General features: G+C 63.2%; 107 protein-coding genes, 1 tRNA gene and 6 pseudogenes (1 of these 114 running past the window's edge). 57 read left to right on the top strand and 57 right to left on the bottom strand.

Annotated elements, in window-relative coordinates:
• Positions 1 to 4,713, bottom strand: partial view of an NAD-glutamate dehydrogenase gene (locus tag NKI85_RS00570; RefSeq protein WP_352775166.1) — the 5' portion only. Its footprint begins 72 nt before the window's first position; only the first 4,713 of its 4,785 coding nucleotides appear in the window; the start codon lies at positions 4,711 to 4,713; the stop codon falls past the left edge of the window.
• Positions 4,714 to 4,847: 134 nt separating this feature from the next.
• Between NKI85_RS00570 and NKI85_RS00565 the strand changes: the two genes are divergently transcribed.
• On the top strand, positions 4,848 to 5,411 hold the full coding sequence (locus NKI85_RS00565) for a peroxidase-related enzyme (protein ID WP_352522977.1): 564 nt from the start codon (positions 4,848 to 4,850) through the stop codon (positions 5,409 to 5,411).
• A gap of 137 nt (positions 5,412 to 5,548) precedes the next feature.
• Positions 5,549 to 5,872 (top strand): YciI family protein, encoded by a 324-nt coding sequence (locus NKI85_RS00560; RefSeq protein WP_352522978.1) that lies wholly within the window; start codon positions 5,549 to 5,551, stop codon positions 5,870 to 5,872.
• 9 nt (positions 5,873 to 5,881) lie between these two features.
• On the opposite strand, the gene NKI85_RS00555 is transcribed toward NKI85_RS00560, so the two are convergent.
• Positions 5,882 to 6,496: a LysE family translocator gene (locus tag NKI85_RS00555; protein ID WP_352522979.1), complete on the bottom strand. Its 615-nt coding sequence runs from the start codon at positions 6,494 to 6,496 to the stop codon at positions 5,882 to 5,884.
• Between the two features lie 394 nt (positions 6,497 to 6,890).
• Here NKI85_RS00555 and NKI85_RS00550 point away from each other — a divergent pair.
• A pseudogene (locus NKI85_RS00550) lies at positions 6,891 to 7,235 on the top strand (DUF1062 domain-containing protein); the annotation flags it as partial.
• Positions 7,236 to 7,544: 309 nt separating this feature from the next.
• Here the strand turns inward: NKI85_RS00550 and NKI85_RS00545 are convergent.
• On the bottom strand, positions 7,545 to 7,754 hold the full coding sequence (locus NKI85_RS00545) for a hypothetical protein (RefSeq protein WP_352522981.1): 210 nt from the start codon (positions 7,752 to 7,754) through the stop codon (positions 7,545 to 7,547).
• Between the two features lie 16 nt (positions 7,755 to 7,770).
• The gene (gene typA, locus NKI85_RS00540; protein WP_352775162.1) at positions 7,771 to 9,600 is read right to left on the bottom strand and encodes a translational GTPase TypA; all 1,830 of its coding nucleotides are present in this window, start codon (positions 9,598 to 9,600) and stop codon (positions 7,771 to 7,773) included.
• Between the two features lie 198 nt (positions 9,601 to 9,798).
• On the opposite strand from typA, the gene NKI85_RS00535 reads away from it, so the two are divergent.
• Entirely contained in the window at positions 9,799 to 10,080 is a 282-nt protein-coding gene (locus NKI85_RS00535; protein ID WP_352775159.1) for a hypothetical protein, read from the top strand.
• A 57-nt stretch (positions 10,081 to 10,137) separates the two neighbouring features.
• Here NKI85_RS00535 and NKI85_RS00530 read toward each other — a convergent pair whose 3' ends face one another.
• Complete coding sequence (locus NKI85_RS00530; RefSeq protein ID WP_352522984.1) at positions 10,138 to 11,712, bottom strand: alkaline phosphatase D family protein; 1,575 nt, start codon at positions 11,710 to 11,712, stop codon at positions 10,138 to 10,140.
• A gap of 176 nt (positions 11,713 to 11,888) precedes the next feature.
• The gene (locus NKI85_RS00525) at positions 11,889 to 13,172 is read right to left on the bottom strand and encodes an MFS transporter (protein WP_352775156.1); all 1,284 of its coding nucleotides are present in this window, start codon (positions 13,170 to 13,172) and stop codon (positions 11,889 to 11,891) included.
• Between the two features lie 82 nt (positions 13,173 to 13,254).
• On the opposite strand from NKI85_RS00525, the gene NKI85_RS00520 reads away from it, so the two are divergent.
• The gene (locus NKI85_RS00520; RefSeq protein ID WP_352775154.1) at positions 13,255 to 13,860 is read left to right on the top strand and encodes a TetR/AcrR family transcriptional regulator; all 606 of its coding nucleotides are present in this window, start codon (positions 13,255 to 13,257) and stop codon (positions 13,858 to 13,860) included.
• Between the two features lie 146 nt (positions 13,861 to 14,006).
• Positions 14,007 to 14,597 (top strand): hypothetical protein, encoded by a 591-nt coding sequence (locus NKI85_RS00515; protein ID WP_352775151.1) that lies wholly within the window; start codon positions 14,007 to 14,009, stop codon positions 14,595 to 14,597.
• Positions 14,598 to 14,614: 17 nt separating this feature from the next.
• Here NKI85_RS00515 and ppa read toward each other — a convergent pair whose 3' ends face one another.
• The 6 genes from ppa to NKI85_RS00485 all read right to left on the bottom strand — a co-directional run bounded on the left by ppa (position 14,615) and on the right by NKI85_RS00485 (position 19,077).
• Positions 14,615 to 15,145: an inorganic diphosphatase gene (gene ppa / locus NKI85_RS00510; RefSeq protein WP_352522988.1), complete on the bottom strand. Its 531-nt coding sequence runs from the start codon at positions 15,143 to 15,145 to the stop codon at positions 14,615 to 14,617.
• A gap of 115 nt (positions 15,146 to 15,260) precedes the next feature.
• Positions 15,261 to 15,767 (bottom strand): GNAT family N-acetyltransferase, encoded by a 507-nt coding sequence (locus NKI85_RS00505; RefSeq protein ID WP_352522989.1) that lies wholly within the window; start codon positions 15,765 to 15,767, stop codon positions 15,261 to 15,263.
• Positions 15,768 to 15,884: 117 nt separating this feature from the next.
• On the bottom strand, positions 15,885 to 16,523 hold the full coding sequence (locus tag NKI85_RS00500; RefSeq protein WP_352775148.1) for a TPM domain-containing protein: 639 nt from the start codon (positions 16,521 to 16,523) through the stop codon (positions 15,885 to 15,887).
• 10 nt (positions 16,524 to 16,533) lie between these two features.
• Positions 16,534 to 17,376, bottom strand: coding sequence for a TPM domain-containing protein (locus NKI85_RS00495; RefSeq protein ID WP_352775592.1), 843 nt, complete (start codon positions 17,374 to 17,376; stop codon positions 16,534 to 16,536).
• Between the two features lie 52 nt (positions 17,377 to 17,428).
• Complete coding sequence (locus tag NKI85_RS00490; RefSeq protein ID WP_352523069.1) at positions 17,429 to 18,220, bottom strand: TPM domain-containing protein; 792 nt, start codon at positions 18,218 to 18,220, stop codon at positions 17,429 to 17,431.
• A 218-nt stretch (positions 18,221 to 18,438) separates the two neighbouring features.
• Positions 18,439 to 19,077 carry a LemA family protein gene (locus NKI85_RS00485; protein ID WP_352523070.1) on the bottom strand — a complete coding sequence of 213 codons (639 nt, stop codon included), beginning with the start codon at positions 19,075 to 19,077 and terminating at the stop codon, positions 18,439 to 18,441.
• 163 nt (positions 19,078 to 19,240) lie between these two features.
• Here NKI85_RS00485 and NKI85_RS00480 point away from each other — a divergent pair, with 163 nt between their 5' ends.
• The 3 genes from NKI85_RS00480 to NKI85_RS00470 are packed head-to-tail and all read left to right on the top strand — an operon-like array spanning position 19,241 to position 21,200.
• Positions 19,241 to 19,492 (top strand): hypothetical protein, encoded by a 252-nt coding sequence (locus NKI85_RS00480; RefSeq protein WP_352522991.1) that lies wholly within the window; start codon positions 19,241 to 19,243, stop codon positions 19,490 to 19,492.
• An 8-nt stretch (positions 19,493 to 19,500) separates the two neighbouring features.
• Positions 19,501 to 20,385 (top strand): pyridoxal kinase PdxY, encoded by an 885-nt coding sequence (gene pdxY / locus NKI85_RS00475; protein WP_352522992.1) that lies wholly within the window; start codon positions 19,501 to 19,503, stop codon positions 20,383 to 20,385.
• Positions 20,386 to 20,432: 47 nt separating this feature from the next.
• A complete protein-coding gene (locus NKI85_RS00470; RefSeq protein WP_352775589.1) occupies positions 20,433 to 21,200 on the top strand; it encodes a DUF429 domain-containing protein in 768 nt (255 codons plus the stop codon).
• Positions 21,201 to 21,231: 31 nt separating this feature from the next.
• Here the strand turns inward: NKI85_RS00470 and NKI85_RS00465 are convergent, their stop codons facing one another.
• The gene (locus tag NKI85_RS00465; RefSeq protein ID WP_352522993.1) at positions 21,232 to 22,434 is read right to left on the bottom strand and encodes an aromatic ring-hydroxylating oxygenase subunit alpha; all 1,203 of its coding nucleotides are present in this window, start codon (positions 22,432 to 22,434) and stop codon (positions 21,232 to 21,234) included.
• Between the two features lie 419 nt (positions 22,435 to 22,853).
• On the opposite strand from NKI85_RS00465, the gene NKI85_RS00460 reads away from it, so the two are divergent.
• Positions 22,854 to 23,258, top strand: a complete 405-nt coding sequence (locus tag NKI85_RS00460) for a hypothetical protein (RefSeq protein WP_352522994.1) — start codon at positions 22,854 to 22,856, stop codon at positions 23,256 to 23,258.
• A 92-nt stretch (positions 23,259 to 23,350) separates the two neighbouring features.
• Here the strand turns inward: NKI85_RS00460 and NKI85_RS00455 are convergent, their stop codons facing one another.
• Positions 23,351 to 25,426 (bottom strand): PAS domain S-box protein, encoded by a 2,076-nt coding sequence (locus NKI85_RS00455; RefSeq protein WP_352775143.1) that lies wholly within the window; start codon positions 25,424 to 25,426, stop codon positions 23,351 to 23,353.
• A gap of 46 nt (positions 25,427 to 25,472) precedes the next feature.
• On the bottom strand, positions 25,473 to 26,252 hold the full coding sequence (locus tag NKI85_RS00450) for a response regulator (protein ID WP_352775586.1): 780 nt from the start codon (positions 26,250 to 26,252) through the stop codon (positions 25,473 to 25,475).
• A gap of 46 nt (positions 26,253 to 26,298) precedes the next feature.
• Here NKI85_RS00450 and NKI85_RS00445 point away from each other — a divergent pair, with 46 nt between their 5' ends.
• Positions 26,299 to 26,985, top strand: coding sequence for a winged helix-turn-helix domain-containing protein (locus tag NKI85_RS00445; RefSeq protein WP_352775140.1), 687 nt, complete (start codon positions 26,299 to 26,301; stop codon positions 26,983 to 26,985).
• Between the two features lie 81 nt (positions 26,986 to 27,066).
• Here NKI85_RS00445 and NKI85_RS00440 read toward each other — a convergent pair whose 3' ends face one another.
• Positions 27,067 to 27,234: a hypothetical protein gene (locus NKI85_RS00440; RefSeq protein WP_352522996.1), complete on the bottom strand. Its 168-nt coding sequence runs from the start codon at positions 27,232 to 27,234 to the stop codon at positions 27,067 to 27,069.
• 620 nt (positions 27,235 to 27,854) lie between these two features.
• On the opposite strand from NKI85_RS00440, the gene NKI85_RS00435 reads away from it, so the two are divergent.
• On the top strand, positions 27,855 to 28,319 hold the full coding sequence (locus NKI85_RS00435) for a L,D-transpeptidase (protein ID WP_352775137.1): 465 nt from the start codon (positions 27,855 to 27,857) through the stop codon (positions 28,317 to 28,319).
• Between the two features lie 73 nt (positions 28,320 to 28,392).
• On the opposite strand, the gene NKI85_RS00430 is transcribed toward NKI85_RS00435, so the two are convergent.
• Both NKI85_RS00430 and NKI85_RS00425 read right to left on the bottom strand, forming a co-directional pair.
• Positions 28,393 to 31,479, bottom strand: coding sequence for an efflux RND transporter permease subunit (locus tag NKI85_RS00430; RefSeq protein ID WP_352775134.1), 3,087 nt, complete (start codon positions 31,477 to 31,479; stop codon positions 28,393 to 28,395).
• Positions 31,479 to 32,735: an efflux RND transporter periplasmic adaptor subunit gene (locus NKI85_RS00425; RefSeq protein WP_502896000.1), complete on the bottom strand. Its 1,257-nt coding sequence runs from the start codon at positions 32,733 to 32,735 to the stop codon at positions 31,479 to 31,481. The genes NKI85_RS00430 and NKI85_RS00425 overlap by 1 nt, the downstream gene beginning before the upstream one ends.
• A gap of 150 nt (positions 32,736 to 32,885) precedes the next feature.
• On the opposite strand from NKI85_RS00425, the gene NKI85_RS00420 reads away from it, so the two are divergent.
• The 6 genes from NKI85_RS00420 to NKI85_RS00395 all read left to right on the top strand — a co-directional run bounded on the left by NKI85_RS00420 (position 32,886) and on the right by NKI85_RS00395 (position 37,540).
• A complete protein-coding gene (locus tag NKI85_RS00420) occupies positions 32,886 to 33,422 on the top strand; it encodes a TetR/AcrR family transcriptional regulator (protein ID WP_352775131.1) in 537 nt (178 codons plus the stop codon).
• 164 nt (positions 33,423 to 33,586) lie between these two features.
• Positions 33,587 to 35,191, top strand: a complete 1,605-nt coding sequence (locus NKI85_RS00415) for an inorganic phosphate transporter (RefSeq protein WP_352775128.1) — start codon at positions 33,587 to 33,589, stop codon at positions 35,189 to 35,191.
• 86 nt (positions 35,192 to 35,277) lie between these two features.
• Complete coding sequence (locus NKI85_RS00410; protein ID WP_352775126.1) at positions 35,278 to 35,661, top strand: hypothetical protein; 384 nt, start codon at positions 35,278 to 35,280, stop codon at positions 35,659 to 35,661.
• On the top strand, positions 35,574 to 36,302 hold the full coding sequence (locus NKI85_RS00405) for a CorA family divalent cation transporter (protein WP_352775580.1): 729 nt from the start codon (positions 35,574 to 35,576) through the stop codon (positions 36,300 to 36,302). The genes NKI85_RS00410 and NKI85_RS00405 overlap by 88 nt, the downstream gene beginning before the upstream one ends.
• 172 nt (positions 36,303 to 36,474) lie before the next feature.
• Complete coding sequence (locus NKI85_RS00400) at positions 36,475 to 37,119, top strand: carbonic anhydrase (protein WP_352523002.1); 645 nt, start codon at positions 36,475 to 36,477, stop codon at positions 37,117 to 37,119.
• A gap of 10 nt (positions 37,120 to 37,129) precedes the next feature.
• A complete protein-coding gene (locus NKI85_RS00395; RefSeq protein WP_352523003.1) occupies positions 37,130 to 37,540 on the top strand; it encodes a nuclear transport factor 2 family protein in 411 nt (136 codons plus the stop codon).
• A 90-nt stretch (positions 37,541 to 37,630) separates the two neighbouring features.
• On the opposite strand, the gene NKI85_RS00390 is transcribed toward NKI85_RS00395, so the two are convergent.
• Complete coding sequence (locus tag NKI85_RS00390; protein ID WP_352775122.1) at positions 37,631 to 38,056, bottom strand: hypothetical protein; 426 nt, start codon at positions 38,054 to 38,056, stop codon at positions 37,631 to 37,633.
• A 295-nt stretch (positions 38,057 to 38,351) separates the two neighbouring features.
• Between NKI85_RS00390 and NKI85_RS00385 the strand changes: the two genes are divergently transcribed.
• Positions 38,352 to 40,406, top strand: coding sequence for a M3 family metallopeptidase (locus NKI85_RS00385; RefSeq protein ID WP_352775577.1), 2,055 nt, complete (start codon positions 38,352 to 38,354; stop codon positions 40,404 to 40,406).
• Here the strand turns inward: NKI85_RS00385 and NKI85_RS00380 are convergent.
• Positions 40,403 to 40,717 carry a hypothetical protein gene (locus tag NKI85_RS00380; RefSeq protein WP_352523005.1) on the bottom strand — a complete coding sequence of 105 codons (315 nt, stop codon included), beginning with the start codon at positions 40,715 to 40,717 and terminating at the stop codon, positions 40,403 to 40,405. The two genes, NKI85_RS00385 and NKI85_RS00380, sit on opposite strands and share 4 nt — an antisense overlap.
• Before the next feature lie 688 nt (positions 40,718 to 41,405).
• On the opposite strand from NKI85_RS00380, the gene NKI85_RS00375 reads away from it, so the two are divergent.
• From NKI85_RS00375 to NKI85_RS00345, 7 genes are all read left to right on the top strand, one after another.
• A complete protein-coding gene (locus NKI85_RS00375; RefSeq protein WP_352775119.1) occupies positions 41,406 to 42,797 on the top strand; it encodes a tyrosine-type recombinase/integrase in 1,392 nt (463 codons plus the stop codon).
• A 959-nt stretch (positions 42,798 to 43,756) separates the two neighbouring features.
• Positions 43,757 to 44,326 (top strand): recombinase family protein, encoded by a 570-nt coding sequence (locus NKI85_RS00370; RefSeq protein ID WP_352775116.1) that lies wholly within the window; start codon positions 43,757 to 43,759, stop codon positions 44,324 to 44,326.
• 668 nt (positions 44,327 to 44,994) lie between these two features.
• Positions 44,995 to 45,771 (top strand): hypothetical protein, encoded by a 777-nt coding sequence (locus NKI85_RS00365; protein WP_352775113.1) that lies wholly within the window; start codon positions 44,995 to 44,997, stop codon positions 45,769 to 45,771.
• Between the two features lie 146 nt (positions 45,772 to 45,917).
• The gene (locus tag NKI85_RS00360) at positions 45,918 to 46,448 is read left to right on the top strand and encodes a hypothetical protein (protein WP_352775110.1); all 531 of its coding nucleotides are present in this window, start codon (positions 45,918 to 45,920) and stop codon (positions 46,446 to 46,448) included.
• Positions 46,445 to 46,768 (top strand): hypothetical protein, encoded by a 324-nt coding sequence (locus tag NKI85_RS00355; protein ID WP_352775108.1) that lies wholly within the window; start codon positions 46,445 to 46,447, stop codon positions 46,766 to 46,768. Before NKI85_RS00360 ends, NKI85_RS00355 begins: the two co-directional genes overlap by 4 nt.
• A 154-nt stretch (positions 46,769 to 46,922) precedes the next feature.
• Positions 46,923 to 47,408 (top strand): hypothetical protein, encoded by a 486-nt coding sequence (locus NKI85_RS00350; protein WP_352775107.1) that lies wholly within the window; start codon positions 46,923 to 46,925, stop codon positions 47,406 to 47,408.
• 41 nt (positions 47,409 to 47,449) lie between these two features.
• A complete protein-coding gene (locus NKI85_RS00345; RefSeq protein ID WP_352775104.1) occupies positions 47,450 to 47,872 on the top strand; it encodes a hypothetical protein in 423 nt (140 codons plus the stop codon).
• A 1,012-nt stretch (positions 47,873 to 48,884) separates the two neighbouring features.
• Here the strand turns inward: NKI85_RS00345 and NKI85_RS00340 are convergent.
• Positions 48,885 to 48,960, bottom strand: a tRNA-Ala gene (locus tag NKI85_RS00340).
• A 164-nt stretch (positions 48,961 to 49,124) separates the two neighbouring features.
• On the opposite strand from NKI85_RS00340, the gene NKI85_RS00335 reads away from it, so the two are divergent.
• The gene (locus NKI85_RS00335; protein WP_023678162.1) at positions 49,125 to 49,415 is read left to right on the top strand and encodes a YggT family protein; all 291 of its coding nucleotides are present in this window, start codon (positions 49,125 to 49,127) and stop codon (positions 49,413 to 49,415) included.
• 13 nt (positions 49,416 to 49,428) lie between these two features.
• Entirely contained in the window at positions 49,429 to 49,740 is a 312-nt protein-coding gene (locus tag NKI85_RS00330) for a DUF167 family protein (protein WP_352523006.1), read from the top strand.
• A 56-nt stretch (positions 49,741 to 49,796) separates the two neighbouring features.
• On the opposite strand, the gene NKI85_RS00325 is transcribed toward NKI85_RS00330, so the two are convergent.
• Positions 49,797 to 50,912, bottom strand: a complete 1,116-nt coding sequence (locus NKI85_RS00325) for a cellulase-like family protein (RefSeq protein WP_352775101.1) — start codon at positions 50,910 to 50,912, stop codon at positions 49,797 to 49,799.
• Positions 50,913 to 51,037: 125 nt separating this feature from the next.
• On the opposite strand from NKI85_RS00325, the gene NKI85_RS00320 reads away from it, so the two are divergent.
• From NKI85_RS00320 to NKI85_RS00300, 5 genes are all read left to right on the top strand, one after another.
• A complete protein-coding gene (locus NKI85_RS00320; RefSeq protein WP_352523008.1) occupies positions 51,038 to 51,769 on the top strand; it encodes a FadR/GntR family transcriptional regulator in 732 nt (243 codons plus the stop codon).
• A 74-nt stretch (positions 51,770 to 51,843) separates the two neighbouring features.
• Positions 51,844 to 53,040 carry a mandelate racemase/muconate lactonizing enzyme family protein gene (locus NKI85_RS00315; protein ID WP_352775098.1) on the top strand — a complete coding sequence of 399 codons (1,197 nt, stop codon included), beginning with the start codon at positions 51,844 to 51,846 and terminating at the stop codon, positions 53,038 to 53,040.
• A gap of 35 nt (positions 53,041 to 53,075) precedes the next feature.
• Entirely contained in the window at positions 53,076 to 54,053 is a 978-nt protein-coding gene (locus NKI85_RS00310) for a sugar ABC transporter substrate-binding protein (protein ID WP_352775095.1), read from the top strand.
• A 75-nt stretch (positions 54,054 to 54,128) separates the two neighbouring features.
• Positions 54,129 to 55,106: an ABC transporter permease gene (locus tag NKI85_RS00305; protein WP_352523011.1), complete on the top strand. Its 978-nt coding sequence runs from the start codon at positions 54,129 to 54,131 to the stop codon at positions 55,104 to 55,106.
• Positions 55,103 to 55,834, top strand: coding sequence for an ATP-binding cassette domain-containing protein (locus NKI85_RS00300; RefSeq protein ID WP_352775092.1), 732 nt, complete (start codon positions 55,103 to 55,105; stop codon positions 55,832 to 55,834). Before NKI85_RS00305 ends, NKI85_RS00300 begins: the two co-directional genes overlap by 4 nt.
• Before the next feature lie 326 nt (positions 55,835 to 56,160).
• On the opposite strand, the gene NKI85_RS00295 is transcribed toward NKI85_RS00300, so the two are convergent.
• From NKI85_RS00295 to NKI85_RS00265, 7 genes are all read right to left on the bottom strand, one after another.
• Complete coding sequence (locus tag NKI85_RS00295; protein WP_352775090.1) at positions 56,161 to 57,129, bottom strand: ABC transporter ATP-binding protein; 969 nt, start codon at positions 57,127 to 57,129, stop codon at positions 56,161 to 56,163.
• Positions 57,129 to 58,139, bottom strand: a complete 1,011-nt coding sequence (locus NKI85_RS00290) for an ABC transporter ATP-binding protein (protein WP_352775574.1) — start codon at positions 58,137 to 58,139, stop codon at positions 57,129 to 57,131. The genes NKI85_RS00295 and NKI85_RS00290 overlap by 1 nt, the downstream gene beginning before the upstream one ends.
• Positions 58,136 to 59,053, bottom strand: coding sequence for a dihydrodipicolinate synthase family protein (locus NKI85_RS00285; protein ID WP_352775087.1), 918 nt, complete (start codon positions 59,051 to 59,053; stop codon positions 58,136 to 58,138). The genes NKI85_RS00290 and NKI85_RS00285 overlap by 4 nt, the downstream gene beginning before the upstream one ends.
• A gap of 17 nt (positions 59,054 to 59,070) precedes the next feature.
• Positions 59,071 to 59,973, bottom strand: a complete 903-nt coding sequence (locus tag NKI85_RS00280; RefSeq protein ID WP_352775085.1) for an ABC transporter permease — start codon at positions 59,971 to 59,973, stop codon at positions 59,071 to 59,073.
• The gene (locus NKI85_RS00275; protein ID WP_352775082.1) at positions 59,973 to 60,932 is read right to left on the bottom strand and encodes an ABC transporter permease; all 960 of its coding nucleotides are present in this window, start codon (positions 60,930 to 60,932) and stop codon (positions 59,973 to 59,975) included. Before NKI85_RS00275 ends, NKI85_RS00280 begins: the two co-directional genes overlap by 1 nt.
• Positions 60,933 to 60,997: 65 nt before the next feature.
• Positions 60,998 to 62,578 carry an ABC transporter substrate-binding protein gene (locus NKI85_RS00270; RefSeq protein WP_352775080.1) on the bottom strand — a complete coding sequence of 527 codons (1,581 nt, stop codon included), beginning with the start codon at positions 62,576 to 62,578 and terminating at the stop codon, positions 60,998 to 61,000.
• Between the two features lie 20 nt (positions 62,579 to 62,598).
• Positions 62,599 to 63,312, bottom strand: coding sequence for a FadR/GntR family transcriptional regulator (locus NKI85_RS00265; RefSeq protein WP_352523018.1), 714 nt, complete (start codon positions 63,310 to 63,312; stop codon positions 62,599 to 62,601).
• A gap of 105 nt (positions 63,313 to 63,417) precedes the next feature.
• Between NKI85_RS00265 and NKI85_RS00260 the strand changes: the two genes are divergently transcribed.
• The 3 genes from NKI85_RS00260 to NKI85_RS00250 are packed head-to-tail and all read left to right on the top strand — an operon-like array spanning position 63,418 to position 66,318.
• Positions 63,418 to 64,389, top strand: coding sequence for a Gfo/Idh/MocA family protein (locus NKI85_RS00260; RefSeq protein ID WP_352775077.1), 972 nt, complete (start codon positions 63,418 to 63,420; stop codon positions 64,387 to 64,389).
• Positions 64,386 to 65,381: a Gfo/Idh/MocA family protein gene (locus NKI85_RS00255; RefSeq protein WP_352775074.1), complete on the top strand. Its 996-nt coding sequence runs from the start codon at positions 64,386 to 64,388 to the stop codon at positions 65,379 to 65,381. Before NKI85_RS00260 ends, NKI85_RS00255 begins: the two co-directional genes overlap by 4 nt.
• A complete protein-coding gene (locus NKI85_RS00250) occupies positions 65,371 to 66,318 on the top strand; it encodes a dihydrodipicolinate synthase family protein (RefSeq protein ID WP_352775071.1) in 948 nt (315 codons plus the stop codon). Before NKI85_RS00255 ends, NKI85_RS00250 begins: the two co-directional genes overlap by 11 nt.
• Positions 66,319 to 66,374: 56 nt before the next feature.
• Here the strand turns inward: NKI85_RS00250 and NKI85_RS00245 are convergent, their stop codons facing one another.
• Both NKI85_RS00245 and NKI85_RS00240 read right to left on the bottom strand, forming a co-directional pair.
• A complete protein-coding gene (locus NKI85_RS00245) occupies positions 66,375 to 67,316 on the bottom strand; it encodes an LLM class flavin-dependent oxidoreductase (protein ID WP_352775068.1) in 942 nt (313 codons plus the stop codon).
• Positions 67,317 to 67,455: 139 nt separating this feature from the next.
• Positions 67,456 to 67,611 carry a hypothetical protein gene (locus tag NKI85_RS00240; protein ID WP_352523023.1) on the bottom strand — a complete coding sequence of 52 codons (156 nt, stop codon included), beginning with the start codon at positions 67,609 to 67,611 and terminating at the stop codon, positions 67,456 to 67,458.
• 268 nt (positions 67,612 to 67,879) lie between these two features.
• On the opposite strand from NKI85_RS00240, the gene NKI85_RS00235 reads away from it, so the two are divergent.
• Entirely contained in the window at positions 67,880 to 68,647 is a 768-nt protein-coding gene (locus tag NKI85_RS00235; RefSeq protein ID WP_352775065.1) for an SDR family NAD(P)-dependent oxidoreductase, read from the top strand.
• Between the two features lie 14 nt (positions 68,648 to 68,661).
• Here the strand turns inward: NKI85_RS00235 and NKI85_RS00230 are convergent, their stop codons facing one another.
• From NKI85_RS00230 to NKI85_RS00185, 10 genes and pseudogenes are all read right to left on the bottom strand, one after another.
• Positions 68,662 to 69,606: an ABC transporter permease gene (locus NKI85_RS00230; protein ID WP_352775063.1), complete on the bottom strand. Its 945-nt coding sequence runs from the start codon at positions 69,604 to 69,606 to the stop codon at positions 68,662 to 68,664.
• The gene (locus NKI85_RS00225; protein ID WP_352523026.1) at positions 69,603 to 70,658 is read right to left on the bottom strand and encodes an ABC transporter permease; all 1,056 of its coding nucleotides are present in this window, start codon (positions 70,656 to 70,658) and stop codon (positions 69,603 to 69,605) included. The genes NKI85_RS00230 and NKI85_RS00225 overlap by 4 nt, the downstream gene beginning before the upstream one ends.
• Positions 70,658 to 72,163, bottom strand: coding sequence for an ABC transporter ATP-binding protein (locus NKI85_RS00220; RefSeq protein WP_352775060.1), 1,506 nt, complete (start codon positions 72,161 to 72,163; stop codon positions 70,658 to 70,660). Before NKI85_RS00220 ends, NKI85_RS00225 begins: the two co-directional genes overlap by 1 nt.
• 182 nt (positions 72,164 to 72,345) lie before the next feature.
• Positions 72,346 to 73,377: a BMP family protein gene (locus NKI85_RS00215; protein ID WP_352523028.1), complete on the bottom strand. Its 1,032-nt coding sequence runs from the start codon at positions 73,375 to 73,377 to the stop codon at positions 72,346 to 72,348.
• A 176-nt stretch (positions 73,378 to 73,553) separates the two neighbouring features.
• Entirely contained in the window at positions 73,554 to 74,759 is a 1,206-nt protein-coding gene (gene pcaF, locus NKI85_RS00210; protein WP_352775057.1) for a 3-oxoadipyl-CoA thiolase, read from the bottom strand.
• A 141-nt stretch (positions 74,760 to 74,900) separates the two neighbouring features.
• Positions 74,901 to 75,661: pseudogene (locus tag NKI85_RS00205) on the bottom strand (SDR family NAD(P)-dependent oxidoreductase).
• An 11-nt stretch (positions 75,662 to 75,672) separates the two neighbouring features.
• A pseudogene (locus NKI85_RS00200) lies at positions 75,673 to 76,487 on the bottom strand (ABC transporter permease).
• Positions 76,488 to 76,489: 2 nt separating this feature from the next.
• A pseudogene (locus tag NKI85_RS00195) lies at positions 76,490 to 77,350 on the bottom strand (ABC transporter permease); the annotation flags it as partial.
• Positions 77,351 to 77,425: 75 nt separating this feature from the next.
• Positions 77,426 to 78,322 (bottom strand): annotated as a pseudogene (locus NKI85_RS00190) (ABC transporter substrate-binding protein); the annotation flags it as partial.
• Positions 78,323 to 78,324: 2 nt separating this feature from the next.
• Positions 78,325 to 79,275: pseudogene (locus NKI85_RS00185) on the bottom strand (ABC transporter ATP-binding protein); the annotation flags it as partial.
• A 113-nt stretch (positions 79,276 to 79,388) separates the two neighbouring features.
• On the opposite strand from NKI85_RS00185, the gene NKI85_RS00180 reads away from it, so the two are divergent.
• Positions 79,389 to 80,201 carry a response regulator transcription factor gene (locus tag NKI85_RS00180; protein WP_352775055.1) on the top strand — a complete coding sequence of 271 codons (813 nt, stop codon included), beginning with the start codon at positions 79,389 to 79,391 and terminating at the stop codon, positions 80,199 to 80,201.
• Between the two features lie 27 nt (positions 80,202 to 80,228).
• Here NKI85_RS00180 and NKI85_RS00175 read toward each other — a convergent pair whose 3' ends face one another.
• Positions 80,229 to 82,298 (bottom strand): 3-hydroxyacyl-CoA dehydrogenase NAD-binding domain-containing protein, encoded by a 2,070-nt coding sequence (locus NKI85_RS00175; protein ID WP_352775053.1) that lies wholly within the window; start codon positions 82,296 to 82,298, stop codon positions 80,229 to 80,231.
• 224 nt (positions 82,299 to 82,522) lie between these two features.
• Between NKI85_RS00175 and NKI85_RS00170 the strand changes: the two genes are divergently transcribed.
• On the top strand, positions 82,523 to 83,212 hold the full coding sequence (locus NKI85_RS00170) for a hypothetical protein (protein ID WP_352775051.1): 690 nt from the start codon (positions 82,523 to 82,525) through the stop codon (positions 83,210 to 83,212).
• 40 nt (positions 83,213 to 83,252) lie between these two features.
• Here the strand turns inward: NKI85_RS00170 and NKI85_RS00165 are convergent, their stop codons facing one another.
• From NKI85_RS00165 to NKI85_RS00150, 4 genes are read right to left on the bottom strand one after another with little or no spacing between them, the layout of a single operon-like run.
• Positions 83,253 to 84,200, bottom strand: coding sequence for an ABC transporter permease (locus tag NKI85_RS00165; RefSeq protein WP_352775049.1), 948 nt, complete (start codon positions 84,198 to 84,200; stop codon positions 83,253 to 83,255).
• 2 nt (positions 84,201 to 84,202) lie between these two features.
• The gene (locus NKI85_RS00160; protein WP_352775046.1) at positions 84,203 to 85,177 is read right to left on the bottom strand and encodes an ABC transporter permease; all 975 of its coding nucleotides are present in this window, start codon (positions 85,175 to 85,177) and stop codon (positions 84,203 to 84,205) included.
• 1 nt (position 85,178) lies between these two features.
• Positions 85,179 to 86,699, bottom strand: coding sequence for a sugar ABC transporter ATP-binding protein (locus NKI85_RS00155; protein WP_352775043.1), 1,521 nt, complete (start codon positions 86,697 to 86,699; stop codon positions 85,179 to 85,181).
• 47 nt (positions 86,700 to 86,746) lie between these two features.
• Positions 86,747 to 87,760, bottom strand: a complete 1,014-nt coding sequence (locus tag NKI85_RS00150) for an ABC transporter substrate-binding protein (protein WP_352775040.1) — start codon at positions 87,758 to 87,760, stop codon at positions 86,747 to 86,749.
• A 190-nt stretch (positions 87,761 to 87,950) separates the two neighbouring features.
• On the opposite strand from NKI85_RS00150, the gene NKI85_RS00145 reads away from it, so the two are divergent.
• From NKI85_RS00145 to NKI85_RS00120, 6 genes are all read left to right on the top strand, one after another.
• Positions 87,951 to 90,377, top strand: coding sequence for a glucan 1,4-alpha-glucosidase (locus NKI85_RS00145; protein ID WP_352775037.1), 2,427 nt, complete (start codon positions 87,951 to 87,953; stop codon positions 90,375 to 90,377).
• Positions 90,378 to 90,391: 14 nt separating this feature from the next.
• Complete coding sequence (gnd, locus tag NKI85_RS00140) at positions 90,392 to 91,408, top strand: phosphogluconate dehydrogenase (NAD(+)-dependent, decarboxylating) (protein ID WP_352775035.1); 1,017 nt, start codon at positions 90,392 to 90,394, stop codon at positions 91,406 to 91,408.
• A gap of 16 nt (positions 91,409 to 91,424) precedes the next feature.
• Entirely contained in the window at positions 91,425 to 92,801 is a 1,377-nt protein-coding gene (zwf, locus tag NKI85_RS00135) for a glucose-6-phosphate dehydrogenase (protein ID WP_352775032.1), read from the top strand.
• A gap of 48 nt (positions 92,802 to 92,849) precedes the next feature.
• The gene (locus NKI85_RS00130) at positions 92,850 to 93,554 is read left to right on the top strand and encodes an ROK family protein (RefSeq protein WP_352775030.1); all 705 of its coding nucleotides are present in this window, start codon (positions 92,850 to 92,852) and stop codon (positions 93,552 to 93,554) included.
• Positions 93,555 to 93,718: 164 nt separating this feature from the next.
• Positions 93,719 to 94,183 (top strand): Ros/MucR family transcriptional regulator, encoded by a 465-nt coding sequence (locus NKI85_RS00125; RefSeq protein ID WP_352523045.1) that lies wholly within the window; start codon positions 93,719 to 93,721, stop codon positions 94,181 to 94,183.
• A gap of 181 nt (positions 94,184 to 94,364) precedes the next feature.
• Entirely contained in the window at positions 94,365 to 95,606 is a 1,242-nt protein-coding gene (locus NKI85_RS00120) for an MFS transporter (protein WP_352775027.1), read from the top strand.
• A 90-nt stretch (positions 95,607 to 95,696) separates the two neighbouring features.
• Here NKI85_RS00120 and NKI85_RS00115 read toward each other — a convergent pair whose 3' ends face one another.
• Positions 95,697 to 96,128 (bottom strand): winged helix-turn-helix transcriptional regulator, encoded by a 432-nt coding sequence (locus NKI85_RS00115; protein WP_352523047.1) that lies wholly within the window; start codon positions 96,126 to 96,128, stop codon positions 95,697 to 95,699.
• A gap of 206 nt (positions 96,129 to 96,334) precedes the next feature.
• On the opposite strand from NKI85_RS00115, the gene NKI85_RS00110 reads away from it, so the two are divergent.
• The 3 genes from NKI85_RS00110 (at position 96,335) to NKI85_RS00100 (ending at position 97,988) form a co-directional block, all read left to right on the top strand.
• Entirely contained in the window at positions 96,335 to 96,691 is a 357-nt protein-coding gene (locus NKI85_RS00110; RefSeq protein ID WP_352775024.1) for a hypothetical protein, read from the top strand.
• 93 nt (positions 96,692 to 96,784) lie between these two features.
• On the top strand, positions 96,785 to 97,600 hold the full coding sequence (locus NKI85_RS00105; RefSeq protein WP_352775021.1) for an oxidoreductase: 816 nt from the start codon (positions 96,785 to 96,787) through the stop codon (positions 97,598 to 97,600).
• 199 nt (positions 97,601 to 97,799) lie between these two features.
• Entirely contained in the window at positions 97,800 to 97,988 is a 189-nt protein-coding gene (locus NKI85_RS00100) for a hypothetical protein (RefSeq protein ID WP_352775609.1), read from the top strand.
• 1 nt (position 97,989) lies between these two features.
• Here the strand turns inward: NKI85_RS00100 and NKI85_RS00095 are convergent, their stop codons facing one another.
• The 7 genes from NKI85_RS00095 to hemC all read right to left on the bottom strand — a co-directional run bounded on the left by NKI85_RS00095 (position 97,990) and on the right by hemC (position 104,524).
• Complete coding sequence (locus NKI85_RS00095) at positions 97,990 to 98,706, bottom strand: glutamine amidotransferase (RefSeq protein WP_352775018.1); 717 nt, start codon at positions 98,704 to 98,706, stop codon at positions 97,990 to 97,992.
• An 18-nt stretch (positions 98,707 to 98,724) separates the two neighbouring features.
• Positions 98,725 to 99,204 carry a tellurite resistance TerB family protein gene (locus NKI85_RS00090; protein WP_352775015.1) on the bottom strand — a complete coding sequence of 160 codons (480 nt, stop codon included), beginning with the start codon at positions 99,202 to 99,204 and terminating at the stop codon, positions 98,725 to 98,727.
• Between the two features lie 39 nt (positions 99,205 to 99,243).
• Positions 99,244 to 100,860: a heme biosynthesis protein HemY gene (locus NKI85_RS00085; protein WP_352775012.1), complete on the bottom strand. Its 1,617-nt coding sequence runs from the start codon at positions 100,858 to 100,860 to the stop codon at positions 99,244 to 99,246.
• A gap of 8 nt (positions 100,861 to 100,868) precedes the next feature.
• Entirely contained in the window at positions 100,869 to 102,398 is a 1,530-nt protein-coding gene (locus NKI85_RS00080; RefSeq protein ID WP_352775010.1) for a phage tail protein, read from the bottom strand.
• Entirely contained in the window at positions 102,355 to 102,780 is a 426-nt protein-coding gene (locus NKI85_RS00075; RefSeq protein ID WP_352775007.1) for a hypothetical protein, read from the bottom strand. Before NKI85_RS00075 ends, NKI85_RS00080 begins: the two co-directional genes overlap by 44 nt.
• 99 nt (positions 102,781 to 102,879) lie before the next feature.
• Entirely contained in the window at positions 102,880 to 103,596 is a 717-nt protein-coding gene (locus tag NKI85_RS00070; protein WP_352775004.1) for a uroporphyrinogen-III synthase, read from the bottom strand.
• Between the two features lies 1 nt (position 103,597).
• Positions 103,598 to 104,524: a hydroxymethylbilane synthase gene (hemC, locus tag NKI85_RS00065; protein WP_352775002.1), complete on the bottom strand. Its 927-nt coding sequence runs from the start codon at positions 104,522 to 104,524 to the stop codon at positions 103,598 to 103,600.
• 121 nt (positions 104,525 to 104,645) lie between these two features.
• On the opposite strand from hemC, the gene tsaD reads away from it, so the two are divergent.
• From tsaD to NKI85_RS00035, 6 genes are read left to right on the top strand one after another with little or no spacing between them, the layout of a single operon-like run.
• The gene (gene tsaD, locus NKI85_RS00060; protein ID WP_352775571.1) at positions 104,646 to 105,746 is read left to right on the top strand and encodes a tRNA (adenosine(37)-N6)-threonylcarbamoyltransferase complex transferase subunit TsaD; all 1,101 of its coding nucleotides are present in this window, start codon (positions 104,646 to 104,648) and stop codon (positions 105,744 to 105,746) included.
• Positions 105,747 to 105,757: 11 nt separating this feature from the next.
• Entirely contained in the window at positions 105,758 to 106,759 is a 1,002-nt protein-coding gene (locus NKI85_RS00055; RefSeq protein ID WP_352774999.1) for an NAD(P)H-dependent glycerol-3-phosphate dehydrogenase, read from the top strand.
• A 26-nt stretch (positions 106,760 to 106,785) separates the two neighbouring features.
• Entirely contained in the window at positions 106,786 to 107,082 is a 297-nt protein-coding gene (locus tag NKI85_RS00050; protein ID WP_352523056.1) for a YciI-like protein, read from the top strand.
• A gap of 30 nt (positions 107,083 to 107,112) precedes the next feature.
• Positions 107,113 to 107,538, top strand: coding sequence for an EVE domain-containing protein (locus NKI85_RS00045; RefSeq protein ID WP_352523057.1), 426 nt, complete (start codon positions 107,113 to 107,115; stop codon positions 107,536 to 107,538).
• Positions 107,535 to 108,191, top strand: coding sequence for a class I SAM-dependent methyltransferase (locus NKI85_RS00040; RefSeq protein ID WP_352774996.1), 657 nt, complete (start codon positions 107,535 to 107,537; stop codon positions 108,189 to 108,191). The genes NKI85_RS00045 and NKI85_RS00040 overlap by 4 nt, the downstream gene beginning before the upstream one ends.
• A gap of 50 nt (positions 108,192 to 108,241) precedes the next feature.
• Positions 108,242 to 108,658 (top strand): DUF1761 domain-containing protein, encoded by a 417-nt coding sequence (locus NKI85_RS00035; RefSeq protein WP_352774993.1) that lies wholly within the window; start codon positions 108,242 to 108,244, stop codon positions 108,656 to 108,658.
• 16 nt (positions 108,659 to 108,674) lie between these two features.
• On the opposite strand, the gene gcvA is transcribed toward NKI85_RS00035, so the two are convergent.
• Positions 108,675 to 109,595, bottom strand: a complete 921-nt coding sequence (gene gcvA / locus NKI85_RS00030; protein ID WP_352774990.1) for a transcriptional regulator GcvA — start codon at positions 109,593 to 109,595, stop codon at positions 108,675 to 108,677.
• Positions 109,596 to 109,758: 163 nt separating this feature from the next.
• Between gcvA and NKI85_RS00025 the strand changes: the two genes are divergently transcribed.
• Positions 109,759 to 110,010 (top strand): hypothetical protein, encoded by a 252-nt coding sequence (locus tag NKI85_RS00025; protein ID WP_352523060.1) that lies wholly within the window; start codon positions 109,759 to 109,761, stop codon positions 110,008 to 110,010.
• Between the two features lie 122 nt (positions 110,011 to 110,132).
• Here the strand turns inward: NKI85_RS00025 and NKI85_RS00020 are convergent, their stop codons facing one another.
• Positions 110,133 to 110,669, bottom strand: coding sequence for a L,D-transpeptidase family protein (locus NKI85_RS00020; RefSeq protein ID WP_352775568.1), 537 nt, complete (start codon positions 110,667 to 110,669; stop codon positions 110,133 to 110,135).
• Positions 110,670 to 110,813: 144 nt separating this feature from the next.
• Here NKI85_RS00020 and NKI85_RS00015 point away from each other — a divergent pair, with 144 nt between their 5' ends.
• Positions 110,814 to 111,497 (top strand): response regulator transcription factor, encoded by a 684-nt coding sequence (locus NKI85_RS00015; RefSeq protein ID WP_023721386.1) that lies wholly within the window; start codon positions 110,814 to 110,816, stop codon positions 111,495 to 111,497.
• Between the two features lie 230 nt (positions 111,498 to 111,727).
• Positions 111,728 to 112,183: a Crp/Fnr family transcriptional regulator gene (locus NKI85_RS00010; RefSeq protein WP_352523061.1), complete on the top strand. Its 456-nt coding sequence runs from the start codon at positions 111,728 to 111,730 to the stop codon at positions 112,181 to 112,183.
• Positions 112,184 to 112,222: 39 nt separating this feature from the next.
• On the opposite strand, the gene NKI85_RS00005 is transcribed toward NKI85_RS00010, so the two are convergent.
• Positions 112,223 to 113,116, bottom strand: coding sequence for a sugar phosphate isomerase/epimerase family protein (locus NKI85_RS00005; RefSeq protein WP_352774985.1), 894 nt, complete (start codon positions 113,114 to 113,116; stop codon positions 112,223 to 112,225).
• Positions 113,117 to 113,303: the final 187 nt, after the last annotated feature.

The raw sequence follows: 113,303 nt of genomic DNA, 5'->3' as shown, positions 1-113,303 counted from the left end.
GGTCAGCGCCTGCAGCCGCTCGCGGATGCGCCCGACCCGTTCGCCGCCGGCTTCCAGCCATGTCGCCACCGGATCCGCCGCCTCGGCATGGCTGGTCAGTGCCGCCACCGCGATGCCACGCCTCGCCGCGCCGATCGTGTCGGTGGCGCGGGAAAGCGCCAGTTGATCGTAATAATCCGAGGGCGTGATCGAGCGCGCCGCGTCCTCGACGCGCGGGATGCGGAAGACGTCGCTGACCGCGAAAAACGCCTTGGCGGCAGCGACGATATCGGCATTCGCCATCCGCCCCGTCAGCGCGATGTCGGGGACAAGTTCCGACACATCGGTCAGCGCCAGCTGTTCGGCGAGGCTCTCCGGCGCGCCGCCCTTTGACAGGCTGTGCCGCCGCTCCTCGATCCGCTCGCGCGAGAAAGCGGGCAGCAGCGAGACGAGCTTCGGCTCCAACGCCCTGCGCGCATCCTGCAACTCGGCGATCCGCTGCCCGAGCGGTGCGGTGCCGGCATCGTTCTTCAGGTACCAGCCGCTGGTCACAAAGATCAGCCGGCTGACCGCCTGATAGAGGTCGAGCTGGATCTGTCCGTCGATCTGGTTGTCGAGCGCGTCGATCTGGCGATAGAGCGCCGGCAGCGCAAAACCATCCCGCACCACGGCGAAGGTGCGCACGACATCGGCGGCACTGCGGCCAGTCGCTTCCTGCAGCCTGTTGACGAAGGACGGGCCGCCGCGATTGACCAGATCGTTTGCGACGACCCGGGCGATGATCTCGCGGCGCAGGCGATGGCCGTGGATTTCTGCCGCATATTTCTTCGCCATGCGGTCGGGAAAGTAACCCATCAGGTCGCGGTCGAAATGCGGATCGTCCGGCACGTCGCTGGCGACGATGTCGGAAAACAGCACGATCTTGGCATAGGCGAGCAGCACGCCGAGTTCAGCCCGGGTCAGCGGCTCGCCGCGCGTCTCGCGCTCGGCAAGGGCCGCCGGCGACGGCAGCGTCTCGACGGCACGGTCGAGCAGCCCGCGCGCCTCGAGCGCCGCCATGAAACGACTCTGATGGGCGATGTCGGCAAGGCCGCGCTTGCGGGCAAGGGACAGCGCCAGCGTCTGCTCGTAATTGTTGGACAGCACCAGGCCGCTGACCTCGTCGGTCATCTCGGCCAGCAATTTGTTACGCGCCGGCCGGGTCAACGATCCTTTGCGCATGGCGGAAGCCAGCGCGATCTTGATGTTGACCTCCACGTCGGAGCAGTTGACGCCGCCCGAATTGTCGATGGCATCCGAATTGCAGCGGCCGCCATTCATCCCGAACTCGATGCGCGCCCGCTGCGTGACGCCGAGATTGGCGCCTTCGCCGATGACCTTGGCGCGCAGGTCGAGCGCGGTGATGCGGATCGCGTCATTGGCACGGTCGCCGACATCCTGGTTGGTCTCGCTCGACGCCCTGACATATGTGCCGATACCGCCGAACCACAAAAGGTCTGCCGGCGCCTTGAGAATGGCACTCATGATCTCGACCGGCGTGGCCGTTGACTTGCCTAGGCCGATCGCCGCGGCCGCGGCCGCCGGCAGGGTGATCGACTTCTGGCTGCGCGAAACGATGATGCCGCCCTCGGACAGCTTCGTCTTGTCGTAATCCTGCCAGCTTGAGCGCGGCAGCGCGAACACGCGCCTGCGCTCGGCCATCGAAGCCGCCATGTCGGGATCGGGATCGATGACGATGTCGCGATGGTCGAAGGCGGCGATCAGCCGGGTCTGCCCCGACAGCAGCATGCCGTTGCCGAACACGTCGCCCGACATGTCGCCGACGCCAACGACGGTGAAGGGCGTGGTCTGGATGTCGCGGTTCATCTCGCGGAAATGCCGCTTGACCGCTTCCCAGGCACCCTTGGCGGTGATGCCCATCTTCTTGTGGTCGTAACCTGCCGAACCGCCGCTGGCGAAAGCGTCGTCGAGCCAGAAGCCGTGCTTTTCACTGATGGCGTTGGCAGTGTCCGAGAAGGTCGCCGTGCCCTTGTCGGCGGCGACGACGAAATAGGGATCGTCCTGGTCGCGCCGCACCACGCCGGCCGGCGGGATGACGCCGTCCAGTCCGATATTGTCGGTGATCGACAACAGGCTGGAGACGTAGTTCTTGTAGGCGGCCGTGCCGGCCTCGAAAATGGCGTCGCGACCGGCGCTCATCGGCAACTTCTTCGGATAGAAGCCGCCCTTGGCGCCGACCGGCACGATCACCGCATTCTTGACCTGCTGCGCCTTGACCAGGCCGAGCACCTCGGTGCGGTAGTCCTGGGCGCGGTCCGACCAGCGCAGGCCGCCGCGTGCGACCGGGCCGAAGCGCAGATGAACGCCCTCGACCTCGGAGCCGTAGACGAAGATCTCCCGCCATGGCCGCGGCGCCGGCAAGCCGTCGACCGATTGCGAATCGAGCTTGATCGCCAGTGATTGGCCTTTCTCTTTCGTATCGGCAACGAAATGATTGGTGCGCAGCGAGGCTTCGATCAGGTTCAGATAACGGCGGATGATGGTGTCGTCGTCGATATTGGGAACGTCTTCCAGCGCATCCGTGATCTTGGCCTTCAGATGTTTGGCCTGAACGACGCCTTCCGTTTCCGCCGTCGGCCCGAGGCGGGCGACGAACAGCGCATGCAGGCCGCGGGCGATCTCGGGAAAGCGGTTCAGCGCGGCGGCGATGAAATCCTGGCTCTGCGGGATACCGGCCTGCTGCAGATAGCGGCCATAGGCGCGCAGGACGGTGATCTCGCCCGACCACAGGCCTGCGGTCTGGGCGAGGCCGTTATAGCCGTCATTGTCGACGTTGCCGCGCCAGACGGACAAGAACGCATCCTCGAACAGCGCGCCGCCATTGTCGAGGTCGATCGGCCTGCCGTAGCTGTTCTCGAGTTCCATGTCGTGGATGAAGACCATGCCGGATTGATTGTCGCCGACCTCGAAAGTGCGCTCGCTGATGACGCGGAAACCGATGTTTTCCAGCACCGGCACACGCCGCGACAGCGCCACCGGGCTGCCGTGGTGATAGATTTTCAGCGCCGCCTGATGCGGCTTCTGGTTGGCATGACGGTAGTAGTCGATGGCGATCGGATTTGACGCGTCGAGCTTGGCGATGCGCCCGGCGTCGGCCAGCGCCACCGCCGGCGGAAAACTGTCGCGATAGCTTTCCGAAAAGCGCGAGGCGATGGCCGTGAGTCTCGCGTCGGCGCCTGTCTCGGTCGCGGTCTCGCGCAGGGCATCGTCCCAGGTCCGTACGATGTCGCGAATCGCCGCCTCGATCGTCGCCTGCTCGACCTTCGGCGTCTTGCCGCCGGAGCGGCCGATGATGAAATGGACGCGCGCCAGCCCGCCTTCCGGGAAGGCCGGATAATAGGCCGACAGCCGGCCTTCGAACACCGTCTTCAGATAGGTGCCGATCTTCTCGCGCACGACGCTGTCGTAGCGGTCGCGCGGCACGAAGACGAGAATCGAGACGAAGCGGTCGAACTGGTCGACACGCACCAGCGCCCTGACGCGCGGCCGCTCGATCAAGCCCAGGATGGCTTCGGCATGCTTGCGCAGGATAGGCACCGGAACCTGAAACAGCTCGTCACGCGGATAGCTCTCCAGCACGTTGATCAATGCCTTGCCGGAATGGTCGCCGGGATTGAAGCCGGATTTGGCAATGACGGTTTCGGCCTTCGAGCGCAGATAGGGGATTTTCATCACCGAGCGCGTATAGGCAGTCGAGGTGAACAGGCCGACGATGCGGAGCTCGCCTGAAAGCACGCCTTTGCCGGTGTAGGTCTTGACGCCGATATAGTCGAGGTAGATGCGGCGGTGCACCGATGACTTGGCATTGGCCTTGGTGACGATCAGCGGTTCCGGCCCATGCAGGAAGGCGCGGATTTCCGGCGTCGTGCTCACCGCTTCGGTGCCGCGCCTGAGCACCAGCACGTCGGGATCGGAAAGGATGCCGAGGCCGGGCTTTTCGGCGCGCTCCAGCATACCGCTCTTCTCGCCGCCGGTGTATTTGAATTCGCGCATGCCAAGAAAGGTGAAATTGTCGTCGCGCAGCCATTCGAGGAAGGCGATCGCCTCGGTGACATGGGCTTTGTCGAGCGGCACCGGCGAGTAGCGGAATTCCGAGATCGCCTGGTCGAGGCGGGCAAGCATCGGCTTCCAGTCGGTTACGGCGGCGCGCACTTGGCCCAACAGCTTCGTCAGGCGTGCGGACAGGCCTTCGGCCTGCTCGGCCGAAAGGCGGCCGATATGGACGTGGATGACGCTCAGCCGGTCATGGCTATGGTCGCCCTTGGCAAAGCCGCCATCGCCGAGGATTTCCTCGACGCCGTTCTTGCCGTGCCTGACGACGATGACCGGATGGGTAACCAGCAGCGGCTCGCCGGCGCTCTCGGTGATTTCGCCGAGGACGGAATCGAACAGGAACGGCATGTTGTCGTTGACGACGGTGATCACCGTCATCGGCCGGCCCTGGCGGACGACACCGGAATCGACGTCTATAGCAACGACGCAGTCGTCCTTCTTGTGCCGGGCGACGGCGCGGCCGACGAGTTCAGCAGCGCGTTCGAGATCGATGACGTCATAAGCGGCGACATCTTCGGCCGGAGCTCGGGCCAGCAGGTAATCGGCAAGCCTGCCGGGCTTTTCGCTGCCCTTGGCCGCACTCATCTTTTTCAACTGGCTTGCGGATTTCAGGCCGGCCATGAGCTAATTCCCTCCCGTCGTGTTTTTACAACTATGGTAGCAGATGACCGGTATTTGGCGACAAAGGTTTGACGGCTTGCGACGAAATGTCGGAATTCACCGGCAGGCTGGCGAAAAACGAGGAGAAATCCGCCATGACGGACAAAATCACCGCGCTTGACCTTGCGCCGGCGGAGCTGAGCGACGCGACCAAGTCCTATTTCGCCAAATGCGAGGAGAAACTCGGCCTCGTTCCCAATGTGCTGCTCGCCTATGCCTTCGACGAGAAGAAGCTGCGCGCCTTCACCGACATGTACAATGATTTGATGCTGGGTGAATCCGGCCTGTCGAAACTCGAACGCGAGATGATCGCGGTGGCCGTCTCCTCCATAAACCATTGCTACTATTGCCTGGCCGCGCATGGCGCGGCGGTGCGCCAGCTTTCCGGCGATCCGGCCTTCGGCGAGATGATGGCGATGAATTTTCGCGCCGCCGAGCTGTCGGACAGGCAGCGCGCAATGCTCGAATTCGCGGTGAAGCTGACCGAGCAGCCGGCAAAGATGGTCGAGGCCGACCGGGCGGCGCTGCGGCAAGTCGGCTTTTCCGACCGCGACATCTGGGACATCGCCTCGACCGCCGCCTTCTTCAACATGTCGAACCGCCTGGCATCGGCAATCGACATGCGGCCGAACGATGAATACCACTCGATGGCGCGATAGGGCACCGCGGCTGCGAGTCAACCGCACGTTATATTAGCTGCTTCGCATTCTCGTTGCTTGTTTGCCGGTTTGGTCCGATGATCAGCATGCGGCGTGACCGCATGCCGGTTCGACGCCGCCGATCAGAGGAGGAGAGCATGGCAAAATTTCTCTACATCTATCACGGCTCTGGCAAGATGCCGACCGATGAGGCCGAACGGAAAGCAGCGATGGATGCCTGGAACGGATGGTACGGCAAGCTTGGCTCGGCCGTGATCGATGGGGGCAATCCGGTCGGCATGTCGAAGACCCTGCTGCCTGGCGGCAAGGTCGAGAACAATGGAGGCAGCAATCCGACCGCCGGTTACACAATCATCCAAGCGAAAGACATCGACGATGCCGTCGGCAAAGCCAAGGATTGTCCTATCCTGACGGACCCGGGTTTCAGCGTCGAGATCGCGCCGATAATCGAAATGGGTTGACGCGCCGGCTCAGGACCGAGCAGCGATCGCCGCCGCAGCGCCGGCCATGGTGCCGGCGCTGACGCGGTTGGCGATCTTCATCGCGCGCTTGCTTTTGAGCAGTTTGCGCGCCTGCGCTGCGGCGAGCACCCAGGCCAGATCGATGGCGACCAGCACCACGGCCATGGTCGCCGTCAGCTCGACCCAGCCGATCATGCTGACCGAACCGAGGTCGATGATGGTCGGCAGCAGCGCCAGATAGAACATCATGATCTTGGGGTTGCCAAGCGTCACCGCCATGCCGGCAAAGAACAGCTTGGCGGGCGAATCTTCGCGCGGCAACGAACCTTCTTTTGCCTCGACCGGTGCCGTCCACATCTTCCAGGCAAGCCAGGCGAGATAAGCGACGCCGACCCACTTCACGACGACAAAGGCAAAATGGAACGTCTGCGCCACGACGGCCAGGCCGAACACCGCCAGTGACAGCCAGATCGCTTCGCCGATCCACATGGCAAGCAGGAACGGAAACACGTCGCGAAAACCTTTTGAGATGACCCGCGCCACAAGCGCGGCGATCGACGGGCCGGGCGAGCCGGCGGCGACGAAAAGGGCAGCGGCAAAAATCAGAAGCGACGTGAAATGCATGACCCGGATCTCTTTGAGATGTTGGATTGTTCAATGTAACCCAACCGTTCCGGCGACGGTAGCGTCCACAGAAAGAGGGCTTGTCGGCCAGGCACCTCGCGGCTAGAAATGTCGTCCCGAAATCCTTTTCGAGCTTCACTTTGCCTGCGTAACCGCCGGTCTCGTCAACTCCCCCGACACAGAGCAGGGCGTCGCAGTCGCGGTGCCTGTTTTCACATCATCTGTTCTTCAGGGTGGCGGTTCGAGACCGGTTTGGCACTGCTGAACCGCTGTCGCGCACGATTACCCGCGACACCTGATTCCGACCACCGCAGCCTCTCGCCACGCCGTGCCCGCATGGGCAACTCGACATCGCCGATCTGACGAACTTCCCGACGGGAAGGGGCTTTTCGGCATGTCTTCGATACTGCGCATCCGCTGGGCGATCACGCCCAAGATCGCACCTCGACCTCACCTCAACTGCAATCGCTGCGGCGGCCTGAAGCCTTACCACAGCAGCGGGAAATTCCGCGTCAACGCCAACGGCAAACGCATCGATGCGTGGCTGATCTACCGATGCATCTATTGCGACAACTCTTGGAATTTCGGCGTTCTGGAGCGATGCAGCCGCCGCGACATAGAGCCGGCCCTGCTGCAGGCATTCGAAAGCAACGACTCGGCATTGGCGCGTCGCCATGCCTTCGATGTTGTCGCACTGCGAAGCAGGATCGGGCGCGTCGAGGAGTTTCCTGAAGCCGTCGTTCATAAGGAGGTGCTCGGGGACAGGCCGGAAAACACCACCGCTCTCGAACTCCATCTCAGCTGCGGCTCGACCGGTTGCTGGCCAACGAACTCGGTATCTCGCGATCGCGGCTTCAGGTTTGGGAAGAGAAGCGATTGCTGGCCGTCGGTCCGGACGGTGCCAAAGCCTTGCGCAGGCCGGCTCGGGCGGGAACGGCGATCCGCGTCCACCTGTCTGGCGAACCAGACCGGGACGATATCATTTCGGCTGCAGGTGGATAAGGCAACGGCGAGGGCATGCGCAATCAGAGACAATTGCGGCCAAGGCTCAGTCGCCCGCTTCGGGGACCGAGCCAATCAAACCCTTGGCCGCATCGAGATCGCTGTCGGCGACTTGCACATGGATCAAGCCGAGCCTGCCCGTGTCGAGAAGGTAATTCGCGAGAGCATAAATTCCATACGCGTCGAGCATCGACACGCAAACTTCGGCCTCGGGTCGATTGTCGTATATGACAGCCGTGACGAGTTTGCCGCTCATTGCGCGGTATTGCCCTTTACGCCGCGCCGACCACTTTCGCCGACTTCTCAAACCGCTTGCGCTCGTTCGGGTCGAGATAGAGCTTGCGCAGGCGGATGGTTTTCGGCGTCACTTCGACCAGCTCGTCGTCCTGGATCCAGGCCAGCGCGCGCTCCAGCGTCATGCGGATCGGCGGCGTCAGCTTCACCGCCTCGTCCTTGCCGGCGGCGCGGATGTTGGTCAGCTTCTTGCCCTTCAGCACGTTCACTTCGAGGTCGTTGTCCCTGGAATGGATGCCGATGATCATGCCCTGATAGACCTTGACGCCGGGGTCGATGACCATCGGGCCGCGGTCTTCCAGGTTCCACATGGCGTAAGCTACCGATTCACCCTGTTCATTGGAGATCAGCACGCCATTGGTACGGCCCGGCAACTCGCCCTTATAGGGCTCGTAGGCGTGGAACAGGCGGTTCATCACGGCGGTGCCGCGCGTGTCGGTCAGCAGCTCCGACTGGTAGCCGATCAGGCCGCGCGTCGGCGCGTGGAAGACGATGCGCTGGCGGTTGCCGCCCGAAGGGCGCAGCTCGACCATTTCGGCCTTGCGCTCCGACATCTTCTGCACGACGACGCCGGCATGCTCCTCGTCGACGTCGATGACGACTTCCTCGACCGGCTCCAGCAATTCGCCGTTCTCGCCTTTCTGCATGACGACGCGCGGCCGCGACACGGCGATCTCAAAACCTTCGCGGCGCATAGTCTCGATCAGCACGGCCAGCTGCAATTCGCCGCGTCCGGAGACGAAGAACGAATCCTTATCCGGCGATTCCTCGATCTTCAGCGCGACATTGCCTTCGGCCTCGCGCAGCAGGCGGTCGCGGATGACGCGGCTGGTCACCTTGTCGCCTTCTGTGCCGGCCAGCGGTGAATCGTTGACGAGGAACGACATCGTCACGGTCGGCGGATCGATCGGCTGCGCGTGCAGCGGCTCGGTCACCGACAGGTCGCAGAACGTGTCGGCGACAGTGCCTTTCGACAAGCCGGCGATGGCGACGATGTCGCCCGCCTGCGCTTCCTCGATCGGCTGGCGCTCGAGCCCGCGGAAAGCAAGGATCTTCGAGATGCGGCCGGTTTCGACCTGGGTGCCGTCATGGTGCAGCACCTTGACCGCCTGGTTGGATTTCAGCGTGCCGGATTCGATACGGCCGGTGATGATGCGGCCGAGGAACGGATTGGCTTCCAGAATGGTGCCGATCATGCGGAACGGGCCGGGATGAACGGTCGGCGCCGGCACGTGCTTGATGACGAGGTCGAATAGCGGCGCCAGCCCCTGGTCCTTCGGGCCTTCAGGGTTTTCCGAGACCCAGCCGTCGCGGCCTGAACCGTAAAGGATCGGAAAGTCGAGTTGCTCGTCGGTGGCGTCAAGTGCTGCAAAAAGGTCGAACACCTCGTTGACCACTTCGACGTGGCGGGCATCCGGCCGGTCGATCTTGTTGATGACGACAATCGGCTTCAAGCCCACCTTAAGTGCCTTGCCGACGACGAACTTGGTCTGCGGCATCGGCCCCTCGGCGGCGTCGACCAGCACGATGGCCGAATCCACCATCGAAAGGATGCGCTCGACCTCGCCGCCGAAATCGGCGTGGCCGGGCGTATCGACGATGTTGACGCGGGTGTCCTTCCAGTCGACCGAGGTCGCCTTGGCCAGGATGGTGATGCCGCGTTCTTTTTCGAGATCGTTCGAATCCATGGCGCGCTCGGCGACGCGCTGATTGTCGCGGAACGAGCCGGACTGTTTCAGAAGCTGGTCGACGAGGGTGGTTTTTCCATGGTCGACGTGCGCGATGATCGCGATATTGCGGATTTTCATGTTTCGGTCTCGGGAGCGTTGCAGGCAGCAGGCCAAAAGGCGCTGCCTCTTTCGGTTGGGCGGCTCATACAGGGTTTTTCGCAATTGCGAAAGAGGAGGCGAGCCACCAAATAAAGTCACCAAATCTTAAATGTCTTGGTGTGAAGTGGAATTATTAACCAAGGCGGAACCTTTCATGGTCCGGGCAGTTCGAATTTCATGATCGACGCAGGCATCAGACTCCGGCCGATTTTGGCATGTACCGCACTCGCCGTCCTCCTCGCGGCAGGCGCGGCGCAATCGGCCGCGTCGTTCAAGGAGACGCAGACTGCCCTGCCGTCCGACAAGCGTTCGGCGGAGCAGCTTTTTGCCGATGCTCCCGATGGCGTCGACCCGATGGTGACCGGGCCGGTCAGCACCGCCTTCAAGCAGCGGCAGCAAAACGCCGGATGCGACCAAGCCGTATGGCCCAAGATTCCCGTCGTCTGCTATCCCGATTGATGCACGTCTCCCCGGAGCCTGCCCTTGGGCTGGACCGAGGGTAGCGGTCCAGGCTTCTCAAGCCGACCGCACCGGATCGAGCGTGACCTTGTAGAGTTCGCTGTCGTCGCGATCCATCAGCCGCACCGTCAACTGCTCAGTGGCGCCATCGATGTCGACGAGGCCGAAGAACTGCAGGCCGGCCGACGGCGGCAGGTTCTGACCCTGTTCGGCAGTCGGCGCCTTGATGAACTTCAGCTCCGGGCCGAAGGTCATGTCGAAATCATTAGGTCCGAACGTGCCGGAATGGATCGGACCCGAAACGAATTCCCAGAACGGATTGAAGTCCTGGAACTGCGCCTTGTCCGGATTGTAGTAATGCGCGGCTGTGTAATGCACGTCTGCGGTGAGCCAGACGGTATTGCTGATGCCCGCGTTCTTTATATAGCGAAGGAGGTCGGCAATTTCCAGCTCGCGCCCCTTGGCCAGCCCATTGTCGCCATTGCTGACTGCCTCAGCCCCGACCTTCTTGGTGCCGTCGTTCCAGACGACGAGGCCGAGCGGCATGTCGGCGGCGATGATTTTCCAGGTTGCCTTGGAATTCGCCAGTCCGCGCTTCAGCCATTTCGTCTGCTGTTCGCCAAGGATGCGCGATTGCGGCGTCATCGTCTCCTGCATATTCGGACCATTGGGACCGCGATAGGAACGCATGTCGAGAAAGAACACGTCGAGCAGCGGCCCATAGGCGATCTTGCGATAGACGCGGCCGGGCTCCGACGGCTCGTAGCGGATCGTCGTCATTTCGTGGAAGGCGCGTGCAGCGCGTGCCGCCAGCACATGGATGGATTTTTCGGTGTAGCGGTCGTCGGCGGTCAGATCCTTCGAATCCGACCAGTTGTTCAGCACCTCATGATCGTCCCACTGGTAGAACGTCGGGCAGATGGCGTTCAGTGCGAGCACGTTCCTGTCCATCAAATTGTATTTCCACTGACCCCGGTATTCGTCCAGCGTCTCGGCAACCTTGCGCTTTTCATCGATGAGCACGGTGTTCTTCCACTTGCCGCCGCCGGGCAGGTCAACCTCGTCCTTCATCGCGCCGTCTGCATAGATCGTGTCGCCCGAATGCAGGAAGAAGTCGGGCGTATGCTTCCCGATCGTGGCATAGGTCTTCATGCCGGTGTCGTCGATGCCCCAGCCCTGGCCGGCGGTGTCGCCCGACCAGGCGAAACGAATGTCGCGCTTCGAGGCAGGTGCTGTGCGGAAACGGCCGACGATCGGCTCTGAAACGGCGTTGATGTCGGCAAGATCGGCCGCGACCATACGGTAGAAGATGTCCTGGTCGGAGGCGAGATCGGTAAGCAGCCGCTTCACCGTATAGTCGCTGGCCGGCGACGTATCGAGCGGCGCCAGGCGGACGGCATTGGCGAAGTTCTCCGTCGACGACACTTCGAACATGACGCGCGACGGCCGGTCCGTACGCGTCCAGACCATGCCGCTGGTGGCGTCGACGTCGCCGGACTGGATGCCATGGGTGAAGGCCGGGCGCTGATTGGCGCGCGAATAATAAGGAAGGGCGAGGCCCGACGCGCCGACCAGGCCAATGGCGCTGGCCGACGTGACGAAAGCGCGCCGCGTCATCGAAATCTTGTTCATGGCTGTCTCCTGGATGGCGTTGAATGTCGCCGCCAAGGTCCAGCCTCAATGTTTCATGCACATTTCGAAACGATGAAGGTTTCGTTACAACCAACAACGGGCGAACTGCCGATCGCCCTCCTTGTGGGGGAGATCGGCAGTTTAGCCCGACGGCACCTCTCCTGCGACGAATGCGCCTATGCCGCCTGTGGTTCCGGGTCGAACGCCGGGCGGCTGGTGTTGATCAGCAGCGAGATGCAGGCGGCGGCTATTGCCGTCATGCCGGCGATCAGGAAGGCAAGCTCGTAATTGCCTTGCAGCTCGCGCATGGTGCCGCCGAAAAAGGCGGCCGTTGCGGCGCCAACCTGATGGCCGGCGACGATCCAGCCGAAGACGATCGGCCCGCTGCGGTCGCCGAACGCCTCGTTGGAGAGCCTGAGCGTCGGCGGCACCGTGGCGATCCAGTCCAGTCCGTAAAACACCGCGAAGATGATCAGGCTGGTCGCCGAGAAGCCGGAATAGGGCAGATAGATCAGCGACAGGCCGCGAATGCCATAATAGACGCCGAGCAGCTTGCGCGGGTCGAAACGGTCGGTGAGCCAGCCCGACAGTGTCGTGCCGATAAGGTCGAAGATGCCCATCATCGACAGCAGGCCTGCGGCCTGCACTTCGCCGATGCCCATGTCGCCGCAAAAGGCGATCAGATGCGTGCCGACCAACCCGTTGGTGGTGAAACCGCAAACGAAGAAGGTGGCGAACAGGTACCAGAACACGCGCGTGCCGGCGGCGCGGCGCAGCGTGCTCAGCGTCTGGGTGAGGAAATTGCCTTGCGAGGCTGGCGGCACCGGCGGCACGTCGTCGGCCTCGGCACCGTAACGCACCATGCCGATCGAGGCCGGGCGCTCCGGCACCAGCAGCCAGACCAGCGGCACCAGGCAGGCGGTGGCCACGGCAATGGCAATGGCGACCGGCTTCCAGCCGCCCGACTGGGCGAGCGAGGCGAGCAGCGGCAGGAACACCAGCAGCCCGGTGGCGCTGGACGCCGACATCAGTCCCATCACCAGGCCGCGATTGGTCTTGAACCAGCGGTTGACGATGGTCGCGCCGAGCACGGTGGCGACGGCGCCCGAGCTGACGCCGGAAAACACGCCCCAGGTGAGGAGCAGATGCCAGGGTTTGGTCATCAACAGGCTGAGCGCGGTCGATCCCGACATTAAAAGCAGCGCGGCAAGCAGGGTGCGGCGAAGCCCGATCCGCTCCATCAGCGCCGCGGCAAACGGCCCGGTCAGGCCATAGAGGAAGATGCCGGTGGCCGCGGCCAGCGAGACGACGTCGCGCCGCCAGCCGAAACTGTTCTCCAGCGGCAGCATCATGACCGCCGGCGCCGAACGCAGGCCCGCTGCGATCAGCAGGCAGAGGAAGATGACGGCGACCACGACGAAAGCGTAGCGCTGGCCAAACGGGCGGGATTGAGCTATCATGTTACTGACCGGTACGTTGCAGGAGCGCGAAACATACGTACCGACCGGTAACATTGTCAACCAGGTAATCGGCACACCAGACATGAAAAGCATTGAACCAACGATCAAAGCGAATGACGCACCGCCGCCTCGCGCCGCCGAAAGGATTCTCCGGGTGGCGCGCGATCTGTTTTACCGGCAAGGTATCAGGGCGATCGGCGTCGACGAGATCGTGCGGCGTGCCGGCGTCACCAAGCCCAGCCTCTACCGCAGCTTTCCGTCCAAGGATGAGTTGGCCGCATCCTATCTCCGGCACTATGACCTCGAGTTCTGGGAGCGCTTCGATGAGGCTGTGAACGCCCATCCCGGCGATCCCCGCGCGCAGATCGTCGCCTTCCTGACCCGTGTCGGCAAGCGTACGCAAAGGCCCGACTATCGCGGCTGCGGCATGACCAATGCCGCGGTCGAATATCCCGAACATGGCCATCCGGCCCGCGTCGTGAGCGAGGCCAACAAGCAGGAATTGCGCCGCCGCCTGCGTGCCATGGCGGCAGAGATGGGCGCCGGCGACGCCGACACGCTGGGCGACGGGCTGCTGCTCCTGATCGAGGGCGCCTATATCAGCGGCCAGCTGTTCGGTGTCGGCGGACCGGCGCAGTCGGTGGCCCGCAACGCCGATCTTCTGATCGAGGCAAGCTTGAAGAAATAGCATTTGACATTACAGCGCCGCGCGTCCTTTCGGATGCGCAAAGGACGCTATAACACTTTGATTCTACGCATGATCCTTTCCGAAAATCGTTTCCGATTTTCGGGGTCATGCGGTACGCTGCGGCAGCCTGAACGGAGTTGTCCGCCATGCGCGCTCTTTTGATCCCGCTTGTCCTCGCCGGTCTCTGCCAAGCAGCCCGGGCCGGCGATATATCCAGCGTCTATACCGATCTCGTCTGGGAGAAGGACTGCGTGACCTATGCGCAGGCGGAAGAAGGCGACGGCGACTGGGCCGACCTCGCCTGTTCGGGCTATGGCGGCTACCCGGTGCTGGTTTCCTACGATGACGCGCGGGAATCGCTGTTCTACGGCTTTCCGCCTAGCGACATGACCACGGTCTGGGAAAGCTTTTCCGGCCTCAATTCGGCTGGACCCAAAGTCGAGTGGCGTATCGAAGCCAACGGCAAAACTGCCGTTCCTTTCGCAGTCATCCATCGTCGCTCGATCAGCGATACCGAGGGCGAGAACAAGTCGACGGAAGTGCTGATCGTCGCCAAGGTTGCCCAGCCGGACGCCCACGAAGGCTGCACGATCGCTCTCGTGCTCGCCACCGGCAATCCCGCCGCCAACGATCAGGCGCGCAAGCTTGCCGACGAGAAGGCGAAGACATTTGCCTGCGGCAAGGACAAGCGTGTGGTGCTTGGCAACGCGCCCGATTTCGGCCGCGTCGACAACTGATTATTTGCGCCCGGTAATTACTTGCGCTTGGCGCGCTCGATTGCCTCGACGATCATCTTCTTGGCGTAGGCAGCGTCGTACCAGCCCTCGATCTTGACCCACTTGCCGGGTTCGAGATCCTTGTAGTGCTCGAAAAAGTGCTGCACCTGCTGGCGGGTGATATCAGGCAGTTGCGTGTACTCGGTGACGTTCTCGTAGCGCAGCGTCAGCTTGGGCGAAGGCACGGCAATAACCTTCTCGTCCTGGCCGGCATTGTCCTCCATCACCAGCACGCCGATCGGCCGCACATTGATGACACAGCCCGGCACCAGCGCGCGCGTGTTGCAGACCAGCACATCGATCGGGTCGCCGTCGCCCGACAGCGTGTGCGGCACGAAACCGTAATTGCCGGGATAGCGCATTGAAGTGTGCAGGAAGCGGTCGACGAACAGCGTGCCGGCCTCCTTGTCCATCTCGTACTTGATCGGTTCGCCGCCGATCGGCACCTCGATAATGACGTTGACGTCCTCGGGCGGGTTCTTTCCGCTGGCAATCGCTTCGATACGCATCGTTTATCCCTCTCTCGATTGAAGATCGATAGCGGGCGACGGCGCATGGTGCAATGCGGCGAATGGTACTGGGGAGATCGTCCGAACCGAAACCGGTCGGATCATGCGCTGGCCGTCATTCCCAGACGAAAGCGACCTTCTTCAGCGCCTTCTGCTCGAAGATCTCGACGCCCTCGGCAACATCGCGGCCACCGGCGCCGGCATAGAAGGCAAGTGCGTTCTGATTGTCTTCCAGCGCCCACACCACCATGCCTTTCAGGCCATGGTCGGCCAGCCGTGCCCGTGCGGCCGAGAAAAGCCGGCTGCCGAGCCCGATGCCTTGATATTCCGGCCGCAGGTAAAGCTCGTAGATCTCGCCCTGCTGCCTGAGTTCGCGGGCGCGGTTCTTGCCGATCGTCGCATAGCCGGCAATTTTGCCGCCGATTTCGACGACCAGGACGGTGGCAGCACGACGAATGGCGTTCGCCCACCAGTCAGGACCGCGGCGGTTGATCATCGATGTCAGCGTGCGGTGCGGGATAATACCGGCATAGGCGCCGCGCCAAGCCTCAAGATGCACGTCGGCGATAGCGGCTGCATCGCGCGGTTCGGCTTTCCTGATGTCGATGCTCAGCGTATTCATGATTGGTTAACCATAAACCCGCAGCGCCCGATTGCAAGAGTCCGGTCAGCCGCCGCGATGCTTTCGCACAGCCGAACGGTGCGTCCTTGAGACGCTGCAAAACCGCATTTAGCGAGATCAAATCTCGACCAGATGGTCGTCCAGCTCGTTGCTGTCGCCGGTCGAGACCGGAAAATGCTCGGCCAGTACCGCACCGACCGCTTCGATCGCCTTGACGAAGCCGTCGGCAAGCCGATCGTCGCCGGCATGCGCCGTAAGGTCGCGGACGACGCCGTCCCAGACATGCTGGCCGACACGAGAATTAATGCCGCTGTCGGCGACCACCTCGGCATAGCGCTCGGCGATCGAGACGAACACCAGCACGCCGGTGCGCGCCGTGGTGCGATGGACGTTGCGGGCGAGGAACTGCTTCATCGCATTGGCGTGGGCGGCCTGGTAGCGCAGCCGCCTCGGCACCAGGTGGATGCGCAATGCGGGCAATGCCCACAACAGGATAAGCACACTGGCAAGCGCTAGAAGCTCGGCGATGACGAAATGCGGCAAGCGGATCGACAGCCACCAGGCTTCCAGCCCGTAACCGACGGCGAGGCTGACGACGAGCATGCCGAGCATCGCCATGAAAGCAGCCGGGAAGAAATAGCCGTCGCTGGCATGCGCCACGACGCAGTAGATCTCGCCGTCGGTCTTTGATTCGGCAACGCGGATCGCCGCGGCGATGCGCTCGTGATCCTCGGGGCTGATCGGTCGTGTTGCCATGATTGATGTCTCACCAGCTTCCTGAAGAACCGCCGCCGCCGGACGAACCGCCGCCGCCTGAAAACCCGCCGCCGGAACTTCCAGACGACCAACCGCTGCCGGAACTTCCCGACGACCAGCCACTGCCGGACGAGGTCCCGGACGTCCAGACACTGCCACCGGAGGATGACGAGCCTGGTCCGCGGCCGTAGCGGAACGTCATGCCCAGCCACTTGTACACGCCCGGCGACAGTTTCGTGCCGAAGATCGGCGGCAGGAACGCCATTGCCAAGCCGCCGAAGAACATCGTCGCCCACAGGACGATGAACAGCACGAAGATGGGATCGACAGGATTGTCATTCGTCGGATTGCGTTCGCCGCGCGCCTCCAGCTCTTCGGGATTGCCTTCCAGCACCATGATCATGTCATCGACGGCCTTGCTGATGCCGCCCGAGAAATCGCCGGCACGGAAGGCCGGCACCATGTCGTTTTCGATGATCAGCTTGGTGTGCAGGTCGGTCAGCGTGCCTTCCAGCCCATAGCCGACCTCGATGCGCATCTTGCGGTCGTTCGGTGCCACCAGAAGCAGGACGCCGTTGTTCTCCTTCGCCTGGCCGAGCTTCCAGGCGCGGAACAGCCGGTTGGCGTAGGGCTCGATCTCCTCACCATCGAGGCTGGGGATGGTCGCGACGACGATCTGGTCCGAACCTTTGGTCTCGAAATCGGCGAGCTTCTGCGTCAGCGCCGTCTTGGTCGCGGCATCGATGATGCCGGCATTGTCGACGACCTGTCCGGTCAGCGCCGGCAGTTCGGCGGCGAAGGCCGCGAAGCCGACCAGCAGCACCGCCATGGCCGTCAACGCAGTGCCGATCATTCTGATGGAGCAGCCGGGTCTCTTCAGGCTGACGGCGTGTCTTGTCATTTCGTCACCAGCTTCCCGAGGAGCCGCCGCCACCGGACGAACCGCCGCCACCGGAAAACCCGCCACCACTTGAACCCGACGACCATCCCCCGCCGGAGCCGCCCGACCAGCCGCCGGAAGACCGCCGGCTGGGTTCGAAGGTCATGCCGAGCCAACGATAGCGGCCGGGACCGATCTTCTGTCCGAAGATCGGCGGCAGGATGGAGGCAGCGAGGCCGCCGAAAAAGATGATTGCCCAGATGCCGATGAAGATGGTGAAGAACAGATCGTCGCTGTTGAACGGCGGCTGCTGGTTGCGTTCGCCGCGCGCCTCCAGCTCTTCGGGATTGCCTTCCAGCACCATGATCATGTCATCGACGGCCTTGCTGATGCCGCCGGAGAAATCGCCGGCACGGAAGGCCGGCACCATGTCGTTTTCGATGATCAGCTTGGTGTGCAGGTCGGTCAGCGTGCCTTCCAGCCCATAGCCGACCTCGATGCGCATCTTGCGGTCGTTCGGTGCCACCAGAAGCAGGACGCCGTTGTTCTCTTTCGCCTGGCCGAGTTTCCAGGCGCGGAACAGCCGGTTGGCGTAGGGCTCGATCTCCTCGCCGTCGAGGCTGGGAATGGTTGCGACGACGATTTGGTCCGAACCTTTTGCCTCGAAATCGGCAAGCTTCTGCGTCAGCGCCGCCTTGGTCGCGGCATCGATGATGCCGGCATTGTCGACGACCCGTCCGGTCAGCGCCGGCAATTCGGCGGCCAACGCGCTGAGTGGGAGGAAGAGGAGGCTTAAAATGGCGAGTAGAAATGCCAGGCTGGCACTCCGTCGCGCCCCCCTCTGTCCTGCCGGACATCTCCCCCACGAGGGGGGAGATCGCCCGTTACGACCGCTTTCGCCAACTCTCAAAGGTGGTGATTGGCCGCCTTCGCAAGAACTGCCAATCTCCCCCCTTGTGGGGGAGATGTCCGACAGGACAGAGGGGGGCGCGACGGAGTGCAAGGCCAGCAGGGACCAGGCTCGTTATGCGTTCTTCACCCGCCCTGCTGCGTGCCGAAATCGACCTTCGGCGTCTGCATCTTGTCTTCCTCGATGGTGAAATTCGCAAACGGCTGGTTGCCGCGGAACCACAAGGTCGCCCAGATCACCGATGGGAAGGTCCTCAGCGTCAGATTGTACTCCCTCACCGCCTGGATGTAGTCGCGGCGAGCAACTGCGATGCGGTTCTCGGTGCCTTCGAGTTGTGCCTGCAGCGCCAGAAAGTTCTGATTGGCTTTGAGATCGGGATAGTTCTCCACCACCGCCAGCAGCCGCGACAGCGCGCTGGTCAGGCCGGCCTGGCTGTCTTGGAATTTTTTGAACGCTTCCGGATTGTTCAGCGTTTCCGGCGTCACGGTCACCTGCGTCGCCTTGGCGCGCGCCTCCACCACGGCATCGAGCGTATCCTTCTCGTGCGCGGCGTAGCCCTTGACCGTGTTGACCAGATTGGGGATGAGATCGGCGCGGCGCTGGTATTGATTCAACACCTCGCTCCATGCGGCCTTGGCGTTCTCCTCAGCCGTCGGGATGGTGTTGTAGCCGCAGCCGGCAAGCAGCGGCAGCATACCGGCCATCACCAGGAACGCTGCTAAATTACGGAAAGCGGGCGGTGAAGAAAGGCGCTGGGCAAGCATCATAAGGTCCCCTCGATAGCGTTGGCAGGCGAAGCATTACCACAATCCTTGGGTAAGAAAATGACTTCGGCCGAGAAGCGTTACTGGTTGTCTACCATTCGCCGTCAGGCCCTGTGACAGACGGGGCGAACGGGTTAAGCTCGGCATGAAACGGGACAGCACCATGGCGCAACGCCACGACAACGACAGCGAATCGCGCCGCATCATCGAACGGGTGGCGCGCGAGACCGACCCGGGCGGCACCTCGTTCCTCGCGCGTACCGTCAGGGGCGCGCGAGACCACGTCACCGCAACCGATACCGACCGGTCGGATCCGATCGAATATTGGGGCACCCGTATTGGTCGGGCGGCGGGCTTGCTTATTGCCATCGGCCTGTTGATCTGGCTCGTGCTTTTCGTCACCAGGGGCAGCTAGGAAAATCAATGAGCGCCGAAAAAACCGACGCGCCGCGCGCGGTCATCGTCGTCTCCAGCCATGTCGCCCGCGGCTCGGTCGGCAACCGCGCTGCCGTCTTTGCGCTGGAGACGCTGGGGTTTCCGGTTTGGGCGGTGCCGACCGTCATCCTGCCCTGGCATCCGGGCCATGGCCGGGCGACCCGCATCGTGCCGCCGCTGGACCAGTTCGAGGCGCTGATGGCCGACCTCGAGCGCGCGCCATGGCTTGGCGAGGTCGGCGCCGTGCTGTCCGGCTATCTCGGCGAGGCTGGCCAGGCCGAAGCCGTCGCTTCGCTGGTCGGTGCGGTCAAGGCGAAGACGCCGGACGCCCTCTATATCTGCGACCCCGTGATGGGCGATTCGGGCGGGCTCTACGTACCGGAGCCGACCGCTATCGCCATGCGCGACCGGCTGATGCCGATCGCCGATATCGCCACGCCCAACCGCTACGAGCTGGAATGGATGGCCGGAGCGCCGCTGCCTGACCTGAAATCGGCAATGGCTGCAGCCCTGCAAGCCGGGCCACCGACCATGCTGGTCACTTCGGCACCGGCGATGATGGCCGGCGGCATCGGCAATTTGCTGCTCAACGGCAGAGAGGCGCTGCTTGCCGAACACCGCCTGATCGAGAAGCCGCCGAATGGGCTCGGCGACCTGACGGCGGCCGTCTACCTAGCGCGCATCCTGTCCGGCCAGCCGGCCGCCAAGGCGCTGCAATCGACCACGGCGGCTGTCTACGAGATTCTGGCGCGCACCGCCAAGCGCGGCGGCGACGAATTGCAGCTCGAGACCGATGCCCAGAGCCTGTCGCACCCGATGGCGATGGTGCAGCTTCGCCATCTCCTGCATCCGGGACGGGACCGCCGGGCGTGACGCTGGCCGAAGACGCCGTGCCCCAGGATGATGCGCCCCAGAATGTTATGCCCAAGGATGTTGCGCTTATCGGGGTCGACGGTTGCAAGGCCGGCTGGATAGCCGTCCGTCGCGATCCCGGTGCCGTACCATCGGCAGCCGTTTTCCCAAGTTTCGCAGCGTTGCTCGACCAGCTACCCGCCAATGCGATCGTGGCGGTCGATATGCCGATCGGCCTGCCTGATTTCTCGCAAAGAGGCGGTCGCGGCCCGGAGGCGCTGGTGCGGCCGCTTCTCGGTGCCCGGCAGTCCAGTGTCTTTGTCATCCCCTCCCGCGCCGCGCTCTACGCCGAGATGGAAGCCTTCACCACGGTCGAAGCCTGGTACGCCGCACATCGCAAGGCCAGCGAGGTGGCCAAGACAACCTCCGATCCGCCGCGTGGCGTCTCGATCCAGGCCTTCGGCATCTTCGCCAAGATCCGCGAGATCGATTCGCTGCTGATCGGCCGGCCCGAATTGCGCAGCCGCGTCTTCGAATCGCATCCGGAAGTCGCCTTCTGCAGGCTGAACGGCGACCGGGCGATGCGCTTGCCGAAGAAGATTAGGGGCAGCGTCAATCCAGCCGGCATGACCGAACGCAAGGCGCTGCTTGTCGGGCATGGTTATGGCCAGGATTTTCTCGACCGGCCGCCGCCGCGCGGTGCAGCCGCCGACGATTTCCTCGATGCCGCGGCGATGATGCTGATTGCCGGCCGCATCGCCAGAGGCGAGGCAATGCCGTTTCCGGATCCGCCGCTCGCCGATCGTTTCGGCATTCCCGTCGCCATCTGGGCCTGAGAATCACGGCCAACGTTTTGGGCGACATGCGTCAGGAGCGTGATCTGAGCGCCTCGTTGAGCGCCCACATATCCTTCTCCTCGGGCGCGGTCTCCAATCCGAGCACGGGAATTTGCTTGCGCAAATGGTCGTGGTGGGTGCGCACGCCATATTCGAGATCGGAAAGGTAAAAACCCCCAAAGGCTTCGGACAGCATGGATTCGTTAGACCATATCGAAAGCTGCACATCCTCGGCCAGCGTGTCGCGGTCGATGCGGTAGGATAGGTAGCGGGCAGCCGCCTGCTCCCTGGTCTCGTCGCGATAGCGGTAGATGGCGCCGCGCAGCAGCGTCTCACCCGTCGACAGCGGGAACTCCTGATAGAACTGCACCGATTCGGGCATGATCGACAGCGCGTTGTTCGGGAAGATGCCATAGTAGATCCAGGCCTTGCGCAGGTGCTCCGGCAAGTGCTTCGCCTCGGGTGCGAGCTTGATGTATTGCGCGACGCTCCAGCGCCGTCCGGCATGCGGGTTGTAGGTGGCAAACGAGCGCGACACGCCGTTGACGAACGGCTCGTCGAAATAGGTCGCGCCGTAAAGATCCTGCAGCGCCGGATGCGCCATGGCGACGTGGTAGCCTTCATTGTCGACGTCGCGCACCGACTTCCAGTTGACCGGCGTCTTTTGGGTCCAGATGCCCCAGGACGGCACCATCTCGGCCACACCGTAATGGGCAATCTCGGCTTCGATCGGCTTCAACAGCTCGGCCACGGATGGCTGAGGGCCACCCTTGCGGAAACGGATGAAGATGAAGCCCATCCAGATTTCGAGCTCGAGCGGCATCAGGCCGAATTCGGTCTTGTCGAGGTCCGGGAAGGAACGCGGGCGGGCAGCACCGCGCAGCGTGCCGTCGAGATTGTAGACCCAGCCATGGAAAGGGCAGACCAGCGCATTCTTGCAAGTGCCCTGGCTGTCGGCGACGACGCGACTGCCGCGGTGGCGGCACATATTGTTGAAGGCACGCACCACGCCATCCTTGCCGCGCACGATCAGCGCCCGCTCGCCAACCACATCCATCGTCAGATAGTCGCCGGCGTTCGGCACGTCCGAGACATGGCCAGCAATCTGCCAGTGGTTGCGGAAGACGTGCTCTTTCTCGAGTTCGAGCAAGGCGTCGGAATGATAACTCCAGCCCGGCAGCCCCCGCCGATCCCAATCGTTGGGGATTGCCACGTCGCGCAGATGCGGGTTCATAAAAGACTCGTTATTTATTGAATACTCGTTCAATAAATAAAGATTTTCCATTGAAATGCAATGGCTTGCGAAAATAAGGCGAATTCCTGACGTGAAATCGCGCGGTATGTGTGAGCCGAACCCGAATGGTCGAGGCTGGGAAAATCCCGGGAAATCCGGACGTTAATCCCCTTACGCTTGTTGAGCGCCCGGCCCTCCGTGGACCTGGAAAGGCGACGTGAATCCGGTGCCGTGGATAGCGGGAAACGAGCGCTGAATGCCACCGGTGCGGCCAGCTACCATGATCAGTTTGCCCCGGAATGGCCGCGGGCCTGGTTTCATGCCGGTTACACAATCGTTAATCCATCATCGTTGGCCCGTTACAAGGTGCGATTAAGTTCGTTTCAACAGGGAAAAGAAGAACACCGAAGGAACCGACGATGCATACGAAAACCCAGATCACCGATAACGACCATCGCCTGCAGGGCCCGCAGCGCAACGACCGGCGCCCGAAGCTGGCGCTGCGCCAGCGCGCCAGTGATCATCCGATGGCGATGTTCATGCTGCTGGCCGCCACCGCATTTGCCGGCATGGCGTTCACGCCGACGGTCGGTCCGGCCTTCGCCTCGCTGAACCCGCCGGCCAACCTCATCGACGGCGCGACGACCACGACCAAGACGGCGCGCCTGCCGATCCCGGACATCGATTTTGCCTGCAAGGGTCAGGCCTGGGGCGCCGAGAGCCTGGACTGCCTGCGCGCCATCGCTGCCCAGTCAGGCAGGGCCCGGCCGGTCCGTATGATCGCCAATGCAGCCCCGCTGGCCGACACGCCGAACGTTTTTTGATCTTTTCGCGAGCGCCCTCCAGCACTCCAGTCAGGCTCCCGCCGCAATGTCGGCCGGGAGCCTTTTTTCTTCCTTTTTGTCTCTCTGAGAGTCTAGCCGCCCGAAGCCGCCTGCTCGGCAATGGCCGAAAGCACGCCGCGCACGTCCAGCGTGCTGAACGGTTTTTCCAGGATTTGCGGCCGCTGCGGCGCCGGCAGCGCCTCGATCTCGCCTTTCGCGCCGATCAGGTCGCCGGTGACCAGCACGAAGCGCCGCGCCAGATCCGGCATTTCGGCAAGCAGCTCGCGATAGGCGGCTATGCCGCTGGTGCCGGGCATGCGCAAATCGGAAAACACGATGTCAGGCTGTATGTGGCCGCTCAGGGTCGCGGCGGCCGAGACCCAGGCCGGCACGATCCGCGACTTGATGCCCATCAGCTCCAGGATGTCGGAGAGCGACGCCGCGACATCCGGCTCATCGTCTATGATCAGCGCGTGACGCAAGCCGCTCGACCGCGACGGACTGTCGCCGGCGGCGGCCGCGCCGGCGGAGATCGCCGGCAGCTGCACGACAAAACGCGCGCCCCTCGGCAAAACCTCCTCGAACCAGATATTGCCATTGTGCCGCTCGATGATCGATTTGGAGATCGACAGGCCGATGCCGGTGCCGACGCCGACCGGCTTGGTGGTGAAATAGGATTCGAATATGCGTGAGCGTATCGCTTCCGGCACGCCCGGCCCGTTGTCCTCGACCGAGAATCCGGGGTTGCCGCGGTCGCTGCGAAACGTCCGGACCTTGATCCGCCGATCGCCGGCAATGCCGGCCAAGGCGTGCTGGCTGTTGATGAGGAAGTTGGCTGCCACCTGCGTCACGTGGTCGGCATCCGCCATGGCCAGCAGCGGGCCGCCGGCGAAATCGGTATCGATGATGATGCCGCTTGATCGCGCGCCATAGGCGGTCACTTCGAGTGCCGCGCGGATCACCTGATTGAGGTCGGTCTCGGCCTGTGCCGTCGGGTGCAGGCGGACCATCGACAGGAAGCTTTTGACGATACGGCCGCAGCGCTCGGCAGCGGCGCGCACCTTTTCGGCGCGCACCTTGGTCTGCGGATCGGCGGCGAATTCATGCAGCAGCGTCGACTGGGCGACGACCACGGCCAGCGGGTTGTTGAGCTCGTGCGAAACGCCGGCAAGCAGCGAGCCCATCGCCGCCATCTTCTCGTTCTGGTGCAGTTTTTCGCGCTGGCGGTTGATTTCCTCCTCGGCGCGCAATCTGTCGCGCAGGTCGCGGATGGAGCCGAAGATCAGATGGCGATCCGCGACCCGCATCTCGGTTGCCGTCAGTTCGATCGGAAAAACCTCGCCGGCGGCGTTCTGGGTGACCGTTTCGAGCCGTTGGCCGACCATCGGCGCGCCGCGGCCCGACATGTATTCGGCGCCCGACGCATAGCCCTTGCGGTAATATTCCGGCACGACCGTATCGAGCAGGTCCTTGCCGAGGATGTCGCTGCGCTGATAGCCGAACATCTTCTCGGCAGCCGGATTGAATTCGATAATCGAGCCGGTCTCGTCGATGACGATGATGGCGTCGAGCGAGGCCTGCAGCATGGTGCGGCGAATGACTTCGCTGGCATGCGCGTCGGAGGGCGACCGTTCGATGGCATCGCCGATGGCGAGTGCCACGATGTGCAGCGCCGCCTCTTCCTCATCCGTCCATTCGCGTTCGTTGACGCAGTCGTTGACCGCCAGCGTGCCCCACAGGTTACCGTGCGAAAAGACCGACACCGACAGGAACGACTTGATATTCTGCTTTTCGAAATCGGTCCGCAGAAAGCCTTCGAGATCGCGTGTGTGCCCGGCGAAGATCTTGCCTTGGCGTTCGTCTTCCGCCAGCTGTTCCAGCAACGGGTCCGAATCGACGACCGACTGCATGATCACCGTAGGTGACGCCAGTTCGCCGCCAAACCGGGGGGCGATCCAATAAGCGGCGACCGACTGGGCGAAGCCCTGGCCGGGCAGCTCGCGCAGGCGAAACAGGATGCCACGGTGACAATCCATGGCTTCGCAGAGCGTTTGGAGGATACCCTCCATCTCGTGCTGCCAGTCGCCGGCTTGGCGCAGCCGGCGAACCACATGCACGGCCGCCATCGCCGCGCCCTGTATTTCCGCCCGTGCTGTTTCAGCGGTCATGGTCAGCCGTCATTTCCTGGCCGTGGCTTGCTCAAGCCGCCGGGCCTTAGTTATTTTCGCCGGCCGGCAGCGAGAAGATATAGCCTTCGCCGCGCACCGTGCGCAGGAATTTCGGATTGGCCGGGTCCGCTTCGATCTTCTTTCTCAGCCGCATGATGCGGATGTCGACGGCGCGGGACGATTCCGGGTCCTCGACGAAACCGATCGCCTCGGAGATCGCCGCCCGCGTCAACAGCCGGTTGGCGCGCGTCAGGAACACCTCCAGCACGTCGAACTCGCTCTTGGCCATGTTGATGACCGCGCCGTTGGCACCGGTGACGAGCCTGCCGTCGAGATCGGCGTGAAAGGGTCCGAAGCTCACGGACCGGCGTCCGCCGGATGTTTCGGCCTTGGCCTTTTGTGGCTCGGTCGGCTCCGGAACGCGGCGCAGCACGCTGCGCACCCTGGCCAGCACTTCGCGCAATTCGTAGGGCTTGACGATGTAGTCGTCGGCGCCGAGCTCCAGTCCCACGATGCGGTCGAGCGCGGTACCGGCGGCGGTCGCATAGATAATGCCGATCGGCATTTTCGACCGCATCCAGCGGCCGAGCGACAAGCCGTCCTCGCCCGGCATGGCGATGTCGAGAATGGCCAGATGGAAGGACTGCGTTTCCAAAAGGTCTCGCGCCGCCGCCGCACTTTCGGCCGTGGCCACATCATAGCCGCTGGCGCCGAGATACTCGGCGACCGCGTCCCTCAGGTCGGGCTCGTCCTCGACAATGACAATTCGTGCCCGCACGATGCTTTCGCTCCCGCTTTCAGCGGAAAGTAGATTGGGTATAAACATGATGTCCAGCACTCTTCTTGGGTTGCCGTATGCGGGGTAGAAAAACATGGCTGCACGATCCGTCATCGCGCTTGTTTCCGTCGCTGAAGTAATTGCGACCGATCTCGCCGATCATCTCAAGCGACGCGGTCATGACGTCCGCGCGGCGCGACGGCCGTGGGAAGCCGAATCGCTGCTTTCGGAAAAGGGCATCGATGTCGTGGTTGTCGGCGACAGCGTCAGCCAGGCGGAGGGGCGCGACCTGCTCAGGCGCCATGGCGGCGAAGGTGGACCGGATTTCATCCTGATCTGCCGCCCGGCCGATCTGGTCGACAAGGTGCTGGCGCTCGAGCTCGGCGCCGCCGACGTCGTCGAAAGCCCGCTCAATGTCAGGGAGCTCGCCGCCCGCGTCGGCGGCCTTCTGGCGCGGCGCGGCAGGAGCGCCGGAGAATTGATCGTGCTGGAGAACGCGACCGTCGATCTTCGATCGGCCATCGTCATGCACCGCTCGGGCACGGAAGAACAGCTTTCGCCCGGGCAGGTGGCGCTGCTCAGGCTGTTCCTGGCCAGCCCGCGCAAGGTGCTGACGCGCGACGACATCATCGCCGCCGCGCCCGCCGAAAATGCCGAAGCCTTCGACCGGTCGATCGATTCGCGCATCGTGCGGCTGCGCCGCAAGCTCGATACCGAAACCATCACCACCATACGGGGTGCGGGTTACCGGTTCGATCCGCCGACGCAATTCGCCGATTGAATGCAGGACAGCCACCCTTTTGTTTTGAGCATCGGATTTTCCCAAAACCGGTTTCCACTTTTGGGGTCCGATGCTCTTTCCTCAGCGCACCACGAGAAGCGACGGGCCTGACGGCATTTCACTGTTCGTGCTGAACTCGCCGGCATGGGCACGTTCCTTCAGCAGCACGGTGGCGAGGCCGGCAATGCCGAGCAGGCCCTGCACGTAGAGCAGGGCAGAAAGCACGGAAGCGGCGAATTTCGTTTTCATCCTGTTCGTTCCTCAAAATTGGGATTTGCGGGCGCTTCAGGGGAACCCCCGAAGCGCCCGCGCCGCCAGCGGAGCCCCCCGTTGCGGCGCGGGCCTTCGGTCCTCTCGGCAGCAAGTTGCCGGAGGCGCCGCGCATCCTCAACAGCCCGAAGCCGCCCCCGCCAGAGGGCCTTGAGCCGGTCGATGCGCAGGCTGGAAACTATCCAGACCAATTTAGACCGTAGCGAAAACAGTGTTGGCTTCCGATCGTTCGGTGCCGGCTGTTTTCGTTAGGTCAACTTTGCCCGTGTGCTGTATCCGGATCATGCCGCCGAGGCCGCGCTTTGTTGCAGCTCGGTTTCGGAGTCAGGTGAATTCCTCTCAAACGAAAGGCAACCGCGTATTCGTGCCGCGGCTCGGCCGATCTCCTTGTGAAAAGCCGATCCCTTTTTGCAAACATTGCACCGTCCTAATTGTATCGCGCGACTGGAAGCCGCTTTGCGCGGACTCTTTTTGTTAGCCAGAGGAAACACAATCGAAACAGAAACGCGCATCTAGCGAAATCGGCGCGAAACATGACGCCCCGATAAGCCGGTTATCGAATTGGAGCCGGCCCCGGCCGGCAGAATAGGGGAGACATCATGTACACTGCCATTTCCGCCAAGCTCATCAACGTCACCGCCGCAATCATCACCGGTGCTGCCTTGCTTTTCGGGGCCGGCAGCGGCGCAGCCCACGCCGCCGCCAACAAGATCGTTGCGCGTGTGTCGCTGTCGCAGCAGACAATGGAAATACTGGTCGACGGCCGGCCGACATTCGCCTGGAAAGGCTCGACCGGCGACAGGACGCACGTCACGCCCACCGGTTCGTTCAAGCCGACCCGCATGCATGAAATGTGGTATTCGAAGAAATACGACAACGCCCCGATGCCGCATTCGGTGTTCTTCAGCGGCGGCTACGCCGTACATGCGACAAGCGCCATCAAGCGCCTCGGCCAGCCGGCCTCGCATGGCTGCGTGCGTCTGCATCCGGACAATGCCGCCGATTTCTACCAGCTCGTCGAGGTCTTCGGCCCGACCAACACCAGCATCGTCATCGTCAAGTGAGCGATGCTTCTCTCGTCGCTCCCAAAAAAGGCCGGAAATCCGGCCTTCCTTATTAGCATAATATTAGTACAATCTAATCGGGCATCACCGGCATCAGCTTCGGATCCGGCTTTTCGGCGTGATGCGGCAGGTCTTTGCTGGCGATGAAGGTGTAGAACATCGGCACCACGAACAGCGTGAACATGGTTCCGACCAGGATGCCGGTGAAGATCACCAAGCCCATCGAATAGCGTGCCGCGGCACCGGCGCCGCTGGAGATGATCAGCGGCACCACGCCAAGCGCCATCGCCGCCGTCGTCATCAGGATCGGCCGCAGCCGCACCTTGGCCGAGGCGATGATCGCGTCGCGCCGCCGCATGCCGTGCATTTCACGCTGCTGGTTGGCGAACTCGACCAGAAGGATGCCATGCTTGGTGATCAGGCCGATCAGCGTGATCAAGCCGACCTGCGTGTAGATGTTGAGCGTGCCGAGCCCGACATTAAGCGGCACGATCGCGCCGAAGATCGACAGCGGCACCGCCATCATGATGATCAGCGGGTCGCGGAAGCTTTCGAACTGCGCCGCCAGCACCAGATAGATGACCAGCACCGCCGCCGCGAAAGCGATGATGATCGTGTAGCCCTGTTCCTTCTCCTGCCGCGATTGACCGGTATAGTCGATGAAGAAGGTGTCGGGCAGGCTTTGCTTGGCAATGTCCTCGATCGCCTGTAGCCCATCCCCGGTAGTGATGCCGGGCCGCGGCAAGGCAGAGATCGTCGCGGAGTTGAGCTGGTTGAACTGCTCGATGGCGGCCGGCGACGCGTTGGTCGAGATCTTCACCACCGCCGAAAGCGGCACCATCTCGCCCGACACGCTACGCACAAAATACTCGCCCAGCTTTTCAGGGTTGTCGCGGAATTGCTGCGGCACCTGCGGAATGATGTCGTAGCTGTTGGATTCGCGGTCGAATTGCGCCACTTCGGCGCCACCGACCAAAAGCGTCAGCGTTCGGCCGATGTCGGCGATCGGCAGGTTGAGCGCGGCGGCGCGATCGCGGTCGATCGTCACCGTCACTTGCGGCGCGTCGAATGTCATCGAATTCTGCACGACGATAAAGCGGCCGGAGGCCTGCGCCTTGTTCTTTATGTCTTCGGCCGCCTCGTACACCTGGGAGGCGTCGCCGGTCGAGCGCACGACCATGGTGATCGGCAGGCCACCGCCGGAGCCGGGCAGCGTCGGCGGTGCGAAAACGAAAGCTTCGACGCCGGCCACCTTGCTGAGGCGGCCCGTGATGTCTTGCTGGATTTCCTTCGAGCTGCGCGCGCGGTCGGCCCAGTCCTTGAACGCAAAGCCGACGAAGGCGCTGTTCGTCTGGCCGCCGCCGAAGGCGACCGCCGAGAACTGTGCCCGCGTCTCAGGCAGATCCTTGACCAGGCCGAGTATCTGATTGACGTAGGTCTCCGTATAGTCCGACGTCGCATAGCGCGGCGCGGTCACCAGCGAAAGCAAGAACCCCTGGTCTTCTTCCGGCGCCAGCTCGCTCGAGGTCTTGGTGAACATGAAACCGGTCGTGGCGACCAGCGCCAGGACGATCATCAGCGTCACCGGGCGATATTTCAACGAGCCGGTGACGAGCCGCTCATAGATGTGTTCGACGCGCCCGAACGTATTGTCGACAACGCGCTGGAAGCGGCTGTGCGAGCCGGCCGTCAAGATACGTGCCGACATCATCGGTGTGATGGTGAGGGCGACGACACCCGACAGCACCACAGAGCCGGCAAGCGTCACCGCGAATTCGCGAAACAATGCGCCGGTCAGGCCGCCGGTGAAGGCCAGCGGCGCGAACACGGCGGCCAGTGTAATCGTCATGGCGACGACGGCGGACGAGATCTCGCGCATGCCGTTGAAGGCCGCCTGCATCGGCGACAAACCATCTTCCTCCATGTGGCGGTGGATATTTTCCACCACCACGATGGCGTCGTCGACGACGAGCCCGATCGCCAGCACCATGGCCAGCAACGACAACAGGTTGATCGAATAGCCCACCGAAAACAGCAGGAAACAGACGCCGATCAGCGACAGCGGAATGGTCACGATCGGCATCAGCACCGAGCGGAACGAGCCGAGGAAGAGCAGGATGACGACGATGACGATGGCGACCGCCTCGCCGATGGTCTTGAACACCTCCTCGATCGACGCACTGATCTGCTCGGTTGAATCGTAGACGATCTCTATCGTCATACCGAGCGGCAGCGTCTCCTGGATGGTCGGCACGATCTTGTGGATTGCCGCCGCAGTGGTCAGCGGATTAGCGGCCGGCGTCGGGAAAATGGCGAGAAAGATGCCGGGCTTGCCGTTGAAGCTCACCCTGGTGTCGGTGTTCGCCGCGGCGAGCTCGACGCGCGCCACGTCGCGCAATCTCACCACATTGCCGTCCTTCGAACGGAGCGGAAGGGCGGCGAAAGCCTCCGGCGTCTGCAGCGTCGAGCGCACGGTGATCGAGGAAGCCACATACTCGTTTTCGGTATCGCCGGGCGCGGAGAGGAAATTCGATGCGTTGATGGCGGTCAGCACTTCCGCCGCCGTCACGCCGCGCGCCGCCAGCTTGATCGGGTCGATCCAGACGCGCATCGAATATTCGGCGGCGCCGAATATCTGCACGTCGGCGACACCTTCGACCGTAGACATGCGTGGCCGCACGACGCGCTCGATATATTCGGTGAGCTGTTCCGGCGTCATGTTCGGGTTCTGCATCGAGATGTACATCATCGCGAACTGCTGGCCGGTGCCCTTGATGATCACCGGGTCTTTGGCGTCGTCCGGCAGGTCGCCGCGCACGCCTTGTACCTTCGACAGGACTTCGTTCAGCGCGACGTCGGGGTCGGAACCGAGTTTCATCTGCACCGTCACGGTGCTGGATGACGGCCGGCTCGCCGACGTGACATAATCGATGTTTTCGGTCGAGGCGACGGCACGCGCGATCGGAGCGGAAATGAACCCCTGGATCAGGTCGGCGCTGGCGCCGGGATAGGCCGTGGTGATCGTGATGGCCGTTTCTTCAACTTCTGGATATTGCCGGATCGAAAGGTTGAAGATGCCCTGGAAACCAAGAAGCAGGATCATCATAGCGAGCACGGTCGAAAGGACCGGGCGGCGGATGAAGAGGTCGGAAAAGCTCATTACTGGGCTGCCTGCTGGTTTGCCGGCTTGGTCGGGTCGATCGTGTTGTCGACGGCAACGGACATGCCGTTCGAGAGCCGGTTCTGGCCGGCGGTAACGACTTCGTCGCCTGGCGCGATGCCTTGCAGTATCTCGACCAGGCCGGCGTTGCGGCGGCCTGGCTTGACGAACACCTGAGCGAGCACGAGCTGCGGCTTCTGTTCTTCCGCTGTCGGTTTGGCCGGGGTAGCAGCCGGCTTTTCTTCGGGTTTTGCCGCGGGCGCTTCGGCAGCGGGCTTGGCAGCATCTGCGGCGGGCTTTTCTTCCGGCTTTGCCTCGGGAGCCGCGCCGTTGGTTTCGGCGGATTTGGCCGGGCGCACCACGAAGACGAAGTCACCGTACAGGCTTGAGGTCAGGGCGGTCTGCGGCAGCGCCAGCACGTTCTTGTCCTCGGGCAGTTCGACGCGCACCTGGACGAACTGGCCGGGCGTCAGCTTGCCTTCCGGATTGGCGACCTCCGCCCTCACCGTCACCAGCCGGCTCGTCGGATCGATCTTCGGATCGATACCGCGAATGCTGCCGGCGAACGGCATGTCGCCGCCGCCAATGCCCAGCCGCACCGTCTGTCCGATCTTCAGCTGCGGAAGCTGCTGCTCCGGAACCGTAAAATCGACACGCATCGTATCCATGTCCTGCAAGGTCACCACGGCGGTACCAGGTGTGAGATACTGGCCAAGGTCGATTTTCGGAATACCCACGGTGCCCTTGAAAGGAGCCGTTAGCTGCTTTTGATCGAGCACCGCTTGCAGCTTGTTTACCTGCGCGGCGGAGACCGACGCCGCTGCCTGCGCCGTGTCGAGTGTAGCGTCGGTGCCGACGCCGCGCTTCTGCAGCTCAAGAGCGCGCGTCAGCGTCGTCTGGTCGGATGTGGCTTGCGCCTTTGACGCCACGAGGTCGGCTCGCTCGACGGCATCGTCGAGCTGCAGCAGCACGGCGTTGGCGGCGACCTTCTGATTGGCATGGAAAAGGATGTCCTTGACGATGCCCGCAGTTTCGACCGTCAGGTCGACGCCGCGTACGGCACTGACCGTACCGATCGCCTCGATGCCAGGCGTCCAGGACATCGGTTTGACGATGACCGTCGACACGGTCGCGGCCGGCGGCTTCATGGTGGCGAAAAACTGTTTGATCGCATTGTCGCGAAACAGGTTGAAGCCGACGATGCCGCCGCAGACCAGCACGAGCAGAATGAAGGCGATGATGAAGCGCTTGATCACGAACAGTCCCCTCGGCCACGGCCCAGCATAACGGTCGGATGACCGGAACACATACCTGTGACTGGTCCCAATTTCAAATGACGGCGATCTTACTGTACCGTCTGGACGGTCTTGTCAATTCCGCCTAAGCTAATGAATGGGGAACGAATGATGAAGGTCCGCAGAGCAAATTCGCGCGAGAAAATTCTCGCCGCCGCCGCCGACGTGGCGCGCGAGACGGGTCCTGGCAGCCTGTCGCTGGATGCGGTCGCCAGCCGTGCCGGCGTGTCGAAAGGCGGCCTCCTCTACAATTTTCCGACCAAGGCGAAGCTGATGCAGGCGCTGGTCGAGGACTACCTGCGCGAGTTCCAACAGGCGCTGGAGTCCGCTCGCACGAGCGGCGTCAGCGGCGAAAGCCCGCTTGCAGCCTATGTCAGGCTTTCGGCCGATCGTGCCGAGGAGTCGAAACCGTCGGCCTCCTGGATCTTTTCGGCGATCGCCGAAGATCCTGATTTCCTGACGCCGATAAAATCGTTCAGGCGGCAGGTTTTCGAGCGGCTGAAGGGCGAGACGCCGGACCTCAAGGCGCTGCTGGTCTGCTATCTCGCCATCGAAGGGCTTCGCAGCATGAACCTGTTCGGTTCGGATATTCTCTCCGCCGATGAGCGCCGGCTGCTGATATCGTCCCTGCTGGAGATCGCGGGATAGGCGAGGGTTGCCTTCGCCGGGGTTCAGTTGCTCCGACTGTCGGGACGTCAGTTTGCTTCGATTGCCCCGTTTGCGTCACCTCAACCTGCCCTGCCGTCACACAGGCTTCATTGTGCGGACATAGCGTCCTCCCATTCTTTGCTGCAATGCACGAGGAGTGGGGTATGGTCGATATTGTTTCAAGCGAAGCAGGAATTCCAAGGCCGGAGCATCCGCTCGACCGGCCGAACAGCACCGGCAAATGGTTTCTGCCGGCCTTTGCCGTCATCGTCCTGGGCGGCCTTGCCTATGTCGGCTACGCACTCAGCCAGGACCTGACCAGCACCGTCGCGGTGCCGTGGATCCTGCTTGGCCTGGCGCTGCTGATCGCGCTCGGCTTCGAATTCGTCAACGGTTTTCACGACACCGCCAATGCGGTGGCAACGGTGATCTACACGCATTCCATGCCGGCCGAGCTTGCGGTGATGTGGTCCGGCTTCTTCAACTTCCTCGGCGTGCTCACCGCCAGCGGGGCGGTCGCCTTCGGCATCATTTCGCTGCTGCCGGTCGAGCTGATCCTTCAGGTCGGATCGAGCTCGGGACTGGCCATGGTCTTCGCGCTGCTGGTCGCGGCGATCATGTGGAACCTCGGCACCTGGTATCTCGGCCTGCCTGCCTCAAGCTCGCACACACTGATCGGCTCGATCATCGGCGTCGGACTTGCCAATCAGTTTACGGCTCCGGCCGGCTCCATCACCAGCGGCATCGACTGGTCGCAGGCGTCCAATGTCGGCCTGTCGCTTCTGATCTCACCGCTGGTCGGGTTCGGCCTGGCTGCGCTGCTGCTTCTGGTGATGAAGCTGCTGGTCAGGAACCGCGAGCTCTACGAAGCGCCTAAGTCGAGCGCCCCGCCGCCGCTGTGGATCCGGGCGTTGCTTATCTTCACCTGCACCGGCGTCAGCTTTGCCCACGGCTCCAATGACGGGCAAAAGGGCATGGGCCTCATCATGCTCATCCTGATCGGCGTAGTGCCGACCGCCTTCGCGCTGAACCGCACGCCCGATATCAACTATCTCGAAGCCTATAAGTCGGCGGCGACTGAGGTCGAGACCGTGCTCGGCAAATACGTCAAGCCCGGCGTCGCCGTGACCGACGCTGCCACAGCGGTCGGCGACGCCGTCCGTACCAAGACCTGGAAGGACGAGACCACGCCTGCCCTGCAGAGCTTCATCCACGACACCAGCGCCATGTTGTCGCCCTATCCGTCCGTGGAAAAGCTGCCGACAACTCTGGTCAGCAACGCCCGCAACAACATCTATCTTATCGGTGAAGCGCTGAAGCTGATCGACAAGAAGAAGCTGTTGCCGATGGAGGCAGACGACCTGAAGGCGGTGACGATCTATCACAAGGCGGTCGACAACGCGACGAAGTTCATCCCGCTCTGGGTCAAGGTCGCCATCGCGCTGGCGCTCGGCCTCGGCACGATGGTCGGCTGGAAGCGCATCGTCGTCACTGTCGGCGAGAAGATCGGCAAAAGCCATCTGACCTACGGTCAGGGTGCGTCCGCCGAGCTTGTCGCCATGGCGACGATCGCATCGGCCGACTGTCTCGGCCTGCCGGTCTCGACCACCCATGTCCTGTCCTCGGGCGTTGCCGGCACCATGGCGGCGAACGGCTCGGGCCTGCAATGGGCGACGGTGCGCAACATGCTGATGGCCTGGATACTGACCCTTCCGGTCTCCATCTGTCTTGCCTTCGTGTTGTTCGCCATCTTCCGCCAGGTGTTCTGAGCGGGGACAGGGCTTGACCAGAATGTCGCGGCGCCGGCTCCGGCGCCTCCCGGATCACCTGAACGCGCTTTGTTTCGGCGGCGGCCATGAATGACGCATCGCATCTGACATTGCTTGCCGCGGACGACCAGCATCATGCTCCCGGGTTGGTCTGGGCTTATCATGCCGCTCCCGGCAAAGCTCCCGAACCGCTGGCGCCCAGAGACATAGAGGCCGCACTGGCATCACCGGACGGCTGGGTCTGGCTGCATGTCGACCTTGTCGACCGGCGCGCCCATTCCTGGGTCAGCCATGCCTGCGCGCTGCCGGCGTCGGCTCATGCAATCCTCGAAGGGCACGAGGACAGCCTGGTGCTGGCCATGAGAACGGCGTCGTCCACGGCATTTCGGCCGACCTGCATGGCGAGATCGCCCATCAGTCGACGACGATCGGCAGATTGCATTTTGCGGTCTCGGAGCGGCTGCTGGTAACCGGCCGGCGCCATCCGCTGGCGGCGGTGGAGGAAGTGCACACCGCGCTTGCCGCAGGGCTGCGGCCGGCCACAGCATTCGAGCTGTTCGAGACGCTGGTCATGGCCTTTTGCAAAACCGCCAGCCTGCGGCTCGCCGCGGCGACGAAGCGGCTCGATGCGGTCGAGGACCATCTCGTGACCGAGCGGCTTGCCGATGAAAGGCGGCAACTAAAGGATGTGCGCCGGCTTGCCGTGTCCCTGCATCGGCCGATCTCGGCCTTGGCAGCGCTTTTCCAGGACGAGGACCGCTCCGCCTGGAACCTCTCCGCCGGCGCACATGCCGTTTTGCGCCGGCTTGCCGTCCGCCTGGAGCGGCTCGACCGCGAGGTCGTCATGATCAACGACCGGGCAAGGCTGCTGCAGGAGGAGCTTGCAGCCGAGCTCGCCGACGAATCCAATCGCAGCCTGAAGGCGCTGGCAGTGATGAGTGCGCTGCTTCTGCCGGGCACGCTGATCGTCGGCATATTCGGCATGAACACTGGTGGGCTGCCATTCTCCGAGGCTCCCAGCGGCTTCATCCTGGCGATGCTCCTCGCAGTCGGTGCGACCGGCCTGTTCTACTGGCTTTTGCTGCGCGCCGGCGCCAATCTGCGGTTCTGAGCCCGATTAACAGTGGCGTTCGTTCGATTGCATGCAAAGTACAGGCTGACACGTTGAAACCACGCATCGCGCTTTCCGAAAATCGGTTTCCGATTTTCGGACTGATGCGCTAGAGCCTATGAGATTGAACCGAGCTGCCGCCTCTAATCCGGAAAGGCTCCAGACGCCGCCCATGCCCCATCTTCCCGACCATCTTCTCGCCGGCTACCGCAGTTTCATGAGCGGCCGCTATCTCACCGAAAGCGGGCGTTATCGCTCGCTGGCGCGGGAGGGCCAGGCACCGGAAACGATGATCGTCGCCTGCTGCGATTCCCGGGCCGCGCCCGAAGCGATCTTCGATGCCGGGCCCGGCGAGCTGTTCGTGCTGCGCAATGTCGGCAATCTGGTGCCGCCCTATGCGCCCGACGATCAGTTCCACTCGACATCGGCGGCGCTCGAATTTGCCGTGCAGAGCCTCAAGGTCAAGAACATCGTGGTGATGGGCCACGGCCGCTGCGGCGGCATCCGCGCGGCACTCGACACCACGGCGGCACCCTTGTCGCCGGGCGATTTCATCGGCAAATGGATGAGCCTGATCGCGCCGGCGGCCGAGACCGTATCGTCCAGCACCTTCATGACCGCGACCGAGCGCCAGACGGCGCTGGAGCGCATCTCGATCCGCTATTCCATAGCCAATCTGCGCACCTTCCCTTGTGTTTCGATCCTCGAAGGCAAGGGGCGGCTGTCGCTGCACGGTGCCTGGTTCGATATTTCGACCGGCGAGCTTTGGGTGATGAACAAGGACACCGGCGATTTCGAGCGGCCGGAGACGGAGTAGGAGACTAGGCATGGTGCGAGCTCGGTTCGCGTTCGCGGCGGCGGCACTGCTGTGCTCAGCAAATGTCGCCCGCGCCGACGATAGCGCGATCATCGACCGCTGGTATTCGGCACTGCTGGTCGCCGACCGCACCGAATTGTCGGACCTGCTTGCCGATAACGTGCGCATCAAGCTCGACGACCTCGGCGTCGTGCAAAGCAAGCAGGAATTCATCGCCTCGATCGCTGAGTGGCAAGGCGCCGTCGCCGGGGCCGAAATCCGCCACCGGATCGAGAAATCCGAGGGCGGCGTCACCACTGTGATCGCCTGCTATGATTTTCCCAGCAACGACATGCTGATGCAGGAGACCTTTGCAGTCGCCAACGACCAAATCACCGCCAGTTCGCAAGCCGCGATCGCCGAAAATTGCGACGGTTACTGACGAAATTTTCGTCCAGGTTATTGAGGACGGGCGCTGGAATTGCCGGTGTTATTTCGCGTCTAAAAAGTGCACTGTCACCGTAATTCTTACCTAAAACGATATAGACGACACGATTGCTCTAGCAACGTCCAATTCTTCTAGATAATATGCATCACCAAGACATAGATATGTCATAAATACAAAATCAATTCCGTTTGACATATACCATGCAGATAACAATTGGTCGGTGGTTTCTGACAATACACCAACAGAGATTATGCCTTCAGACTCATGTTGCGTGATATGTCTTACATCTATAGAACTATTATGACAAAACTGAATCATAAATGTTCTCAGAACATCAGCATCTGCGTTTGGTTTTTCCCCGCTACGATACTTCGCAATTGAGAACTGAATCGCGCCGCAGCCGTCCGTTTCTTTGGCTAAGGTAGGTGGCGATCCCTCAGGAAGATCGCCGGCTATGTCTACCCATCCGGCAGGCAGGTCGAAGGTGAGGCCATGGAATTCTACTCTCATTAAGGTTCCCTTGGATCGGGTGTCAGGTCGGATTCCAGGAATTCCGGTGAACAGTGCACCTTTTGCTGCACGGCGCGTGAGTGGGCATCCTCAGGGTCGCATACGAGTGGAAGCCTCAGTCAAGGGAAAATGCAGGCTACAAGATAATAATCTTGGTGGGCATAGAATTCGGCTCGAATGATAACTCACGGCACCATGTGCGCACGCTTTCAGCGCTAACCGGGCGCTGTTGCATGGAACCGGCCGGCGCCTTACATCGGTGACGATCCACCTCCTCCCGCCACTCAGCGAAAGTTTGCCCATGCCGTCCGCCATCGACCTCGCCGCCCATCCGCTGACTGCGTGGCAAGGGCCGCTCGGCCTGCCCGATTTCACGCGCATCGGCGACGGTGATTTTTCTCCGGTGTTCGATGCGACCCTGAAGGCGCATGAGGCCGAGATCGAGGCGATTGCCGGCAACACCGGGACGCCGACCATCGAGAATACACTTGCTGCGCTCGAGCTTGCCGGCGAGGCCCTTGACCGTGTGTCGTCGATCTTCTGGTGCCGCGCCGGCGCCCACACCAATGAGGCGATCCAGGCGTTGGAGCGCGACATCTCGCCAAAAATGTCGCGGCATTTCTCGGCGATTTCGATGAACGAGCGGCTGTTTGCCCGTATCGACGGTCTCTATCAGCGCCGCGAGGCTTTGAAGCTCGATGCCGAAACGCTGCGTGTGCTGGAAAAGACCTGGAAAAACTTCGTCCGCTCCGGCGCCAGGCTCGATGCCGACGGCAAGAAGCGGCTTGCGTCGATCAACGAAGAATTATCGTCGCTCGGCACCACCTTCGGCCAGAACGTGCTTGCCGATGAGCGCGACTGGGCGCTGTTCCTCGACGAAGCAGACCTAGCCGGCCTGCCGGAGTTCCTGAAAAGCTCGATGGCCGAAGCCGCCGAGATGCGCGGCCAGAAAGGCCGCTACGCCGTCACTCTGTCGCGCTCGATCTACGAGCCGTTCTCGACCTTCTCCGAACGCCGCGACCTGCGCGAGACAGCGTTCCGCGCCTTCATCATGCGCGGCCAGAATGGCGGCGCCACCGACAACACCGAAGTGGTGCGCGACATGCTGCGCCTGCGCGCCGAGAAGGCGAAGCTGCTCGGTTATGCTTCCTACGCCGCATTGAAGCTCGACGACACCATGGCAAAGACGCCGGAGGCGGTGCACACGCTGCTCGATCCGGTCTGGGAAAAAGCGGTGGAAAAGGCCGCAAGCGATCAGGCCGAATTGCGGCGGCTGGCGGCCGAGGCTGGCAGCAACGAGAAATTCGCCGCCTGGGACTGGCGCTTCTATCAGGAGAAGCTGCGCGCAGAGAAATTCGCCTTCGACGAGGCCGAGCTGAAGCCGTATCTGCAGCTCGATCACATCATCGACGCCTGTTTCGACGTGGCGACACGATTGTTCGGCATTTCTTTCGAGGAGAAGAAGGGCATTGCCGCCTGGCACCCGGACGCTCGCGTTTTCGTGGTGAAGAATGCCGACGGCAGCGAGCGCGGCCTGTTCCTCGCCGATTATTTCGCGCGGCCGTCAAAGCGCTCCGGCGCCTGGATGAGTGCGCTGAAATCCGGCTACAAGCTTGGCCCTGGGTCGAAGCCGGTCATCTACAACATCATGAACTTCGCCAAGCCGCCGGCCGGCCAGGCAGCCTTGCTGTCGGTTGATGAAGCCAAGACCCTGTTCCACGAATTCGGTCATGCCCTGCACGGCATGCTGACCGACGTCACTTGGCCCTCGGTCGCGGGCACGTCGGTCAGCCGCGATTTCGTCGAACTGCCCTCGCAGCTTTACGAGCACTGGCTGACGGTGCCGGCGGTGCTGGAAAAACATGCGCTGCATGTCAAGACCGGCATGCCGATGCCAAAGGCGCTGGTCGACAAAATGCTGGCGGCGCGCACCTTCGGTGCCGGTTTCGCCACGGTCGAGTTCACGGCCTCGGCGTTGGTCGACATGGCCTATCACGCGCGGCCGGACGCGGCGGATCAGCCGCTTCGTTTCGAAGCCGAAACGCTCGAAAAGCTCAACATGCCCGACACCATCGCCATGCGTCACCGCACCCCGCATTTCGGCCACATCTTTGCCGGCGATGGCTATTCGGCCGGCTATTATTCATACATGTGGTCGGAAGTGCTTGACGCCGACGCCTTCGCCGCCTTCGAGGAGACGGGCGATCCCTTCAACCCGGCGCTGGCCGAGCGGCTGCGCAAGAACATCTACGCCGCCGGCGGCTCAAAGGACCCGGAAGAACTCTACACCGCCTTCCGCGGCAAGATGCCTTCACCGGAAGCGATGATGGCCAAGCGCGGGCTGGTCTAAGACTTGCCCGTCCCAGCGAAATCCGAAGGTTCTGTCATGACAGACCCCGATCCCGAGTAATGCCTTTTCGTCGCCCGTCGGGTACGTGCTGGCGCCTGATCCGGTACCTCCGGGGCCGGCTCGGCGTCACCGGCTGCGGCCGTCTCGTTGAGGAAGCCGGCAATCCGCTCCGCCGTCTCCGTCGTGGCAAAGGAGAGCAATCGGCCGCGATGAACCACGGGCTCGCCACTCTCATTGTCCCAGATATCGAACCGGCAGCTTGGGTTCGCTATGGCTTCGAAGCGGTCCTTCATGTCAACGGTCCAGGTCATGTAACTGCCACGGGGGCCAGAGCGGTGGCCAGAGGGGTGGCTTGAGCGGCACCGGCAGTTCGCGCGCCTTGCTGCGCTTGCGTGAAGCAGATGGCAGCCGCAAATCGCGACAGCGCCCAGGCTTCATTGCGCAATGCTGGAGCGACAGCCATTTCAATCCCCGTCGTCGGGCCCGACGGCCGCAGGTCGAAGGACTTGCGGCAATCGGCTGTTATCAACGGGCAGAGGTTCCGCGATCCCGGCTTACGGATCGCTTACGGGCATTTTCGAGGTGGTCACGACCCCAGCGGCGAAGGTCAGCACGGCAAAATGGAAACAGAAAGAATAGGCGAACAAGGAGGCCGATCCTCTTGGGCTATTCTTACAGCAACTGCCGGCCGAGCAAATTGGGGGCTGGCCCTAGCCGACCGACGCCAAAGCGCGTGGTCACGCCGGTAATCCTCGATGGCCGCAAGTCGCAAGTGGCCTTCTCTCAGCGTCGCGAAATCGCCGGGCAGCGTGCGCAAGCAACAAAGCGCCGCTATCAAGGAGGTGTGCTCGGCATCCATTGGGCAAGGGGTCGAGAAAATCCGCTGGTGGAGCTGAGGAGGATCGACGCCTGCGACACTTATGCCCTTGAAATCCTTGTAAATCAATGTCATAGCCCTCGTAACGAGGGCCAAATGCGTGGGCCAAACCGGGGGTATTTATGCCGAAACAACGAAATAGTGCGAGACGCCATCTCGAGTTGAAGCGCCGCATATGGTGGTTCAAGATCGGGGTTCCGGTCGCCGTGCGCAGACACTTCGACGGCAAGACCCATCACCGGGAGAACCTCCAGACCAGCGACATGCGCGTGGCAATGGAGCGCCGGGACCAAGTCGAGCGTGACACCCGTAGCCTGTTCAGAGACATCGCAGCGGGCAAGGTGATCAGCCCTGCCACGATGTCAGCCCGAGAGCGCGGCACCGTCTGGCGGGAAACGCTGGTCGATCTCAAGGCCGCTGATGACCACGGCCAGTTGGACTTCGCCATGGGCCTTGCGGAGGACGAGAGCGAGCGGCTCCGTGGGTCAGAGCGGAAAGAATTTGAAGACGCCTTTACCGGCAAGGTTCCCGTTGACGAGCATCTCGAACCCTACCTGAAGGCGATAGGGCTTGCCGACAAGACCACGAGCGAGCGACGCGGGCTGGTGAGAAGGTTCGCTCGTTGGTGTGATAAAGAGGCGTTGAAGCTGCCGGACATCAATCGCAGGGCCGTGGGGCGGTACGTCACCGCGATCATTGAGCCGATGGACCGCCGCACCGCCAAGAAGCACATGACAGCGCTGCGCGGGTATTGGGACTACCTCACCCTGCGCGGCCACGTTGAAGGCAAGGTCATGGGCGGCAAGGCAGTGGATAGCCCTTGGCTTGGCCAGACGCTTCCTGACAACAAGCGCCGGGTTGAGCGTGGCGACAGGAATAGCGGGGAGCGGGCGTTCGCCGACGAGGAACTGCAGGCGCTTCTCTATGGCGACTACCCGGAGGAGGTAGGAGCCGAGTTCCGGCAGCAGATTGAGGACGCCCTGCGCATGTCATGCCTGTCTGGGATGCGGCTTGCGGAGGTGGTGACGCTTTGGGTTGAGGAGGTTCATGACGATGTGTTCGACATACAGCAGGGCAAGACCCGGAGCGCGGCCCGGAAGGTGCCGATGCACCCCGACCTAAAGAAGATCGTGGAGCGGCGGACCAAGGACAAGAAGCCGAAGGAATGGCTATTCCATGAGTTGGCGGGCGAGCGCGACCCAGGCGACACCTTCGGGAAGCGCTTCAATCGTTACCGCAAGGCCCTGAAGGTCGATGACGTGCGCGACGGGAAGCGCAGGAGCGCGGTGAACTTCCATTCGGCAAGGCGATGGTTCATCACCCAAGCGCGCCACGCTGGCCACGCTAAGGAGACGATCAAGGACATTGTGGGGCACGTGCCGGGCGAGAAGGACATCACCTTCGGAACGTATACGAAGGGTGCATCGGAGGAGCAGAACAGGGCCTGTGTCGAGGCCGTGAAGTTGCCGAAGCCGACCCAAAGACCACTACCCATTCCCGTTGTCACCGGATGAAAGACCGGCTGCGATTGGCACCGCGAGGTTTATAGGGCCGAAGGAGGGCGTGGTTGCGGTCAAGGCCTGCAACAGTGCGCAGGCCGTCAATTGCTTTAGAAGTCGATACCGAAGTTCCGAAAGGACCATCGCAAATCCTTCGCGGAAACCCCACCGAAGTTGGTTGACAAACTGCCGCCGGGAACCTGCCAGCAAGTCACATAGATTGCGCCAGGAGCGACAATCTTATCATCGCTGATCCTCTGCTGAGCCACTATGTTGGAATGACCTTCGATACGCGCGATAATTTCGAGAGAGTAGGATATGACGGTAGCGGTCGACTTGTTGTCGAATACCAGCCGCAGCGGCCGATCCGGGGCACAAGTCTCGTCATACGAAATAGATGCGTTCATTCGGTCGACCTGCTGCTGCCTTTTGCTGCTCTCCCCCCACATGCTTAGTACAAAGAATGCGACTAGACCCAGCGTCCCGAGTACTATGAGACCCGTAGCGCGTGGAAACATGACGACAAGAACTAGGAGTAAGAGCGCCACCCCGACAAAATGCATCTAGTTTCCCCCCAAAACTGCGGATCAACATCTTAATAAATGTCTGTGAGCGGGGCTAGTGCCCGTCCGCATTTTGATGAGGGGCTGAAGGGGTCAGAATAATTGGGGCTAAGGTCCGTGAACCCGATCAGACAACTGGCAGCGCGGGATCACCCCCGTACCCCCTTCGGTTCCACCACAGGCCACCCTCAGGACTTCTGGACGGCACCGCTTTGGGCCTGCGGATGCTGCGCCAGTGGTGCTCGGCGGTCTGACTGGAGACTGCACCCTTGCGACACCAAGAGCAGGGGGGCGGGGCTGCAATGGCCGGAGTGTGAACAAAGGTAAACCTTATCTCACATAGCTGTTGACTTGTGAACTTAGCGTGAGGTAATGACGGTGAACATTGGCTCTAAGAGGATAGTTCACACCATGGCAATCGTTGGATACGCAAGAGTTAGCACGACCGACCAGAACACGGCAGTTCAGATCGACCAGCTTAGGGCAGCCGGGGTGACGGATGACCACCTTTATCAAGACCGTCTCTCTGGGCTGGACGATGACAGGCCGAAGCTCGCCGAGGCGCTCAAGTATGTTCGGAAGGGTGACACGCTGGTGGTCAGCAAAGTCGACCGGCTGGCGAGATCAGCGGCGCACCTTCACCAGATCGTTGAGGGGCTGAATGCCAAGGGTGTCGGGTTCACGGTGTTGAATGACCCGTCACTCGATACGACCAAGCCGCATGGCAAGCTGATGTTTGGTATCCTCGCCAGCATCGCGGAGTTTGAGACTTCCCTGCGGAAAGAGCGCCAGATGGAAGGGATCGCCAAGGCAAAGGCGCGGGGTGACCACCTCGGGAGACGCAAGACGGTGACCGACGAGGTTGAACAGAAGGTGCGCGCTATGCGGACTGAGGGTGCCTCGATCAGGGTAATTGCAGCGGCCATCGGGTACTCGACCGCCACAGTTCAGAAGATCATGAAAGAAGCGCAGCCCGGTTAGGGTGAACCGTGGCACTATGAGACGGGATGGGGTCGCAACGACATGGCGCGCCGGGCCGCACCACATGGCATTTTGGATAAGTCTTTCGACCAGACCGTAAAGACCAATGGCAGAACATCGTCACTCGTAGGAAGTTAGCCTCTAGATGCCGTTTGGCGATGTCGCGCGTCGGCATGGAGAGACGTCACCGTTGTTTGTGGATAAGCTATGGTGACACTTATGGAGTGCCTGATGGTTGCTTTCGGTCCAATGGGGCTACCACTAGCATAGGAAACAGTTTTCCGGGCTCCCGTTTACTTGGCTGTTCTTGTTGCCTCTCTCCCAAGCTGGGCCACAATCCCTATACCCACCGCACTAGCTATGAAGCCGAAATCCTCACGCGCTCGTCTGCGCGTCGGCCTCTTTCGTGGCGACAGCCGCACCAGCCCTTCACCACACCCCAAGATCGACCCCAGCGGCACCGCAAGGCAGCCCGAGGGGATATTTTGCGGAAGCGACAACCGGGCCAAGGCGGCTAGTTTGGCACTGAACAGTTCCAAAGTTCAGTCACCTCTCCAGTTCCAGCCACCACCCGAGCCCGATGAACGTGACGCCGTCATGTCCCGCATCATGGCCAAGCTGGCCAAACTCTCAATCGAACAACTCCACGCTGTGGAAAGGATCATCCCATGTCAATAATCACCCAGGGCAATATCCTGACTATTCCGCTGGTCGACATCCAGATGGATGAGACGACCCAGATCAGGGCCAGAACCTATCCCGAGACCGTGAAGGAATATCGGGCAGCAATGATCGCCTATGACCCGACAGACGGACCCATCGTGCGGGGGTTCCCACCGATCAAGGTCTATAAGCAGAAGGGTTCGGCGGGGATCGCTGCGGTTTACATCGTTGTGGACGGCTGGCACCGCGTGACCGCAGCAAGGTCACTTGGCAAGACCCTCATTAAGGCCTTGGAGGTCTTCATGGAGAAGCCGGGCGATGTCGACGAGATGTGCTGGCTGGCGCTTAGGGCGAACCTGACGCCGGGGCTGAGGCTGACCAACACGGAGAAGGCTGCATCGCTTCGGCATTACGTCAAGGCGCTCCAGCACCGTCACCGGGGGCCGCGTGGCGGGCGGGCCAATGGTCCGTTCAAGACCCTGAGGGAAATCGGCAGGGACCTTGGCGGTATGCACCACGAGACCGTCAGCCGCCACCTTGCGAAATATGCGCCGAACACCCTCAAGGCCATCTTGGAAGCCGACCAGACGACATTGGAAGATGAACCGGCCGAGCCGATCAAGGGAGAGTTCAACGTGGACACGATGCGGGGAAGGAAGGCGGTTGAAGCGGTTGCCGAGGTTAGCCGATTGATCCGGCTAATTGGCCATCCGGGGACCCTGAAGGCGCTTCGGGCTGAGGTCGAGAGGTTGACCATGATGCTGGATCGGAAGGGAGCCTGACGTCGCTCCGTGGTCATTTCGTCAATGTGCCACAAAGGAACGACGCAAACCCAGATCCAGCAAGGCTTTGAGGGGTGTCGTTTCGTGACATCCCCCCAGCGATACACTGGAAATGGCGACACCACACAGGAAGGAACACACATGAAATGACCGACGACGCACGACCGTTCGACAGGGCTTTATTCCTGCATGAGCGAGAGTCTACACCAGACGACAATGACGACGACGCCAGCGCCCTTGCCACAGCGACCGCTAAGCGGCAGGCCAAGACAGCGCTGCGGGCAGCCCAGGGCGACCGTACCGACTGGAAACAGCACCTCGTCAACGCCCCGGGCTCTCGCAACGTCCACGACACCAAGCTCTCGCTTCGGACCAAGCAGGCCCGCACCCATTCGATCAAGGCGGCGGCAGATCGACGTGAGAAGCGGCGCGAGAAAGGCGTCACCGTTCACTACGGCCGGTTCGCATGGAAGAGGCTGGGTCAGGCCAAGCGTGACCAGTTCGACCTAATCCGTAAGTCACTGGCTTGGATTGGACCGAGGTGGGATGCTGACCGCGACTTCGGCTGGTACGATGACGAGAGTGGGGGCCAGCACCTCGACCACCTCTGCCGCTTCGGCACTGCCAAGGCTCATGCCAAGACGCCATGGCTCCAGCATCACAGGGAAGGCCAGTGAGCGCGTTCCTCCCCGCCCTCGCCGATTGGCCGACCCGCGATCAGGCTCTCGCCATCATTGGAGCCTTGGGCAACATGGTGGAGGGTCGACCATCCGAGCTGGACCGGCTTTCCGGCATCCCAGATGCACTGATCGTCGCGGGGCGATGCTATGCCGTCTACGGCTATCGCGAGCTTGAAGGCGGGAACTTGGCGAGCCGAATGGCCGAGCTGTACATGCGGCCCCGCAAGACCAGCCTAAGCCCTGCCATAGCGCCTCCAGCGGTGGACGACAGCCCATCGCCACCAGTCCACACCTACGGGCTCCAGCCGCGCCGCTGAGGTCCTTCAGCACCACCACTGTCCACTGATCAGTGGAAGAGTCGCACCAAATTCCCCAACAGAAACACCACCAGAACCCCGCAGCAGTCCGCTGTGGGGACCATCACCCTTGAAAGGAACACACGACCAGATGTCCAGATATAGCGACGAGCAGATGAACGAGACCGCCAGTCACAAGCCCACAGCCGCGCCGACCGCAGCAGAGCAGGCGATTATGAGCATGAGCCCGGCAGAGCGGGCGGACCATATCGACAGGATGCGCCATGCCGCTGCCGTGGCCAACTACACCGAGAAAGAGGCCCGCGTGAAGGCCCAGGTCGCAGCGGCGACCGAGGTTTCCTTAGCCGGCAACCAATGGTATCAGGCGCAGCAGCGTGGCCAACTTAGCCAGCGGGTCTCGATCAGCAACGGCAAGACGACCGTGGAGCAGCTCAACGCCAAAGCTCCTCCCTCTGATAGCAGCGCCTTCGCAGTCCCTCCCCGCGCCCTTGTCGACAGCCTTCCGGTAACCATCGGGGGCATTCAGCTTGGACCTAAGCAGGCCCGGCAGATGGTCGAGGCGGGTGAGATAAGCCCTGAGGATTATGGGGCTGCGGTCGAGCGGGCTGTTGCACCCTACGGCTACGGTTCTTTCCGCTAAGCTCAATCGTCCAAGAACAGCCTTCGGGGGAGACCCTGGAGGTGGCGGTTGAGCAGGACGATGAAGACCAAGACCTTGATGAAGATCAGCGCCGGGAGAAAGCGGAGCAGAAGGAATATGACGAAATGGTTGCGGCCTCAGACAAGGTCTTGAATGACTGGATGGCAGCCCATCCTGAGGACACGCGACAAGTGGTGATCGACACTTTCATTGAGGGCGGCGAGATCGACGCGGCGATGGCTGGGGTTCAGGATGTTGAAGTCCAGATCATCGAAGCGAGCTTTACGAAGCATATCGAACGGAGCATCCTTTCCCCGCTGGGTCTGACCATGGCGCAGTGGCAGGAGCATATGGACGAAACCGAGTTGCCAGCCTTCCGCAGGGCGGTCGTCAAAGGCGACTGGCAGCTCCTGACCACCCATGCCCGAGCAGCCGCCAAGATGCGTCTCGACCTGGGCATATAGCACTACCCGGAGAGGGTCAGGTCGCCATCCCGGTGAACCTTTGCCCCAAGCTCACGGCCCTCTCCGGGCTCCCCTAAAACACCCTGCGCGCAGTGGCGCTTTGGTCTGGAGGCACATAGTGCGCCCGGATTGCTTCACCGCGTCTGGCGCAGCCCCGGCAGCCCGGGAAACATCAACAGCAACAGGAAGGCAATTCAGACAGTGAGCAGAAGCAGAACCCCGCGCGCCCTTAACCCGGCTTGCGAAGAAGCAGACAACTATTCCCGCCTGGTCCTGAGGTGGGACTTCAGCGAGGCCAAGGCGACCCGGATCATCGAGTGTCGCAACCAAATCCAATGGATCATTCAATACAGGTCAGGAACGCGTGGTGGTCACCCATCATGGCGACCTCAGTCCTATTGTCGGACCCGTCAGGCTCTCGAACGGCTGTTGCCGGGGATGGCTGAGGAGATCGCCGCAGCGTTGCCCGTCAGGTTCGTTGAGGCGGGCAGCGTTTGCCCTATGATTTGAAAACCGCTGGCCTAAGATGATGGGCAAATCAGGAGGATAAGACGTGCGCCGCCAGCTTCTTTCGATTGCCTGCCTACTATGCACGTCGCCAGCATACTCACAGGCCGTGGACCCACCTTCAGCATGGGTAGTAGTGCCCTCCCTTATTATAGTGCTGGCCATCGCGGCTCTGGTCGTCGCGCTTGTCAGGGCACTGCGCTCAGGTGGCTTGGCAGTCACCCTCGTAGCTCTGTTGATCAAGGCAAAGCGCCGAATAGGTCGGTCTTGGACGGAGATTGCTCGTCAAGCCCGTGACCGAGCAGACCAATAGGGCACAAGACTATGGCCAGACCGCCGAGATAGTGGCGGCCAGCACGTAGCCCTGCAGTGGTACATTGAGGACGTGAGGAGCGCGGCGCGGGCAGCTTAACCCAAAACGTGGGCCAAATGCGTGGGCCAAACAAGAGTGACTATTTCGGCTATCTAGTTGAATTTACTGCGATATATGCCTTCTAAATTCCACTGGTGGAGCTGAGGAGGATCGAACTCCTGACCTCGTCATTGCGAACGACGCGCTCTCCCAGCTGAGCTACAGCCCCGTCCAGCGGATGGGGCTTTTATCGGCCGCAGCGGTTTCCTGTCAAGGCTGTGCGTGTCGCCGAAATGCCGTTCGGCCGCTCGTCCGGCTTCGCCATGCCGCAGAAGGCGGCTCTTGCCGCTTTCCCCTACAGTGGCTACATGTCGGCAACAATCGGAGACCGGCATGATCGCCCTCATTCAGACCATTGTCATGGCGCTTGACCTTTACTGGTGGATCATCATCGCCTCGGCGATATTTTCCTGGCTCTACGCCTTCAACGTCGTCAATTCCCGCAACCAGTTCGTCGACACCATCAGCAACATGCTCTATCGGCTGACCGAGCCGGCGCTGCGGCCGATCCGCCGCTTCATGCCCGATCTCGGCGGCATCGACATCTCGCCGATCATCCTGCTGCTGATCCTGTTCTTCATCCGGCAGTTCCTGCTCACCACGGTGCTTTCGCTGGTCGTCTGAGTTCAGGCGTCCCATGAGCGCGCCGTTCCGCACGCGCGCCGACGGCATCGACCTGTTCGTCCGGCTGACGCCGAAATCAGCGATGGACAGGCTCGAGGGCCCCGAAACGACGGCGGATGGGCGAAGCCATCTGAAGGCTCGCGTCCGCGCCGTGCCGGAAAACGGGGTCGCCAATCGAGCGCTGGAAAGGCTGGTCGCCAAGGGATTTGGCGTGCCGGCGTCAGCCGTCTCGGTCGTCGCCGGCGGCACCGCTCGGCTGAAGACGCTGCGCGTGCTTGGCAATCCCGTGGCGCTGACGAAACGCATCGATACGCTCACACTATGAATCCACCCAGCGGCCATCCAGTTCCTGTTCGGCCGGCCAGACGGCCTCCTTCCTAGTCAGCGCTTCAAATCGGCATCGATGGCGGAGGATTTGATCAGGTCGGTCAGCCGCTTGTGCCAGGCGATGTCGCGCCACATGCCGCGGAACTGCGGCCCGCAGAAATTCGAAGTCGCGATGCCGCTCCAGCGCCCCTTCTTGGCGGCGTATTCCGTGCCGATCGCGGTCATATCCTTGATCCAGCCCCAGTCGAGGCCGGGCCAGTCCTTGTAGTCGACCAGCGACCAGCATTCGGTGGTGACCAGCGGCTTGCCGGCATGGCGCGACCAGGCCGCGACGTTGTCGATCTCGCCGAGCAGCTTGCCGTCGTAATAGGCTTTGTTGGCCTTGTACTCGCTGTGGCCGCGGGCAACGATGTTGTTGAAGCCGCGCGGATCGAACTGCTCGTGATTGTAGTCGATCTTGGAATAATAATCCGAGGTCTCGCGGTGCGCCATCCATATATGCGGCTCGAGGAAATCGAGCATCGAGACATCCTGGTCGTTCCAGTTCTTGTACTGGCTGCAGAACGAGAAGGTATAATCGATGTCGGAATAGGCGGCCCGCATCAGCCTGAGCGAGTCGGCCATCCAGTCGCGCGCCCTTGGCTCGGCACGGCTCAATTCCTCGCCTGTCGTGCCGCCGTAGAGATAGGGCGTCCATATCGGAAGCGGGTATTCGTTGCAGAGGTCGACATAGAGGATGTGGTTGATGAGGCCGGCCTTGTCGATCTCGCGCAGCGTGTCGATCCATACCCGCGCCTGATCCTCGGCAGTCCTGATCCTCAGCCTGAGGTCGTCGCGATCCTGCCGGTACCAGGTCGAAAGCGCAACTGCGATGCCATGCGCCTTAGCCTTGGCGATGAACTCGACCAGCGCCGGCAGCACCTGGACATGGATCAGCGATTGGGCGCCCCAATTCAGCTGGTCCCAGACCGGCAGGATCTCCCAGCTTTTCATCGGATCGGCCGAGACCAGATGCGGGTAGGCATCGATGCGCACGGCGTTGTAGCCGCGTTCGGCGAGCTCGCCCAGCGCCTCGTCCCAATCCTCGTAGCCGGCGCCCGGCCAGCGGCGCTCCAACCAGGAAAAGTCCCACATGGTGATGGCGTAGGGTCTCTGAATCGCTGGTTTCATCGTTCGTCTCTCGCTCCTCGGAAACGCGCCGCCTCGCGGCATTGGTAGTCCGGATACGACGCTATTGACAATAGGTTGGCTCAATGCTTTCTACATTTTTGCCGAAACCTAGCATACAGGTTCGAATGAACAATCCGCTTCAGCGCGATGCGACGGAGGACGAGGAGGCCACGACCAGCCTTGTCTCAAAGGTCATCCACGGCATTCGCCAGATGATTCGCACGGAGGGCCTGAAGATCGGCGACCCGCTGCCAAGCGAGGCGGCGATCGGCGTTGAGCTCGGTGTTTCCCGCGCCGTTGTGCGCGAGGCCTATCGATCGATGGCGGCGCTGAGGCTGATCGACGTCGGCAATGGCCGCCGCGCCCGGGTGTCGGCGGTCGTTCCCGAAGTGCTGGCCCTTGTCATCGATCACGGCGTGCAGACCGATCAGGTTTCGGTGCAGCAGATTCTTGACGTGCGCCGCACCATCGAGATGCGCACGGTGGTGCTTGCGGCGCTCAGGCGCACCGACAAGGAGGCGCGCGAGATCAAGGCGTTGGCTGCCGCCATGCGCGCCGATTTCAGCAATTCCGACAAAGTGATGGAGCACGACATCGCCTTTCACGAGACCATTGCGCGCGCTTCGCGCAATCCGATGTTCTCGCTGATCGTCGGCTCGTTCCATGTGGTGACGCGGCAGACCTGGCGGATCGGCTGGGCAGCACGCGCGACCGATGCCGACCGCTACGAAAGCGTCGCCTGCCACGAGGCGATCGCCGCGGCGATCGAAGAGGGCAATCGCGCCGCCGCGGAGGCGATGATGGCCGAGCATTTCGACAACACCGTCAAGGTGCTGCTGGCCAGCGGCATCAACTAGGCCGTGATCGCGAACCGAAGGTCAGCGTAGCAAAAGATCATGGTCAAGGAAGCATTCTTGCGGAGCGCAGCCAGGTGAAGATCGGCAAGATCGAGACGATCCGCATCGCAGAGCATCCCAACCTCTGCTGGGTGCAGGTCCATACCGATGAGGGTCTTGCCGGCCTCGGTGAAACCTTCTTCGGCGCTCAGGCGGTGGAAGCCTATGTGCACGAGACCGCAGCACCTCTGTTGCTCGGACAGGATCCGCGCCAGATCGACCGCATAGGGAAGACGCTGACCGGCTATGTCGGCTTTGCCTCTACCGGGGCCGAGATGCGCGGCAATTCGGCTATCGACATCGCCTTGTGGGACCATTTCGGCAAACTCACAAATCAGCCGGTCGCGCAACTGCTGGGCGGCTTCACCCGCAACGACATCCGTACCTACAACACCTGCGCCGGCACCGCCTACATGAAGCAAGGCGGCCAGACGGTTGCCAATTACGGTCTCGCCGACGACCGCGACCGCTATGCCGACCTCGATGCCTTTCTCAACCGGGCAGACGATCTGGCGGAAGAACTTCTGGGTGAAGGCATCACGGCCATGAAGATCTGGCCGTTCGACGTGGCGGCCGAGGCCAATGGCGGGCTGCACATCAGCGCCGCCGAGCTCAAATCGGCGCTTCGGCCTTTCGAAAAGATCAGGAAGCGCGTCGGCGACAAGATCGACATCATGGTCGAGTTCCACTCGATGTGGGCGCTGACGCCGGCGATCAGGATCGCGCGGGCGCTGGCGCCTTACGACACCTACTGGCACGAGGATCCGATCCGCATGGATTCTCTGGACGACCTCAAGCGTTACAGCGAAGCCTCGACAGCGCCGCTCTGCGCCTCGGAGACACTCGCGACACGCTGGCGCTTCCGCGACCTGCTGGCGACGGGAGCGGCGGGCATCGTGATGCTCGACCTGTCCTGGTGCGGCGGCATCTCGGAGGCCAAGAAAATCGCTTCGATGGCCGAGGCATGGCACCTGCCGATCGCCCCGCATGACTGCACCGGTCCGGTGGTGCTTACCGCCTCTACCCATCTGTCGCTGAACGCGCCCAATGCGCTGATCCAGGAGAGCGTGCGCGCGTTTTACCGCACCTGGTACCGCGACCTCGTCACGGCACTGCCTGAAGTCGGCAAGGGCAGGATCACGGTACCGCCCGGCCCCGGGCTCGGCCTCGAACTGAGCCCCGATCTCGACCGGCGCTTCACGATCACTCGACGGGTGTCCGAGGCAAGCTAAAGCCAATCAACCACCACCAAACGGGAGGAACGACGATGATGAAACTGCTTACTATCCTGGCCGCAAGTTTTGCCGTGCTGACCATGCCGGCAATGGCGGAGGATGCACCGTTGCGGATTATTTACACGACGCATTCGGACAGCGGCAACACTTTCTGGCTGTCGGTCAAGAAGGGCATGGACGACGCCTGCGCGCTCATCAAGGCCGACTGCCAGATGCTGCTCGTGTCCAAGGTCGGCGACGTCCAGGGGCAGATCGCCAATATCCAGGCGGCGATCGCCCAGAGCCCTGACATGATCATCACCTCGATCCCCGACAACAAGGCGTTCGACCAGGTGGTGAAGGAGGCAATCGACGCAGGCATTCCGGTGATCGCCTCCAATGTCGACGACCTTGAGGGCGCGAAAGGCAACGCCCGTCTGGCCTTCGTCGGCCAGGACTTCATCCTCGCCGGCCAGGCGCTCGGCCGCGCCATCGCCTCGAAATTCCCGGCCAGCGGCCCCGTCAAGGCGCTGATCGGCGTCAATGCCCCGGCCGACAACTGGTCGCGCGCCCGCGCCAACGGCATCATCATGGCTTTCAAGGAATGGCAATCCGAGCATCCCGACCGCAAGATCGTCTGGGACGAGATCGACGCCGGCCTCGACTATGGTACGACCGGCGATCGCTTCGGCAATTACCTGACCGGCAATCCCGACCTCAATGCCTATGCCGACACCGGCTTCTGGGACGTCGGCGCGGTGACGGTGCTGAAGGACCGCGGCATTGCGCCCGGCCAGATCACCATGGGCGGCTTCGACCTGGTGCCCGACGTGCTCAACACCATGAAGCAGGGCTACATCCAGTTCCACATCGACCAGCAGCCTTACCTCCAGGGCTATGCGCCGGTGCTGCAGGCACCGCTGATCAAGAAATTCAAGCTGTCGGCCTATGACGTTAACACCGGCAGCGCCGTGGTCACCCCCGACATGGTCGACGATATCCTGCAGCTCAGCAAGGACGGCTACCGCTAGGCAATCCAGAACGTCGCGGGCGGCGGCAAGCGATTGCCGCCGCCATGGTCTCGCCGTCAACAGGAGTGACGCTGGATGAAGCGTTTGCTGAAAATCTACATGGACAAGCCCGAGCTGGTCGCGCTGTGGGTGCTGATCGTGCTTGTCGCCTACTTCGCCGTCGCCACCCACGGCCTGTTCCTCAATCCGCAGAACCTGCGCGGCATCATGAGCCTGTTCCCCGAACTTGCCATTCTGGCACTGGGCTTCGGCTTGCTGATGATCGCCGGCGAATTCGACCTTTCGATCGGTTCGATGTTCGGCCTCGCTCCGATGATCCTGTGCAGCCTCGCCACGGCCGGATGGCCGTTCTGGCCGGCTTTCGTCGCGGCACTTCTGTGCTGCTGCATGGTCGGCGTCCTCAACGGCGTGATCACCATCCGCTTCGGCATTCCAAGCTTCATCACCACGCTCGGCATGCTGTTCATGCTGCGCAGCCTGGCCGTGGTGCTCTACGCGCGCGGTGCAGCACCCAGCCTGCCGGACGGTGCGCCGGTCTGGGCCTTCTCGGCGCCGCTCGGCATCATCCGGGTCTCGGTGGTGTGGATGATCGTGCTGGGGCTGCTGGTCTACCTCCTGCTCGAGCGCACCAATTTCGGCAACTGGGTGCGGGCGACCGGCGGATCGCTGGAATCGGCCAAGGCGATGGGCATCCCCACGGCGCTGGTGAAGACCGTCTGCTTCGTCATCTGCTCGCTGTTTGCCGGCATCGCCGGCATCATCCAGGTGGTGCGCATCGCCTCGCCTCTGCCATCGCTCGGCGAGGCGATGGAGCTGCAAGCCATCGCCGCCGCGGTCATCGGCGGCATCGCGCTCGCCGGCGGTGTCGGCAATGTGCTCGGCGTCATCGTCGGCATGGCCATCATCCGCGTCATTGATGCCGGCATGATCATGAGCCGGGTCGACGCCAGCTGGTTCAAGTTCGCCATCGGCCTGCTCATCATCCTCGCCGTCATCGCCAATGCCTGGCTCGGCCGCACCGCCCGCCGGATCAAGGTGGAGACCGCCCGATGAATACGCCGATCATCGAATGCAGCGGGCTCGAGAAATGGTATTCGGGCGTCCATGCGCTGAAGAATGTCAGCCTTACCGTCCGTCAAGGCGAATCCGTCGGGCTGGTCGGCGACAATGGCGCCGGCAAGTCGACGCTGATCAAGATCCTGTCCGGTGTGCACGAAGCCGATGCCGGCACGATCAGGATCGAAGGCCGCGAGGTGCGCATCCGCAACCCGCGCCATGCGATGGCGCTCGGGCTGGAGACGATCTACCAGTACAATTCCCTGGTTCCGACGATGACGATCGCCCGCAACGTCTTCATCGGGCGCGAGCCGCTGAAATGGTCGCTGCTCGGCTTCGGCATGATGGACCAGAAGCGGATGCGCGCCGACAGCGTGCAGGCGATCGCCGATGTCGATCTGCACCTCAGATCACCCGACGCGCTGGTCGGCGAGCTTTCCGGTGGACAGCGCCAGGGCGTTGCCATCGCCCGCGCCATGCACTTCAAGTCGAAGGTTCTGATCCTCGACGAGCCGACCAATCACCTCTCGGTCAAGGAGACCGACAAGGTGATCGGCTTCGTACGCGAGCTGAGACAGCAGAACGTCACCGGCATTTTCATCTCGCACAACATGCACCACGTGTTCCAATGCTGCGACCGGATCGTGGCAATGGCGCGCGGCGAGATCGTCTTCGACAAGCCGACAATCGAGACCTCGATCGACGAGGTTCATGGCTATCTGTGATGGCCAGCTTTGTCCTGTTCGTCCCTTCAACCGTTCGCGGCTGATCGCCAGCCAGAATTGCCGTTGACCCAAATTTTGCCGTTGACAATGTCTGGCAAAAAAAGGGCCGGGCTGAAAAGCCCGGCCAGATGTGAAGGTCGAAAACCTTCAGAGGGGAACGCGCCGGACGAATGGGAGGAAACATCCGGCGCGGCGTGCATATGGGTCGGCATCGCTGACGTTTCAATGACGGGGGACCACTATAACAGCTTCGTGAAACCAGGCTGTGGATGGTGATGAACGCCTGGGATTGGGGACCTATTTGGCCGTTGTGTGGGCAATCATTCCTAGGCGATGTCGTCGCGAATGCAGGCCTTCAGATGGCCGTCGGCTGTCGCCCTCAGTGGCGGCACGGCCCCGGCGCAAGCTTCCAACGCGAACGGGCAACGGGTCCGAAAAACACAGCCCGACGGCGGATTTGCCGGACTGGGAATATCGCCCTTGAGCACTTGCCGCTCTTGCCTGGCCAGCGGATCGAGCGACGGAATGGCTGACAGCAGCGCGCGCGTGTATGGATGCTGCGGCCGGGCATAGAGCTCGGCCGCCGGCGCAACCTCCATGATGCGCCCGAGATAGAGCACGATGACCGTGTCGCAGATGTATTCGACCACGGCCAGATCATGCGAAATGAACAGCATGGTCAGACCGAGCCGGAGCTGCAGGTCGCGCAACAAATTGATGATTTGCGCCTGGATCGAGACGTCGAGCGCAGAGACCGGCTCGTCGGCGACGATGAATTCCGGTTCGAGCGTCAGCGCCCGGGCGATGCCGATTCGCTGACGCTGGCCGCCGGAAAATTCATGCGCGTAGCGGTCATAGGCGTCGACCGGCAGTTCGACCGCGGCAAGCGCCTTTTCGGCCTTCGCCCGCCGCTCGGATTTTTTGCCAATGCCTTGGATGTCCAGGCCTTCGGTGAGTATCTGCCCGATCGTCATGCGCGGCGACAGGCTGGCGAAGGGATCCTGGAAAATATACTGCATCTTGCGGCGCTGGCGGCGCAACTGGGCGGCACCCAGTCTGGTGATATCGCTGCCGTCATAGCTGATTTGGCCCGATGTCGGCTCGATCAGACGCAGCACGGAGCGGCCGATCGTGGTCTTGCCGGATCCGGATTCGCCGACCAGTCCAACCACCTGGCCACGCCTGACATCGAACGAAATATCCTCCAGCGCCCTGACGATGGGGCCGCGTGAGAATGCAGTCGGTGCGAAATGCTTGCTCAGGTTCCTGACCGAAAGGAAGGGGGCGTCCACCATCAGAGCTCCTCCCAGCGCAGGCAGCGGCTTTGCTGGGTCGGCGTCGCCGCAAACAATGGCGGCACCACGGCGCGGCAGGCCGCGATAGCCATCGGGCAACGCGGCGCGAACGAACAGCCCTTGGGCAGTAGGGCGAGCGAGGGAACATTGCCGGCAATCGTCGGAAGCGGCGTCCCCGCCATCTTCAGCGCCGTGGCCTGGCCGAGCCGCGGCACCGAGCGCATCAATCCTGCGGTGTAGGGATGACGCGGACGGGTGAACACTTCGCTCACCGGACCCGATTCCACGATACGCCCGGCATACATCACCGCCACCCGGTCGGCGATTTCGGCAACGACACCGAGATTGTGGGTGACGAACAGGATGCCCATGCCGCGCTGCGCCTGCAGCTCGGCCAGCAGATCGAGGATCTGGGCCTGGATGGTGACATCTAACGCTGTCGTCGGCTCGTCGGCGATCAGCAAGCCGGGATCGCAGGACAGGGCCATGGCGATGGTGGCGCGCTGGCGCATCCCGCCCGACAGTTCGTGCGGATATTGCCGCGCCCGCCGTTGCGGATCGGGAATGCCGACCTGAGCCAGCAGCCGCACGGCGTCTGCTGCTGCTTCGCGGTGCGACTTGCCAAGATGGATGCGGATCGGCTCGGCAATCTGCTCGCCGATCGTGTAGACCGGGTTGAGGCTGGTCATCGGCTCCTGGAACACCATGCCGATCTCGTTGCCGCGTATCTTGCGCAGCGACTCGGCATCGAGGCTGGTCAATTCGGTGACCGTGCCGTTCTTGCGCCGCAGCGCGATCGACCCCTCGGCGATATGTCCGACCCTTTTCGGCAAGAGGCCGATGATCGACAAGCTGGTGACGGACTTGCCTGACCCGGATTCGCCGACGAGCGCCACCGTCTCGCCTGAGCCGATCGTCAGGTCGACGTCCCTTACCGCCGCGATGTCGCGGCCTGCAATGCGGAACACCGCGCGCAGGCCGGAAATCGAAAGGATCGGCGCGACGCTCAGCGGAGCAGCCCCACATCGCGAAGGATCGCGTCGATTTTCGCGGTTTCCTCGTCATTCAGACTGCGTTGCGGCCGCGCCATGGTGTTGGAGGCGATAATGCCGAGGCTCTTCATCGCGGTCTTAAAAGCGCCGACGCCGGCCGAGCCGGCGCTTGTCCTGCCGAGCGAGATCCAGACGATCTCGAACAGTTTCAACAGCCGCTCCTGCTCCAGGCGGGCTTCGGCATATTGGCCCGCCTGCATGAGGTTCCACAGCCTGACATAGCCATGCGGGTCGACATTAGCGAGCCCTGGCACGACGCCATGCGCACCCATGGCCAGCACGCCGTCGACCAGGATCTCGGAGCCGGTCATGCCGAAAAAACCGTGGTCGTCGGCCATGTCCTTGAGCACATAACGCAGATTGCCGTCATCGCCGCTGGAATCCTTGATGCCCGCAATGGCGCCTTCCCTGGCGAGGCCAACGGTGGTCTTGCGCTCCAGCTTGACGTGGACGCAGACCGGGATGTCGTAGGCGATGACGGGAATATCGATCGCGTCCTTGATATAGCGGAAGTGATCGCCGATCTCGGGCTGGCTGGTGCGGGTATAAAATGGCGCGGTGACGACGATGGCGTCGGCGCCGGCCGATCTGGCGATGCGGGCGTGATTGATCACACGATCGGTCGTTGGGTCGATGACGCCGGCGAAGATCGGAACCCGGCCGTTATTGACCTTGACCGCGTGCTCGAGGATGGCTCTGCGGCCCGCCTCGTCGTGGAAGACCACTTCGCTGGTCGAGCCGAGCACGAACAGCCCGTGAACGCCGCCGTCGAGCAGGTTCTCGATGGTGCGGGTGAACGACGGAAAGTCGACGCTGAAATCGGCATTGAGTGGGGTGACGACGGGTGGAACGACGCCGGTAAACAGGGGCATTTTGAGGAACCTTCAGGTCAGTTGAGATCGGAGCGAGGGTCGAATGCGTCGCGCAGGCCGTCGCCGATGAAATTGATCGCGAGCACGGTGAGCACCAGTGCGGCGCCTGGGAACATCCATTGCCACGGGTATTTTTCCAGCACGACGGTGGAACGGGCGAGATTGAGCATGTTGCCCCAGCTGGCTTCGGGCGGCGCGATGCCAAGGCCGAGGAAGGACAGGCCGGCCTCGAGCAGGATGGCGTTGGCGATCTGCAAGGTGGCGTAGACGACAAGGATGTCGATGCAGTTGGGCAGGCCGTGCCGCAACAGCAGATGCGGCAGCCCTGCTCCCATGCCGCGGGCGGCAACGACGAAGTCGCGCTCGCGCAGTTCGAGCAGCCTAGCGCGCACCATGCGCGACAGCACCGGCCAGGAGAGTAGCGAGATCACCAATATGGTCGGGGCGATGCCGGTGCCGGCAATCGAAGCCAGCACCAGCAGGAAGATCACCGGCGGCAGCGTCATCGCCAGATCGACGAAGCGCATCACCGTGCCGTCGACGAGACGCCCGCCAAAGCTGGCGATGGCGCCGATCAGGAAGCCGATGACGGTGGAGATGGCGACCGAGCAGACGGCAACCAGCAATGAGATCCGCCCGCCTTGCAGCAACCGGGCCATGACGTCGCGCCCGACGCCGTCGCTGCCCAGCCAATGAATGGCCGACGGTGCCTTGTTCATCGCCCTGAGGTCGATGGCGTTCGGGCCGAACGGCCACCACAGAGGATAGGTCGAAACCGCCAGCAGGATGGGGATGACGATCAAAAGCCCGGCACGTGCCGCGCGGTTTTCAAAAAAACGGTCGAGCGCACGGCGGAGCGGACCCTTGGTCTGCGACACGGCTGTCCCGTTGGCTGTCGTATCTGGCGCGGTGATTGCCATCACGCCACCTGAATGCGCGGGTCTACGACGGCATAGACGACATCGGTCAAGAGATTGACCAGGATGACGCAAACGCCGATCACCAGGGTGGCACCCATGATCACCGGATAATCGCGGGTGCCGACAGCATTGACCAGAAGCAGCCCCATGCCCGGCCAGTTGAATACGCTTTCCAGGAAGATGGCGCCGCCGATGGCGATGCCAACGGTCGACCCGATCAGGGTGATGACCGGCAAGAGCGCATTGCGGGTGGCATGTTTGATGATCACCCAGAACTCGCGCACGCCCTTGGCACGCGCCGTCCGCACGTAATCCTGGTTGAGCACTTCCAGCAGCGAGGCGCGCATATAACGCATGATCAGCGCGGCATGGCCGATTGACAGCAGGCAGGCGGGCAGGATGAGGTGCGCAAGCACATCCGTCGTCGAGAAAGGCGCGCCCGCGGTCTGCATGCCACCGGACGGCGCCCAGCGCAGCAGCACGGAAAAGAAATAGAGTCCAAGCAGCGCCGTCAGGAAAGCCGGGCTGGAGATGCCGACGAAGGACAGCACCGACAGCGCGATGTCGGACGGCGCGTTGCGGCGCACCGCACTGAAAATGCCAGCGGAAATGCCGAGCACTATAGCAATGGCCAGGCCCGTGCCCATCAACAGCGCGGTCGGGCCGATGCGTTCCATGACCAGCGGCAGCACGGCGACGCCGCTGCGCTGGATCGAAAAGCCGAAGTCGCCGCTCAGCGCCGCGCCAAGCCAGGCCAGATATTGCACGGGAAGCGGCCGGTCGAGCCCGAGCCGTTCGCGCAGGCCCTCGAGGTCGGAAGCAGACATGGGGACCGACGGGTTGATATAGGCGTCGATCGGATCGCCAGGGGCCAGCCGCAGCAGGATGAAGATGAGGACGCTGAGCGCGACCAGCATCAGCAATCCTGTAGCGCTGCGGCGGGCGATGAAGCTCAACATGGGCTTTCCGTGGCGGTGGCAGGCGGCGCCAAAGTGGTCCGCCTGCTCGCTTCGTTGAAGGGTTCTTACTGGATGTCCCAGCGCTCGGGGTGAGCCGCATAAGGACCGCCGCCCGGCGCCGGCGTCCAGACGAAGTCACGCAGCTTGTTGGAAGCTACGCCATAGCGGTTGGCCACCCACAACGTCGCCCAGGGCAGGTCCTTGTTCATCACCTTACAGACTTCCTGCCAGGATTGATCGAGCTTGGCCGGATCGGTTTGGCCGAGCGCGGCGTCCAACGCAGTGCTCAGATCGTCGAACTCGATGCGCATTGTGTTGAAGCCTGCCGGCGGGATCTGCGACTTGTTGAGGCCGGGGTTGAGGCCGGCCGGATTGGGGCCGTTCTGAAGGCCGGCATAGACCATCGGAAATGCGGCCCAATCCGGCGTGCCTTCCTTGTAGACGATGCCGTTATAGGTCGGCGTATCGACGACGCGCGGCACCACATTGATGCCGACCTCGGCCAGCATCGACTGGATGGCGGCCATCACATTGGCCGCTTGCGGCGAGCCGTAATAGGTCAGCAAGGTAATGGGCTTGTCGCCGTTAAGCTTGTCCCAGCCCGCCTCGGTCAGCAGCGCCTTGGCCTTGGCCGGATCGTAGGCATAGGGTTCGAGGCCTTCGGGAACGAGATGCGGCGCGACATAGCCGCAATTGGCCGGCTTGGCGGCACCGCTATAAAGGCTGTCGATGATGGCGTTGCGATCGATCGCGTACATGATCGCCTGGCGGACGCGGATATCCTTGAACAGGTCGACCTTCTGATTGAGGCCGATATAGTTGACCACGTAGGAGGCACCTTCGATCACCTTGAAATTGCTGTCGGTCTTGAAGGATCCCGCATCGTCGGGCTCGACATAGGTGAACTGGATTTCGCCGGCGCGGAGCGCAGCGACGGCTGCCGCAGGCGACTCGAAATAGCGGTTGATGAGCACGTCTACCTTCGGCCTGCCGCCGCGATAATCGTCATCGGCTGCCAGCTCGACATATTGGTCGGTCACGTAGCGATTGAACTTGAACGGGCCGGTGCCGACCGGAGTGGTCGACCACCACGTGCTTGTCGCCAGCGATTCCGGCGGCAGAGCGGCCAGGGCATGCTCCGGCAGGATCATCAGCTGCGAGAGGATGGACAGCAACGAGCCGTTCGGCTTCGACAGCTTCACCACCACGGTGCGGTCATCCGGTGCTTCGACTGAGGCGATGTTGGCGAGACGCGCCGCAAACAGGCTGCCGGAGGCCTTGTTTTTGGCAAGCTCAAGCGTGAACTTGACGTCTTTCGACGTGAAAGGGTTGCCGTCGTGCCAAGTCTCGTTGACCAGATTGAACGTGTAGCTCAGTTGGTCGTCGCTGATCTTGTAGTCCTTGGCGAGGTCGCCTTCGATCTCGGTCAACCCGGCATTGAAGATGACCAGCGGTTCGAAATAGGTGCTGAGCCAGGTGTAGCCGCCGGTCGCGACCAGCGGGTTGAAGTTCTTGGGAAAGCCGCCGGGGCCGACGTCGAAGCCGCCGGCGATGGTCTTGGCGCTTTGTGCCTGGACGCTGGTCACTGGGCCAATGCCGGCGAGCAACAGCCCGGCGATAGAGAATGCGAGAGTCCTGATGCGCATGGTTTCCTCCCTTGGCATGTTCAGGGTGTTCGGTTTTTGGCGATGACTTGCTGGATCCCCCGGTAATGGTCGTCGAGCCGCCGGCGTGCCTGGTCGACATCCTTGGCGGCGACCGCCTCGACGATCTCGTGATGGTCGCGCCATGTCGCCAGCGGCGTCGGATTGTCGAGGCTGGTGAAGTTCGAGGCCTTGTTGAACGCCACCCAGAAGATGTCGATCAACGCACTCAGCATGCGATTGTTCTGGCAGCGAAACAGCATCTGATGGAATTGCTGGTCCTCTTCGGCGAAGCTCTCGTGGCGTTCGGCACGTTGCCGCATGCGCTCGGTCAGCTGGCGCAGCGCCTCGATGTCTTCGGCGCTGATCATCTCGATCGTCTTGGCGATGAGGCCGGTTTCCAGTACCCGGCGGATTTCGCGCAGCTCTTCGACGTCGCGCAGCGAATCCTGCAAGCCGTAGGCGAGGTTATCCAGCAGCGGCTTGAACGAGAACTCCTTGACGAACACGCCGATGCCGCGCCGCGTCTCCAGGATGCCGATCGATTCCAGCGCCTTGATCGCTTCCCGTACAGAGTTGCGGCCGACGCCGAGCCGCTGCGCCAGGAATGTTTCCGGCGGCAGGGGATCGCCTGCCTTGAGCTTGTTGCTTTCGATATAGGCCCTGAGGCTTTCCTGCACGGTGACGTGCAGCAGCGGCGGTCTGCTCAACGGTTCGATCGACTTCAGTTCCGCCATTCCATTGGTTTCCATTTCCGTCGGATGGGCCGTTGTTGCCCATCGCTTGTCGTATAGCCACTTGTAGGATATCCTGCAAGCCCATAGCAAAAGTGCCGCCTCCGAATGAAGATTACCCTTGCCGGATCGAGCCACTGGCACGCCGAAATGCACCTCGATGCCGCACGCTTCTATAGCGCCGAAATCGCCGGCGTCTGGGACGAGGATCCTGGCCACGCGCATGCCTTCGCCGCGCGTCATGACCTGCCGTTCATCGCGAATTTCACGGAGATACTCTCCAGCCCGCCGGACGTGATCCTGTTGATGGGGCATCCCTCAGCGGTACCGGCCCGGGCACGTGCGATCATCGAGGCAGGGATACCGCTGATCCTGGAGAAGCCGGCGGCCAGCCATACGAGAGAACTGATGGCGCTGCGCGACTTTACCACGCAGCACCAGGCCTTTGTTGCTGTGCCCCTGCCCAACCGTTTCGGGTCGGCCGTTACCGCCTTTGACCGGCTGCGCCGGGAGGGCCGCGCCGGTGCGGTGGCGCATTGCCATTTCCGGCTGGTCAATGGTCCGCCGCAACGCTACATCGCCGACGGTGTCGCCTGGATCGTCGACCCGGCGGTTGGTGGCGGAGGTGCATTGAGGAACCTCGGCATACACGGCGTCGACGCGGCACTCAGCCTTGCAACCGGCAGGCTTGACCTGAAAACCGTGTCGATAGCAAACCGCATCCATCCCGGCCCGGTCGAGGACCATGCGCTGCTGGTGCTGGAAGACGAGGCCGGCGCGCTTTTCATCGTCGAGGCCGGTTACACCTTTGCCTCGATGCGCCCCGGCGGCGACTTCGAATGGCGCATCGTCAGTGCCAATGCGACCCTGGTCGATCACGGCGATCATGCCATGTGCGCCACGCTCGACGACGTGGCAATCGTAGATTTGCCGGCCGAACTGCCGGCAACCCGCTATCGTCTGTTCATGCGCGACACGCTTGACCGGCTCGCCAGAAAGGCGCCTCCGTCGGTGTCCATCAAGGATTATGCTGCAGCGATGTCGCTGATCGACGCCGCTTATGAAAAGGCAGGACCATGATTGGAATAGGAATTATCGGCGCCGGCGATTTCGGCGCGGCCCATGCGCGGGCAATCCGCGAGGTTGGAAATACTCGCCTCGTCGCGTCCTGCCGGGGAAATACCGATGCGTTGGAGCGATTCACCGCCGAACATGGCGGCCGCGGCTACACCGACTGGCGCAAGCTGCTGGACGACAAGGAGGTCGACGCGGTCCTCATTGCCAGCCCCCACCATCTCCATGCCGAAATGGCCATCGGCGCGGCAAACGCCGGCAAGCATATCCTGCTCGAAAAGCCGATGGCGCCGACGGCGGCCGTCTGCGATGCGATCAATGCCGCCGTGGCCGATAGCGGCGTCAAGCTGATGGTCGCCCATCTCATGCATTTCGCCCTGCCCTGCATGGCGGCCAGGCAGAAGCTGGAGGAAGGAGAGCTCGGCCGGCCACTCATCGGATCGAGCTGGATCATCAAGCTGTGGATGGAGCACAATCGCCGCGACTGGCATCTGCGCAAGGCGACCGGCGGCGGCATGCTGTTGACGGCCGGCATCCACGCGCTCGACCGTCTGGTCTGGCTGATGGATGACGATGTCGTGTCGGTGAGCGCCATGCTCGGCGCCAAGTTCCATGACCAGGAAGCCGACGACAGCGCCCTGCTTGGATTGCGCTTCGCCGGCGGCGGCATCGGCCAAGTGCAGAGCATCGGCTACCGCACCGGCGCGAGCGGCTACGCCATGGATCTGGTCTGCGAGCGGGGAACGCTGCGCATCGACATGGACCGCGGCACCATGCTTGGCCGCGACACGGTCTGGACCGAGCTGCCCGGTTCGTTCGAGCCGAACTGGATGCACAATGCGCTGGTGCGCGAATGGACGGCGATGCGCGATGCCATTGCCGACGACAAGCCGGTGCCGCTCGACGGTGTCTATGGACGCAAGATGATTGCCATCATCGAGGCTGCCTTTGCGTCGAACGAAACCCGCCGCGAGCACGAGATCGCCGGTGCGCGCTGATCTCGACCATCTGCCCCGCTTGCCCGCACACGCACCGCGTGGTGTCTGGGGCGCAGTGATGCTGGCCATCGACGATCGCGGAGCAATCGACTGGGAGGCGACGGAAGAGACAATCGCACGGCTCTGCGCATCGGGTGTCGACGGCATCTATTCCAACGGCACGGCCTGCGAATTCCATTGCCAGACCGAACCCGAATTCGACCGGCTTTGTGAGCTGGTCGCCGAAATAGCCGGTCGCGCGGGCCTTCCCTTCCAGATCGGCATCAGCCAGTCCAATCCGCGCGTCGCGCTGGAGCGGCTGACGCGGGTGGCCGCACTTCGCCCGGCGGCGGTGCAATTCACCTTGCCCGACTGGTGGCCGCCCAGCGACGACGAGGTTATGCGCTTTGTCGGCGGCCTGTGCGAGGCCGCGCCCGAAGCGCCGCTGGTGCTTTACAACCCGCCGCATGCCAAGCGCCGCCTGACGCTCGAAGGCATCGCCCGGCTGCGCGCGGCCGTGCCATCGCTGGTCGGCGCCAAGCTGCCGGGCGGCGACGCCGACTGGTATGCCGACATGCGCCGCAAACTGGACGGATTCTCCGTCTTCGTCCCCGGCCACACGCTGGCAACAGGATATGCTGGGGGAGCCCATGGCAGCTATTCCAATGTCGCCTGCCTCAACCCGAAGGGCGCGGTGATATGGTGGCGAATGATCCGCACCGACATGGCCGCCGCTGCCGAAGTCGAGGCGCGCATACAGGCCTTCCTCGCCGCATGTGTCCTGCCGTTTCGCGCTCGCTACAATGTCAGCGATGCAGCACTCGACAAGGCGATGGCCGCCGCCGGCGGCTGGGCGCCGCTCGGCCCGCGACTGCTCTGGCCCTACAGCTCTGTGCCCGACGGAGAGATCCCGGCACTGACCAAGGCCGCTTACGCGGCTTTCCCGGAATGGCGGTAGGCCGCCAACGTATGTGGCTGCGGCGGAGTGTTAATCCATTTGCCGGCACGCCTTCTTCAGCAGCCGGCACGCACGCCTTGTGTTGCGCGTGACGCAAACGTCCCGGGCTGCGGGGCATCGGCCTCGCGACGCGCCAGCGAGTTGCGCAGCAACGCGACCACCTCGCGGCCAGCCGTGGCGATTTCGCGTGGCCTGTCGAGGCCGACGATCATGAATTCCTGGATTCCCAGAGCCGCATAGGGTAGCAGCAACAGCGCGACCCGCGCTGGCGGCCCTGCAAGCTCGACCGCCTTCCAGCAGGAAGCGGCCGGTTTGTCTTCCGAACGGATTCGGACGGGAAGCGCGAAACGCAGCTTGCCGGCCCGGCCGTGTTCGGCGGCGGCGCTGCGTACACGCTGCATAGACTGGCGGATTTCGGTGAGCGAGCCCGGCGCCAGCTCGAACACATCCGCATGCCTGCCCGCGACCCTGAGCGCCGTGCCGGACTGTCCGCCCATGCGGATGGTCACACCATGCGGCCCCTTGCGCGGCACATGGCCGCCTTTGATGCTGTAAAAGGCGCCTTCATGGTCGAACGGTCTGTCGTTCGACCACAACCGCTTCAGCAGCACCAGATATTCGTCGATGCGTTGCCAGACGACCGTGTGGCCGACCGGACGTGCCTCGGCATCATCGTCGCTCAGCGGCTCGCTGAGCATCCTGAGCGACAGCCGGCCGCCGCTTTTCGCATCAAGCGCGGCGAGCTGCCGTGCTGCCACGATCGGCTCGATCACACCCGCCCAATGGGTGAGAACGACCTCCAGGGACGAGGTGCGATCCAGTGCCTGGGCCGCAAGGTCCATATTGGTCAGCAGTCCGGCCTGGTCGTCGACGACGATCTTCTGGAATCCGGCATCCTCGATCAGCGACAGCTTCGTCGCGGTCTCGACAAAGTCGTAGAAAAAGCCGGCGTCGGCAGGGCGGGTTTTACCGGGAACATGCGTGAACTCGATCGGCATTGCCATCTCCTCCTTCACGTAGGGAATCATGGACATCACGTCGCAATCACGGCGCGCAAAAGCGCCGGCATTCGGTTCATCCAACTCCGGAATTCGCAAGCGGCAGGCCGCTATCTCGATGAAATCAGGGCCTTAACGATCAGGGGATCAGCCCCAGTACGACTGCCCCGGTGAATACGAATGCAAGGGCAAAGACGAGATAGGCGAAAGCGCCGGCATAGGCTGGCCGCCATACCTGGTCGGAACCCAACCTTTGGCCTTTGCGGGCAGTCTGAGTGTTCTGGCTGTAGGACATATCGACCTCCGTCTCGCGGATTAATCTATAAAATCAGTAGACTTTGTCGATTGCTATTTTCGAGCGCTCCGTAGAATAGTTTTCTCAAAACGGAAGACAAATTGGTTCCTTTGTGGCTTAGAGCTGCCTTTTTGAGACCTGTCGTGATGACGGCAGAAAACGTCAGGTCTATGCACCTGCGGCTCCTTGGCCATCCAAGGGATGAAGGATAGCATCGCTGCTCGAGCGGAAGCCGCTACGTCACGGCAAAGCAACAGGGAGCAAAAACATGGGCACAAGACTGGCCGGCAAGGTCGCCATCATCTCCGGCGGCGCGACGGGAATGGGCGGGGCGGCATCGGAGCTTTTCGCGGCCGAAGGCGCCAAGGTGGCGATCATCGACCGCAACGGCGAAGCGGCCGCCGCCACCGCGGCGGCGATCCGGGAGCGCGGCCATATCGCCGAGCACTGGGTCGCCGACGTGTCGGACGAGCGGCAGGTCGAAGCGGCAGTGAAGGGCGCGACGGAAAAATTCGGCCCGCTCACAGTTCTGTTCAATCATGCCGGCACCATCGTCATCAAACCCTTCCTGGAGACCACGCTGCAGGAATGGGACTGGCTGCATGCCGTCAATGTGCGTTCGATGTTCCTGATGACGCGCGCCGTGCTGCCCGGCATGATCGCCGCCGGCGGGGGTTCCATCGTCTGCACCTCCTCGATCTCGGCGGTGGCGGCGACGCCGATGGAGGTGCTTTACGACACCACCAAGGGTGCCTGCCACATGTTCGCGCGCGCCATCGCCGTCGAGTTCCGCGACCGCAACATCCGCTGCAATGCGGTCTGTCCCGGCTTCATCAGGACACCGCACGGCCTGCGCGAGGTCGCCGATCTCGACAAACTCGGCATCGATGTCTCAGACGCGGCAATGGCCGCGCAGCAAGGGCGGATCGGCGAGCCGGAAGAGGTGGCAAGGGCAGCCTTGTTCCTGGCCAGCGACGAGGCCAGCTTCGTGAACGGCGCCCATCTGTTCGTCGATAACGGCTTCACTGCGATGTGAACGGCGGAGCGCCGTTACCGTTCTTCGCGCCGAAACGGCTTGAGCAGCGCCGAAGGGGCAACAGCATTGCGCGACATCACCGCCATGGCGACGATGGTGAAGATGAAGGGGAGCATCAGGAACGCCTCATAAGGAATGTGGCCGAGCCCGCTTGCCTGCATGCGCAATTGCAAGGCATCGACGAAGGCGAACAGCAGTGCCGCGCCTGCCGAGCGCCAGGGGTCCCAGCGGCCGAAGACGACGAGCGCGATCGCCACCCAGCCGCGCCCCGAAACGACGCCGAAGGTGAAGGCGTTGAACTGCGCCATCGACAGGAAGGCGCCGGCCAGCCCCATCAAGGCACCGCCGAGGATCACCGCCTGGAAGCGCGTCGCGATCACGCTGACGCCGGCAGAATCGGCGGCGCGCGGATTTTCGCCGACCATGCGCACCGACAGGCCCCAGGGCGTACGGTAGAGTACGAAGGCGGCCAGGGGAATGGCTGAAATCGCCATGTAGACCAGCGAGAACTGGTTGAACACCGCCGGCCCGAGCATCGGTATGTCGGACAGGATCGGGATCGGCAGCGTCTCGAATCCCCTAATGTTCGGCGGCACGGATTGCTGACCGAAGATCAGCCGGTAGAGGAAATAGGCGAGGCCGGAGCTGAACAGCGTCACGCCGATGCCGCAGACATGCTGGCTGAGGCCGAGCGCCACCGTGAACAGCGCATGCACGGCGCCCATCAGCGCCCCGGTCAGCACCGCCGCAAGCACGCCGAGCCACAGGCTGCCGCTGAGGCTCGCCGCGGTGAAGCCGGTCATCGCCGACAGCAGCATGATGCCTTCGATGCCGAGATTGAGCACGCCGGCGCGTTCGGAAAACATCTCGCCCAGCGTCGCAAACGCTAGCGGCGTGGCGATCCGGATGATCGCGGCCAGGAAGCCGACTTGGAAGATCTGTTCCAGCACCACGCTCATTTGGCTGTTCCCACGCGGCGGAGGCGATAGGCGGTGAACAGCAGCGCCACCAGCATGGCAAGCAATGCGGTTCCCTGAATAACATCGCTGAGGAAGGCCGGAACGCCGGTGGCCCTCGACATCGCCTCGGCGCCGGTCATGACGGCGGCAAGGAAGATCGCCGCCGGCACCACGCCGAGCGGATTGAGCCTCGCCAGCATGGCAACGACGATGCCGGAATAGCCATAGCCCGGCGAGATGTCGCTCATCACCTGGAAATGCACGCCGCCGACCTCGCCGACGCCGGCAAGGCCGGCCAAGGCGCCGGACAGCAGGGCCGTCGAAATCAGCACCCGCTCGACATTGATGCCGCCATAGCGCGCCGCCTCGGGATTTTCGCCAGTCACCTTGATCCGGAAGCCGAGCGTGGTGCGCGCGATCAGGAACCAGATCACCGGCGCGGCGACCAGCGCCGCGACGACACCGAGATGCAGCCGCGTGCCTTCGAGCAGCACCGGGAAATTCGCCGTGTCCTCGATCGGCGGCGAGATCGGGTAGCCGCTGAAACTGTCCTTCCAGGGTCCCTCGATCAGCGCCATCAACGCATAGAAAATGACCGAGTTGAGCAGCAGCGAGCTGACCACGTCGTCGACCTTGAATTTTACCCGCAGCGTCGCCGGGATCAGGGCGACGGCAGCTCCGGCGGCAGCGCCCGCCACCGCCATCAGCAACATGGCGAGCGGCCCCGGCATCGGGATCGCACCGACCGCGCAGCTCGCCACCGCACCGGCCAGCAATTGCCCCTCGGCGCCGATGTTCCAGAATTTGGCGCGGAAGGCGACCGCCACGGCAAGGCCGGTGAAGATCATCGGCGCGGCACGCACCAGCGTTTCGGTGATGGCGTAGCTGTCTCCCAAGGACGCCGAAAACATCACGCCATAGGCCTCGATCACGCCGGCGCCAGCCAATGCGATGAGGCCGCTGCACAGCACCAGCGTCGCGCCGATGGCGAGCAGCGGCAGCGCCAGATTGAACCAGGCGGGCGTTGAGGTGCGGGCCTCGAGACGGAACATCAAGCCTCCGCCCCGGTCATCATCAATCCAAGTCTGGCGACGGTGGCATCGGCGCTGTCCAGCGTGCCGACGATGCGCCCCTCATACATCACCGCGACGCGGTCGCAGAGCATCAGCAGTTCTTCGAGATCCTCGCCGATGACGATGATGCCGCAGCCCTTGGCACGCATGTCGAGGAACTTTTCGTGGATGAAGCGCGCGGCGCCGATATCGAGGCCGCGTGTCGGCTGCGAAACGATCAGCACCTTCGGATCGAAGGCGAGTTCGCGCGCCAAAAGCGCCTTCTGCAGATTGCCGCCGGAAAGCGCCCCGGCGCGCGTCATCGGCCCGGGGCAGCGTATGTCATAGGCCTTGATCTGCGCCTCGGTGAAGGCGCGGATCGCATCCGGCTTGAGCAGGCCATTGCGGCTGAATGCGTAGGCGCCGATGCGCGGCAGCACCATCGAATCGGCGAGCGGCAGATTGGTGACCAGCCCGGTCGTCATGCGGTCTTCCGGAATGCGGCCGAGGCCGAGCGCCTGCACCGCGCGCGGCGAGAACCGGGAAACCGCTTTGCCGGCTATGGTCATCTGTCCGGCATCGGGCGCACGCACGCCGGAGATCACCTCGGCAAGCGCGCGCTGGCCATTGCCGGAGACACCGGCAATGCCGAGGATCTCTCCGCCACGCACCGACAGCGACACGTCGCGCAGCGCCATGCCGGAATGGCGTGATGTCGAAATGCCGTCGAGGGTCAGCACTGCGGCACCGGGGGTCGACGGTCCCCTGGCCGGCGGCACGATCTCGTGGCCGCACATCAGCCGCGCCATCTCCGAGGATGTCGTGCTGGCCGGCGCATCGACGCGGCCGGCGACGCGCCCATGCCTGAGCACCACGCAGCGATGCGTCAGCGCCCGCACCTCGTTGAGCTTGTGCGAGATGAAGATGATGCCGAGCCCCTGCGCCGCCATCGAGCGCAACGCCGAAAACAATCCGTCGACCTCGGTCGGCGCCAGCACCGCCGTCGGCTCGTCGAGGATCAGCAGCCTCGCGCCGCGAAACAGCGCCTTGACGATCTCGAGCCGCTGCTGCTCGCCGACCGACAGCGCCGAGACGGAGAGGTCTGGGTCGAGCGTCAGCCCGTGCTGGCGGCCGATCTCGGCGAGCCGCGCCAGCCCGCCGGCGCGGTTGATCCGGCCCGATCTGCCGGGGATGCCGATCAAAAGGTTTTCCAGCACCGAAAGCCGCGGTGCGAGATGAAAGTGCTGGTGCACCATGCCGATGCCGGCGGCAAGCGCGTCGGCCGAGCTGTTGATCGTCACCGGCCGGCCCTGGACCAGGATCTCGCCGGCGTCGGGCGCATAGGCGCCGAACAGCACGTTCATCAGCGTCGTCTTGCCGGCGCCGTTTTCGCCAAGCAGCCCGAGAATCTCGCCCGGCGCGACGCTGAGATCGACGGCTTCGTTCGCCTTCACAGCGCCGAAGCTCTTGGAGATGCCACGCATTTCTATGAGTGGGGTAGGCAAGGGTGCTCCTGGTGAGAGTGGCGCGGATACCCCTCCCCCTCGAGGGGAGGGTGCCGAGCGAAGCGAGGCGGGAGGGGTCACCTCAACTGCCTCGACCTCTGACTGAAAAAAGATGGAGCGCGTCGCCGCGGACCCGACCCGGCCCCGCGGGCCACCCTCCCCTCAAGGGGGAGGGCAAGCACCTAATCCGAAACCGGCGTATTCTCGTCGACATCGACGCGGAAATTGCCGTCGAGGATCTCGGCCTTCTTCTTCTCCACCAGGTCCTTGACCTCGGCCGGCAGCGTCTTGTCGAATTTGTGGTATGGCGCGAGATAGGAGCCTCCCTTGGCCATGCGCGAGAAATCGCCGTAGTCCTGCGCGGTGAAGACGCCGGCCTTGACCAGCTTGATCGCCTGCTCGACCGTCGGATACATGTCCCAGACCGGCCCGGTGATCACCGTGTCGGGGCCGAGGCTCGACTGGTCGGACATGTTGGAGATGGCGAGGATCTTCTTCTCCGCCGCCGCTTCGATGACGCCGAAGCGCTCGGCATAGATCACGTCGACGCCGGCGTCGATCTGGGCGATAGCCGCTTCCTTTGCCTTTGGCGGATCGAAGAACGAGCCGATGAAGGCGACCTTCTTCTTGATATTGGGATTGACCTCCCTGGCGCCGGCAAAGAAGGCGTTGACCAGCCGGTTCACTTCCGGAATGCCCATCGCCGCGACGGCGCCGATCGTGCCTGACTTCGACATCTTTCCGGCGATCATGCCGGAGAGATAGGCCGGCTCGTGGATCCAGTTGTCGAAGACCCCGAAATTCGGCTCGGCCGGCCCGGCGCCGGAGCCGAACAGGAAGGCGGTTTTCGGGAACTGCTTGGCCGTCCTGCGGGATTCGCGCTCGGCGGCGAAGGCATCGCCCAGCACCAGCTCATAGCCGCCTTGCGCATATTCGCGCATGACCCGGCTGAAATCGGCGGTCTGCACCTTCTCCGACCATTTGTACTCGACGCCGAGTTCCTTCTCGGCCTTCTGCAGGGCGACGTGGATCTGGTTGTCCCACGGCTCCTCGATCGGCGTGGCGAAGATCGCCGCCACTTTCAGCTTCTTGGTTTTGGCGAAGGCACGGCCCGGCAGCATCGCTGCCGCCAAGCCGAGCGCGCCCAGTTCCAGCACATTGCGGCGCGAAAGCCCTTCGCGTTTCGACTGGATTTTGCTCTTTTTGTTGTCCATTGCATGCCCCTCTGATTGGCGCCGTGTCGAGCCGGCTCTTTTCTCTGGAATATCAGCGGAGGAACTATGGAACGGTGCCCGGCTTTTGTCCACATGGTCAAATTTGACCGCGCAAGGCGGCTGTAAACGTTCGCGCAATCGCGCCGTTTCAAACGATCGGCGCGACGATGCTTGCCTCACAACCTCTCCAGCGCCACGGCGATGCCCTGGCCGACACCGATGCACATGGTGGCGAGGCCGTAGCGGCCGCCGCGTTCGCGCAGTTCCAGTGCCGCCGTGCCGGTGATGCGCGCGCCGGACATGCCGAGCGGATGGCCTAGCGCGATGGCGCCGCCATTCGGATTGACGTGCTCCGCGTCCTCGGCAATGCCGAGTTGGCGCAGCACGGCAATGCCTTGGGAGGCAAAGGCTTCGTTGAGCTCGATGACGTCGAATTGTTGCGGCGTCAGGCCGAGCCGGGCGCATAGCTTTTGCGTGGCCGGCACAGGGCCGATGCCCATGATGCGCGGCGCCACGCCGGCGGCGGCACCGCCGAGGATGCGGGCGATCGCCGTTAGCCCGTATTTTTTCACGGCTGCTTCCGAGGCGACGATCAGCGCCGCCGCGCCGTCATTGACGCCCGACGCGTTGCCGGCCGTGACCGTACCGCCTTGCCTGAAGGGCGTCGGCAATTTGGCCAGCGCCTCGACCGTCGTGCCCGCGCGGGGATGCTCGTCCTTTGATACGATCACCGGATCGCCCTTGCGCTGCGGAATCGTCACCAGCGTGATCTCCTTCGCCAGCCGGCCATTGGCCTGCGCCGCCACCGCCTTGTCCTGGCTGCGTGCGGCAAACGCATCCTGGTCCGCACGGGAGACGGCGAACTCTTCCGCCACGTTCTCGCCGGTCTCCGGCATCGAATCGACGCCGTATTGCTTCTTCATCAGCGGATTGATGAAGCGCCAGCCGATGGTGGTGTCGTGGATCTCGGCATTGCGCGAAAAGGCGGTCTCGGCCTTCGGCATGACGAAAGGAGCACGGCTCATCGATTCGACGCCGCCGGCAATCATCAGCTCCGCCTCGCCTGCCTTGATCGCGCGAGCAGCAATCATCACCGCATCCATGCCCGAACCGCAGAGACGGTTGACGGTCGAGCCGGAAACCTCCTTGGGCAGGCCGGCGAGCAGCAGCGCCATGCGCGCCACGTTGCGATTGTCCTCGCCGGCCTGGTTGGCGCAGCCATAGACGACGTCATCGATGGCAGCCCAGTCGATGCCGGGATTGCGCTCGACCAGCGCCTTCAGCGGTGTCGCGCCCAGATCGTCGGCACGGACCGCCGACAGCGAACCACCGAAGCGCCCGATCGGCGTGCGGATGTAGTCGCAGATATAGGCCTCGGCCATTATGCAGCCTCTCTCTTGCCCTGACGATTTCCGCTCCCGGCGCGGCCATGTTGGCCGCATTCTCCGGGAGACGAAAGCACATCTCGCCGCCGGCCGTTAGGCCAAAGAGAATTTCAGCTCCCGCCCGCCGGGAGCGGCGGATCAGCCGATGCTTTCGCCGCCGTCGATCACCAGCGCCTGACCGGTCATGAAGGACGAGCGGTCGGAGACCAGGAACAGGATCGCTTCGGCGATTTCCTCCGCGCTGCCCAGCGCTGCATGGGAATCTTGGTGCGGACATAGTTTTCGATCGCTGCCCGCCCGCCCATCTGAGCGATGAACGGTTCGTTGAAGGGCGTGTCGACCCAGCCCGGACAGAGCGCGTTGACGCGCACATTGTGTTTGGCATAGTCGAGCGACATCTGCCGGGTCATCGCAACCACGGCATGTTTTGAGGTAGCGTAGGCGATCATCTCTCGGTCGTAGAACACACCCGAATTCGAGGCGGTGTTCAGGATGACACCGCCGCCCTGTTCCATCATCGACGGCATGACGAGCCTGGCCGCGAGGAATTGCGCCCGCACATTGATCCGCCATGAGGCATCCATGCCGTCGGCGCCGACTTCGGTCAGCGTGCCGCCGATCTGGATTCCGGCATGGTTGTGCAGGATATCGATCCGCCCATGCCGGCCCAGCGTTCCCGCAATGAGGCGCTCGACCGCCGCGTCGTCGCCGACATCGGTAGTGATCGCCTCAGCTCGACCACCCGCGGCACGAATATCTGACGCCGTTGCTTCCCCGGCAGCCTGGTCCCTGTCGGCGATCACCAGAACCGCGCCCTCTCTGGCCATCATCATGGCGCCGGCACGCCCGATCCCTGACCCGGCACCCGTCACCACGGCGATGCGATCTCTCAGAATCATGTTTTTGTCTTTCAGTGTGATGGTTTTCGTTGGCGCAGCTGCCATTGGGCGAGCACCACGAGCAGTACGGAGGCGACGAGCACGATCGTCGCGATGGCATTGATCTCCGGCGTGACCCCGCGCCGGATCGAGGCAAAGACATAGATCGGCAATGTCGTCTGCGCGCCGGCAACAAAGAAAGCGACGATGAAATCATCAAAGGAAAATGTGAAGGCGAGCAGGAAGCCGGCGATTATCGCGGGCATGATCTGCGGCAAGACGATGCTGCGAAAGGTCGTCAGCGGGGTGGCATAGAGATCACTTGAGGCCTCGACCAGATTGCGGTCCAGGCTGCCGAGGCGTGTACCGACGATCATCGCCACCAGCGCCATCGAAAACAGGCCATGCGCGGCAATGATCGACCCGTAGCCGAGCGCCAGGCGCGGCGGCTGATCGCTCGGCCACAATGAAGCGACAAACGGGTTGACCACCGCAAACAGCTGGGGACGAGCGCGACCAGCGTCGAGATGCCGATGACGACGCCAGGAACGACGATCGCAGCCCCGAGCAGCGCATCGAAGATAGCCCGGGTCCGCACGCCGACGCGCGCCAGGCCAAGCGCCGCCGCCGTGCCGCACAGCGCTGCCAGCAAGGCGCTGGTCGTGGCGATGAACAGGCTGTTCTTCAGCGCTTCGACCAGGAACGGGTTCGCCAGTGCCTTGCCGTACCATTGCACCGAGAAGCCGGTGAACTCGCTGGCGTGGTGGCCGGCGTTGAAGGAGAACAGCACCACCAGCGCGATCGGCAGGTAGAGAAAAGCAAAGACCGAAACGACGAAGGCACGCAACAGATCAGATCCACCCGGCGGGCACCCGAAAGCCGGGTCGAAACACGGTTCGCGGCAAGCAGAACCACCACCGAAACCAGAACCAACGTGATGGCGATTGCCGATCCAAACGGCCAGTTGCGTGATTGCAAGAACAGATCGACCAGCGCGTTGCCGATGAAGAACACCTTGCCGCCGCCGAGCAGTGTCGGGATCAGATATTCGCCGAGCAGCAGGATCATGACCAGCGAGAAGCCGGTCATCACACCCGGCAGCGACAGCCGCAGCGTCACGCCTAGGAATGTCGAGATCGGCGTCGCGCCGAGATCGGCGGAGGCCTCCAGCAAGCGGCGGTCGAGCCGCTCGAGGCTGACATAGATCGGCAGGATCATCAGCGGCAGATAGCCATAGACGATGCCGAGCAGAACCGCTCCCGGCGTGTTGATCAGCCGCACATCCTCGATCCCGACATAGGCCAGCAGAGCCGGGATGCCACGCCCGCCAAGAACATACATCCAGGCATAGGTTCGCATCAGCAGGCTGGTCCAGAACGGGATGACGACAAGCGCCAGCAGGATCAGCCGCCAGCGCTCCGGCGCGCGCAAGGCGAGGTAGTAGGCGACCGGATAGGCAACGAGAAGACAGGCCAGTGCGCCCGCCGGCGCCAGCACCATCGTGTTCCAGAAGGCGGTCGCCCGCGCCGGAAGATTGGCATATTGCGCCAAGGTGAAAGCGGCCTGATAGCCACCTTCCGGCGCCCGCTCGCCGACGCTGAAGACGGCGATCGCGACGAACGGCAAGACCAGGAACACCACCAGCCACGCGGTTGCCGGACCGAGCAGCAAGGCGGTCAGGAGATTGTGACGAAAGACATTCCTGCGCATTGAAAACCGCCCCGGTGCCGGCGGACATCTGCCCGCCGGGTGAGTTGCCTGCATCGGACCTGTGGTCCGCACGGTTCAAGCCGACTTGAAGCGTGCCATCAGTTCGGCCCGGCCCGGGTCGGTCAAAGTCGCAGCTGCACCGAATTCGAGCGGCTTCAGCAGATCCGCCGCCGGATAGAGGATCGGATTTTCCAGCACCTCCTTGGGCAGCAGCGCATTGACCCGCGAATCGGTGGAAGGCGCACCGTTGGCCAGGTGCTCCTTGACGGCGACGTTCGGATCCATCAGGTAATTGAGCAGGGCATAGCCGGCGGGCTTGTTGGGCGCATCCTTCGGAATGGCGTAGAAGTCGGTCCAGATCTCGCCGCCCTCCTTGCCAAGCACATAGGCGATCTCGGGAATGTCGCGGTGGAGCTGCGCTCCGTCATTGGTCCAGCACATCGTCATCCAAGCGTCACCGGCACGCATCGACGGCTGATAGTCGCTGGAAACAGCGAACAGATGCGGCTTGACCTTCAGCAGCAATTCCTCCGCCTTGGTGAGTTCGTCCTGCTTCAGCGAGTTGAACGAGAAGCCGAAATATTTCAGCGCGTTGCCGATCGTGGTGAGCTGGTAGTCATGGACCATGGTCCGGCCATCGCCCTCGGCCATGGCCGTGTCCCAGAATTCCTTCCAGCTCGTCATCGGCTTGGTCAGTTTCTTGGTGTTTACGGCAAAGCCGGTGGTGCCCCAATTTTTCGGCACCGCGTAGGTCACGCCATCGATCGTGCCTTCCCCAGTGAAGCGCGGGTCTTCTTTCGAACCGTCGTAATTGGCAAGCTTGGCCATATCGAGCGCCTCGATGATGCCGAGCTTCTTATAGGTGGAGATCGTGTAGTTGGTCGGAACGAAAAGGCTCCAGCCCGAGGCGCCGGCCTGTAGCTTGGCCAGCATCTCCTCGTTTGACCCGAACACATTGACCTCGACGGCGACGCTGCATATTCCGCAGTCGAACCGAGAAATATCCGGTTGCGGACAATACCGTTCAGCCGGCCGCTTCCCGGCGCGCCAAGGCTCAGGGACTCAGGGCGCAGGCTGATCGAAACGGCTTCGCCCTGAGTTAGCGGAGTCCGCTTGCGCGCGGCAATCACTGTGCCGTCGGCAAGCGCCACCTCGACCAGGTTGGCCGAATGCCCGGCGACCTTGCCACTCAAGAGATTGGTCTTGCCGACGAAATCGGCGACGAAGAGGTCGGCGGGTTCGTCATAGATTTCGCTCGGCTGTCCAAGCTGAACGATGCGCCCGCCATTCATGACGCAGACGAAATCGCTCATCGACAGGGCTTCTTCCTGGTCATGCGTGACGAGGACGAAGGTGATGCCGATCTCGCGCTGCAGGTTCTGCAACTCTATCTGCATGTCGGTGCGCAGCTTCTTGTCGAGCGCCGCGAGGGGCTCGTCGAGCAGCAGCACCGCCGGCTTGTTGACCAGCGCGCGCGCCAAGGCGACGCGCTGCTGCTGGCCGCCGGAAAGCTCGTGGATCTTGCGGCGGCCATAGCCGGCAAGCCGCACCATGGCGAGCGCCTCGCCGGCGCGCAGGCTGATCTCCCGCGACGACAGCCGCGGCCGCGCCTGGCGCAGCCCGTAGGCGATGTTGTCCTCGACATCCAGATGCGGAAACAGCGCATATTGCTGGAACACCATGTTGACCGGGCGCCGGTAAGGCGGCGTGCCAGCCATGTCGCGGCCACGGATGAACACCGCACCTTCGCTCGGCTGTTCGAAGCCGCCGATCATGCGCAGGCAGGTTGTCTTGCCGCAGCCGGACGGCCCGAGCAAGGCGACAAAGGCAGACGGCGGGATGGCAAGATCGATGCCGCTGATCGCGGTCACGCTGCCGTAGCGTTTAGCGACCCCGCGAAACTCGATGTCGGGCACTGCGGTCAAAGCTGCGGCTCCAGCAACAAGACGATCTCGGAACGCTATCAGAGCCAATGACGGCTAGTATATACCTCGCGGGTGGTATATTTCGTCTATTTTCTCGTCTGGAGGGGTACAAATTGGGCGTATCGCGCAGCGACGAATACAGCCAGCTCGCGACGCTCATCGCGGCGACCCGGGAGACGAGCGGTGAGCTTTTCGGCAGGGCCCTGGTCGCTTGGCTCCGGCAGCATGTCAGCTTCGATCACTGCGTGATCTTCGGCTATCGCGGCGCATCCCGCCCGCCGTTGCTGTTCGAGACATTCTCGCCGGCCGAAAGCCACGTCTTCGTCGCGCTCTATCAGGAAGGGCCTTATCTGCTCGACCCGTTCCACCACGCGGCGGTTGAGCGCAAGGAAGGTTTCTGGCGCATGCGCGAACTGGCGCCGGACCGCTTCTATGCCAGCGAATATTATCGCTCCTACTATAGCCAGACCAAGTTGGCCGAGGAGGTCGGCTTCTTCGTGCCGCTGCCAGGCAAGGACGCGCTGGTCGTCTCGTTGATGCGATTGCGCGCTTCAGGCCCGTTCGGAACCGCCGATGCCAGGCTGCTGCGCGACATGGCGCCGGCGGTGATCGGCTTCGCCAGGCTGCGCTGGCCGGCCCTTCCGGCCGACAAACCGGCAGAGACGAAGCAGGACGAAGCGATTGCTCCAGTCAACGAGTTCGAGCGTGCTCATATCTGGAAGAGCCTTTCGCTCACGCCGCGCGAACAGCATGTCGTCGATCTGGTGCTTCAGGGGCATTCCACGGAATCGATAGCCAGGGCGATGCGCATCGTGCCGGGAACCGTAAAGGTTCATCGCCGCAATATTTACCGCAAGCTCAAGATCAAGTCGCAGGCCGGTCTGTTCGCGCGTTTCGTCGAGATCATGGACGCGCGGATTCGGTAGTCCACGATTTGGCCTCGCTCGAGCAGCCTAGCTGGCAACGGCGTCCCAGGAACCGGTTTCGGCCATCCGCCTGAGCCGGGATGCCACCCGAAAAATGTCCTTGCCGGTCTGCCCGTGCCAATGGTCCAGCCGCCGGGTGATCTTGTCCACGCCTTCGAGGCCGGCCCAGAACATCGGCCCGCCCTTGCCCACCGGGAAGCCATAGCCGTTGACCCAGACGACATCGATGTCGGAGGCGCGGGCAGCAATCCCCTCTTCGAGAATTTTGGCGCCCTCATTGATCATCGGATAGAGCGTGCGTTCGATGACCTCGTCGGTGCCGATCGCGCGCAGCGCGACGCCCTTTTCGGCGGCCTTGTCGCGGATCAGTGCCTCGACCTCGGGATTGGGCAGCGCCGCACGCGAACCGTTCTCATAGCGATAGAAGCCGCTGCCGGTCTTCTGGCCGAAATGCCCCTGTTCGCAAAGCGCATCGGCGATCACGGCCGTCTGGCGGCGCGCCTTGCGGTTGCGCCAGCCTATGTCGAGGCCGGCGAGATCGCCCATCCGAAACGGCCCCATCGGCCAGCCGAAATCGGTGAACGCCTGATCGACCTGACGCGGCGTTGCGCCTTCGAGCAGAAGCGTCTCTAGTTCCGAACCCCGCGCGGCCAGCATGCGGTTGCCAACAAAGCCGTGGCAGACGCCGACGACGACCGGCACCTTGCCGATCCGGCGTGCCAGATCGACGATGGTCGCCAGCACATCGGGCGAGGTTTTGTCGGCCCGGACGATCTCCAGAAGCTTCATGACGTTAGCCGGCGAAAAGAAATGCATGCCGAGGAAATCTTGCGGACGCGATGCCGAAGCGGCGATCTCGTTGACGTCGAGATAGGAGGTGTTGGTGGCAAGGATCGCGCCTGACTTGGCCACTGCGTCGAGCCTGCCGAATACTTCCTTCTTGACCGCCATCTCCTCGAACACGGCCTCGACGATCAGATCGCAATCGGCGAGGTCGGCATAGTCGGTGCTGCCCCTGAACAAGTCCAGCCGCTCACGCCTGGCGTCTTCGCTCAGCGATCCGCGGGTAACGGAAACGCCATAATTCTTGTCGATCGTCGCCAGCCCGCGTTGCAGCGCTTCCTGCGTTGTCTCCAGCAGGGTCACGGGAAAGCCGCCATTGGCGAACGCCATGGCGATGCCGCCGCCCATCGTGCCGGCGCCGATGACACCGACCCGGGCGATCTTGCGCTTGCCGAAATCCTTGCCCGGGATCTTTGCCGCCTCACGTTCGGCAAAGAACAAATGTCGCTGGGCGCGCGACTGGTCGCCTCCGACCAGCGTCACGAACAGCGCACGTTCCGCCGCCAGCGCTTCGTCGAAGGGCAGCATGAGAGCGTTGCGGACCGACTGCGCGCCGGCGATCGGCGCTTCGAGGCCTCGCGCTTTGGCGGCAAGCGCTGCCATCTCCTTGTCGAAAGCCGGCAAGTCGGCCCGGTCGAGGCGATCATTGCGGTCGCGCACCGGTGTGAACGGACCGCCTTTCGCGGCCGTTTCGCTGGCGAAACTCACCGCTTGCGCCGTCAGGTCGCCATCGAAGACCGCATCGACCAGACCGGCGGCGAGCGCCTCGGCCGCACCGATCGGCGTTCCCGAAGCGATCATGCTGAGTGCCTTCAGCGGACCAACCAAGCGCGGCAGGCGAACCGTGCCGCTGCCGCCCGGCAGCAGGCCGAGCTTGACTTCCGGCAGGCCGAGCCTTGCCGTTCGGTCGGCAATACGGAAATGGCAGCCGAGCGCCAGTTCCAGGCCGCCGCCGAGCGCAGTGCCATGAATGGCGGCGATCGTCGGCTTGGCGATAGTTTCCAGCACGGCGACAATGGCGCGCAGATCCGGCTGCTGCGCCGGTTTGCCGAACTCGGTGATCTCGGCGCCGGCGACGAAGGTGCGCCCTGCGCATGCTATCACGATTGCGGCGACATCAGGCTCGTCGCGCAGCGAGACAAGCGCCTGCATCAGCGGCTCGCGCACATGGAAGCTCAACGCGTTCACCGGCGGATTGTCGATGGTCACCAGCGCGACGCCGTTGTTGTTGCCGATGCTGACGAAACTGGACAAGCGGAATCCTCCAAGGAGCCGATGGTTGGATCGTGGATGGGTTTACTAGGCCGCGCCGCGAATGGAAACCCGATCCACCTCTCGAACAGTTCTTGCTCGCGGGTTGCGGCTGATGCTTAGTCGGCATCTGGAGGCGGATAAAGATTGACGCCGCCACTTAGGGTGTAGAGAGTCTTGATGAGAAGACAAACTGGACGTTCGAACGTCGGCAGACGTTAAGCAGGATGACGCAAGAGATATGGGACAAGCCCACTATCGTTCTGATGGACGACGCCAAAAACGGCGACAATGACCACACGTTGAGCTATAGGGCCGGGCGGGAGCTTCTAGAAAGATGGAGGCGAGGAGTTGATCTGGAATTTCTAATCGATCTTATGCAGTCCGAGAAATCCAGCGATCGGCTCCGTGCGGCCTATTATCTCGGCGAGGTGGGCGAAGCGGTTGAAGGCCTGAGGGTTCCAGCGACGGAGCTTGCGAGCGACCCGCTTTCCGATTGCCAACGTGCCTTCGTGAATTACATGGCAACTTCCGGCTACTTCGATGAGCCGATTGCCAAGGGCTTGGCGAACTGCCTGCTGGACCTCGATCTTTATGTGAGAACGGCAGCGATCAAATGGGCGGTCTCCACGACCGTCGAAAGACTGGAAGAGTTCTCTCGACTGGTTTCCTCTGGAACTGGCCGATTTGAATTGAAATTCCGCAATCCGCTCAGCAACAGTTTTTGGGGAAAAGCCCTTCGAGAACGCGGGATACGTGGCGTCGAAATCATTCGGCGCCTGCGTGCTGGCGAAGAAGTCCAGCGCATCAGAATGGAAGTGCCGGGGGAAGACAGTTTCGTTCTCGACAACCTTCTTTTCTGGGAAACCTCTCGAGAACGCTATTTGGGGTGGCAGAAGATCAAATCGAGAGATTGATTACGGCACTTGAAAGCCATAGGCCGGCATCACCCGGATATCAACGCAGTGCCTTCTGCCCGCCCGCCGCGGTGATGACGCCGACGATGATCAGCCCCGTCAGCACCAGGCGGACACCGACGCTGACGCCGAACGTGTTGAGCATGGTCAGGAGCAGCACCAGGAACAGTGCCGCGCCCCAGACGCCGGGCACATTGGCCTTGCCGCCCGCCACCGACGTGCCGCCTATGACGACGACCGCGATCGAGGCCAGCAGATACTCATTGCCGATATCGACATTGGCGCCGCGGAAATAGCCGGCGAGCAGCGCACCGTCGAGGCCGCCGAGCGCGCCCGACAGCGTGTAGGTGAGGAAGCGGATGCGGCCGACATTGACGCCGGCCAGCCAGGCAGCGCGGATGTTCTGGCCGATCGCCAGCACCGAGCGTCCGTAGATCATACGCTGCAAAACGATGCCGGCGCCGATGGTGAACAGCACGGTGAGGATCGCCAGCACCGGGATGCCGAAGATCTGCCAGTTGGTGAAATCGGCAAAGCCCGGCGGCGGCTTGATCTGCAGGCCCCGCCCATAGCTGATATCGACCGACTGGATGACGAAGCTGGCCGACAGCGTCGCGATGATCGGTGGAATGCGCAGCGCCCATATCAGAAGGTAGTTGACGGCGCCGATCGCCATGCCGCAGGCAAGCGCTGCCAGCAGGCCGACCGCGATCATCGCATCATTGCCGTCCATGACCTTCATGGCGACGGCGCTGGCAAGGCCGATATTGGCCGGCAGCGACAGGTCGACATTGCCCGGCCCGAGCGTGATGACGAACATCTGCCCAACGCCGACGATGACCGTGAAGACGGCGAGCGACAGCGCCGCCGTGATCATCCCGCCGCCGCCATAGCCGCCGGTGAAGGCGATGGTCGCCAGCCACACCAGCAGCGCCCCGAAGAACGACCAGATCCAAGGTCTGGCGAGCAGTGTCCGCAGCGATGCCATGCTCACCTCTCCCTGCGGCTGATCAGCACCCGCGCCGCCAGCACGATGATCAGGATGGCGCCATTGGCGGCGACCTGCCAGTCGGGCGGAATGTGCATGAACGTCAAGAGGGGCGATGCCGCCAGCGCCAGCGTCAGCGCGCCGATGACGGCGCCGATCGGCGACACCCGGCCGCCGACGAACTCGCCGCCGCCGAGGATGACGCCGGCGATCGAAAGCAGCGTGTAGCCATTGCCGATATTGGCATCGGCCGAGGTGGTGATGCCGATCAGCGCCATGCCGGACAAAACGCCGAACAGGCCGGTCAGCGCAAACAGCGCGATCTTGGTGCGCAGCAGCGACCAGCCGGCGCGCTTGAGTGCGGCTGAATTGCCGCCCGATCCACGCAGGATGACGCCGTAGGAGGTGCGCATCAGGCCAAAGTGGACGACGGCTGCGATCAGCAATGCCGCCATGATCGGGAACGGAATGAAGGGTGGCTTGAAGGCCATCAGCGCCAGCAGCCAGTCCGGCGCCTTGCCGCCGGGCTTGGGCAGGATGAGGATGGCCATGCCCTGCCAGACAAAACTCATGCCGAGCGTCACCACGATAGAGGGCAGGTTGCGCAGATGGATCAGCGCGCCGAGCAGCGCGTAGACGCCGATCGACCCGAGCAGGATCACGACGCCGAGCAGCGGCGCGTCCTTCAGCCATGTCGCCGTCACGCAGCCGACGAAGCCGACAAAGGTGCCGATCGACAGATCGAGCTCGTTGCCGGCGATGACGAACATCTGCGCGATCGTCGCCAGAGCGATCGGGATCGCCAGATTGAGCATCAGGCTGAAACCGAAATAGCTGATGGCGCGCGGGTTGAGCCAGGCGATGGCGATGAGCACCAGCGCCAGCGACAGTGCCGGCAGCAGGCTGCGCAGCATGCGCGCCCGCCTGGTGGCGCGAGCCGAAGATTTTAGCCCATTCTCGACGGATACCGCTGTCATCTCAGGCCGCATCGCCGAACGACGACTGGATGATCTTTTCCTCCGTCAGTTCGTCGCGACGAAGGTTGGCGACGATCCGGCCGTTCTTGAACACATAGATGTGGTCGCAATTGTCGAGCTCTTCGGTTTCGGTGGTGTACCAGAGGAAAGTGCGGCCATGGCGAGCCTCCTCGCGCACCAGGTCGTAGACTTCGAGCTTGGTGCCGATGTCGACGCCGCGCATCGGATCGTCCATCAGCACGATCTTGGCGTCGGAGCCGAGCGCCCGCGCGAACAGCGCCTTCTGCTGGTTGCCGCCGGACAGCGAGAAGATGTTGTTGTTCATGTCGGGCGTACGGATGCCGATTTTCCGCTGCCACAACTCGGCGAGCTCGGCTTCGCGCTGCGGCGAGATCAAGAGGCCGTTGCGCAATCGCGCCAGCGAACGGATGCCAATGTTCTCGGCAATCGACCATTGCGGAAAAATCCCGTCCGACTGGCGGTCGCCGGCAACCAGCGCCACCGGCGCGGTGACCTCGATGCCGGTCTTGGCACGGGAAGCCGCAGCAAAGATAGCCAGCAAAAGATCGGTCTGCCCATGCCCGGCAAGTCCGGCAAGGCCGATGATCTCACCGGCACGGGCGACGAGCTCGTTGCCGTCCTGCTGTCGCGCCGGGCGCGCCCGGACCCGCAGCGGACCGGGCTCCGGCTTGCCGCTCGCAATCTCTGCGGCGGTCTTCTCGCGCGCCTCCGCTCCGCCCATCGCCGTCACCAGCCTGTCGCGGTCGAAGGCGTCGGCCTGCCCGGCGGCGACCACCTTGCCGTCGCGCATCACCACGATCCGGTCGGCATTTCCGAGCACTTCGCCCAACACATGCGAGATCAGGATGCAGCTCTTGCCGGCGGCGATGAAGCGGCGCACGAACGCCAGCAGCTGGCCGGCGGTATGCGCGTCGAGCGAGGATGTCGGCTCGTCGAGGATAACCAGCTCAAGCGGCTCCTGCGTGACCGTGAAGGCGCGCGCCACCTCCACCATCTGCCGGCTGGTGATGGAAAGATCACCGACGATGTCGGATGCCGAGATGCTGTGGCCGGGGAAGATCTCGTCGAGCTTGGCAGCGATCAGATCGGCCGCCTTGCGCCGCCAGCCGAAGCCATGCAGCGACGCGTGGTTGATCCGCGTGTTCTCGGCGACGCTGAGGTTCGGGCAGAGCGACAGCTCCTGGAACACACAGCGTATGCCGAGCTGCTGCGCGCGCGACACGGAATAACTTGCCTCGACGCCGCCGCGGACCGCGATCTGCCCGCCATCGGGGGTGAGCGTGCCCGCTACCATATGCATGAGCGTCGATTTTCCGGCACCATTATGGCCGACGAGACCGACGCATTCTCCCGCCCGAACGCTGAAATCGACACCGGCGAGCGCCCGGACGGCGCCGAAATGTTTCTCGGCTCCGCCCAGTCTGATGATGTCCATATTGGCGGCGCCGAAATGTTTTTCGGCGCCGTCCAGCCTGATGATGTCTGCATTGGCCTCGGGCATCCCTCAACGATATCCGGTTGGCCGTGCCGGCGACAATCGTGCCATGCTCACTTGATGTTGGCCTTGATCGCCGCGATGGCGTCTTCCTGCGTGTATTCGTGGCTGGCGACGCCACCCTTGGGGATTTTCGGCAGCGCGGCCTCGAAATCGTCCTGGGTGAAGGCAAGGTACGGCACCAGCAGGTCGTGCGGGATGTCGGTGCGGCCGTCGAGCACCTGCTGCGCCACCCAGAAGGCCAGCGACGATACGCCCGGCGCAATCGAAGCCGACCAGGTCTGATAGCCGTCCTTTTCCTTCTGCTCCTTCCACCACTGCAATTCATCCTGGCGATTGCCCATGATGATGGTCGGACGCGGCTTGCCGGCGGCGGCGAAGGCCTGCGCCGCGCCATAGCCGTCACCGCCCTGGTCGACGACGCCGATCACATCCGGCAGCGACGGCAAGATCGTTGCGACGGCCTTCTGTGCCGTTGTCTGGTCCCAGTCGCCGGTCACCGAGCCGACGATCTTGAACTCGGGATGGGCAGCGACGCCTTCAAGAATACCGGCATGGATGGCGTCGTCGATCGAGGTGCCGGCCAAGCCGCGGATTTCCAGGAGATTGCCGCCCTTGGGCTGGAACTTGGCCATCTGCTCGACTTCCTGCTTGCCCATGTCCTTGAAGTCAACGACGACGCGGTAGGCGCAGGGTTCGGTGACGATGCCGTCGAAGGACACGACGACGATGCCGGCGTCGCAGGCCTGCTTGATGGCGCCGTTGAGGGCATCCGGCGACGCCGCGTTGATGACGATCGCATCATAGCCCTGCAGGATCAGGTTCTGCACTTGGGCTGCCTGGGTCGGCACTTCCTTGTCGGCCGTCGTGAAGACGTCGGCGGCGCCGACCACCTTGTCGGCGACTGCCTTCTTGGTGACGATGGCGTAGCTGTCGAGCATCGCCTGCCGCCACGAATTGCCGGCATAATTGTTGGAGAAGGCGATCTTCTTGCCGCTGGTATCGGCAAGCGCGGTGCCCGAGGCGAGCATCGCCGCAAGGGCACTCAAGACGAGTAGCTTCTTCATGTCATAGTCCTCCCATAGGTTAGTCGTCGTTGTCGGCTGCTGACGGCAGCCCTCGTTGCAATTTTGTCAGACAATTTTAGATGCGGACACTTGTCAACAGTGATCGGTGACGGTTTGACGATCAACTTGCGGTGCAATCATTGAAACGGGTTCGGCTCCTGGTCTAGGGATGGCACTGGAGACCGATTGAATGGCTGCGAACCTTGCCCCGGGCGCACCCGGCATTCCGGCGCGCTGGACGTCAAGCGCCAAGAGCGGCGTCGGCACCGCGCTTTCGCCGGCATGCCCGATCTGGTTCACCATCAGCCACGGTATCCTCAACGAGATCTACTATCCGCGCCTCGACAGCGCCTGCACCCGCGATCTGGGGCTGATCGTCACCGGACCCGACGGCTATTTCTCCGAAGAAAAGCGCGACGCCGAGCACAGCATCGAACCGCTCGAGGACGGGGCGCCTGCTTACCGGTTGATCAACACCGCGGCCGATGGAACCTACCGGATCGAAAAGCGCATCCTGACCGATCCGGAACGTCCCGCCTTGCTGCAGGAGATCACGTTCACGTCGCTCAAAGGCGCGGCCGCCGACTACGGCGTCTACGCGCTGCTGGCGCCGCACCTCGTCAACGCCGGGATGGGCAATACCGCCTGGATCGATGACCATGACCGGAATCCTGTCCTGTTTGCATCGGGACGCGGCGTCTGCCTGGCGCTGGCCTCGTCGCTGCCGTGGAAAGCATGCTCGGCCGGTTATGTCGGCGCCTCCGATGGCTGGCAGCAGCTTCGTCAGCACGGCCAGCTCGATCCGGCCTGCCGCAGGGCCGAGGACGGCAATGTCGCGCTGACCGGCGAGATTGGTTTTTCGAACGCGAACCCCAGGGCCTTGCTGGCACTCGGTTTTGGAACGACGCCGCAAGAGGCGGCGGAAACTGCTTTCGCCAGCCTGAAGCAAGGTTTTGAGCCCGCGGCCAGATCCTACGCCGAGAAATGGCGCAAATGGCAGGCCGGATTGCTGCCGCTGGACCGGCACGCGGCATCCGGCCTCAACAGCTACCGCCTCAGCACGGCGGTTCTGGCGACACACCGGTCGTCCGCCGGAGCAGCCGTCGCCAGCCTGTCGATCCCGTGGGGCTTCAGCAAGGGCGACGACGATCTCGGCGGCTATCACCTGGTCTGGCCGCGCGATCTGGTCGAAACCGCCGGCGGGTTCCTCGCCGCCGGCGACCCGGCCGAAGCCTTGCGCATCCTTGTCTATCTGCGCTCGATCCAGCAGCCGGACGGCCATTGGCCGCAGAACGCCTGGCTCGACGGGTCGGCCTATTGGCCGGGCATCCAGATGGACGAATGCGCCTTCCCGCTGCTGCTCGCCGACGCGCTGCGCCGCGCCGGGCATTTGCCGCCTGCGGTACTCTCTTCGTTCATGCCGATGATCGAGCGCGCGGCCGCCTATGTCGTGCGCAACGGCCCCGTCACCGGCGAGGACCGCTGGGAGGAAGACGCCGGCTACAGCCCGTTCACGCTTGCCGTCGAGATCGCCGCGTTGCTTGCGGCTGCGGACATGTTCGATGCCGCCGGTAAAACAGAGCCGGCAAACTATCTGCGCGAAACCGCCGATATCTGGAACGATCAGATCGAGCGCTGGACCTACGTCGCCGGCAGCTCGTCATGCGACGAAGCCGGCGTCGAAGGCTACTATGTCCGCATCGCGCCGCCGGACACGGCCGGCGCGGCATCGCCGAACGGCGGCTTTGTGCCGATCAAGAACCGGCCGCCCGGCGACACGGACCGGCCGGCCGAAGCGATTGTCAGCCCGGATGCGCTGGCGCTGGTCCGCTTTGGCCTGCGGGCGGCCGACGATCCGCGCATCCTCGACACGCTCAAGGTCATCGACGCGCAATTGCGCTGCGAGCTGCCGCAGGGGCCGCTCTGGTACCGCTACAACGGCGACGGCTACGGCGAGCATGCCGACGGCGCACCTTTCGACGGCAGCGGCCAGGGTCGGCCCTGGCCGCTGCTGGTCGGCGAGCGCGCCCATTACGAGCTGGCGGCAGGGCGCACGGACAAAGCGGCAAGCCTGCTCGGGACGTTCGAGAACTCTGCCGGGCCGGGCGGCCTGCTGCCGGAGCAGATCTGGGATGGTCTCGACATGCCGGAGCGCGAATTGCGGCATGGCGGCCCCTCCGGCAGTGCCAAGCCGCTGGTCTGGGCGCATTCCGAGCACATCAAGCTGCTGCGTTCGCTGCGCGACGGCACCGTGTTCGACATGCCGCCGCAAGGCGTCAAGCGCTACATCGAGGGCAGGACGGTGTCGCGCCTCAGGGCATGGCGTTTCAACCACAAGATCCGTACCATCCCCGCCGGCAAGGAGCTGCGCATCGAACTTCTGGCCCGGGCGGTGATCCATTGGAGCAGCGACAATTGGGCAACCGCCCATGACAGCGAGACCGCCGCGAACGTTTTCGGCATCCATCTCGCGGAGTTGCCGGTTGCCGAACTCGCGCCGGGCAATAGCATTGTCTTCACATTCTTCTGGTCCGATGCCGGCCGTTGGGAGAATGCTGACTTTTCTGTCGGCATCGGCGATGCCGGACAGCCACTAGATCATCGATCCCTCAAGTAAGGCAGGATGTGACCATGCAGATAGGAATGATGGGACTGGGCAGGATGGGCGCCAACATGGTTCGGCGCCTGCTGCGCGATGGCCACGAATGCGTCGTCTACGACATCAACCCGGCGAGCGTCGCCGCGCTTGTGACCGCCGGCGCGATTGGAGCCGCCTCGATGGAGGAGTTCGTCGGCAAGCTGGCGAAACCGCGCAGCGCCTGGCTGATGCTGCCGGCGGCGATCACCGGCCGGATCGTCGACCAGGTGGCCGCCCTGATGGAGCCCGGCGACATCATCATCGATGGTGGCAACTCCTATTATCATGAGGCCGTCGATCATGCAGCGCGCCTGGCATTGAAAGGCCTGAGCTATGTCGATGTCGGTACCAGCGGCGGCGTCTGGGGCCTCGAGCGCGGCTATTGCCTGATGATCGGCGGCCCCGACAGCGCGGTCCAGCATCTCGATCCGATCTTCGCAACGCTGGCGCCGGGGGCCGACGCCGCTTCGCCCGTCCCCGCCAAGGACGCCGGAACCGCGCCTTTCGGCTATCTCCACTGCGGGCCGAGCGGCGCCGGCCATTTCGTCAAGATGGTCCATAACGGCATCGAATATGGCGTCATGGCCGCCTATGCCGAGGGCATGAACATCTTGAAGTCGGCGAATGCCGGCAAGCGGCAGCGGACGGCCGACGCTGAAACCAGCCCGCTGGAAAATCCGCAATACTACCAGTTCGACGTCGACATCGCCCAGGTGGCCGAGGTCTGGCGGCATGGCAGCGTCATCGGCTCCTGGCTGCTCGATCTGACGGCCGGCGTGCTGAAGGCCGATTCGGCGCTGACGCAGTTCGGCGGGCGGGTCTCGGATTCCGGCGAAGGCCGCTGGACGCTGAAGGCGGCGATCGACACCGGCGTTCCGGCGCCGGTGCTGTCGTCGGCGCTATTCGACAGGTTCTCCTCGCAAGGCGAATCCGAATTCGCCGACAAGCTTTTGTCCGCCATGCGCTATGCCTTTGGCGGTCATATCGAAAAACCGAAGGCCGGATCGTGACGAGGAAGGCACGCTCATGAGCCCGGAACGGTCCGATACGCTGGTGCTTTTCGGCGCCACCGGCGATCTCGCCCACAAGAAGATCTTCCCCGCCCTCTACACCATGGTGGCCAAGGGAACGCTGAACGAGCCGGTGATCGGCGTCGCCTTCGATCCTTGGGATCTCGGCAAGCTGCAGGCGCGCGCCCGCGACGGCATCGTCAACGCCATCGGCAGCATCGACGACAAGATCTTCGCTAAGCTCGCTTCGCTGCTTCGCTATGTCAGCGGCGACTATCGTGCGCCTGCGACCTTCGAGAAGCTGAAGACCGCGCTGGGCAGCGCGCAGCGGCCGCTGCACTATCTGGCGGTGCCGCCGGCGATGTTCGAGGTCGTCGTCCAGGGGCTGGAGCAGTCGGGCGCCGCCCAGGGCGCACGCCTGATGGTGGAAAAGCCGTTCGGCCACGATCTGCAATCGGCGCGCTGGCTGAACCGCGTCCTGCATCTCGTCTTCGACGAAAAGTCGATCTTCCGCATCGACCACTATCTCGGCAAGGAGGCGATCCAGAACCTGCTCTATTTCCGCTTCGCCAATTCCTTCCTCGAGCCGATCTGGAACCGCAACTTCGTCGAAAGCGTGCAGATCACCATGGCCGAGGATTTCGGCGTCGAGGGCCGCGGCCGCTTCTACGACGAGGTCGGCTGCATCCGCGACGTCATCGAAAACCATCTCTTGAACATCCTCTTGCTGCTCGCCATGGAGCCGCCGGTCGGCCGCTCGGCCGACGATCTGATCGACGAGAAGGTTCAGGTGCTGCGGGCGATCCGGACGCTGACCAAGGACGATGTCGTGCGCGGCCAGTTCGACGGCTATCTCAGCGAGCCAGGCGTGGCGCCGAACTCGCCGGTCGAGACCTTCGCCGCGGTGCGCTTTTTCGTCGACACCTGGCGCTGGCAGGATGTGCCGTTCTTCATCCGCGCCGGCAAATCCCTGCCGGTGCACGCCACCGAGGTCATCGTGCGGCTGAAGCGGCCGCCGCTCGACGTCTTCGATCCGATCAAGCCCGGCGATGCCAATTACGTGCGCTTCCGCATTGACCCGCAGGTGGCGATCTCGATCGGCGCCCAGCGCAAGGCTGCCGGCGACGACATGGTCGGCGAGCAGGTCGAGCTCACCGCATTGGACGACAGCAAGGGCGACATGCCGCCTTACGAGCGGTTGATCGGTGACGCCATCAACGGTAACGGCCAGCTGTTCACCCGCCAGGACGCCAGCGAGCTCGCCTGGCGCATCGTCGGTCCGGTGCTCGGCGATGCTACGCCGCCGCCTATCTACGCGCCAAAGACGTGGGGACCGACCGAAGCCATGGCTGGATTCGGGCCGCCGAACGGCTGGATCAATCCTTCCAAATGACCTCTGGGCGAAGTGATCTTTGGGCGACATGACTTTTAGGGAAAGACAATGGCCAAATCGGTAAAGCGATCGGAACCGGACGCCGAAAAGATCGTGCTGGCGATCGATATCGGCGGCTCGCACGTCAAGATCCGCACCAGCGCCGGCGGCAAGGAGCGCCGGACCGATTCCGGACCGGGGCTTACGCCGCAGCAGATGATCGCAGCGGTGAAGACGCTGGCCGAAGGACTGCAATACGACGTCGTCTCGATGGGCTATCCGGGTCCGGTGCACCACAACCGGCCGCTTACCGAACCCGCCAATCTCGGCAAGGGCTGGGTCGGCTGCGATTTCGCCGCTGAGTTCGGCAAGCCGGTGAAGGTCGTCAACGATGCGCTGATGCAGGCCGTCGGCAGTTATGAAGGCGGCCGCATGCTGTTCCTTGGCCTCGGCACCGGCCTGGGTGCCGCGATGATCGTCGATAACGTCGCCCAGCCGATGGAGCTTGCCCATCTTCCCTACAAGAAGCGCGGCAGTTTCGAAGACTATGTCGGCGAACGCGGCCTGCAAAAGCGCGGCAAGAAGAAATGGCGCAAATACGTCTTCGACGTCGTCGATCGGCTTCGCGCCGCCATGCAGCCGGATTACGTGGTCATCGGCGGCGGCAATGTCGATGAACTCGCTGAGCTGCCCGCCGATTGCAGACGCGGCGACAACACACGCGCCTTCGAAGGCGGATTTCGACTGTGGCGCGACAAATCCCTGATTATTTGATATTGCTGATTGTCTGATATTATCGAGCACCGGCTCAGGGTTGTTAATCCCGCGCTGCCGTTAGTATTATTATTCAAAATAATGTGTGACGTGGTGCGCCGTCATTGCATTGCGCAGATTTGCCGACTAGGAATTTCTGCGACCCCCACGGACGGAGAAATAGATTGACCGACGACAGCAACAACGCTCGCAAAGACATCGACCTGCTCGAGCTGACCGCCCATATCGTGTCCGCATACGTCGAGAAGAACCGCTTGCCGGCTTCCGGCCTCGGCGATCTCATCGCCAGCGTCAGCGCTTCCATAGGCGGGCTGGGGCAACCGGCGGTCCCGGTGGCAGCACCGCTGATCCCCGCGGTCAACCCCAAGAAATCAGTGACGCCGGACTACATCGTCTGTCTCGAGGACGGCAAGAAGTTCAAGTCCTTGAAGCGCCATATTGGCGTTCATTTCGGGCTGACGCCCGACGCCTATCGCGCCAAGTGGGGCCTGCCGGCCGACTACCCGATGGTCGCCCCCAACTACGCCGCCTCGCGTTCGCAGCTGGCCAAGGCAATCGGTCTCGGCCGCAAGGCCGCCCCGCCCGCGCCCGTCAAGGGCAGGCCCAGGAAAGCCAAGGCCCCGGCCTAAAGCATTCGGGTCAGGTTCGGTCGCTCCGCCGGCGGCAACGCCCGGCGGAGCGGAAATTGTTTGATCCAGGCCGGATTTTTGCGCGCGCCCTGCGCCGAACTGCGCTAAGGCTCTCTTGGCCGGACCAGCGCCCATCGTGGAAGTGCCCCGCCGGCCGATACGCTGCCACGGGGCCTAATCCATGACCACAGAATCCCAAGTACCGTCCGATCAGCGTTATGCCGCCTTTCGCCACCGGCCATTCCTGAGCTACTGGGCGGCGCGCTTCCTTTCCACGTTCTCCACCCAGATCGTGTCGGTCGCCGTCGGCTGGCAGATCTACGACCTCACCCGCGACCCGTTCGACCTCGGCCTCGTCGGCATTGTCCAGTTCCTGCCTTCGCTGCTGCTGGTGCTGGTCACCGGCGACGTTGCCGACCGCTTCGGACGCCGTCTGATCATGGCGCTGGCGGTGCTGGTCGAGGCGGCCTGCGCCTTGGCTCTCCTGCTGTTGACGCTGCGCGGCCTCGCCGGGCCGATGCCGGTCTTCATCGTGCTCGCCATGTTCGGCATCGCGCGCGCCTTCTTCGGGCCGGCCTCCTCATCGCTGTTCGCCAATCTGGTGCCGCCCGAGGATTTCGCCAACGCCATCGCCTGGAACTCGTCCGCCTGGCAGACGGCAACCATCGTCGGGCCGGTCGCCGGCGGCCTTCTCTACGGGCTTTCGGCCGAAGCCGCCTACGTTACCGCGGCCGTGCTGATGCTTATTGCCGCCGTGCTGATCTTCACCATCCCGAAGCCTGCCCAGCGCAGCCAACCCGACAGGCCGACGGTGCAGACCCTGTTCGCCGGCTTCGGCTACATCTGGAGCGAAAAGATCGTGCTCGGCGCGATTTCGCTCGATTTGTTCGCGGTGCTCTTGTCCGGCGCCTCGGCGCTGCTGCCGGTCTATGCGCGCGATATCCTCGAACTCGGTCCCTGGGGGCTTGGTCTGTTGCGCTCGGCGCCGGGCGTCGGCGCCATCTGCGTCGCCATCTGGCTGGCCGGGCACCCGATCCGCAACCATGCCGGCCTTGTCATGCTCGGCTTCGTCGCGCTGTTCGGCGCGTTCACGGTCTTGTTCGGCCTCTCGACCGTCACTTGGCTATCGATCGCAGCCCTCGCCTTGCTCGGTGCCACCGACATGTTCAGCGTCTATATCCGCGAGACGCTGATCCAGCTGTGGACGCCGGACAAGGTTCGCGGCCGCGTCAACGCAGTCAACCAGGTGTTTGTCGGCGCCTCCAACGAGCTCGGCGAATTCCGCGCCGGCACCATGGCGGCTCTGATCGGCACGGTTCCGGCCGTGGTCATCGGCGGCATCGGGGCGATCGCCGTCGCCGGCCTGTGGGCGGTGCTGTTTCCGCAACTACGCAAGGTGCGCCATCTCAAGGGACGAAACTGATCCAGAGTGCACTGATCCGGGGTACAGGCCCGCGAATTCCGAATGACCCCGTTCTAGCCACGTCTCAGCTCTCATCAATGCGAACGGATGCTATTCAGGTGTTGCAACGCGAATCGGGCGGGTGCCGATCTTTGCCCCTGTGACAGCATCCACGGCCACCGGCTCGATTTCTTCTCCTGTCTCTGCGTCGACGTATCGCGCCAACCTGCCTTCGCCACGGTATTGGCGTCCCCACGCACCCACTAAGACGAGCACCGGCAAGAAATCGCGTCCGGCGGCCGTCAGCACGTACTCATCGCGCGGAGGCCGCTCCGAGTAGCGCCGCTTTTCCAGAAGTCCCTCCTCCGTCAGCGTCGCCAGCCGCCGGGTCAGAATGGTGGGGGCGATGCCCAGACTTCTCCGGAATTCGTCAAAGCGCGTGAGGCCCAGGCTCGCGTCGCGAAGGATCAACATGCTCCACGCATCGCCGACGCAGGTGAGGCCGCGGGCGATCGGGCAAGAGGCATCGGAAAGATTTTTCATGTTAGTATCATTTTGATAGTGACTTGATATCGAAATGATAGTATCATCTTTTTGAAATGCAATCCAGCACAAAGAAAGGAGTGACTTCCATGAACAGGACCAACCTAGGCGCTCCCCATCCAGAACTTAACCGTCAGCGCGTGCAATCGGCGCATCATGTCGCCGCAGGCCAGCCGAGATCGGCAACATCCAAACGGAGCGTCGCGATGATCAACATCATCGGTGGTGTGGCGGCATTCTTCCTGGCCGCGTCCCCGTTGCATGCCGATGAGCTGTCGGCCATGGCCGGGGAGAGTATCCATCTCGGCGGTTTTCGCGGCGTCTTACACTACGCCGACGAAAATGACGGCTATCGGGTAATCGCAACGATAGCGGAAGGAGAGACCGGGGTTCCGGTGCGCTTCTCGGCCACTCTCGCCGAAGGGCAGTCGGCTACGATATCCGTGCCACGGAAATTGGGCGAACCTGAGCAAAGCCTCGAAATTTCGCGCTCCGGCGACAAGCTCACCGTCACCGAGGTGGGATCGGTGTCCAACCAGCGAACTAGGACCATTGCCGAGTAATGCCCCTCATCGGATCGCCGGGGCGGGCGCCACATCTCCATTTGTGCGCACGCCTGCAGCTGGCAATCCAGCACAAAGAAAGAAGTGATTTCCATGAATAAGACCAATCTTGGCGTCGCCCTGGTGACGGGGGCATCCACCGGCATCGGGCACGCAACGGCCAAGGCCCTGCAGAACGCGGGCTTTCGCGTGTTCGGAACCAGCCGTCGCGCGGTCGCCGAACGATCCGACGGCGTTACCATGCTGACCTGCGACGTCACCGATGACGCGTCCGTTGCGAAACTGGTCGATGACGTGTTGGCCGAAGCCGGGCGTATCGACCTGCTTGTCAACAATGCCGGCGTCGGCCTGCTTGGAGGCGCAGAGGAGTCCTCGACCGTCCAGGCTCAAGCGCTGTTCGACGTGAACGTCTTCGGCGTTCTCCGCGTGACCAACGCGGTCCTGCCGACAATGCGCCGTCAAGGGAAGGGCAGAATCGTCAATTTGAGTTCGGTGCTGGGGTTAATCCCAGCTCCCTACTCTGCGCTCTATGCGTCGACCAAACATGCCATCGAGGGTTATTCCGAATCGCTCGACCACGAACTGCGCCCTTTCGGAATTCGCGTCGTGTTGGTCGAGCCCGCCTATACCCGAACGTCCTTTGAAGAAAATCTCGCCAGGCCGGACCATTTGCTTGAAATCTATGACTCTGCGCGCTCTGGCATGAATGCGACCCTGCGGAAAGCGATGGAGACAGGTGATGCTCCCGAAATTGTGGCCGGGACGGTCTTGAAAGCAGCGACCGAATCCGTTCCGAGGAGGCGCTATGCGGCGGGAAAAATTGCGCGCCAGGTCAGTTTCCTGCGCCGTTTCGTCCCCGCATCCGCATTCGACAAGAGCCTGCGAAAGCAGAACGGGCTGTCGGTCTGACATTGACGTCAACGACATCCTGCTGCGGTGGAACCAGCAGGAGTTGTAGGCGCTTCAGGCGACACACTGATCCAGGCACGGCGCCCGCGAACTCCGATAGCCAGGAGTTTACGAGACAACGCAGTATGTGCGGCCCGGTGCGCTACGCGGTCATGCTGCCTCGGCGCCTCGCGAGGATGCCTTGAAGAGGTTGCCGCCGATGGCGCGCGCGGCGCCGGAGCTGGTGCTGTCGCTTCAGCGGGCCTTCTGGGCGATGCTCGGCGCAGCCGAAGCCCTGTCCTATGCCGCCGCGACCGCAGAAATCACGGCCGCGCAGGCGCAGGACGAACTCTTCGAAACATTCGTCGCAATGGTTACCAGAAGAGCGCGCCCCGCATGCGCCAGTTAGACTAGGACAGCGCGGGCTTGCCAAAGATCGTCTCCAGGAATTCGCCGAGCCAGCGCTTCAGGTGCATGTCCCAGATCAGTCGGCCGCCGAGATGGTCGCGGCCGGGCTGCGCGCCGGGCAATTCGAAGCGGTGCGCGCCGCGCACCACCCAGCGCTGCATCATCGCCCGGGTCAATTCGCCATGGAACTGAATGCCCCAGGCATTGTCGCCATAGCGGAAGGCCTGGTTGGGATAGGTTTCAGCCGTCGCCAATAGCGTCGCGTCTTTCGGCAGCGAAAAGCCCTCGCGGTGAAACTGATAGACCATCTCCGGCCAATGCATCAGCCTATTGCCCTCTTCGGTCGCCTTCAGCGGATACCAGCCGATCTCGACCAAGCCCTCGCCATGACCCTCGACCTTGCCGCCAAGGTGCTTAACCAGCATTTGCGCGCCAAGGCAGATGCCAAGCAACGGCCGGTTCTCGTTGAGCGGAATTTTGAGCCAGTCGGTCTCGCGGCGGACGAACTCGTCGCCGTCATTGGCGCTCATCGGCCCGCCGAACACCACGGCGCCGGCATGGCCGTCCAGTGTCTGCGGCAAGGCCTCGCCGAGCGGCGGGCGGCGGATGTCGAGATCGAAGCCTTCCTCGATAAGCATATGGCCGACCCGTCCCGAGCTCGAATGCTCCTGATGCAGCACGATCAGGATCTTTGGTCTCGAGCTTGGCTTGGGCGGCATTGGAAGGCTGGATCCTGTCTATTCGTCGCTTGACGTTCCGGCAGCACCTGGAGCCGCCGCGGCCGCCTTGAGGCGTGCCTCGACACGGTCGCGGCGTTCGACGCCGATCAGTTCGGCGACCCGCCACACGGTGTTGTCCTCGAGCTCGTGCAGTTCGCCATCGGCATAGACGATTTCCCACATCAGGCCGATGAAGGCTTTTCGGGCCTCGGCGTCGAGATGGCGCTTGAGCACGCTGGTGAAGGCGTAGAGGTCGATCGCCTCATTGTCGGCCCGCTCACCCGCTGCCGCCAATGCGTCGAGTTCGTCGCCGCTGATCGAATAGCTCTCCGCCAGCACCGCCTTGAACCGCTCCCATTCGGAATCCTGACGCACACCGTCGGCGTTCATGACATGAAAGAGAAGGGCGGACGCGGCAATGCGCGGATCGTCGGCGCTGGCGCTGGCGCCGCCACCGGATGGCAGATCCCTTAGAAACGACAGAACGCGATCGAACATCAAATCATTCCCAATCAGCCGGGGTCCACTCGACCCGGATCAGAACAAACGAAACCGGCGCGTCGATTTTTCCGCCTCGTCGTCGGGATCGACGCCAGGGTCGTCGGGCAGCCGCACCAGTTCCTGCGCCGGCTCGACGGCTTCGGCATCGTCCGGCACCGCGGCAAAAGCCGCCGCGGTGACCGCTGTCACATGAGCCTCGCCGGTGCGATTTTCCGTCTTCGCTTCGGTCGCCGTGCCCGGCGTCTCGGCTGCGACAGCCCCCTGCTCGATCACCTCGGTTTTTTCCTCTGCCGGCTTGGCTGACGCCGCGATGGCCGGCACCGGGGCCTCCGGGCTGTCCTCATGGCTGTCGATCAATTGGCCGAGCCGCTCCATCGGCGCCCGCCATTCGAATGCATCGAGCCTGCCGGTGACCGGTGATACCGGAGCCCAGCGTTCGGAGACGACGCCGTCGGCGACCCAGGCCGGGTCGCGCGGCGCTCTTACCGCCTTCGACAGCAACTGCCGCACCTTGCCCTGGTCGCCGGTCTCGGCCTCCTCGATATCGGCCAGCAGCAGATAGGCGCCTTCGCGGCGATCCATGCGGATGGCGGCTTCGGCCTCCTGGCGGGCGGTTGAAAAATCCTGCGCATCGAGCGCGGCGCGCGCCACCGCCAGCGAGGACTCGGCATGGTTCTTCTTCAGTTCCTGCAGCTTCTTTGCCCGGTTCAGCCGGTCGAGCACGGCATCGCCCGGCCTGGCATGGGTGTAGAGCTCGGCGATCTCCGGGTGCGGCTCGGCCTTCCACGCCGCCTCGAGGATCTTCGAGCCCTTGCGCACGTCGTTCTGCCGAAACAGCAAAGTCGCCGCGACGACCGCCGCCGGCGCGAAATCCGGCCGCAGCCGGTTGGCTTCGAGGGCCGCCGTGCGAGCGGCATTGGCATCGCTGGCGATCAGCGCCTGCGCCTTGGCGGTGAGCAGCACGGCACGACGCCGGTTGGCGGCGTCGCGCTCGATCTGACGCGTCGACTTCTGCGCATCGACCAATTTTAGCGCGCCGTCCCAGTCGCTGCGTCCGGTCAGGTCTTCCAGCGTCGATTCGGCCGCCCAGGCCAGCTGCGGCGCCACCGCCGCGGCACGGCCGGCATAGTGTCGGGCCGCGTTGCGGTCGCCGAGCCGCTCGGCCTCGAGGTAAAGCCCGCGCAGGCCGAGCAGCCGCATTTCGGGATCGTCGAGCATGGTCTCGAACTTTTCGCGGGCGCCCTCATGGTCGCCCTCGAGCAGCGAGGCCTGCGCGTCCAGCAAATGGATCAGCGGCTCCTGGTCGGAGCGGATGAGCTTTGCCGCTTCCTTGGTCTTCTTGCGGGCGAGCGCGCCGTCACCGGCGCCGGCAGCGATCATGCCGGTCGACAGCGCCTGATAGCCGCGGTCGCGGCGACGCACGCGGAAATAGCGCGAGATCGTATAGGGGCTGTTCCACAGCGCCTTGACCAGCCACCAGACGATCATCACCGCGGCAACGACGGCAACGACCGCCACCGCCGCAACCATCAGGCTGACCTGGTATTGATAGCCGTTGAAGGTGACGAGCATTTCACCCGGCCGGTCGGCCAGCCAGGCGAAGCCGAGTCCGAGCGCAAAGACGACGGCGAGGAAGACGAGGACACGGATCATCGGGTTCCTCACGCCTTCATCGCGCCGGCGATGAGCGAATCGATCTGCGTCTCGACCTCCATCCGCGCCTTCAGTTTGCCGGCAAAGTCGGCGCCGGCGGCCTTGGCCGCTTCGGGCAGGGTTTCGTATTCGCTGAGCGCCTTGGCGTAATCGCTCTGGTTGACCGCGACCTCCATGCGGGCAACCGTTTCCGGGACACCGGTGCCCTCGACGGCGCCGATCGGCCTGACCTTGACCAGCGATTCGGCGCTCGACAGCAGCTTTTGCAGGACGCCGGCATTCTGGTCGACAGGCGTCGCGGTAGCGACCATGGCGTTGGCGGCGGCGTCCGCTTCGGCCGCGATCTCGGCCCGCGTCGGGACCCCCTTTTCGGCATAGGTGCGCAGCGTCGCGATCCCGGGCGCATCCGGTGAGATCGCTGCAAAGGTTTCGAGTTCGGCCGCGAACGGCGCACCGCGGTCGAGCGCTGCCTTGAGCGCCGAGGCGGCAATGGCGAGCGCGATCTTCGGCTGCGAAGCCTGTGCATCGACCTTGCCCGAGAGCTGCGAAACCGATTGTTCCAATGCGGCAAGCCGGCCTTCCTGCGCCTTTGCCGTGTCGCCGGCGGATTTCACCAGCGCATCGAGCGCGGCCAGCCTTTCGTTGAGCGGGCCGAGATCGACCGGCGCCGTGCCGCCGGCCTTGCCGATGGCCGCGACCGCCGTCTCGATCTGCCTGACCTTGTCGCCAAGCGCGGCAAGTCCGGCATTGTCGCCGGCGCCGCCTTGCTCGACCGCCGATTTCAGCGCCGTGACATCCGCTCTGACCTGATCCAGCGCCGACGCCAGCCCGTCCACCTTGGCCGATGCGTCGCTGTTGCCGCCGGCCTGCTTGAGCCCCGCCACCTCGCTTTTCAGCGAAGCGATCTCGCCATTGACGGCGTCGAGCGACACGCCGCCCGACCCCGGCGCACCGAGCAGGCCGGCAAATTGCAGCCCGCCGGCGGCGGCGAGCGCGATGACGCCGCCGATAATGCCGGCGGCGATGCCGCTGATGCCGCTCCGCTTCGGCTGCGCTGCCATTGGTTCGTTTCTCGTTTGGGCTGTCCTCTCGCCGGAGCCTGGGGTCCCCGATCCGTTGGCCCCGGTTCCGCTAACCCCGGTTGCGCTGACTTTGGCGGATGCATCCTCGAAACTGTAGTCGGAAGCCGTGGAGCGACCGGCCGGCGCATCCGAACCGGCAGGATAAGGGGTTTCCGCTCCCTTGGAACCATCGGCGCCGGCATCCGCCGGCTCTTCCGTACCGGCCGGCGCGGCTGCGTCGGCGTGTTCCCATGGCTCGAGATCGGTCTGGTCCGCATGCACCGGCTCTTCAGGCGGCTCCGGCTGCGAGGCGTTCGCTGCTTCCTCGGCTTTCGCCTCGTCGGTCTGCGCCCCGGCTGTCTGCTGCTTGCCGGCATCCTGTTCGTCGGCGACCCGCGAGACGGCGCCAGGTTCGAGCTCGATGGTCACCGGCTCACGGCGGCTCTTGGAATGCCGCATCTTCGGCGTCTTGACCATGCTCGGGCTCCGCAAAATTCGCTTCGGGATGGTTGGAAGGGTCTAGCACATCACCAAGCGGTGAAAAGGGGCGGCGTGATGACGCCAGGTTTTCGAGTTCAGTTTTGGCAAAACGCCGCAGCGGTTGGATACCGATAAGCGGGACCAAAACAAAAACCCGCCTCGGCGGCGGGTCGTTGGCGCGAATCAGCACCTTCGGCGAATTGATAGCATAGCTGCCGGCACAAAGCAAGAACAAAATAGGTTTCTGCCAGGCCAATCGCTCAAGGTTGTGCCGCCCCTCATCGCCCTGCCGGGCACTTCTCCCCGTATGGTGACGGGGAGAAGGGGCTGGCCGCAACCTTGGCGCACCTTCCGCAACGTTGAAAATTGGCGAAATCATCGATGAGGGCCCCTCTCCCCGTCACTATACGGGGAGAGGATGCCGGCAGGCAGGTGAGGGGCGGCGCCAACGTCCGGAAACGGGCAGGGCAGATGCCCGTCAGCGCCGCGGCTGCAAAAGCGCCAGCAGCGCCTCTTCGCTGGGTTCCGGCGCAATGTGGATGTTTTTACCAAAACCCTCGCCAAGGACCGCGGCAATACGTCCCGACAAGGCGAAAAAGTGTGCGTCTCCAAAAAGACCACGCAGCGCCGGTCGGCCGGCCAAGGCTTGCACCGCTATGGCCGCCTTGGCCGAGTAGAGCAGCACCGCCTCGGCCGGTTGGGCTGACAAGCGCGCAAGAACGTCCTCGTCGGAATGGTCGAGCGCCATGGTGTCGTAGGTCTCGATCGCACGAACCCTGATACCCGCCGCCTGCAACCGCTCCTCGAAACCCGGAAACCGCACCCTTCCGCACAGATAGACGATGGTCTGTCCGGCGTAGGCGCCGGCAAGTGCATCGGCCAGCGCCTCGGCATTGCCCGGACCTTCGCTGACCGACAGAAACCCGGCTGCGCGGGCGGCTTCGGCGGTCTTCCTGCCGACGGCATGACAAGGTAAGCCGGCGAGCGCCGCGATGATCTTTTTGGGCGCGTGGCGAACGCCGTTGGTGCTGGTGACCGCGACCGCCGCGGCAGCATCGGCGACCGCGTCGGCGTCGGCCGGCAGCGCCACCGTTTCGGTCAACGGCAGCAGGATCGGCTTAAAACCGGCATCCTCAAGCCGGCGCGCCGTGCGCGAGGCGCCTGGTTCCGGCCTCGTCACCAGGACGCGGACCATATCAGGTCCAGCCGTCGAAGAACGTCTCGCCGGCCTTCGCCCGAACGGTCGCGGCGGCTTCCGTGCCGATGCGCGCCGCCTCCTGCGCCGGCCCTTCCAGCCTGACCTCATGCGACTGCGTGCCATCGGGCGAGATAATCAGCCCGGCAAAAGAAATCGTTCCGCCTGATATCGTCGCATGGCCGGCAATCGGCGTGCGGCAGGACCCGTCGAGCGCCGCCAGGAAGGCGCGCTCGCAGGCCAGCGCCTGGCCGGTCGGCACGTCATGGATTGCCGTCAGCATCTGTTCCATGTCGCGGTCGCCGATGCGGCTTTCGATGCAGATCGCGCCTTGTCCCGGCGCCGGCGGAAAGACGTCGAGCGGCATCAGGTCGGTGACGACATCTTCGAGCCCGAGCCGCTTCAGCCCGGCATAGGCGAGGATGGTGCCGTCGGCAATGCCCTCGTCGAGCTTGCGCAGCCGCGTCTGCACATTGCCGCGAAACATCACCACGTCGAGGTCCGGCCGCATGCGCCTGATCAGCGCCTGGCGCCTCAGCGACGACGAACCGACCTTGGCGCCTTGCGGCAGCTCGGCAATCGTTCGCGCCGCCTTGCCGATGAAAGCATCGCGCGCATCCTCACGCGGCAGGAAGGCGGACAGTTCCAGCCCGTCGGGCAACAGCGTCGGCATGTCCTTCGACGAATGCACAGCGATGTCGATGCGGCGCGACAGCAACGCCTCCTCGATTTCCTTGGTGAACAGGCCCTTGCCGCCGGCTTCCGACAGCGGCCGGTCCTGGATGCGGTCGCCGCTGGTCGAGATGACGACCACCTCGAACACTTCGGGCGGCATGCCGTGCGCCGCCATCAGCCGCGCCTGCGTTTCATGCGCCTGCGCCAGTGCCAGCGGGCTGCCGCGTGTTCCGATTTTCAAGGTTGTTTGCATGGCGCGCGGTCCGTGATAACCCCGGCCGGAACATTTCCAGCGAGGGCTTTGCCGGGCTTTCTCCTAGCGAGGAATGGCCGGCTGTACAATCTGTACGATTTTTGGAGACAGCGACGAATTGATCCGCGTTCTGGGCATTGAGACGAGTTGCGACGAGACCGCCGCCAGCGTGGTGGCGCTGGACAGTAGCAGCGCGCCTCAAATCATGTCCCCCAAGATCCTGTCAAATGTCGTGCTCAGCCAGATCGAGGAGCATGCCGCTTTCGGCGGCGTCGTGCCGGAGATCGCCGCGCGTGCCCATGTCGAGGCGCTCGACGGCATCATCGAGGCAGCACTTGCCGATTCCGGCGTCGAACTCGCCGATATCGATGCGATCGCCGCCACCGCGGGTCCAGGCTTGGTCAGCGGACTGATCGTCGGCCTGATGACGGCAAAAGCCATCGCCGCAGCAGCCAAAAAACCGCTGATCGCCATCAACCATCTCGAAGGCCACGCACTGACCGCCAGGCTGACCGACGGGCTCGACTTTCCCTATCTCTTGCTGCTGGTCTCCGGCGGCCACACCCAGATCGTTGCCGTGCGCGGTGTCGGCGACTACCAGCGCTGGGCGACGACCATCGACGATGCGCTTGGCGAAGCCTTCGACAAGACGGCCAAGATGCTCGGCCTGCCCTATCCGGGCGGACCGAATGTCGAGAAGGCGGCGGCGTCAGGCGATGCGACGCGCTTCGCCTTTCCGCGCCCGATGAAGGGCTCGGTGCAGCCCGATTTCTCCTTCTCCGGCCTCAAGACCGCGGTGCGCCAGGCAGCGACGGCGATCGCCCCGCTGAGCGACCAAGATGTTGCCGACATCTGCGCTTCGTTCCAGGCGGCGGTGGCGGATGCGCTGGGCGACCGTGTTTCACGGGCGCTGACCCGGTTTCGTCAGCAATTCCCGGCCAAGACAGAGCCTGCGCTGGTTGTCGCCGGCGGCGTCGCCGCCAACCGGACGATCAAGGCGACATTACAGGCGCTATGCGAGCAGGCCGGATTCAGTTTCGTCGCCCCGCCGCTGAAGCTCTGCACCGACAATGCGGCGATGATCGCCTGGGCCGGCATCGAGCGCCTGCGCGCCGGCATATCAGGTGAAAACGCCGCCGATTTCGTGCCGCGCTCGCGCTGGCCGCTGGACAGCGTCTCGGCCCCGATGGTCGGCTCGGGCCGGCGCGGAGCCAAGGCGTGACGAGTAAAGCCATGAAGCGCAAAGCCAGCACCGGCTGGCGCGTCGCCGTGCTCGGCGGCGGCGCCTGGGGCACGGCGCTGGCGCTGGCCATGCTGCGCGCCGGCCATTCGGTCCGACTGTTCGCCCGCGACCAGGACATTGTCGCGGCGATCGGTCGCGGCGAAAATCCGCGCTACCTGCCCGGCGTCGCCATCGAGCCCGGCATCGCGGCGACAAGCGACATCGAAACGGCTCTCGTCGACGCCGACTGCGTGCTGGCGGTGACGCCGGCGCAATCGTTGCGCGCCATGCTGACGGCCGCGTCCGGCCATGTGCCGAAAGGCGTCCCGCTGGTTCTCTGCGCCAAGGGCATCGAGCGCGATACCGGCGCGCTGCTGTCGTCCATTGCCGAGGAAATCGTGCCGGCAAATCCGGTGGCCGCCCTGTCGGGCCCGAGCTTCGCCACCGACGTCGCCAAAGGCCTGCCGACGGCCGTGGTGGTCGCCGCCCGCGACGAGGCTCTGGCGGCCGACCTTGCCGCCCGTTTCTCGGCCGAAAACCTGCGCTGTTATTCGAGCGACGACCTGATCGGCGTCGAGATCGGCGGCGCACTGAAGAACGTTTTTGCCATTGCCGCGGGTGCCGTCACCGGCGCCGGGCTTGGCGCCAGCGCCCAGGCGGCGATGGTGACGCGCGGCTTCGTCGAATTGCGTCGCATCGGTGCCGCCTTTGGCGCAAAGCCGGAGACGCTGATGGGGCTTTCCGGCCTCGGCGATCTGCTGCTGACCTGCTCGTCCGCCCAGTCGCGCAATTTCGCCTATGGATTGGCGCTGGGGCAAGGCAAGCCGCTTGCCGGCCTGCCCCTGGCCGAAGGCGTGCCGACGGCGGCGATCGCCGCCCGCATCGCCGGCGAACGCCGGATCGATGCGCCGATCATCGCCGCCGTCGCCGCCATACTGGACGGCACCGTCACCATAGACCAGGCTGTGTCGGCGTTGATGACCAGGCCGCTCAAAACCGAAACCGACATGTGATCCCGAACAATACCGGAGATGGAAAGATGCTGTTTGCGTTGATTTGCAAGGACAGACCAGGAAGCCTGCAGGTGCGCCTCGATACGCGGTCCGAGCACATTGCCTTTCTGGAAGGGCTGAACGGCGACAAGAAACTGGCCTTCGCCGGCCCGTTCCTCGACGCGGAAGGCAAGCCGAACGGCAGCCTCGTCGTGGTCGAGGCGCCCGATCTGGCTGCGGCAAAAACCCTGTCGGCAGCCGATCCCTATGCCAAGGCCGGGCTGTTCGAAAGCGTCGAAGTCCGGCAGTGGAACTGGACCTTCAACAAACCTTCAAATATCTAGTTCAGGCGACACCTGAGGAGGAGCGAAAGAATGAACTACTGGCTGTTCAAATCGGAGCCCTCGGTCTTCTCCTTCGAAATGCTGAAGGCCAAGGGCAAGGCCGGCACGCAATGGGACGGCGTGCGCAATTATGCGGCGCGCAACAACATGAAGGCGATGCAGATCGGCGATCTCGGCTTCTTCTACCATTCCAATGATGGGCTCGACATCGTCGGCATCGCCGAAGTCTGCGCGCTGGCCCATCAGGACACCACCACCGACGATCCCCGCTGGGAATGCGTCGACATCCGCGCCTACAAGGACATGCCGAAGCCGGTGACGCTGGAACAGGCCAAGGCCAATCCAAAGCTGGCCGACATGGCGCTGGTGCGGCTCGGACGGCTTTCCGTGCAGCCGGTGACCTCAGCCGAATGGCAGGAGGTCTGCAGCATGGGTGGCCTCACCCCTGCACCATGACGGCGCTGACGCCGGACAGCGCCAAAACATTCATCCTCGACAACACGGCGCTGATGGCGCCGCCGCATGTGCCGGAGATACGCCTGCACCTGGCCGACGAGGCGCATGAATTGTGGCAGCGGACCGAGGATGAGCTGACCGAAATCGGCCTGCCGCCGCCCTTCTGGGCCTTCGCCTGGGCCGGCGGCCAAGGCCTTGCCCGCTACGTCCTCGACAATCCGGCGACGGTGCGCGGCAAGCGCGTGCTCGACTTCGCCTCCGGATCCGGCCTTGTCGCCATTGCCGCGGCCAAGGCTGGTGCTGCGGAGGTGACCGCCGCCGACATCGACCCGTTCTGCGCGACTGCGATCCGCCTCAATGCCGAGGCCAACAGCGTCGCGATAGAATTCCTCGCCGGCGACTGCATCGGCACCGATACAGGCTGGGATGTGGTGCTGGCCGGCGACGTCTTCTACGACAAGACCTTCGCCGACAGGCTGATGCCGTGGTTCGCGGTGTTGAAGGCACGCGGCGCCGACATCCTCGTCGGCGATCCCGGCCGTTCCTACCTGCCGAAAGCGGGGCTGAAACCGCTTGTCGTCTACGAAGTCGCGGTAACCCGGGCGCTCGAAGATTCCCTGGTCAAGCGCACCACCGTCTGGCGGTTTGCTTGACGGCATCGCCGAACAGGCGTTCCATCAGACAATCGACCGGGAGGGAAATCATGGATTTTTCAGCGATCAATTGGCTGGCGGTGATCGTCGCCGCCGTGGTGGCGTGGCTGTTCGGCGCGGCCTGGTACATGGGTTTGAGCAAGCCGTGGCTGAAGGCCGCCAGGCTTGATCCGGCGACCATGGGCAAATCGGTGCTGCCCTTCGTCGTCTCCTTCGTCGCGGAGCTCGTGATGGCGCTGGTCATGTCGCTGGTCATCGGCGCCGTGACCGGTGGCGAGCCGAGCCTGCTTGCCGGGCTGGTCTTCGGTTTCGTTCTCTGGCTGGGGTTCGTCGCCACGACGCTTTCGGTCAACCATCGCTACGAAGGTTTCGGCTGGGATCTGACGCTCATCGACACCGGCCATTGGCTTGGCGTGCTGCTTCTCATCGGCGCGGTGATCGGCTGGTTTGGGCCTCCCGCGCTCTAAGGTTTCGCCAGGACCGTCAGGTCGGGGTCTTGGTGACTTCGTCGAGAAGCCAATCGCGAAAGGCGACGATGCGCGGGTCATTCGCCGCACTTTCGGGATAGACCAGGAAATAGGCGAATTCGGACGCGACCTTGATGCCGAGCGCGAAAGGCCGGATCAGCCGGCCCTCGGACAGGTCGTTTGCCACCATGGCGAAATCGGCGAGCGCAACCGCGTTGCCGTCGAGCGCGGCCTGAACGGCATCCGTCGAATTGCCGAACACGATGGTCCGGCTGTCGTCGAAATCGTCGACGCCCGCCGCCGCCATCCACATGCTCCAGTTCGGCCAGGTGACGCCCTGGCGCGACCACTCGATATGCGCCAGCGTATGATGGAACAGGTCGCGCGGCTCTTTCAACGGCGGCCCCGCCCGCAGCAAGGCCGGGCTGCAGATCGGAATGATGACGTTTTCGAACAGCCGGTGTGAGCGAAGCCCCGGATACTTGCCGGTGCCGAAACGGATGCCGACATCGACATCGTCGCGATCGAAATCGCGCACCTCATAGCTGATATCGAAGCGCAGCTCGATTGCCGGATGCTGTTTGCGAAAATCGTCGACGCGCCGCATCAACCACTTCGTCGCGAGGTGCGCATCGAGGGTGACCTTCAGCAGCGCCGATCCGCGCGCCATCTTCTGCGCCCGAGAGACGGCCCGCCCAAGCAGGTCGAGCGCGTCGGTCGAGGCCTCGAACAGCACCGCGCCCGCCTCGGTCAGCCGGATGGTGCGGCTGGTGCGCGTGAACAGCACGATGCCGAGTTGATCTTCGATTTCCTTGATCTGGTGGCTAACCGCGGCCGGCGTCAGGCCGAGCTCGTCGGCGGCGCGGGTGAAATTGAGGTGCCGGGCCGCTGCCTCCAGCGTCCGCAGCGCACGGGTTCCAGGCAGCAGGCGCGCCATCAGTGCAAGACGAGGAGCGGTCGGTCGAGCATTTCCAATCCTCAAACAAAACTTGAAGATACAGAAAAAACTACTCGTTTCCCGTTTGAATTTCAATCCGCCATGATCTGGTCATCGAAGAAACATCAAACCGGATTTGACGTCCGGAGAAGCGGATTGCACCATGTCTCACATCGCTTTGAACTCCGTAACCCTCCGTCCGGCCTGGCTGCGTGCGGTGCTCGATTGGCTCCGCCATGCAAAAATCGCGGTCAATCTTCCCTATGAGAATGTCGAGGACCTTCCGGATCGCCAGCTGCGCGACATCGGCGGTGAACGCAAGGACATCGCGCGAGCCATGGACCGGGAACTCGGCCGGCTCGGCCTTCTCGACACGGGATGGCAGCCGCCGCAGAGGCGGATAGGGCAGTGGTGAGGTAGTGAATAGTGAATAGTGAATAGTGGATAGTGGATAGGAAAGCTAAGCGGCGCGTCCGCGCATCTCCTTATCAACCACTCCCCTTACTTGCTATTCACTATTCACTATTCACTACTCCCCTACCGCACCACCCTTACCACCGTCCGCTCCGACAACAGCGGCAGCAGCCGCGCCATTGTGCGGGCCGTTACCGCGACGCAGCCTTGCGTCGGCGTGAAGCCGCGGCGCGCCAGGTGGAAGAAGATGGCGCTGCCGCGCCCGCGCCGGCGCGGCACAATGTTCCAGTCCAGCACCAGGCAGGCATCATAAAGCTCGTCGGTGCGCAGCATCCGCTCATGGCTGGCGCCATAGGGGATCTTGACCGGGCGATTGTAGTTGCGGTCCTCAGGCACCTCGCACCAGCCGAGGTCGGCGCCGATCGGCGTCATCGCCAGCCGGGTCCTGCGGCCGCCGGAAAAACGGTCGCCACGAAAATACCCCGACAATATCCGCATCGAGCCGAGCGGCGTGGCGCCGTCGCCCTCGCGCTTGCCGGCCGAGATGCCGCCATGCCCCAGTGCGCATGGAAACACGAGTTTGCCGGCCTGCAGAAAGCCCTGGCTGGCATGGCCGGGCCGCGCCCGCACGGTGAGCACGCGCAGCCCTTTCGGCAAAATTGCGCCGACTGCATTGCGATCGCGTTTTTTCTTGTATGATCGTGTCACGGAACAAATCACTGTGAACGGCTGTTGTGCCGGGCAGCTTCCGCATAAACAGGCAGCGGTCAACTGAAATCTCTTTTCAAAACAACGGATTGATCCATGACTTCACGCACCATTCTGATCGTCGACGACGATGACGACCTGCGCGGCACCCTTGTCGAGCAATTGTCGCTTTATGAGGAATTCGATGTCCTGCAGGAAGCGACCGCCGCCAAAGGCGTCGCCGCGGCGCGCGGCGGGCTCATCGACCTGCTCATCATGGATGTCGGCCTGCCCGACATGGATGGCCGCGAGGCGGTGAAGATATTGCGCAAGGGCGGCTACAAGGCGCCGATCATCATGCTGACCGGCCACGACACCGATTCCGACACGATCCTTGGCCTCGAGGCCGGCGCCAACGATTATGTGACGAAGCCGTTCCGCTTTGCCGTGCTGCTGGCCCGCATCCGCGCCCAACTGCGCCAGCACGAGCAGAGCGAGGACGCCACCTTCTCGGTCGGCCCCTATACGTTCAAGCCCAGCCAGAAGCTACTGATCGACCCGCGCGGCGCCAAGGTGCGGCTGACCGAAAAGGAGGCCTCGATTATCAAATATCTCTACCGCGCCGACCAGAAGGTGGTGACCCGCGACGTGCTGCTGGAGGAAGTCTGGGGCTACAATTCGGGCGTCACCACGCATACGCTGGAAACTCATGTCTACCGGCTGCGCCAGAAGATCGAGCGCGATCCTTCCAACGCGGAAATTCTCGTGACAGAAAGCGGCGGCTACAAGCTGGTTCCTTAAACATTTCATTATCCAAATAAGCGATCCAGGAGGGGCGCTTTTCGGGTACGGTCCTGAGGCTGGAGGTGGTTCTGGATCGAACTCGCCGACGCATCGGGCCCAAAATCGGGCTCGATTTTTGGGAAGCACGATGCGTCGATTCAAAATGTTAGAGCGTCCTTTGCGCGTCCAAAGCGGATGCGCGGCGCTCTAAGGGAGGAGTGGGACTGACGGTTCGGGGACATAGCTAGATGGCGCTGGATGACGACATCCGCATCCTGTCCACCGTGAGGCTCTTCGAGGGCTTTACGCAGGAACAGCTGCGTCTGCTCGCCTTCGGCGCCGAAACCACCATGTTGAAAGCCGACCACAAGCTTTACCGCGAGGACGACGAGGCCGATTCGGCCTACATCGTGGTCAGCGGCCGCATCGTGCTCTACCGCGAGCACAATGGCGAGCGCATTCCGATCGGCACCGCCGGTCCCGGTACCATACTCAGCGAACTGGCGCTGATCGCCGACACCAACCGGCTGACCAGCGCCTCCGCCGAGATCGATTCGGAAATACTGCGGCTCAGTCGCAAGATGTTCCGCCGTATCCTCGAGGAATATCCGGAGCTGGCGCTTCACCTGCACCAGCGCATCTTGGAGGATTTCCAGGCGATGATCCGCCGCATCGAGGAACTGGCGCCGCGTTTTGCCGGCTGAGCGGAGGCGGGAATCGCCTTGCGGAAAGCGCGACGCGCTTCAGGGCCGATGCGTTGCGGAAACAAGCTCGGCCTTGCGCCGTGCCGTCTCCAATCCGAGCGCAATGAAGCGGCGCGCATGTTTGGCCAACTCCATATTGTCGGTCCACAGATTGCGCCAGATGGCGGTTTTCCGCGACAGGTTCTCGTCGACGATTTCCGACGAGAAGGATTCGAAGCTGAGATCGTCGCTGTAGCCGATGGCGGTCAGCGCATCGAAGATCCCGGCAAAATCGATGTTGCCGGTGCCGAGGAAGCCGCGATGGCTCTCGCCGATATGGACATAGCCGATCTTCTTTGCGGCGTTGCGGATGGCCAATCCGACATCGGCCTCCTCGATGTTCATATGGAAGCTGTCGAGGTGCAGGAAGATGTTGTCTGAGCCGCTGTCCTCGATGAAGGCCATGCCTTGCGCGGCGGTGTTGAGCAGATTGCTTTCGAAGCGGTTGACGATCTCGAGGTTGAGGGTGACGCCGGCCGCCTTGGCTGTCTCCGCCACCTTGGCAAGCGTTCCGGCACTGCGGTTCCACTGGTCGCGCGTCGGCGCCTCAGTCTGCAAGCCATGGCTGGTGCTGAGGATGCCGGCAACCTTCTGGCCGCCGAGATCACGGGTCAGCGCGATCGTGTCGTTGAGGATTTCAACGCCCCGCGCCGCAATCGCCCTGTCAGCGCTCGAAATGTCGCCGTCGGCCGGCAGTCCGATGCTGATCGCGACGCCGAGGCCGAGACCGGCAATCCGCTTGGCCAAGCGGTCAATGTCGACATCAGCGGGGTCGAGATAGGAGAATTCGATCAGGTCGAAGCCGGCTTCCTTGGTGTTGGCCAGCGTCCGTTCGAGGTCGCTCTGCGCCGAGCTCGCCGACCAGACGAATGAGTGGATTCCGATGCGCGACATGGTCATCTCCGGTTGCTGCGAGGCATCGGATCCAAAGTGGAAACCCGTTTTGGACATCCGACACTCAACCAAAAAGAGGTGGGGGGGGGGGGCACCGCCCCCCCCCCCCCGGGGGGGCGGTGGAGAGGGGGTGTTTAAAAAAAAAAACAGCGGGCGGAAAAGGAGATGGATGTTTAGGGGGGGGGGG

The sequence above is a fragment of the Mesorhizobium sp. M0571 genome (genome assembly GCF_040320985.1).
Lineage (GTDB): Bacteria > Pseudomonadota > Alphaproteobacteria > Rhizobiales > Rhizobiaceae > Mesorhizobium.
The sequence above is the reverse complement of the archived record's forward strand: the minus strand, read 5'-3'. Positions and strand labels throughout refer to the sequence as shown.

Coding starts and splice junctions, on each gene's coding strand:
- NKI85_RS00545 (WP_352522981.1), bottom strand. CDS start 7,754: ATGAGCGGCAAACTCGTCACGGCTGTCATATACGACAATCGACCCGAG.
- zwf (WP_352775032.1), top strand. CDS start 91,425: ATGAGCCCGGAACGGTCCGATACGCTGGTGCTTTTCGGCGCCACCGGC.
- NKI85_RS00450 (WP_352775586.1), bottom strand. CDS start 26,252: ATGTTTATACCCAATCTACTTTCCGCTGAAAGCGGGAGCGAAAGCATC.
- NKI85_RS00440 (WP_352522996.1), bottom strand. CDS start 27,234: ATGAAAACGAAATTCGCCGCTTCCGTGCTTTCTGCCCTGCTCTACGTG.
- NKI85_RS00045 (WP_352523057.1), top strand. CDS start 107,113: ATGAACTACTGGCTGTTCAAATCGGAGCCCTCGGTCTTCTCCTTCGAA.
- NKI85_RS00480 (WP_352522991.1), top strand. CDS start 19,241: ATGGCGCAACGCCACGACAACGACAGCGAATCGCGCCGCATCATCGAA.
- NKI85_RS00555 (WP_352522979.1), bottom strand. CDS start 6,496: ATGCATTTCACGTCGCTTCTGATTTTTGCCGCTGCCCTTTTCGTCGCC.
- NKI85_RS00320 (WP_352523008.1), top strand. CDS start 51,038: ATGAACAATCCGCTTCAGCGCGATGCGACGGAGGACGAGGAGGCCACG.
- NKI85_RS00015 (WP_023721386.1), top strand. CDS start 110,814: ATGACTTCACGCACCATTCTGATCGTCGACGACGATGACGACCTGCGC.
- NKI85_RS00130 (WP_352775030.1), top strand. CDS start 92,850: ATGGCCAAATCGGTAAAGCGATCGGAACCGGACGCCGAAAAGATCGTG.
- NKI85_RS00560 (WP_352522978.1), top strand. CDS start 5,549: ATGGCAAAATTTCTCTACATCTATCACGGCTCTGGCAAGATGCCGACC.
- NKI85_RS00535 (WP_352775159.1), top strand. CDS start 9,799: ATGATCGACGCAGGCATCAGACTCCGGCCGATTTTGGCATGTACCGCA.
- NKI85_RS00280 (WP_352775085.1), bottom strand. CDS start 59,973: ATGGCAATCACCGCGCCAGATACGACAGCCAACGGGACAGCCGTGTCG.
- NKI85_RS00445 (WP_352775140.1), top strand. CDS start 26,299: ATGGCTGCACGATCCGTCATCGCGCTTGTTTCCGTCGCTGAAGTAATT.
- NKI85_RS00395 (WP_352523003.1), top strand. CDS start 37,130: ATGGTGCGAGCTCGGTTCGCGTTCGCGGCGGCGGCACTGCTGTGCTCA.
- NKI85_RS00305 (WP_352523011.1), top strand. CDS start 54,129: ATGAAGCGTTTGCTGAAAATCTACATGGACAAGCCCGAGCTGGTCGCG.
- NKI85_RS00420 (WP_352775131.1), top strand. CDS start 32,886: ATGAAGGTCCGCAGAGCAAATTCGCGCGAGAAAATTCTCGCCGCCGCC.
- NKI85_RS00240 (WP_352523023.1), bottom strand. CDS start 67,611: ATGTCCTACAGCCAGAACACTCAGACTGCCCGCAAAGGCCAAAGGTTG.
- NKI85_RS00415 (WP_352775128.1), top strand. CDS start 33,587: ATGGTCGATATTGTTTCAAGCGAAGCAGGAATTCCAAGGCCGGAGCAT.
- NKI85_RS00495 (WP_352775592.1), bottom strand. CDS start 17,376: ATGATCGGCACTGCGTTGACGGCCATGGCGGTGCTGCTGGTCGGCTTC.
- NKI85_RS00090 (WP_352775015.1), bottom strand. CDS start 99,204: ATGTTCGATCGCGTTCTGTCGTTTCTAAGGGATCTGCCATCCGGTGGC.
- NKI85_RS00110 (WP_352775024.1), top strand. CDS start 96,335: ATGATCAACATCATCGGTGGTGTGGCGGCATTCTTCCTGGCCGCGTCC.
- NKI85_RS00115 (WP_352523047.1), bottom strand. CDS start 96,128: ATGAAAAATCTTTCCGATGCCTCTTGCCCGATCGCCCGCGGCCTCACC.
- NKI85_RS00310 (WP_352775095.1), top strand. CDS start 53,076: ATGATGAAACTGCTTACTATCCTGGCCGCAAGTTTTGCCGTGCTGACC.
- NKI85_RS00455 (WP_352775143.1), bottom strand. CDS start 25,426: ATGACCGCTGAAACAGCACGGGCGGAAATACAGGGCGCGGCGATGGCG.
- NKI85_RS00050 (WP_352523056.1), top strand. CDS start 106,786: ATGCTGTTTGCGTTGATTTGCAAGGACAGACCAGGAAGCCTGCAGGTG.
- NKI85_RS00150 (WP_352775040.1), bottom strand. CDS start 87,760: ATGAAGAAGCTACTCGTCTTGAGTGCCCTTGCGGCGATGCTCGCCTCG.
- NKI85_RS00410 (WP_352775126.1), top strand. CDS start 35,278: ATGAATGACGCATCGCATCTGACATTGCTTGCCGCGGACGACCAGCAT.
- pdxY (WP_352522992.1), top strand. CDS start 19,501: ATGAGCGCCGAAAAAACCGACGCGCCGCGCGCGGTCATCGTCGTCTCC.
- NKI85_RS00335 (WP_023678162.1), top strand. CDS start 49,125: ATGATCGCCCTCATTCAGACCATTGTCATGGCGCTTGACCTTTACTGG.
- NKI85_RS00155 (WP_352775043.1), bottom strand. CDS start 86,699: ATGCCCGAGGCCAATGCAGACATCATCAGGCTGGACGGCGCCGAAAAA.
- typA (WP_352775162.1), bottom strand. CDS start 9,600: ATGAAAATCCGCAATATCGCGATCATCGCGCACGTCGACCATGGAAAA.
- NKI85_RS00390 (WP_352775122.1), bottom strand. CDS start 38,056: ATGAGAGTAGAATTCCATGGCCTCACCTTCGACCTGCCTGCCGGATGG.
- hemC (WP_352775002.1), bottom strand. CDS start 104,524: ATGCAAACAACCTTGAAAATCGGAACACGCGGCAGCCCGCTGGCACTG.
- NKI85_RS00055 (WP_352774999.1), top strand. CDS start 105,758: ATGAAGCGCAAAGCCAGCACCGGCTGGCGCGTCGCCGTGCTCGGCGGC.
- NKI85_RS00430 (WP_352775134.1), bottom strand. CDS start 31,479: ATGAGCTTTTCCGACCTCTTCATCCGCCGCCCGGTCCTTTCGACCGTG.
- NKI85_RS00255 (WP_352775074.1), top strand. CDS start 64,386: ATGATTGGAATAGGAATTATCGGCGCCGGCGATTTCGGCGCGGCCCAT.
- NKI85_RS00400 (WP_352523002.1), top strand. CDS start 36,475: ATGCCCCATCTTCCCGACCATCTTCTCGCCGGCTACCGCAGTTTCATG.
- NKI85_RS00145 (WP_352775037.1), top strand. CDS start 87,951: ATGGCTGCGAACCTTGCCCCGGGCGCACCCGGCATTCCGGCGCGCTGG.
- NKI85_RS00380 (WP_352523005.1), bottom strand. CDS start 40,717: ATGACCTGGACCGTTGACATGAAGGACCGCTTCGAAGCCATAGCGAAC.
- gcvA (WP_352774990.1), bottom strand. CDS start 109,595: ATGGCGCGCCTGCTGCCTGGAACCCGTGCGCTGCGGACGCTGGAGGCA.
- NKI85_RS00485 (WP_352523070.1), bottom strand. CDS start 19,077: ATGCTTGCCCAGCGCCTTTCTTCACCGCCCGCTTTCCGTAATTTAGCA.
- NKI85_RS00365 (WP_352775113.1), top strand. CDS start 44,995: ATGTCAATAATCACCCAGGGCAATATCCTGACTATTCCGCTGGTCGAC.
- NKI85_RS00325 (WP_352775101.1), bottom strand. CDS start 50,912: ATGAAACCAGCGATTCAGAGACCCTACGCCATCACCATGTGGGACTTT.
- NKI85_RS00520 (WP_352775154.1), top strand. CDS start 13,255: ATGAAAAGCATTGAACCAACGATCAAAGCGAATGACGCACCGCCGCCT.
- NKI85_RS00470 (WP_352775589.1), top strand. CDS start 20,433: ATGCCCAAGGATGTTGCGCTTATCGGGGTCGACGGTTGCAAGGCCGGC.
- NKI85_RS00100 (WP_352775609.1), top strand. CDS start 97,800: ATGGCGCGCGCGGCGCCGGAGCTGGTGCTGTCGCTTCAGCGGGCCTTC.
- pcaF (WP_352775057.1), bottom strand. CDS start 74,759: ATGGCCGAGGCCTATATCTGCGACTACATCCGCACGCCGATCGGGCGC.
- NKI85_RS00245 (WP_352775068.1), bottom strand. CDS start 67,316: ATGCCGATCGAGTTCACGCATGTTCCCGGTAAAACCCGCCCTGCCGAC.
- NKI85_RS00460 (WP_352522994.1), top strand. CDS start 22,854: ATGCATACGAAAACCCAGATCACCGATAACGACCATCGCCTGCAGGGC.
- NKI85_RS00300 (WP_352775092.1), top strand. CDS start 55,103: ATGAATACGCCGATCATCGAATGCAGCGGGCTCGAGAAATGGTATTCG.
- NKI85_RS00120 (WP_352775027.1), top strand. CDS start 94,365: ATGACCACAGAATCCCAAGTACCGTCCGATCAGCGTTATGCCGCCTTT.
- NKI85_RS00225 (WP_352523026.1), bottom strand. CDS start 70,658: ATGTTCCGTCTCGAGGCCCGCACCTCAACGCCCGCCTGGTTCAATCTG.
- gnd (WP_352775035.1), top strand. CDS start 90,392: ATGCAGATAGGAATGATGGGACTGGGCAGGATGGGCGCCAACATGGTT.
- NKI85_RS00160 (WP_352775046.1), bottom strand. CDS start 85,177: ATGACAGCGGTATCCGTCGAGAATGGGCTAAAATCTTCGGCTCGCGCC.
- NKI85_RS00070 (WP_352775004.1), bottom strand. CDS start 103,596: ATGGTCCGCGTCCTGGTGACGAGGCCGGAACCAGGCGCCTCGCGCACG.
- NKI85_RS00330 (WP_352523006.1), top strand. CDS start 49,429: ATGAGCGCGCCGTTCCGCACGCGCGCCGACGGCATCGACCTGTTCGTC.
- NKI85_RS00035 (WP_352774993.1), top strand. CDS start 108,242: ATGGATTTTTCAGCGATCAATTGGCTGGCGGTGATCGTCGCCGCCGTG.
- NKI85_RS00215 (WP_352523028.1), bottom strand. CDS start 73,377: ATGGACAACAAAAAGAGCAAAATCCAGTCGAAACGCGAAGGGCTTTCG.
- NKI85_RS00170 (WP_352775051.1), top strand. CDS start 82,523: ATGACGCAAGAGATATGGGACAAGCCCACTATCGTTCTGATGGACGAC.
- NKI85_RS00370 (WP_352775116.1), top strand. CDS start 43,757: ATGGCAATCGTTGGATACGCAAGAGTTAGCACGACCGACCAGAACACG.
- NKI85_RS00085 (WP_352775012.1), bottom strand. CDS start 100,860: ATGATCCGTGTCCTCGTCTTCCTCGCCGTCGTCTTTGCGCTCGGACTC.
- NKI85_RS00515 (WP_352775151.1), top strand. CDS start 14,007: ATGCGCGCTCTTTTGATCCCGCTTGTCCTCGCCGGTCTCTGCCAAGCA.
- NKI85_RS00295 (WP_352775090.1), bottom strand. CDS start 57,129: ATGGTGGACGCCCCCTTCCTTTCGGTCAGGAACCTGAGCAAGCATTTC.
- NKI85_RS00080 (WP_352775010.1), bottom strand. CDS start 102,398: ATGGTCAAGACGCCGAAGATGCGGCATTCCAAGAGCCGCCGTGAGCCG.
- NKI85_RS00285 (WP_352775087.1), bottom strand. CDS start 59,053: ATGCCCCTGTTTACCGGCGTCGTTCCACCCGTCGTCACCCCACTCAAT.
- NKI85_RS00025 (WP_352523060.1), top strand. CDS start 109,759: ATGTCTCACATCGCTTTGAACTCCGTAACCCTCCGTCCGGCCTGGCTG.
- NKI85_RS00350 (WP_352775107.1), top strand. CDS start 46,923: ATGAACGAGACCGCCAGTCACAAGCCCACAGCCGCGCCGACCGCAGCA.
- NKI85_RS00435 (WP_352775137.1), top strand. CDS start 27,855: ATGTACACTGCCATTTCCGCCAAGCTCATCAACGTCACCGCCGCAATC.
- NKI85_RS00235 (WP_352775065.1), top strand. CDS start 67,880: ATGGGCACAAGACTGGCCGGCAAGGTCGCCATCATCTCCGGCGGCGCG.
- NKI85_RS00525 (WP_352775156.1), bottom strand. CDS start 13,172: ATGATAGCTCAATCCCGCCCGTTTGGCCAGCGCTACGCTTTCGTCGTG.
- NKI85_RS00500 (WP_352775148.1), bottom strand. CDS start 16,523: ATGGCAACACGACCGATCAGCCCCGAGGATCACGAGCGCATCGCCGCG.
- NKI85_RS00260 (WP_352775077.1), top strand. CDS start 63,418: ATGAAGATTACCCTTGCCGGATCGAGCCACTGGCACGCCGAAATGCAC.
- NKI85_RS00165 (WP_352775049.1), bottom strand. CDS start 84,200: ATGGCATCGCTGCGGACACTGCTCGCCAGACCTTGGATCTGGTCGTTC.
- NKI85_RS00040 (WP_352774996.1), top strand. CDS start 107,535: ATGACGGCGCTGACGCCGGACAGCGCCAAAACATTCATCCTCGACAAC.
- NKI85_RS00075 (WP_352775007.1), bottom strand. CDS start 102,780: ATGATTTCGCCAATTTTCAACGTTGCGGAAGGTGCGCCAAGGTTGCGG.
- NKI85_RS00270 (WP_352775080.1), bottom strand. CDS start 62,578: ATGCGCATCAGGACTCTCGCATTCTCTATCGCCGGGCTGTTGCTCGCC.
- NKI85_RS00230 (WP_352775063.1), bottom strand. CDS start 69,606: ATGAGCGTGGTGCTGGAACAGATCTTCCAAGTCGGCTTCCTGGCCGCG.
- NKI85_RS00095 (WP_352775018.1), bottom strand. CDS start 98,706: ATGCCGCCCAAGCCAAGCTCGAGACCAAAGATCCTGATCGTGCTGCAT.
- NKI85_RS00530 (WP_352522984.1), bottom strand. CDS start 11,712: ATGAACAAGATTTCGATGACGCGGCGCGCTTTCGTCACGTCGGCCAGC.
- NKI85_RS00275 (WP_352775082.1), bottom strand. CDS start 60,932: ATGTTGAGCTTCATCGCCCGCCGCAGCGCTACAGGATTGCTGATGCTG.
- NKI85_RS00005 (WP_352774985.1), bottom strand. CDS start 113,116: ATGTCGCGCATCGGAATCCACTCATTCGTCTGGTCGGCGAGCTCGGCG.
- NKI85_RS00565 (WP_352522977.1), top strand. CDS start 4,848: ATGACGGACAAAATCACCGCGCTTGACCTTGCGCCGGCGGAGCTGAGC.
- NKI85_RS00505 (WP_352522989.1), bottom strand. CDS start 15,767: ATGAATACGCTGAGCATCGACATCAGGAAAGCCGAACCGCGCGATGCA.
- NKI85_RS00360 (WP_352775110.1), top strand. CDS start 45,918: ATGACCGACGACGCACGACCGTTCGACAGGGCTTTATTCCTGCATGAG.
- NKI85_RS00265 (WP_352523018.1), bottom strand. CDS start 63,312: ATGGCGGAACTGAAGTCGATCGAACCGTTGAGCAGACCGCCGCTGCTG.
- NKI85_RS00465 (WP_352522993.1), bottom strand. CDS start 22,434: ATGAACCCGCATCTGCGCGACGTGGCAATCCCCAACGATTGGGATCGG.
- ppa (WP_352522988.1), bottom strand. CDS start 15,145: ATGCGTATCGAAGCGATTGCCAGCGGAAAGAACCCGCCCGAGGACGTC.
- NKI85_RS00375 (WP_352775119.1), top strand. CDS start 41,406: ATGCCGAAACAACGAAATAGTGCGAGACGCCATCTCGAGTTGAAGCGC.
- NKI85_RS00010 (WP_352523061.1), top strand. CDS start 111,728: ATGGCGCTGGATGACGACATCCGCATCCTGTCCACCGTGAGGCTCTTC.
- NKI85_RS00105 (WP_352775021.1), top strand. CDS start 96,785: ATGAATAAGACCAATCTTGGCGTCGCCCTGGTGACGGGGGCATCCACC.